General features: G+C 57.3%; 110 protein-coding genes (1 of these 110 cut by a window edge). 61 read left to right on the top strand and 49 right to left on the bottom strand.

The annotated features are described in order from the left end of the window. Nucleotides 1-453 precede the first annotated feature (453 nt). The 9 genes from ACR0EN_RS09865 to iolD all read right to left on the bottom strand — a co-directional run bounded on the left by ACR0EN_RS09865 (nt 454) and on the right by iolD (nt 13,958). Nucleotides 454-2,001, bottom strand: a complete 1,548-nt coding sequence (locus ACR0EN_RS09865; protein WP_223117251.1) for a S8 family serine peptidase — start codon at nt 1,999-2,001, stop codon at nt 454-456. Nucleotides 2,002-2,022: 21 nt separating this feature from the next. Continuing rightward, nucleotides 2,023-3,174 (bottom strand): phosphatase PAP2 family protein, encoded by a 1,152-nt coding sequence (locus tag ACR0EN_RS09860; RefSeq protein ID WP_480586457.1) that lies wholly within the window; start codon nt 3,172-3,174, stop codon nt 2,023-2,025. A 26-nt stretch (nt 3,175-3,200) separates the two neighbouring features. Continuing rightward, nucleotides 3,201-5,387 (bottom strand): adenylate/guanylate cyclase domain-containing protein, encoded by a 2,187-nt coding sequence (locus ACR0EN_RS09855; protein ID WP_170819151.1) that lies wholly within the window; start codon nt 5,385-5,387, stop codon nt 3,201-3,203. 2,201 nt (nt 5,388-7,588) lie between these two features. Continuing rightward, nucleotides 7,589-8,578 carry an inositol 2-dehydrogenase gene (iolG, locus tag ACR0EN_RS09850; protein WP_480586454.1) on the bottom strand — a complete coding sequence of 330 codons (990 nt, stop codon included), beginning with the start codon at nt 8,576-8,578 and terminating at the stop codon, nt 7,589-7,591. Between the two features lies 1 nt (nt 8,579). Continuing rightward, nucleotides 8,580-9,410: a class II fructose-bisphosphate aldolase gene (locus ACR0EN_RS09845; protein WP_480586451.1), complete on the bottom strand. Its 831-nt coding sequence runs from the start codon at nt 9,408-9,410 to the stop codon at nt 8,580-8,582. Next, nucleotides 9,407-10,264 (bottom strand): 5-deoxy-glucuronate isomerase, encoded by an 858-nt coding sequence (locus tag ACR0EN_RS09840; protein WP_170395026.1) that lies wholly within the window; start codon nt 10,262-10,264, stop codon nt 9,407-9,409. Before ACR0EN_RS09840 ends, ACR0EN_RS09845 begins: the two co-directional genes overlap by 4 nt. Before the next feature lie 12 nt (nt 10,265-10,276). Continuing rightward, on the bottom strand, nt 10,277-11,254 hold the full coding sequence (iolC, locus tag ACR0EN_RS09835) for a 5-dehydro-2-deoxygluconokinase (protein ID WP_170395024.1): 978 nt from the start codon (nt 11,252-11,254) through the stop codon (nt 10,277-10,279). Then, complete coding sequence (locus tag ACR0EN_RS09830) at nt 11,251-12,090, bottom strand: phytanoyl-CoA dioxygenase family protein (RefSeq protein WP_170395022.1); 840 nt, start codon at nt 12,088-12,090, stop codon at nt 11,251-11,253. Before ACR0EN_RS09830 ends, iolC begins: the two co-directional genes overlap by 4 nt. Continuing rightward, a complete protein-coding gene (gene iolD / locus ACR0EN_RS09825; protein WP_480586448.1) occupies nt 12,090-13,958 on the bottom strand; it encodes a 3D-(3,5/4)-trihydroxycyclohexane-1,2-dione acylhydrolase (decyclizing) in 1,869 nt (622 codons plus the stop codon). The genes ACR0EN_RS09830 and iolD overlap by 1 nt, the downstream gene beginning before the upstream one ends. Before the next feature lie 129 nt (nt 13,959-14,087). Between iolD and ACR0EN_RS09820 the strand changes: the two genes are divergently transcribed. The 3 genes from ACR0EN_RS09820 to ACR0EN_RS09810 are packed head-to-tail and all read left to right on the top strand — an operon-like array spanning nt 14,088 to nt 17,251. Then, nucleotides 14,088-15,191 (top strand): Gfo/Idh/MocA family protein, encoded by a 1,104-nt coding sequence (locus ACR0EN_RS09820; RefSeq protein ID WP_480586445.1) that lies wholly within the window; start codon nt 14,088-14,090, stop codon nt 15,189-15,191. Nucleotides 15,192-15,210: 19 nt separating this feature from the next. After that, nucleotides 15,211-16,104, top strand: a complete 894-nt coding sequence (locus ACR0EN_RS09815) for a TIM barrel protein (protein ID WP_480586443.1) — start codon at nt 15,211-15,213, stop codon at nt 16,102-16,104. A 13-nt stretch (nt 16,105-16,117) separates the two neighbouring features. Further along, complete coding sequence (locus ACR0EN_RS09810; protein ID WP_480586440.1) at nt 16,118-17,251, top strand: Gfo/Idh/MocA family protein; 1,134 nt, start codon at nt 16,118-16,120, stop codon at nt 17,249-17,251. Here the strand turns inward: ACR0EN_RS09810 and ACR0EN_RS09805 are convergent. After that, nucleotides 17,248-18,252, bottom strand: a complete 1,005-nt coding sequence (locus ACR0EN_RS09805; RefSeq protein ID WP_170395012.1) for a LacI family DNA-binding transcriptional regulator — start codon at nt 18,250-18,252, stop codon at nt 17,248-17,250. The genes ACR0EN_RS09810 and ACR0EN_RS09805 overlap by 4 nt on opposite strands. A 187-nt stretch (nt 18,253-18,439) precedes the next feature. Between ACR0EN_RS09805 and ACR0EN_RS09800 the strand changes: the two genes are divergently transcribed. The 3 genes from ACR0EN_RS09800 (at nt 18,440) to ACR0EN_RS09790 (ending at nt 21,392) form a co-directional block, all read left to right on the top strand. Then, nucleotides 18,440-19,390: a sugar ABC transporter substrate-binding protein gene (locus tag ACR0EN_RS09800; RefSeq protein ID WP_170395010.1), complete on the top strand. Its 951-nt coding sequence runs from the start codon at nt 18,440-18,442 to the stop codon at nt 19,388-19,390. Nucleotides 19,391-19,477: 87 nt separating this feature from the next. Further along, the gene (locus tag ACR0EN_RS09795; RefSeq protein ID WP_170408588.1) at nt 19,478-20,602 is read left to right on the top strand and encodes an ABC transporter permease; all 1,125 of its coding nucleotides are present in this window, start codon (nt 19,478-19,480) and stop codon (nt 20,600-20,602) included. A gap of 1 nt (nt 20,603) precedes the next feature. Beyond that, nucleotides 20,604-21,392, top strand: a complete 789-nt coding sequence (locus ACR0EN_RS09790; protein WP_170395006.1) for an ATP-binding cassette domain-containing protein — start codon at nt 20,604-20,606, stop codon at nt 21,390-21,392. A gap of 36 nt (nt 21,393-21,428) precedes the next feature. On the opposite strand, the gene ACR0EN_RS09785 is transcribed toward ACR0EN_RS09790, so the two are convergent. Genes ACR0EN_RS09785 through ACR0EN_RS09765 form a run of 5 tightly spaced genes read right to left on the bottom strand, consistent with a single transcriptional unit; the run spans nt 21,429 to nt 25,629 of the window. After that, complete coding sequence (locus ACR0EN_RS09785; protein WP_170636600.1) at nt 21,429-21,971, bottom strand: DUF3833 domain-containing protein; 543 nt, start codon at nt 21,969-21,971, stop codon at nt 21,429-21,431. Next, the gene (locus ACR0EN_RS09780) at nt 21,968-22,585 is read right to left on the bottom strand and encodes a DUF3833 domain-containing protein (protein WP_170426000.1); all 618 of its coding nucleotides are present in this window, start codon (nt 22,583-22,585) and stop codon (nt 21,968-21,970) included. The genes ACR0EN_RS09785 and ACR0EN_RS09780 overlap by 4 nt, the downstream gene beginning before the upstream one ends. Beyond that, nucleotides 22,582-23,805, bottom strand: a complete 1,224-nt coding sequence (locus ACR0EN_RS09775; RefSeq protein ID WP_480586437.1) for an MFS transporter — start codon at nt 23,803-23,805, stop codon at nt 22,582-22,584. The genes ACR0EN_RS09780 and ACR0EN_RS09775 overlap by 4 nt, the downstream gene beginning before the upstream one ends. Next, nucleotides 23,805-24,344, bottom strand: a complete 540-nt coding sequence (locus tag ACR0EN_RS09770) for a hypothetical protein (RefSeq protein ID WP_170819159.1) — start codon at nt 24,342-24,344, stop codon at nt 23,805-23,807. The genes ACR0EN_RS09775 and ACR0EN_RS09770 overlap by 1 nt, the downstream gene beginning before the upstream one ends. Next, on the bottom strand, nt 24,301-25,629 hold the full coding sequence (locus ACR0EN_RS09765) for an FAD-dependent oxidoreductase (RefSeq protein ID WP_170819160.1): 1,329 nt from the start codon (nt 25,627-25,629) through the stop codon (nt 24,301-24,303). Before ACR0EN_RS09765 ends, ACR0EN_RS09770 begins: the two co-directional genes overlap by 44 nt. Before the next feature lie 185 nt (nt 25,630-25,814). Between ACR0EN_RS09765 and ACR0EN_RS09760 the strand changes: the two genes are divergently transcribed. Continuing rightward, nucleotides 25,815-26,540 (top strand): SDR family NAD(P)-dependent oxidoreductase, encoded by a 726-nt coding sequence (locus ACR0EN_RS09760; protein WP_170613430.1) that lies wholly within the window; start codon nt 25,815-25,817, stop codon nt 26,538-26,540. Nucleotides 26,541-26,542: 2 nt separating this feature from the next. On the opposite strand, the gene ACR0EN_RS09755 is transcribed toward ACR0EN_RS09760, so the two are convergent. Next, complete coding sequence (locus tag ACR0EN_RS09755; protein ID WP_170394986.1) at nt 26,543-26,830, bottom strand: I78 family peptidase inhibitor; 288 nt, start codon at nt 26,828-26,830, stop codon at nt 26,543-26,545. Between the two features lie 129 nt (nt 26,831-26,959). Between ACR0EN_RS09755 and ACR0EN_RS09750 the strand changes: the two genes are divergently transcribed. Further along, on the top strand, nt 26,960-28,072 hold the full coding sequence (locus ACR0EN_RS09750; RefSeq protein ID WP_170394983.1) for an S-(hydroxymethyl)glutathione dehydrogenase/class III alcohol dehydrogenase: 1,113 nt from the start codon (nt 26,960-26,962) through the stop codon (nt 28,070-28,072). 54 nt (nt 28,073-28,126) lie between these two features. Here the strand turns inward: ACR0EN_RS09750 and ACR0EN_RS09745 are convergent, their stop codons facing one another. Further along, nucleotides 28,127-29,065, bottom strand: coding sequence for a DMT family transporter (locus ACR0EN_RS09745; RefSeq protein ID WP_170408579.1), 939 nt, complete (start codon nt 29,063-29,065; stop codon nt 28,127-28,129). A gap of 196 nt (nt 29,066-29,261) precedes the next feature. Between ACR0EN_RS09745 and ACR0EN_RS09740 the strand changes: the two genes are divergently transcribed. Continuing rightward, entirely contained in the window at nt 29,262-29,729 is a 468-nt protein-coding gene (locus tag ACR0EN_RS09740) for a DUF1203 domain-containing protein (RefSeq protein ID WP_480586434.1), read from the top strand. On the opposite strand, the gene ACR0EN_RS09735 is transcribed toward ACR0EN_RS09740, so the two are convergent. Further along, nucleotides 29,726-30,718 (bottom strand): ABC transporter ATP-binding protein, encoded by a 993-nt coding sequence (locus tag ACR0EN_RS09735; protein WP_170395098.1) that lies wholly within the window; start codon nt 30,716-30,718, stop codon nt 29,726-29,728. The two genes, ACR0EN_RS09740 and ACR0EN_RS09735, sit on opposite strands and share 4 nt — an antisense overlap. A gap of 87 nt (nt 30,719-30,805) precedes the next feature. Between ACR0EN_RS09735 and ACR0EN_RS09730 the strand changes: the two genes are divergently transcribed. The 3 genes from ACR0EN_RS09730 (at nt 30,806) to polA (ending at nt 34,604) form a co-directional block, all read left to right on the top strand. Beyond that, the gene (locus tag ACR0EN_RS09730) at nt 30,806-30,991 is read left to right on the top strand and encodes a zinc-finger domain-containing protein (protein WP_170426216.1); all 186 of its coding nucleotides are present in this window, start codon (nt 30,806-30,808) and stop codon (nt 30,989-30,991) included. Between the two features lie 44 nt (nt 30,992-31,035). Next, nucleotides 31,036-31,698, top strand: a complete 663-nt coding sequence (locus ACR0EN_RS09725; protein WP_170819163.1) for a YrbL family protein — start codon at nt 31,036-31,038, stop codon at nt 31,696-31,698. Between the two features lie 104 nt (nt 31,699-31,802). Continuing rightward, the gene (gene polA / locus ACR0EN_RS09720; RefSeq protein ID WP_170819164.1) at nt 31,803-34,604 is read left to right on the top strand and encodes a DNA polymerase I; all 2,802 of its coding nucleotides are present in this window, start codon (nt 31,803-31,805) and stop codon (nt 34,602-34,604) included. Between the two features lie 45 nt (nt 34,605-34,649). Here the strand turns inward: polA and ACR0EN_RS09715 are convergent, their stop codons facing one another. Together ACR0EN_RS09715 and ACR0EN_RS09710 are read right to left on the bottom strand one after the other, a co-directional pair. Next, nucleotides 34,650-34,880 carry a DUF2798 domain-containing protein gene (locus ACR0EN_RS09715; RefSeq protein ID WP_170408576.1) on the bottom strand — a complete coding sequence of 77 codons (231 nt, stop codon included), beginning with the start codon at nt 34,878-34,880 and terminating at the stop codon, nt 34,650-34,652. Nucleotides 34,881-34,953: 73 nt separating this feature from the next. After that, nucleotides 34,954-35,709, bottom strand: a complete 756-nt coding sequence (locus ACR0EN_RS09710; RefSeq protein ID WP_170408575.1) for a TIM barrel protein — start codon at nt 35,707-35,709, stop codon at nt 34,954-34,956. 179 nt (nt 35,710-35,888) lie between these two features. Between ACR0EN_RS09710 and ACR0EN_RS09705 the strand changes: the two genes are divergently transcribed. Beyond that, nucleotides 35,889-36,896: a DMT family transporter gene (locus ACR0EN_RS09705; RefSeq protein WP_480439074.1), complete on the top strand. Its 1,008-nt coding sequence runs from the start codon at nt 35,889-35,891 to the stop codon at nt 36,894-36,896. On the opposite strand, the gene ACR0EN_RS09700 is transcribed toward ACR0EN_RS09705, so the two are convergent. Next, nucleotides 36,821-37,399, bottom strand: coding sequence for a DUF1285 domain-containing protein (locus ACR0EN_RS09700; protein ID WP_480586431.1), 579 nt, complete (start codon nt 37,397-37,399; stop codon nt 36,821-36,823). The genes ACR0EN_RS09705 and ACR0EN_RS09700 overlap by 76 nt on opposite strands. 64 nt (nt 37,400-37,463) lie before the next feature. Here ACR0EN_RS09700 and ACR0EN_RS09695 point away from each other — a divergent pair, with 64 nt between their 5' ends. From ACR0EN_RS09695 to ACR0EN_RS09670, 6 genes are all read left to right on the top strand, one after another. Further along, the gene (locus ACR0EN_RS09695; RefSeq protein ID WP_170394959.1) at nt 37,464-38,471 is read left to right on the top strand and encodes an AAA family ATPase; all 1,008 of its coding nucleotides are present in this window, start codon (nt 37,464-37,466) and stop codon (nt 38,469-38,471) included. Further along, the gene (locus ACR0EN_RS09690; protein ID WP_170408573.1) at nt 38,468-39,343 is read left to right on the top strand and encodes a DUF58 domain-containing protein; all 876 of its coding nucleotides are present in this window, start codon (nt 38,468-38,470) and stop codon (nt 39,341-39,343) included. The genes ACR0EN_RS09695 and ACR0EN_RS09690 overlap by 4 nt, the downstream gene beginning before the upstream one ends. Next, the gene (locus tag ACR0EN_RS09685) at nt 39,340-42,102 is read left to right on the top strand and encodes a DUF4159 domain-containing protein (RefSeq protein WP_480586428.1); all 2,763 of its coding nucleotides are present in this window, start codon (nt 39,340-39,342) and stop codon (nt 42,100-42,102) included. Before ACR0EN_RS09690 ends, ACR0EN_RS09685 begins: the two co-directional genes overlap by 4 nt. Further along, nucleotides 42,099-44,141, top strand: a complete 2,043-nt coding sequence (locus ACR0EN_RS09680; RefSeq protein WP_480586425.1) for a hypothetical protein — start codon at nt 42,099-42,101, stop codon at nt 44,139-44,141. The genes ACR0EN_RS09685 and ACR0EN_RS09680 overlap by 4 nt, the downstream gene beginning before the upstream one ends. Before the next feature lie 67 nt (nt 44,142-44,208). Next, the gene (locus ACR0EN_RS09675; RefSeq protein ID WP_480586422.1) at nt 44,209-46,422 is read left to right on the top strand and encodes a response regulator; all 2,214 of its coding nucleotides are present in this window, start codon (nt 44,209-44,211) and stop codon (nt 46,420-46,422) included. Between the two features lie 9 nt (nt 46,423-46,431). Continuing rightward, complete coding sequence (locus ACR0EN_RS09670) at nt 46,432-46,893, top strand: VOC family protein (protein WP_170394950.1); 462 nt, start codon at nt 46,432-46,434, stop codon at nt 46,891-46,893. Here the strand turns inward: ACR0EN_RS09670 and yaaA are convergent. The 3 genes from yaaA to ACR0EN_RS09655 form a co-directional block, all read right to left on the bottom strand. Then, a complete protein-coding gene (gene yaaA / locus ACR0EN_RS09665; protein WP_480586420.1) occupies nt 46,884-47,654 on the bottom strand; it encodes a peroxide stress protein YaaA in 771 nt (256 codons plus the stop codon). The two genes, ACR0EN_RS09670 and yaaA, sit on opposite strands and share 10 nt — an antisense overlap. Nucleotides 47,655-47,687: 33 nt before the next feature. Then, entirely contained in the window at nt 47,688-49,727 is a 2,040-nt protein-coding gene (gene recQ, locus ACR0EN_RS09660) for a DNA helicase RecQ (RefSeq protein ID WP_480586417.1), read from the bottom strand. 78 nt (nt 49,728-49,805) lie between these two features. Next, nucleotides 49,806-50,093 carry a YggT family protein gene (locus ACR0EN_RS09655; RefSeq protein WP_170394943.1) on the bottom strand — a complete coding sequence of 96 codons (288 nt, stop codon included), beginning with the start codon at nt 50,091-50,093 and terminating at the stop codon, nt 49,806-49,808. 133 nt (nt 50,094-50,226) lie between these two features. Between ACR0EN_RS09655 and ACR0EN_RS09650 the strand changes: the two genes are divergently transcribed. From ACR0EN_RS09650 to smpB, 10 genes are all read left to right on the top strand, one after another. Further along, nucleotides 50,227-51,594 (top strand): MFS transporter, encoded by a 1,368-nt coding sequence (locus ACR0EN_RS09650; RefSeq protein ID WP_170819171.1) that lies wholly within the window; start codon nt 50,227-50,229, stop codon nt 51,592-51,594. Beyond that, nucleotides 51,591-52,454 (top strand): penicillin-insensitive murein endopeptidase, encoded by an 864-nt coding sequence (mepA, locus tag ACR0EN_RS09645; protein WP_170626734.1) that lies wholly within the window; start codon nt 51,591-51,593, stop codon nt 52,452-52,454. The genes ACR0EN_RS09650 and mepA overlap by 4 nt, the downstream gene beginning before the upstream one ends. Beyond that, a complete protein-coding gene (locus ACR0EN_RS09640) occupies nt 52,427-53,311 on the top strand; it encodes an esterase-like activity of phytase family protein (RefSeq protein ID WP_170394933.1) in 885 nt (294 codons plus the stop codon). Before mepA ends, ACR0EN_RS09640 begins: the two co-directional genes overlap by 28 nt. Nucleotides 53,312-53,402: 91 nt before the next feature. Then, entirely contained in the window at nt 53,403-54,050 is a 648-nt protein-coding gene (locus ACR0EN_RS09635) for a queuosine precursor transporter (protein ID WP_170626735.1), read from the top strand. A 263-nt stretch (nt 54,051-54,313) separates the two neighbouring features. Continuing rightward, nucleotides 54,314-54,733 carry an alternative ribosome rescue aminoacyl-tRNA hydrolase ArfB gene (gene arfB, locus ACR0EN_RS09630; protein ID WP_170394928.1) on the top strand — a complete coding sequence of 140 codons (420 nt, stop codon included), beginning with the start codon at nt 54,314-54,316 and terminating at the stop codon, nt 54,731-54,733. A 60-nt stretch (nt 54,734-54,793) separates the two neighbouring features. Further along, on the top strand, nt 54,794-55,540 hold the full coding sequence (locus ACR0EN_RS09625; RefSeq protein WP_170819172.1) for an SDR family oxidoreductase: 747 nt from the start codon (nt 54,794-54,796) through the stop codon (nt 55,538-55,540). Between the two features lie 82 nt (nt 55,541-55,622). Beyond that, nucleotides 55,623-56,636 carry a P1 family peptidase gene (locus ACR0EN_RS09620; RefSeq protein ID WP_170819225.1) on the top strand — a complete coding sequence of 338 codons (1,014 nt, stop codon included), beginning with the start codon at nt 55,623-55,625 and terminating at the stop codon, nt 56,634-56,636. 112 nt (nt 56,637-56,748) lie between these two features. Further along, the gene (locus ACR0EN_RS09615) at nt 56,749-57,162 is read left to right on the top strand and encodes a c-type cytochrome (RefSeq protein WP_170394920.1); all 414 of its coding nucleotides are present in this window, start codon (nt 56,749-56,751) and stop codon (nt 57,160-57,162) included. 144 nt (nt 57,163-57,306) lie between these two features. Next, nucleotides 57,307-57,849 carry an isopentenyl-diphosphate Delta-isomerase gene (gene idi, locus ACR0EN_RS09610; protein WP_170394917.1) on the top strand — a complete coding sequence of 181 codons (543 nt, stop codon included), beginning with the start codon at nt 57,307-57,309 and terminating at the stop codon, nt 57,847-57,849. A 44-nt stretch (nt 57,850-57,893) separates the two neighbouring features. Then, nucleotides 57,894-58,376 (top strand): SsrA-binding protein SmpB, encoded by a 483-nt coding sequence (smpB, locus tag ACR0EN_RS09605; protein ID WP_170613398.1) that lies wholly within the window; start codon nt 57,894-57,896, stop codon nt 58,374-58,376. On the opposite strand, the gene glpK is transcribed toward smpB, so the two are convergent. The 3 genes from glpK to panB all read right to left on the bottom strand — a co-directional run bounded on the left by glpK (nt 58,373) and on the right by panB (nt 61,609). After that, on the bottom strand, nt 58,373-59,851 hold the full coding sequence (gene glpK / locus ACR0EN_RS09600; RefSeq protein WP_170819173.1) for a glycerol kinase GlpK: 1,479 nt from the start codon (nt 59,849-59,851) through the stop codon (nt 58,373-58,375). The genes smpB and glpK overlap by 4 nt on opposite strands. Nucleotides 59,852-59,921: 70 nt before the next feature. After that, complete coding sequence (gene panC / locus ACR0EN_RS09595; RefSeq protein WP_170514138.1) at nt 59,922-60,773, bottom strand: pantoate--beta-alanine ligase; 852 nt, start codon at nt 60,771-60,773, stop codon at nt 59,922-59,924. Beyond that, a complete protein-coding gene (gene panB / locus ACR0EN_RS09590) occupies nt 60,770-61,609 on the bottom strand; it encodes a 3-methyl-2-oxobutanoate hydroxymethyltransferase (protein WP_170648872.1) in 840 nt (279 codons plus the stop codon). Before panB ends, panC begins: the two co-directional genes overlap by 4 nt. 171 nt (nt 61,610-61,780) lie before the next feature. On the opposite strand from panB, the gene ACR0EN_RS09585 reads away from it, so the two are divergent. The 5 genes from ACR0EN_RS09585 to ACR0EN_RS09565 all read left to right on the top strand — a co-directional run bounded on the left by ACR0EN_RS09585 (nt 61,781) and on the right by ACR0EN_RS09565 (nt 68,265). Beyond that, nucleotides 61,781-63,268, top strand: a complete 1,488-nt coding sequence (locus ACR0EN_RS09585) for an ABC transporter substrate-binding protein (protein WP_480586412.1) — start codon at nt 61,781-61,783, stop codon at nt 63,266-63,268. 154 nt (nt 63,269-63,422) lie between these two features. Beyond that, on the top strand, nt 63,423-64,370 hold the full coding sequence (locus ACR0EN_RS09580; RefSeq protein ID WP_480586409.1) for an ABC transporter permease: 948 nt from the start codon (nt 63,423-63,425) through the stop codon (nt 64,368-64,370). After that, on the top strand, nt 64,367-65,182 hold the full coding sequence (locus ACR0EN_RS09575) for an ABC transporter permease (protein ID WP_170408556.1): 816 nt from the start codon (nt 64,367-64,369) through the stop codon (nt 65,180-65,182). The genes ACR0EN_RS09580 and ACR0EN_RS09575 overlap by 4 nt, the downstream gene beginning before the upstream one ends. Then, complete coding sequence (locus ACR0EN_RS09570; protein ID WP_170819176.1) at nt 65,179-66,777, top strand: dipeptide ABC transporter ATP-binding protein; 1,599 nt, start codon at nt 65,179-65,181, stop codon at nt 66,775-66,777. Before ACR0EN_RS09575 ends, ACR0EN_RS09570 begins: the two co-directional genes overlap by 4 nt. 36 nt (nt 66,778-66,813) lie before the next feature. After that, entirely contained in the window at nt 66,814-68,265 is a 1,452-nt protein-coding gene (locus tag ACR0EN_RS09565; protein WP_480586406.1) for an aldehyde dehydrogenase family protein, read from the top strand. On the opposite strand, the gene pncB is transcribed toward ACR0EN_RS09565, so the two are convergent. Beyond that, a complete protein-coding gene (pncB, locus tag ACR0EN_RS09560) occupies nt 68,262-69,554 on the bottom strand; it encodes a nicotinate phosphoribosyltransferase (RefSeq protein ID WP_480586403.1) in 1,293 nt (430 codons plus the stop codon). The genes ACR0EN_RS09565 and pncB overlap by 4 nt on opposite strands. A 164-nt stretch (nt 69,555-69,718) precedes the next feature. On the opposite strand from pncB, the gene ACR0EN_RS09555 reads away from it, so the two are divergent. Beyond that, nucleotides 69,719-70,249, top strand: coding sequence for a hypothetical protein (locus ACR0EN_RS09555; protein ID WP_170737168.1), 531 nt, complete (start codon nt 69,719-69,721; stop codon nt 70,247-70,249). A 3-nt stretch (nt 70,250-70,252) separates the two neighbouring features. Here the strand turns inward: ACR0EN_RS09555 and pncA are convergent, their stop codons facing one another. Continuing rightward, nucleotides 70,253-70,846 (bottom strand): bifunctional nicotinamidase/pyrazinamidase, encoded by a 594-nt coding sequence (gene pncA, locus ACR0EN_RS09550; RefSeq protein ID WP_170515163.1) that lies wholly within the window; start codon nt 70,844-70,846, stop codon nt 70,253-70,255. A gap of 96 nt (nt 70,847-70,942) precedes the next feature. On the opposite strand from pncA, the gene trhO reads away from it, so the two are divergent. Together trhO and ACR0EN_RS09540 are read left to right on the top strand one after the other, a co-directional pair. Beyond that, on the top strand, nt 70,943-71,848 hold the full coding sequence (gene trhO / locus ACR0EN_RS09545; protein WP_170636578.1) for an oxygen-dependent tRNA uridine(34) hydroxylase TrhO: 906 nt from the start codon (nt 70,943-70,945) through the stop codon (nt 71,846-71,848). 64 nt (nt 71,849-71,912) lie between these two features. After that, nucleotides 71,913-72,413 (top strand): potassium channel family protein, encoded by a 501-nt coding sequence (locus ACR0EN_RS09540; RefSeq protein ID WP_170636577.1) that lies wholly within the window; start codon nt 71,913-71,915, stop codon nt 72,411-72,413. 6 nt (nt 72,414-72,419) lie between these two features. Here ACR0EN_RS09540 and ACR0EN_RS09535 read toward each other — a convergent pair whose 3' ends face one another. Next, on the bottom strand, nt 72,420-72,749 hold the full coding sequence (locus ACR0EN_RS09535; RefSeq protein WP_170394874.1) for a hypothetical protein: 330 nt from the start codon (nt 72,747-72,749) through the stop codon (nt 72,420-72,422). A 191-nt stretch (nt 72,750-72,940) separates the two neighbouring features. On the opposite strand from ACR0EN_RS09535, the gene betB reads away from it, so the two are divergent. Continuing rightward, nucleotides 72,941-74,395, top strand: a complete 1,455-nt coding sequence (betB, locus tag ACR0EN_RS09530; RefSeq protein WP_480586401.1) for a betaine-aldehyde dehydrogenase — start codon at nt 72,941-72,943, stop codon at nt 74,393-74,395. A gap of 680 nt (nt 74,396-75,075) precedes the next feature. Here the strand turns inward: betB and ACR0EN_RS09525 are convergent. Genes ACR0EN_RS09525 through ACR0EN_RS09505 form a run of 5 tightly spaced genes read right to left on the bottom strand, consistent with a single transcriptional unit; the run spans nt 75,076 to nt 79,745 of the window. Then, the gene (locus tag ACR0EN_RS09525; RefSeq protein ID WP_170819182.1) at nt 75,076-77,223 is read right to left on the bottom strand and encodes a hypothetical protein; all 2,148 of its coding nucleotides are present in this window, start codon (nt 77,221-77,223) and stop codon (nt 75,076-75,078) included. Next, nucleotides 77,220-78,089: a flagellar motor stator protein MotA gene (motA, locus tag ACR0EN_RS09520; protein ID WP_170408548.1), complete on the bottom strand. Its 870-nt coding sequence runs from the start codon at nt 78,087-78,089 to the stop codon at nt 77,220-77,222. The genes ACR0EN_RS09525 and motA overlap by 4 nt, the downstream gene beginning before the upstream one ends. A 46-nt stretch (nt 78,090-78,135) precedes the next feature. Further along, complete coding sequence (locus ACR0EN_RS09515) at nt 78,136-78,729, bottom strand: MotE family protein (protein ID WP_480586398.1); 594 nt, start codon at nt 78,727-78,729, stop codon at nt 78,136-78,138. Further along, nucleotides 78,726-79,238: a DUF6468 domain-containing protein gene (locus tag ACR0EN_RS09510; RefSeq protein WP_170819183.1), complete on the bottom strand. Its 513-nt coding sequence runs from the start codon at nt 79,236-79,238 to the stop codon at nt 78,726-78,728. Before ACR0EN_RS09510 ends, ACR0EN_RS09515 begins: the two co-directional genes overlap by 4 nt. 9 nt (nt 79,239-79,247) lie before the next feature. After that, the gene (locus tag ACR0EN_RS09505; RefSeq protein ID WP_170648852.1) at nt 79,248-79,745 is read right to left on the bottom strand and encodes a flagellar basal body-associated FliL family protein; all 498 of its coding nucleotides are present in this window, start codon (nt 79,743-79,745) and stop codon (nt 79,248-79,250) included. Between the two features lie 119 nt (nt 79,746-79,864). On the opposite strand from ACR0EN_RS09505, the gene fliF reads away from it, so the two are divergent. Genes fliF through fliP form a run of 4 tightly spaced genes read left to right on the top strand, consistent with a single transcriptional unit; the run spans nt 79,865 to nt 83,055 of the window. Further along, entirely contained in the window at nt 79,865-81,454 is a 1,590-nt protein-coding gene (gene fliF / locus ACR0EN_RS09500; RefSeq protein ID WP_170819184.1) for a flagellar basal-body MS-ring/collar protein FliF, read from the top strand. Continuing rightward, entirely contained in the window at nt 81,454-82,050 is a 597-nt protein-coding gene (locus ACR0EN_RS09495) for an ABC transporter ATP-binding protein (protein WP_480586394.1), read from the top strand. Before fliF ends, ACR0EN_RS09495 begins: the two co-directional genes overlap by 1 nt. Beyond that, a complete protein-coding gene (locus ACR0EN_RS09490) occupies nt 82,043-82,330 on the top strand; it encodes a FliM/FliN family flagellar motor switch protein (protein ID WP_170394848.1) in 288 nt (95 codons plus the stop codon). The genes ACR0EN_RS09495 and ACR0EN_RS09490 overlap by 8 nt, the downstream gene beginning before the upstream one ends. Next, nucleotides 82,327-83,055 (top strand): flagellar type III secretion system pore protein FliP, encoded by a 729-nt coding sequence (fliP, locus tag ACR0EN_RS09485; RefSeq protein ID WP_480586391.1) that lies wholly within the window; start codon nt 82,327-82,329, stop codon nt 83,053-83,055. The genes ACR0EN_RS09490 and fliP overlap by 4 nt, the downstream gene beginning before the upstream one ends. On the opposite strand, the gene ACR0EN_RS09480 is transcribed toward fliP, so the two are convergent. Together ACR0EN_RS09480 and ACR0EN_RS09475 are read right to left on the bottom strand one after the other, a co-directional pair. Continuing rightward, nucleotides 83,056-84,498: a sensor histidine kinase gene (locus tag ACR0EN_RS09480; protein ID WP_170598324.1), complete on the bottom strand. Its 1,443-nt coding sequence runs from the start codon at nt 84,496-84,498 to the stop codon at nt 83,056-83,058. It abuts the gene before it with no gap. Next, nucleotides 84,495-85,232 (bottom strand): response regulator transcription factor, encoded by a 738-nt coding sequence (locus tag ACR0EN_RS09475; RefSeq protein WP_170408540.1) that lies wholly within the window; start codon nt 85,230-85,232, stop codon nt 84,495-84,497. Before ACR0EN_RS09475 ends, ACR0EN_RS09480 begins: the two co-directional genes overlap by 4 nt. Nucleotides 85,233-85,449: 217 nt before the next feature. Between ACR0EN_RS09475 and ACR0EN_RS09470 the strand changes: the two genes are divergently transcribed. From ACR0EN_RS09470 to ACR0EN_RS09450, 5 genes are all read left to right on the top strand, one after another. Next, nucleotides 85,450-86,694: an ABC transporter substrate-binding protein gene (locus tag ACR0EN_RS09470; protein WP_480586388.1), complete on the top strand. Its 1,245-nt coding sequence runs from the start codon at nt 85,450-85,452 to the stop codon at nt 86,692-86,694. Nucleotides 86,695-86,751: 57 nt separating this feature from the next. Continuing rightward, entirely contained in the window at nt 86,752-87,624 is an 873-nt protein-coding gene (locus tag ACR0EN_RS09465; protein WP_039543053.1) for a carbohydrate ABC transporter permease, read from the top strand. Then, nucleotides 87,617-88,516, top strand: a complete 900-nt coding sequence (locus tag ACR0EN_RS09460) for a carbohydrate ABC transporter permease (RefSeq protein WP_170408537.1) — start codon at nt 87,617-87,619, stop codon at nt 88,514-88,516. Before ACR0EN_RS09465 ends, ACR0EN_RS09460 begins: the two co-directional genes overlap by 8 nt. A gap of 5 nt (nt 88,517-88,521) precedes the next feature. Then, nucleotides 88,522-89,619, top strand: a complete 1,098-nt coding sequence (locus ACR0EN_RS09455; RefSeq protein WP_170408536.1) for an ABC transporter ATP-binding protein — start codon at nt 88,522-88,524, stop codon at nt 89,617-89,619. Between the two features lie 108 nt (nt 89,620-89,727). Next, on the top strand, nt 89,728-90,537 hold the full coding sequence (locus ACR0EN_RS09450) for a methyltransferase domain-containing protein (protein WP_480586385.1): 810 nt from the start codon (nt 89,728-89,730) through the stop codon (nt 90,535-90,537). Between the two features lie 59 nt (nt 90,538-90,596). On the opposite strand, the gene ACR0EN_RS09445 is transcribed toward ACR0EN_RS09450, so the two are convergent. Both ACR0EN_RS09445 and ACR0EN_RS09440 read right to left on the bottom strand, forming a co-directional pair. Continuing rightward, nucleotides 90,597-91,205, bottom strand: a complete 609-nt coding sequence (locus tag ACR0EN_RS09445) for an MlaC/ttg2D family ABC transporter substrate-binding protein (RefSeq protein ID WP_170408534.1) — start codon at nt 91,203-91,205, stop codon at nt 90,597-90,599. After that, nucleotides 91,195-92,010 carry an MlaA family lipoprotein gene (locus tag ACR0EN_RS09440; protein WP_480586382.1) on the bottom strand — a complete coding sequence of 272 codons (816 nt, stop codon included), beginning with the start codon at nt 92,008-92,010 and terminating at the stop codon, nt 91,195-91,197. The genes ACR0EN_RS09445 and ACR0EN_RS09440 overlap by 11 nt, the downstream gene beginning before the upstream one ends. Before the next feature lie 297 nt (nt 92,011-92,307). Between ACR0EN_RS09440 and ACR0EN_RS09435 the strand changes: the two genes are divergently transcribed. From ACR0EN_RS09435 to ACR0EN_RS09420, 4 genes are read left to right on the top strand one after another with little or no spacing between them, the layout of a single operon-like run. Beyond that, nucleotides 92,308-92,763, top strand: a complete 456-nt coding sequence (locus ACR0EN_RS09435) for a RidA family protein (protein ID WP_170394820.1) — start codon at nt 92,308-92,310, stop codon at nt 92,761-92,763. Beyond that, a complete protein-coding gene (locus ACR0EN_RS09430) occupies nt 92,760-93,530 on the top strand; it encodes a glycerophosphodiester phosphodiesterase family protein (protein ID WP_480586379.1) in 771 nt (256 codons plus the stop codon). The genes ACR0EN_RS09435 and ACR0EN_RS09430 overlap by 4 nt, the downstream gene beginning before the upstream one ends. 45 nt (nt 93,531-93,575) lie before the next feature. Continuing rightward, the gene (locus ACR0EN_RS09425; RefSeq protein ID WP_170408531.1) at nt 93,576-94,763 is read left to right on the top strand and encodes a GNAT family N-acetyltransferase; all 1,188 of its coding nucleotides are present in this window, start codon (nt 93,576-93,578) and stop codon (nt 94,761-94,763) included. Next, nucleotides 94,760-95,065: a 4a-hydroxytetrahydrobiopterin dehydratase gene (locus ACR0EN_RS09420; protein ID WP_170394812.1), complete on the top strand. Its 306-nt coding sequence runs from the start codon at nt 94,760-94,762 to the stop codon at nt 95,063-95,065. Before ACR0EN_RS09425 ends, ACR0EN_RS09420 begins: the two co-directional genes overlap by 4 nt. Here the strand turns inward: ACR0EN_RS09420 and ACR0EN_RS09415 are convergent. The 4 genes from ACR0EN_RS09415 to ACR0EN_RS09400 all read right to left on the bottom strand — a co-directional run bounded on the left by ACR0EN_RS09415 (nt 95,048) and on the right by ACR0EN_RS09400 (nt 96,578). After that, nucleotides 95,048-95,356, bottom strand: a complete 309-nt coding sequence (locus ACR0EN_RS09415) for a hypothetical protein (protein WP_170408530.1) — start codon at nt 95,354-95,356, stop codon at nt 95,048-95,050. The two genes, ACR0EN_RS09420 and ACR0EN_RS09415, sit on opposite strands and share 18 nt — an antisense overlap. A gap of 28 nt (nt 95,357-95,384) precedes the next feature. Continuing rightward, a complete protein-coding gene (locus tag ACR0EN_RS09410) occupies nt 95,385-95,732 on the bottom strand; it encodes a penta-EF hand family protein (protein ID WP_170626752.1) in 348 nt (115 codons plus the stop codon). Nucleotides 95,733-95,743: 11 nt separating this feature from the next. Then, nucleotides 95,744-95,989, bottom strand: a complete 246-nt coding sequence (locus ACR0EN_RS09405) for a glycine zipper 2TM domain-containing protein (protein WP_170394802.1) — start codon at nt 95,987-95,989, stop codon at nt 95,744-95,746. Nucleotides 95,990-96,092: 103 nt separating this feature from the next. Continuing rightward, entirely contained in the window at nt 96,093-96,578 is a 486-nt protein-coding gene (locus ACR0EN_RS09400) for a redoxin family protein (protein ID WP_480586376.1), read from the bottom strand. Between the two features lie 99 nt (nt 96,579-96,677). Between ACR0EN_RS09400 and ACR0EN_RS09395 the strand changes: the two genes are divergently transcribed. From ACR0EN_RS09395 to ACR0EN_RS09380, 4 genes are read left to right on the top strand one after another with little or no spacing between them, the layout of a single operon-like run. Further along, nucleotides 96,678-97,889: an NAD(P)/FAD-dependent oxidoreductase gene (locus tag ACR0EN_RS09395; RefSeq protein ID WP_480586373.1), complete on the top strand. Its 1,212-nt coding sequence runs from the start codon at nt 96,678-96,680 to the stop codon at nt 97,887-97,889. Then, a complete protein-coding gene (gene rsmD, locus ACR0EN_RS09390) occupies nt 97,886-98,443 on the top strand; it encodes a 16S rRNA (guanine(966)-N(2))-methyltransferase RsmD (protein ID WP_480586370.1) in 558 nt (185 codons plus the stop codon). The genes ACR0EN_RS09395 and rsmD overlap by 4 nt, the downstream gene beginning before the upstream one ends. Before the next feature lies 1 nt (nt 98,444). Then, nucleotides 98,445-99,080: an HAD family hydrolase gene (locus tag ACR0EN_RS09385; protein ID WP_170408526.1), complete on the top strand. Its 636-nt coding sequence runs from the start codon at nt 98,445-98,447 to the stop codon at nt 99,078-99,080. Between the two features lie 25 nt (nt 99,081-99,105). After that, nucleotides 99,106-99,285, top strand: coding sequence for a hypothetical protein (locus ACR0EN_RS09380; RefSeq protein ID WP_170394788.1), 180 nt, complete (start codon nt 99,106-99,108; stop codon nt 99,283-99,285). On the opposite strand, the gene map is transcribed toward ACR0EN_RS09380, so the two are convergent. Beyond that, on the bottom strand, nt 99,273-100,085 hold the full coding sequence (gene map / locus ACR0EN_RS09375) for a type I methionyl aminopeptidase (RefSeq protein ID WP_170394785.1): 813 nt from the start codon (nt 100,083-100,085) through the stop codon (nt 99,273-99,275). The genes ACR0EN_RS09380 and map overlap by 13 nt on opposite strands. Before the next feature lie 109 nt (nt 100,086-100,194). Further along, nucleotides 100,195-100,896 (bottom strand): DNA/RNA nuclease SfsA, encoded by a 702-nt coding sequence (gene sfsA, locus ACR0EN_RS09370; RefSeq protein ID WP_170626756.1) that lies wholly within the window; start codon nt 100,894-100,896, stop codon nt 100,195-100,197. A gap of 51 nt (nt 100,897-100,947) precedes the next feature. Between sfsA and ACR0EN_RS09365 the strand changes: the two genes are divergently transcribed. From ACR0EN_RS09365 to ACR0EN_RS09345, 5 genes are all read left to right on the top strand, one after another. After that, nucleotides 100,948-101,670, top strand: a complete 723-nt coding sequence (locus ACR0EN_RS09365) for a molybdopterin-binding protein (protein WP_170394779.1) — start codon at nt 100,948-100,950, stop codon at nt 101,668-101,670. After that, the gene (locus ACR0EN_RS09360) at nt 101,667-102,377 is read left to right on the top strand and encodes a GNAT family N-acetyltransferase (protein WP_170636559.1); all 711 of its coding nucleotides are present in this window, start codon (nt 101,667-101,669) and stop codon (nt 102,375-102,377) included. The genes ACR0EN_RS09365 and ACR0EN_RS09360 overlap by 4 nt, the downstream gene beginning before the upstream one ends. Nucleotides 102,378-102,387: 10 nt before the next feature. Continuing rightward, nucleotides 102,388-102,960, top strand: coding sequence for a peroxidase-related enzyme (locus ACR0EN_RS09355; RefSeq protein ID WP_480586368.1), 573 nt, complete (start codon nt 102,388-102,390; stop codon nt 102,958-102,960). Then, on the top strand, nt 102,957-103,856 hold the full coding sequence (locus tag ACR0EN_RS09350; protein WP_170819194.1) for an OmpA family protein: 900 nt from the start codon (nt 102,957-102,959) through the stop codon (nt 103,854-103,856). Before ACR0EN_RS09355 ends, ACR0EN_RS09350 begins: the two co-directional genes overlap by 4 nt. 148 nt (nt 103,857-104,004) lie before the next feature. Beyond that, nucleotides 104,005-104,820: a DUF2189 domain-containing protein gene (locus tag ACR0EN_RS09345; RefSeq protein WP_170819195.1), complete on the top strand. Its 816-nt coding sequence runs from the start codon at nt 104,005-104,007 to the stop codon at nt 104,818-104,820. A gap of 66 nt (nt 104,821-104,886) precedes the next feature. On the opposite strand, the gene ACR0EN_RS09340 is transcribed toward ACR0EN_RS09345, so the two are convergent. After that, nucleotides 104,887-105,792: a LysR family transcriptional regulator gene (locus tag ACR0EN_RS09340; protein WP_170819196.1), complete on the bottom strand. Its 906-nt coding sequence runs from the start codon at nt 105,790-105,792 to the stop codon at nt 104,887-104,889. Nucleotides 105,793-106,020: 228 nt separating this feature from the next. Between ACR0EN_RS09340 and ACR0EN_RS09335 the strand changes: the two genes are divergently transcribed. Then, on the top strand, nt 106,021-106,461 hold the full coding sequence (locus ACR0EN_RS09335; RefSeq protein ID WP_170466618.1) for a DUF4399 domain-containing protein: 441 nt from the start codon (nt 106,021-106,023) through the stop codon (nt 106,459-106,461). 26 nt (nt 106,462-106,487) lie between these two features. On the opposite strand, the gene ACR0EN_RS09330 is transcribed toward ACR0EN_RS09335, so the two are convergent. The 3 genes from ACR0EN_RS09330 to ACR0EN_RS09320 all read right to left on the bottom strand — a co-directional run. Next, complete coding sequence (locus ACR0EN_RS09330; protein ID WP_480586364.1) at nt 106,488-106,877, bottom strand: hypothetical protein; 390 nt, start codon at nt 106,875-106,877, stop codon at nt 106,488-106,490. Beyond that, complete coding sequence (locus ACR0EN_RS09325) at nt 106,874-107,134, bottom strand: hypothetical protein (RefSeq protein WP_223117210.1); 261 nt, start codon at nt 107,132-107,134, stop codon at nt 106,874-106,876. Before ACR0EN_RS09325 ends, ACR0EN_RS09330 begins: the two co-directional genes overlap by 4 nt. Before the next feature lie 87 nt (nt 107,135-107,221). After that, nucleotides 107,222-108,560, bottom strand: the 3' portion of a protein-coding gene (locus tag ACR0EN_RS09320; protein ID WP_480586361.1) for an FAD-dependent oxidoreductase. Its footprint extends 689 nt past the window's final position; only the last 1,339 of its 2,028 coding nucleotides appear in the window; its start codon lies beyond the right edge, outside the window; the stop codon is at nt 107,222-107,224.

The raw sequence follows: 108,560 nt of genomic DNA, 5'->3' as shown, positions 1-108,560 counted from the left end.
CAGCCCGGTAGCTCGTCAGGCTCATAACCTGAAGGTCGCAGGTTCAAATCCTGCTCCCGCAACCAACTTTAGAAAATCCCAGAGCAGCCCGCGCAGACTACAATTGATCACCCGGAGCAATTGCTTAACGTCTTCACCTCATCGCGCCACGCTCCAAAATCGACGCGTGAGGAAGAATGGGAGAATAGGGATGACCCTGAATCTATCGCTCTACGTGCTTCTGATCTCAACCCATTAATGGCGCGATATTGGTATTCTGCGCCAAGCGTTCCGATCGCTTAATGCCAATGCCGCGTTCAAACGCAGTTTGTTTGCATGAAAGCCCAATGATCAGCTTGATCCGTCTCGCAGCAGAGACGAATCAATCCGTGCGCTTCATTCCCATATTCAATCTCCTTTGCGGCAAAATGCCTTGAAAGGAGCGGTATCAACCAATCACACGTCCTAGTTTGTTCAAACCTGTAAAAGTAGTTTTGCGACGTCCAATAGTCCTGCTTGCCCAAAAAGCTCATCTGTGCTCGGTGTTGTATATGAGTTCATGGCATCTGGCTGCAAAGATGACCCTGCATCTAACCAATACCAGTGGTCTAGATTTAGTTTATTGGTATCAGCCGAAAAACCTTCGAAAATGTTCTTGACGTCAACACCTGACACCTTTGAAGTCGACTTGCGCTGCATCATCGCGATTGCTCCGGCGACCAAGGCAGCAGCACCCGATGTGCCTCCAAATTCAGCATATAATCCCGAAGGATCGTCGCGCGCACTTTCTCGTTTCTTCACAGGGCCAGCGAATGTTCCTTCCACGTAGCCCCTCGGTCCTGGAACATCCAAGGAAAGTAACCGTTGTGAGGCAAATGAAATTTCAGGGATATCATCATAAGGTGGTTCGCGCTTTTTGTGCACGTTCTCTACCCAGAAGTCGCCTGCTGAAGCAGCGCGACGGTCCAATCGGATTTGGTATCTGTTATATACTTCTCCGTCATCTGAAGGTGCGACTACGGTCAGATCACCCGAGTAGTTGGAATAACCCGATCGGTAGCCGTTGTAATTGACGGCGCCTACTGAAATGACACCGTTTGCGGGATTGGATGACAAACTAGCCGGGTAAATCAGTTCACTCCTGCCCTCATTACCTGCGGCGCATACAACAGGCGTCTGCTTGCTTACCCATTCTATGACTTTCTCAAGTAGAGCCCAGGATTTTTGGATATCCAAAATATCTTCATGAACTTCTCCCGCCTTGCTTTTATGAAGGCGGGTCTCTTCATCATCGTCAAAAGAGGTTGGATAGCCGGGCCAATACGAAGGGTCAGCGGCATCGCGCGGAAATAGAATGACATCCACACCTTTCGCTTCTGCATATAGAAAGGCCGCTATCAGTTCTTCAGGGCTAGGAGATATTGAAGTTGTGATAGGAACTACTTTGCTTAGCGGGTCTACGCCAAAGTAAGGGGCAACATTACCCGCATTGCCGAACTGATCCAATTCATAACTGGTACCGCTAGTCAGGCCAGCGCATCCAGTCCCGTGAGCGGCATACCGATCATCATAGGCATCGACGTAACGCTTGACGCCAAAACCGTTACTAATTCTGTTAATTATCTCGGTTTCTTCGGGGTCGAGACCAGGTATGACCAAAGCGCTGATTCCGGTCAAATGTTGTTCTGGTAACTCGCGGTGTCTGTTTGCTGCAGGATATGCCGATAACTCCTCGTACTTTGCTCCATACGGGTGGCTCGCTAGATCAATTGCGTCATTCCAAATAACTTGATCTGGAGGGGGAAGGGGGGCCTCTGGCGCTTCTAAGTTTGGATGATGCCGGGCCACCCCCATATCAATGAGGCCAATTTTTACATCCCGTCCTGCAAAATCCCATTCGACACCAGTTATCGTCGGGCAAACCTCACCAGATGAGGTGCCAGTTGGTACGGAAATCGCATTGATCGCCACCAGATGCCAAAGATAGTAGTAACGTTTATATAACTCATCGCCAACAGGCATTGGCTCACCTCCCCTTTGTAGCTATCCCAGCCATTCGTCTTGGGCTTCATCCATCAGTTCATCGAGAGCTTCTGTTAGATAAACCACTGTTTTCTTTGCGAGACTTCGTCCTGCAGCTGTATCACTTGGGTAGTGTAGACCTGCCCATTCTCGGTTCTCGGCAATACGCTGGGCGCGATGGAAAAGCGCTATCGTTCCCGGATGCTCTGGAACCAGCCGAGAGAACAGCTCTGCAATCGCGAATGATTGATAAGAATGGTTGGATGGATATGCAGCGTGATAGGGTACGGGGATGTAAGGACGGATAAGCGGCTGCACGATGTTTGGTCGAGGTCGGCTGAACCTATTCTTGTAAGTAAGGCCGATCTCGTTGGTGATTTCCAGCAGGATGACCATCAAGGCCTTCGTCGCATCAAATCCGCCCTGCTCGTCAATCCCTAAAGGGGTCAGGTAATCGTCAATTCCGAACTGCGCTTGCGCAACAATTTCGTCGCGACGGCGCACTTGATCTGGCTGTTTCAGTTGCTCCTGAAGCTCCAGCAGATGAGTGGTTTCGTTCAGGCTTTCATCGGGTCCTGGAGGTGGTAGAAGATCAATATTCTCCCAGATTTTCCCGAGAATACTTGTATCAATAGGAATGCCAATTTTACAGAGATCACGCATTTCGCGCCACCCAAATGAGGCATCGCTCCCACCGAAATCGAACTCAGTGCGGTTTCTGTTTCTATTTCGATTCCTATTTCTGTTTCTATTTCGATTCCTGTTTCTATTGCGGTTTCTATTTCTGTTGCGGTTCAGGGCAAAGGATGAAGACTGACCCATCGCGATTACAGCGGCTCCGAGTGCAGACCGGCTTCCAATTTCTGTGGCAACCGAATTAGCTACTTGTTCGTTCCGCTGAAGACGATCTACCAGAGTCATCTCATCAAAAAACAAATTCAATTTTTCAAGTGTTGGATCATCAATTATGTCGTCCTTGATCTCACGAATCGCATTGACGTACGCCCAGAATGTTTGCTGCTGTTCGTCATAGATTAGCGATACAAGTTCATCCCTATTTCGCTCAGGATTGTCCTCTGCGCCCAAGTTCGCCAGCTTTAAAACTTTACACGAAATCAATTCCCCACGCCGAACGAGCATACCGAAGTTGTTGAGAAAACTAACGTAATTCAATGAATCCCCCTCCCTTGATCGAAATACTAAATTTGTTTTGGCAGCCCGATACGGCTCAGACCATCCTCCATAAGTTTTGCGCTGAAGCGGGTTGGAACCGGAAACCAGTCTTCTCGAATACTTGTGAGAGACATGTCTGGCTCCAATTCGACAAGTCGATGTAACGCTTTCTCACCTTTGGTGTGATCGCCCAAGTGACCGTAAGATGCCGCCAGATAGCGCATAACCGCTTTAAACTGAGGTTGTACCGCCATTACGTTTTCGCCAAATTTGACGGCTTGTTCGAAGTCGCCATTTACCAACGAAGCTACGCAGCTTGCGCCGTCGAATAGATGACGATAAGGGCTGTGCCGTCCGATAACCCTAGCTTTGTTCGCGGCCTCCACTGCAAGCCTCGGACGATCGGTATAGCAATAGAGCATCGCAGCAGAATCCCAACACATTGCACGATATGGGCTCAGCTCCAGGGCTCTGTCAGAAAGGTCCTGAGCAATCGAAAACTCGCGGAATACGTAGGAATAGACGTGAGCGACAAGCCCTAAAACGGTCCCGTTATCTGCGTCAGCTTCGACTGCTCGCCTCGCTAGCTCTCGTGCTCTTTCTTCAAGCTCAATGTCCCACGTTCCGTAACGTTCGCCGATTTGGAACGTCGTAAAATATGCTAGCCAGGCCAAGTAAACAGGCTTGGGGTCGATTTCGTAGGCCGCCAATATGTCTGCCTGCAAATGGTCCAAACCGGGTCCGGACATTGTTAGCAAGTGATGGACTGCTGAGATCGCCGTCTTTGCAGCATGATGGGCAGCGGGGTCTCGCATATGACGCCCATTCACCAATGCCGTGAGGAGCGCATCGGTAGCGTAGCTTACAAAAGCTGCAACGCTGGAGGTTGAGAGCCCAAGAAAGTCGCCCTGATCAGCCACCACATTCTGATTCCAAATAACTTTCCGGTCCTCGGGGCGCATTGCAGTGACAGAAACTTGAAGCATGCTTTCGCAGGCTGACGCTCTGCACTGAAGAAACAAGTCGGGACCAACACCGTGGCTGGGGCTGGAGTTGTATGGCCCGGGCACGTTCGGGGTGCGATAGTCCTGAACAATCAGGGCCTCGGTTTCCGAAAGAGATTTTGATAGCTGCTCTGCGACGATATTTGCTACGAAAGAGGCTTTTTCCGATCCCGCTCCCACATCTGAGGCTAGAAGGCCAATTACGAAATTTGTTCTCGTAGTTTCTACCCATGACGCATTAGGCGTTGGCTGAGTTGTGAGATCGGTTTTACTTACTAGATTAGCACCATCTTGGTTGATGCATCGAACCGCAGACCGTTGATGCTGGAGCCAATCCATGAAAGCAGCATTGCGGCAATTGAAACCCTCCAACAGCTTATTATTCGATAGTTCTGCTGCTGGCTCCGTTACGTCTATTTCCAATTCTTGTTGATTGAGGCAAATGAGATCTTTGTCGCGAACTACACTGATTAGGGTTGCCAAACCCGTGTGTTCATTGGTGGCGTCAACGAGCCGCTCCAATAAAGCAGACCTTTCAGAAGTAGACTGGTCCTCCCAAATAATTTCGCCAGCCCGATGCGCTGAAAAAACACCTTGAGAGCAAGCTAAGAGCGAGAGAAGCATTGTCTGCTCGTTGCTTAGGTCCAGCAAAGTGTTTTGGGAGCCCCAATACTTCGGATACCCAATCAATTCGAGACGAGCCTTTGACAGCGACCCTTGGTCCGAAACCCTGATCACCTTGAATAACTCGAGAGAGTTTCCCAGATTTTTTAGTGTTGGGTAGCCGATGGAGACAAACCGAAAGTCGTTTCCACCCCGAAGCGAATTTCGGACCGCACTGGAGACCAGGACGTCACCGGCCGATCCAGCACTTTCGATACGGGCCGCAGTGTTCACGGTGTTCCCTATGATTTGGCGGTCTATTTCAAATGTATCACCAACATGTACACCGATCCTGAACCCGCGATCATAGTTTCCGACTTGTTCAGAAAGAGTTTCCTGTACCCTCAACGAGGCTTCTACCGCGACTGAAACACTTCTGAATGTCGCGCAAAAACCATCACCAGCAATACCCGTGACTTCACCTCCAAGTGCGACCACTACTTCACTGGCTAGATTCAGATCCGCGCGAATAGTGGATAGGGTTCGCATTTCAGTTTCGCGAACCGCTAACGAGTACCCACATGCATCAATGAACACGATGGCCATTAGGCGGGCTTCGGGTGTTTTAGTCTTGGAAAACTTTGTCTGGTCTACCCCATATCTTGACCTCAAAGTAAATAGATTAAACGTTTCTAATGCCTAAAATTCGACACCCTGATCGATTGTTTTAAATAAAAATAACCCCACAGTTAGGCTCAGTAGTACACTAATCTCAGTAACTCGTCGACATTAAACGCGCTCGACATTTGCAATTGCGAACGCAGGTATTTGTTAAGTGCCAGATATAAATAAATAAATTTAGTGGTGGTGATATGAACTGATACTTTCCGGTCATTGGTAGATGTTAAAGAGGGAAAGCTTCCGCATTACTTCATAAGTGCTTGATTCCGGTGAATAAGAATGAAACGCACCGTCGCAGCGCGAGATATGGATGCACATTAAGAGGTCAAATAGTGAATGCCACTTGAATATCGATAAAAGGCGTTTCTTGACATCTTGTCATTGGCTTCAATTTTTGCATCAACACGTACCAAGACTTCAAGCGCTGCTAATTCATCTTTCTCTATGACAACACAACGGTAAAACCCAAGGGTCGTGTTACGATTGAATTAGATCTTTGGATTTCTACCAATTGAAGCATTGTACTATATTTCGTCAAAATGGATGCTTATCAGTTGAAGTATATTGAACTAACCTAGAACTCCCCCGTTTTTTGTTTAGAACAAATTTTGCTCCCAAGGTTTGATGACTTGAACCGTTCTCTGGAACGAAGGATGCGCGATGGGCACAGATGGGGAAGCAAGATGCATTCCAGTTTAAAGTGTCAGTTCAGTAGCTCGGGAAGTGCCCATCCAGTGTTGGCCGTGCAATTCGGTTGAAGCTTGATGAGGCTATCCCTCATCCAATGAGAGGTATCGTAGTTTCTGCTGAGAAGGACACCAAGCAGCGATGGTCCGCTTATCGAGCCTTCTTCATAGGTGGAGAGAGTGACGTCATAGTGTTATCTTTCGCATTCAAACTTTCATCACTGAGCACCTTCGAAGTGTAGGGTTCTCTGTGGCCCCGAGAATCTTTCCGAAACATCTTGTTTCCAATTCACGAACTAAGAGTTTCGAATTTAGCCGTGGACACATTTTTGCCATAATGCCATCCTGCCACAGAGGGCGGCATGTCTTTATTTTTAGCACTTTCTAGTTTTTCCAACTGGATTTGAGGGGGTTACCTAGTTCGATATGCCGCCCCACGAGCAGTCTTCTGATAGCCCAATGACCGAAGCGCATTTTCGGTGGCGTTGATACAATGCGCGTTCAAACCTTTTGTATCGCGCATCTGGGTGTAGTTATGATGTACTTCGACAGCGCCATTAGATTCTATGGGCGCAGTTTCAGGTATCTTTCCATTGATCGTTGCGCGCCGAATGATGTGCAATCGGCGATGCAGAGGTGCAACAGGTCAAGATAGAAATGCCATCAGAACGACCCCAACTAACGTCCTGAGAGCGGTATCTGAGCAAGTAAGCGCTGCCTGGATAGCAAGTTTCCGCAACGTAAACATAAGCTCACTATTCGCCTTTCAAGACTTGCTCTATGCCGGGAGCAGAATTCCGGTGGGGGCCGATATGAAACTTAGTGCGTTGGAAATCCTTTGTGTCATTTTGGCAAGTGTTGTGGCAGTGGCTGGTTTTGCCGGAGCCGTGAATGCGCTTGTTTCAGCGATCTAATGTAGCACCGCAAAGTTGTAGGGCCTTTAGGCGCATGTTGTCGCGCTCGTGACAACTGTTCTCTCGGGGTGTCGAGGTTTGATTATAAAGCATAGAAATTAAACAATTAAAGAAACAGCACGCACTTCTTTTTCGTTGATCGGTGACGCCGTCGTCGCACAAAGTGAACAGGTCTAAAACCCGAAAACAAGCCCGCTTCGTCCAAATCTCGCGGTGGCGGTATTAGATTGAAAGCGTCGCCTCACATTCCACCTAGCAGAGGGGTTGGCGAGGGGGTCGAGCCAACCCCTCTGAAGGGGATACACGGAACAGTGAAAGTGGTCCGTTGAGCTCAGGTTATGCGATGCGTGTAGGCCCGTATATTGGGGGTTCCCCGTAGTTGGGAAAATTAATCTTTCAGACACATTCCGGACATCTCGCCCAGATACCAAAACGATACGGCGCGCCTAGAAGATGTCTGATGATTTCTTGAGGGGGTACGAGTTTGGCGCGTCGTACCTTGAACCTCGATGATTTCCCAAAAACCTCAAACGAGGCTGATAACGGTGCCCTGCTTCAAGGACGCGTTTGCCGCATCGGCCAGCAACTGAGCCCGCAGCCCATCGATGATACCTGGTGCAAGTTGTCCTGATCCGGACACAGCGGCAATGAAATGGGCCATCTCGGCTTGATAGGCGCCTTCGTAGCGTTCAAGAAAGAAATGCTGGGCGGGGGCTTTGCGGAAACCCGACGGGGTCGCGACCTCAACCACATTCTCCAACATGTTTTCGGCCCGCAACATGCCCTTCTCGCCATGCACCTCGATGCGTTGATCATAGCCATAGCTGGCGCGGCGCGAGTTGGAGATCTGGCAAATCTTGCCACTGGCCGTCGTCAGGGTTACGGCTGCGGTGTCGATGTCTCCGGCTTTGCCGATCTCGGGATCGACGAGCGATGATCCAACAGCGTAAACGCTGATAGGTTCTTCGCCCAGCAAGAAACGTGCCATATCCAAGTCATGGATCATCATATCGCGGAACAACCCACCCGAGCTTTCGATATAGCTGATCGGTGGCGGCGAGGGGTCGCGGGACAGAATGGTAACAATTTCGACCGCGCCGATCTCACCTTCGGCGATGCGGGATTGAATATTGGCAAAACTCGGATCAAAGCGGCGGTTGAAGGCCGTCATGAAGGGCACGCCGGAGGCTTCGACCACCTTGATGCAATCGCGGATGCGGTCAGCGGACATGTCCACCGGCTTTTCGCAGAAGATCGCTTTGCCGGCATTCGCCGCTTTATGGATCAGATCGTAATGGGTGTCGGTCGGAGTACCGATGACGACAGCATCGACATCTTCACTTTCGATCAGTTCGTCCGCCGACAGGATCTGTGCGCCAGTTTTGTCGGCCAGCATCTGAGCCGGTTCTGTGAATGCGTCCGCCACTGCGCTCACCTGTGCGCCATCAATCTGCCCGATCGAGCGCGCATGAATCTGACCGATCCGCCCGCATCCCAATAGCCCAATATTCAGCATGTCATGCCCCTTTGAACGCTTTCAGTACTCGGCGCGTCGCCTCGACCACCGGTTCATGTGTATCTTTCAGTATTTGAACGCGGTCGAACCTGTCCGGATCGGCATTCACGGCCGTTCGCAGGGCATTCCCAAAGGCCATTCGCAGCTCGGTCCCGATGTTAAATTTGCAGATTTTCGATCCGCGCGCCAGCGCAGCACGTTGCGCAACCGGCACGCCCGAGCCGCCATGGATCACCAGAGGTATCTCGGTCACGGCTTCGATGGCGCGGATACGGGCCTCGTCCAGACCGCCCTCTTTGTTCTGCTGCAAATGGACGTTGCCAACCGAGATCGCCATTGCATCCACGCCGGTCTCTCGGGCGAATTGCGCGGCTTCCTCCGGGTCGGTTCCGTCCGAACCTTCACCACCCGAATAGCCGACAAAACCGATTTCCCCCTCGCAGGAGACACCAGCGGCATGGGCCATCTCGGCAATTGCAGCGGTCTCGGCGATATTCTGTTCCAAAGGCTTGCGTGAGCCGTCGAACATGACAGAGGTGAAGCCGCTGTCGATGGCGATGCGGCACTCGTCCCACGTATAGCCATGGTCCAGATGGGCCACGACAGGCACACTGGCCCCTTCGGCCAGATGGCGGAACATCTTGCCCAGAACCGGCAGCGGCGTGTGTTCGCGGCATGATGGGCCGGCTTGCAGGATGATCGGTACGCCTTCGGCTTCTGCAGCGGCCACGTAGGCACGCATATCCTCCCAGCCCAGCGTCACCAACCCGGCCACGGCATAGCCGTCACGCAGCGCGGGTCGCAGCACGTCCGATAATGTCACAAGGCTCATTTGAACTTGGCCACCATGTCCATAATGCCCGGGATCGTATGCAGCTGGGCTGCATGGGTCGGTTGGAAATACTGCTTCAGCGAGCGCTGACTGAGCCCGCCGAGGATGGTGAAATAGTACATTTCATACCCCGGCAAAACTGCGCAGGGGTGATAGCCCTTGTCCAGCAAGATCGTCGAGCCATCCATGATGTGATAGGCATCACCCGGCTTGTTGTCTTCGCGCTGCAGCATCTGGACGCCAGAACCATAGTTGGGCCGGAAGCGGAAATTATAGGTTTCGTCATGGCGGGTTTCGATCATTTCGCCATCGTCGCTTTTGCGGTCGGTGTCATGTTTGTGGCTGGGAAAGCCGGACCAGCCGCCCTGACCCACGGTATAAAGTTCAGACACCAGCAAGCGGCCGACCTTGTCGTGATGGTTCGCGCCCAGAATGTGTTTGATTTTTCGATGGGTTTTGGTGTCGTCCGATCCATACTGCACCAGATCCAGCTCGGGTACGCGGACATCAAAGGGTTCAAGCACACGGTCGAATTTTGCGCCCGCGATGAAGGTTTCGGTTTCATCCGTCATGCAGGTTATTCGAACCTTGGCGCCGACGGGAACGTATACGCCCTCGGGCTCGCCATCCCAGACGTCGATGGTGCGGTTGCCAAGGTTGGTATAGATCGCGCCGTCCACATCGACATCCACGGTACCGGTAGCGGGCACGATGCAGGTCTCATAGCCCGGTACGGCATATTCGAACACCTCGCCCTTTTTCAGTTTGACGATGTTGAAATAGTTTAGCGGCACCAGATCATGGTCGGCATCGACGATAGGTTTGTTCTGGTTGTCATGGGGCGCAATATGCATCTGCGTCTCCTTTCAGGTATCCGTGGAGCCCGGGTGTTGGGCCAGAAATTCGTCAAGTTCGGGCGTCGTCGGCATGGCCCCGGCGCAGCCGGGTTTCGACACGACGATCGACGCGCAGGCCGAACCGCGCAGCACCGCATCGCGCAGGTCATGCCCCGCAGCGATCGAGGCCAGCAGACCGGCCAGAAAACTGTCGCCTGCGCCGTTGGGCTTCACGGCGGTAACCGGGTAGATGCCGGTGCGGACCTCTTGCCCGTCTGCCAGCGTAATGGCCCCCTCATGGCCCATCTTGTAGATCACCATCTTGCCGTTGGCCGCCAATTCGCGGGCCTTGTCTAAACCTTTTTCGATGCCGCCCGCCATAAAGCCGAACTCTTCATCATTGCCTACGATAAGATCGCTTTCATTCCCTGCGCGGGTCAGAACCTCTGAGGCGACTTCGGGTGATGGCCAACTATAGGGGCGGTAATCGATGTCGAAGATCACCGGCAGGCCTGAGGCGCGCGCATTTTCAAACGCGCGGAAGGTGGCCGAGCGTGAGGGTTCCGCAGCAAACACCGTGCCCGCCGTGATCAGGGCTGAGAAGGCGCTGTAGTCGACCTCATCCATATCCGCCTCGGTTACCTGGAAATCAGCGGCGCCGTTGCGGTAGATGACATTCTGAAAGTCTTCGATGCAACTTTCGTAGACAGCCAAGGACGTACGCGCCTCGCCACCCACAGCTCGGACATATCTCGTTTCAACGCCATAGTCGCGCAGCCGGTTCACACAGAACCGCCCCACGGCATCATCCGAGACCGAGGTGACCAGCGCCGCTTGCGATCCCAGCTTCACCAGTCCGGCGCAGATATTGGCGCTTGATCCCCCCAGATCGGCGCGAAACACCTGTGCGTCTTCGCTTTTGGTTCCGACCGGATCCGCAAACATGTCCATTCCGGCCCTGCCGAACACGGCAAAGCGGTTACCTTTTATACCTTCAATCAGAGTCACGTGCGCCCCTCGGTATTGCCTGCCCGCGCGGCATCCAGCACCTCGGGGTAGGGATAATTCAGGCCCAGCAACTGCCGCAGATCGGGACTTGCCTGATCAAGGAAATCCTGCGGTAGCGCAGCGGGCATATCTTCCATTGGTTTAACCCATTTGGGCAGATACTGGATCAGGATCGCGCTGCGGTCGTGATCCGCTTTGTTCGGCATCGCGCAATGCCACGTTACGCCATAGAACAGAGCAACATCACCAGGCTCACCGGTCATCTGCTCGCATTTGTCATAGAACTTGTCTTCGGGCGTGGGATAACGCAGCTCTTTCTGCGATCCGGGTACATAGCCGGTCGCGCCGCTTTCCTTGGTGAACGGGTCCAGCAAAACCGAGACCTGTGCATTCATCGGAAATGATCCATTCAGACCGACGGGATGCGTTTCGGGGCTGTGAAAGTCCCAATAGGGATAGTCGACATGCGGCTCCTGCCCCGGCCCGCCCGGCAGGATGCGATTAGCAGCGATCGAGCCCATGATGAACTCGGTCCCCAGAAACTTGCGGAGGATCTTCATCAGAACCGGATGCGCAGCCATGCGTGAAAACACGTCGCCCTTAGCCAACAGATTCCAGACCCGCCGCTGCAGGTTCAGTTTGCCATCCTCTTCCGCAGCGCCTTGGAAATGGGTCACTTTCTCGGCCGCTGTTTCGGATTCGGCCATGACGATGGCACGTGCCTCGGCGATCTCTTCAGGGGTGAAAAGGCCCGAGATTGCGACGACTCCATCACCGTTCAGCAATTCATCCACAATGACGTCTGGGTCAGCCGTTTCTGCCTTGAACCGTTTCATCAGATGCCCTTGCGTTGTTTTTCGCGGGTCGATTCCCATTCGACATGAGCATCACGAACCCTCTCGTCAGCCGAAGTGTGGGGTGTTCCAACCTCCCACCATGCATGGCCTTCAGTGGTCCAGCCTTCATAGGCGTCCACGTCCATCACAATCACATAAGTCTTGTCGCTGGCCTTGGCGCGCTTGAACGCTTCGGCCAGTTCTGCCGGGTTCGCGACCTTTTCGCTGGTGGCCCCCATCGAGGCCGCGTGGGCCGCGAAATCAACGCCAAAGGCTTCGGGGATGGTGGGGCAGTCTTCCAGCAGGTTGTTGAAGCTTTCGTTGCCTGTGTTGTTCTGCAGCTTGTTGATGACTGCAAAACCGCCATTGTCCAGCACCAGAACAATCATCTTTTTGCGGCTCAGAACCGAGGAATAGATGTCCGAGTTCAGCATCAGATATGAGCCATCACCGCAAAACGTAATCGTGTCCTTATCCGGCTCACGCTCAGATTGGGCAATGCGCGCCCCCCAAGCGCCTGCGATCTCATAGCCCATGCAGGAGAATCCGAACTCAACATCAACGGTGCCAATATCCAGCGTGCGCCAGTTGGCGGTGACTTCAGCGGGCAGACCTCCGGCAGCGGCGACCACGCGGTCACGCGAGTCACAGAGTTCGTTCACAACGCCGATGGCCTGAGCATAGGAATTTGGGCGGTTCCCGTACGCGACATTCTCGGCCACATAGGCATCCCATTTACGCCGTTCGTCCTGCGCCAGAGATACCCAATCGGATGGCGCAGAGTAATCAATCGCCTGTGTTAGAGCCTGAATTGACAGTTTAGCATCCCCGACAACCGGCAATGACATATGCTTGCCCGCATCATGTCGCGCGGCGTTAATCGAGATGAACTGGGCGTCCTTGGAAAAGGCTGTCCATGATCCTGTCGTGAAATCCTGCAGCCGGGTTCCAATGGCAACTATCACATCGGCCTGTTCCGCAATCGCGTTGGCGCTGTCTGATCCGGTCACGCCAATCGGGCCGATATTCAGCGGATGAGTCGCAAGCATATTAGCGCGGCCCGCGATGGTTTCGACGACCGGGATCTGAAGCTTTTCGGCGAATTCGGTCAGCTCGGTCACGGCTTTGGAATACTGCACGCCCCCACCCGCGATGATCATCGGGCGTTTCGCGCTTGCCAACGCGGTAGCGGCATCGGCGATTTCATCCGCATCGGGAGATTGGCGACGAATGCGATGCACTTTTTTCTCAAAGAACTTCACCGGATAATCATAGGTCCAACCCTGCACATCCTGTGGCAACCCGAGGAACGCCGGCCCGCAATCGCCCGGGTCCAGCATTGTCGCTATAGCGGCGGGCAGTGATTGAATGACCTGTGCCGGATGCGTGATGCGATCCCAATAGCGGCTGACCGGTTTGAAGGCGTCATTCACACCAAACGTCGGGTCATAGTAGTTCTCCATCTGCTGCAGAACCGGATCCGGCAAGCGGGTGATGAACGTGTCCCCGCACAACATCAGCATTGGCAGTCGGTTCGCATGGGCCAGTCCAGCAGCAGTCAACAGATTCGCAGTGCCGGGGCCTGCGCTAGCGGTGCAGAACATGAATCGCTGACGCAGCCATTGCTTGGCATAGCCCGCGGCGGCGAATCCCATGCTCTGTTCATTCTGCCCGCGATACAACGGCAGCTCATCCCGGACAGTATTCAGTGCCTCGCCCAGGCAGGTCACATTGCCATGACCAAAAATCCCGAAGCCCCCGCCACATAGGCGATATTCCTGACCATCGATCTCGATGAATTGGTTCGACAGCCAGCGAATGATCGCCTGCGCCGTTGTCAGGTAAACAGTGTCGTGTTGCGCGGACATGTCTGCGGGCTCCTTTAGGAAAATTATGATGCAGTGCCGAATGCAGCTTGCGAGAGTCCTATTCTCACGATACAAGTTTTGCAACCGGTTGCAAATGGTTTTCAAGAAAAAGCGAGGGAGGGCGTCGGAATGGCAGAGATCGGCATTGGCATTCTAGGCGGCGGATATATGGGCAAGGCTCATGCGGTCGCCATGTCCTCGGTTGGGGCGGTGTTCAACACGGCCTTGCGACCACGGTTAGAGATGGTGTGCGCCTCGTCACCGGAAAGCGCTGTGCGGTATCGTCAGGCCTATGGATTCGCGCGCTCGACGGATGACTGGCGTGTGTTGGTGAACGACCCGAAGGTCGAGGCCGTCGTGATCGCCACGCCTCCGGAAACACATCGCGAGATCGCTCAGGCAGCGTTTGCGCTGGGCAAACCGGTGCTGTGTGAGAAGCCTTTGGGCGCGTCGCTGGAGGATGGTGCGGCGATGTCAGCAGCAGCCGAGGCCTCGGGCTTGGCCAACATGGTTGGTTTCAACTATATCCGCACCCCGGCCAGCCAATATGCTCGCGCTCTGATAGCCGAAGGAGAGATCGGCGACATCACATGGTTTCGGGGTGAGCATACCGAAGATTTCTACGCGCACCCTCAAGCCCCGGCAACCTGGCGTACAACAGGAATGTCGAACGGAACGATGGGTGATCTTGCGCCTCATATGATCAATGCCGCACTGGCTTTGATCGGCCCGATTTCACGCGTGATGGCCGAGGTCGAAACCGTGCACAATAGCCGCCCGGGTGGCGAAGTTGACAATGACGACCACGCTCAGATGATGGTGCGGTTCGCGAACGGAGCAATGGGATCGATCTATATCAGTCGAATCGCGACGGGGCGCAAGATGGGCTATGCCTATGAGATCAGTGGCACCAAGGGTGCGATCCGCTTTGATCAGGAAGACCAGAACGTTTTGTGGCTCTACCGTATGGAGGGTCCCGAAGCTGAGCGTGGCTTTCGTAAAATCCTGACCGGCCCCGCACACCCGGACTATGAGCCGTTCTGTCAGGGCCCTGGCCACGGCACGGGCTATCAGGACCAGATAATCATCGAAGCACGCGATTTCTTGCGTGCAATCGAGACAGGTAAACCGGTTTGGCCGACCTTCCACGACGGGCATGAGGTCAACCGGGTCGTCGCTGCGGCATTGGCATCGTCAGCGGATGAAAGCTGGAAAAATATCGAAGATTTCTGAGCATCGGAGACAAGACAAGATGAGCATCAGAATTGGCAATGCGCCCTGTTCCTGGGGCGTGGAATTTGCGCAGGACCCGCGCAATCCGCATTGGAAAACAGTTCTCAGCGAATGCGCTGTGGCCGGGTATAAGGGTATCGAACTCGGCCCGGTGGGTTTCATGCCCGAAGACCCTGCGGTGCTGGCCGATGCGCTGGCCGAGCATGATCTTGAACTGATCGGCGGCGTTGTGTTCCGCAACTATCACGACCCCGACGCGTGGGAAGACGTGCTGGACGCCACCCACCGCACCGCTCGCGCATTGAAAGCGCATGGGGCGAAGCACATGGTGCTGATCGATGCGATCTCACCCCGCCGCGCGCCAACCGCTGGTCGCGCCGATGAGGCTGAGCAGATGGACAAGGCCGAGTGGACGGCGTTCCGGGATCGGATTTCTGAAAGCGCGCGGATCGGGTCCGAGGAATACGGGCTGACCGTTGGGATGCACGCTCATGCTGCGGGCTTCATGGACTTTGAACCTGAACTTATCCGTTTGCTGGACGAGGTCGATGAAAGCCTTCTTAAAATTTGCTTCGATACGGGGCATCACTCTTATGCCGGGTTCGATCCGGTCGGCTTCATGAAGCGCTACGTTGATCGGATCTCGTACATGCACTTCAAGGATATCTCTCCGACAGTGAAAGCGGATGTAATTGCCAATCGGACGGGCTTCTATGATGCTTGCGGGCAGGGGATTTTCTGCAATCTGGGCGACGGCGACGTGGACTTTCCGACCGTTCGCCAGGTGCTGCTGGACGCTGGTTTCACAGGATGGTGCACGGTCGAGCAGGATTGCGACCCAACGCTCGACCCTGATCCTGTAGGGGACGCGCGGAAGAATCGTGAATACCTTGAATCAATTGGTTTCAGTTAAGGAGGCCCAGACCATGACCAAGCTGAAATGGGGCATGATCGGAGGCGGCGAAGGTAGCCAGATCGGACCGGCGCACCGGCTGGGAGCGCTGGCGGACGGGTATTTCCAATTCACCGCCGGAGCGCTGGATCACAGGCCTGACATTGGTCGCGAATACGCCCAACGATTGGGTATCGCGGCAGACCGAGCCTACGGCGACTGGACCGAGATGCTGGAAGGTGAGCGCGGGCGCGAGGATCGGATTGATCTGGTCACTGTAGCCACTCCAAATGCTACGCATTTCGAGATCACCAAAGCGTATCTTGAGGCCGGGTTCAACGTGCTGTGCGAAAAGCCCATGACCATGACGGTGGAAGAGGGCGAAGAGATTGTCAAAGTCGCCGAGAAATCAGGAAAGATTTGCGCGGTAAACTACTGTTACTCGGCTTATCCGATGGTGCGTCAGGCTCGTGCGATGGTGCGCGCAGGTGAGATCGGCAAAGTCCGTCTGGTCGTTACCAATTTCAGTCACGGCCATCACGGAGACGCCACCGATGCTGACAATCCACGCGTGCGCTGGCGCTATGATCCTGCGATGGCGGGTGTTTCCGGGCAGTTCGCTGATTGCGGTATCCACGCGATGCACATGGCCGGATTCATTGCGGATGATGAGGTTGAGACCCTGTCTGCAGATTTTGCTTCAACCATTGGCAGCCGTGAACTTGAAGATGATGCCATGGTCAACTTCCGCACGACAAAAGGCGCTGTTGGCCGGTTGTGGACCTCTTCGGTCGCCATCGGTCGGCAGCACGGGTTCGACATTCAGGTGTTCGGAGAAACCGGCGGTCTTCGATGGGCGTCGGAGCAGCCGAACCAGCTTATCTACACGCCTGTTGGTGGTCGCCTGCAGATCATAGAAAAAGGCGAAGGCGGGCTGCATGAAGACGCGCAACGACTCAGCCGGGTGGCGATTGCGCATCCTGAAGGGTTCCCGTTGGCGGTTGCGAATATCTATTGCGATCTCGCAGATGCAATTGCCGGGGAAACCCGCGACGGCTTGCCCAATGCGGCAGACGGCGTGCGGTCGATGGCGGCTGTGCATACAGCGGTCGAGTCGGCGAAACAGGGCAGCGCGTGGATGGATGCCCGGCCGCCGATGTTTCGTTAACTCTCAGATACGGGGCGCAATGTGCCCCGTTCCACCACCGAGCATGGGAATATCCGTGCCTCCGGATATCGGTCGGGTTCGTTCAGGGTTGCCACCATCAGCTCGATCGAAGAACTCACGATTTGCCGGATCGGCTGATGGATGGTGGTGAGATCAATATTCTCCCACCGTGCCATTTCCATGTCGTTCAGGCCGATGATGCCGATGTCTTCGGGCACCTTTAGGCCACTATCCAGAATCGCGGACAACACCCCGATGGACAACACGTCATCGCCGCAGAAATATGCATCAGCCCGCTCAGATTGGAGCAAGCGTAGCATTTCCTGACGACCTGCATCGAATGAGTAAGCCTCAGCAAACGAGCAGGTCACATCAATGCTAGGATGCCGGGCCATCTCTGACATGAAGCCTGCATGGCGATCCTGAGTCGAGGTCGCCGCCTCGGGCCCGCCTAGAAAGGCTACTTTCGTATAACCACGCGCGACCAGCTCGCGGGCCGCCATGCGTCCGCATTCCACATTGTCGATCCCGACCACATGAACCTGCGGTGAAGAGGATGACCGGCCAAAGCTGTGCACCACTGGTACGCCAGCATCCCGAAACGCTTTTGCGAAGCCGGGCGGCAAGGTCGACGACGCTACGACAACGCCATCGACCGAATACTGGCGCAGCATTCGTACCGAATTTTCGGGTTCAACCTCGTCGGTCAGATTCACCAGCAACGGGCGCAGGCCTCGGTCCTGCAGCCCCCTGGTAAAGAGGTCGAAAACTTCAAGAAATATCGGGTTGTGGAAGTTGTTCGAGACCAGCCCGATCAGCTTAGTTCGGCCTGTGGTCAGAGATGAAGCCAGTGCATTTGGGCTGTATCCCAGCTCACGCGCGGCCTTCTCGACTTTTCGGCGCATCTTGTCGGATACCGAGGCCCCATCGGTGAAAGTGCGCGACACCGCCGAGCGTGAAACGCCGGCGCGTTCTGCAACCTCTTTCAATGTGACAGCCATGATCCGTCTGACCTTCCTGCGTTTAGTGGCAGTCCTTTTACCTGTATTCTTTGGCAGATACAGTATGAAACACATCTGACACCGTTTGCAACCGGTTGCAAAATTTTGACAGATATGCTCTAACTCGAGTCGGAGAGGTGCGAAGGACTGCCTCAATCCGCGATAACATGAGTTTTGGGAGGACATCATGACTTCACTGACGAAGAAGTTGGCGCTGGCGGCGGCGGTAGCTGCGACGCCTCTGATCGCAGCCACGGGCGCTGCGGCGGAAGGTGAGAAATACATTCTGGTCAGCCACGCGCCAGACAGCGATAGCTGGTGGAACACGATCAAGAACGGCATCGCGCTGGCAGGCGACCAGATGGGTGTCGAAGTCGAATACCGCAATCCGCCCACTGGCGACCTTGCTGATATGGCGCGGATTATCGATCAGGCGGCTGCTTCGGGTCCGAACGGGATCATTACCACGTTGGCGGATTATGATGTGCTGAGCGGACCGATCAAATCAGCGGTCGATGCGGGCGTTGATGTCATCATCATGAACACTGGTACGCCGGATCAGGCCCGGGAAGTTGGTGCCCTGATGTATGTGGGGCAGCCCGAATATGATGCCGGATTTGCTGCAGGCCAGCGCGCCAAGGGTGACGGCATCGGCTCGTTCCTTTGTGTGAACCACTATATCGTTCAGCCATCAAGCCAGGAACGTTGTCAGGGCTTTGCAGACGGCTTGGGCATTGAACTGGGGGATCAGATGATCGACGCCGGCCAGGACCCAGCCGAGATCAAGAACCGCGTGCTGGCCTATCTGTCGGCGAACCCGGATACTGATGCGGTTCTGACACTGGGTCCAACCTCGGCTGATCCGACAATTCTGGCGCTGGAAGAAAATGGTATGGCCGGTGACATCTATTTCGGCACCTTCGATCTGGGTGGTGAGATTGTCAAAGGCATCAAGTCTGGCGTGATCCAGTGGGGAATTGATCAGCAGCCCTTCCTGCAGGCTTACCTGCCGGTTGTTGTGATGACCAACTACCACCGCTATGGCGTTTTGCCGGGCAACAACATCAATTCGGGTCCCGGCTTCGTAACTGCTGATGGTCTGACCAAGATCGAAGAATTTGCTGGCGAGTACCGCTGATTCTTACAGCGCGGGCGCCCCGCCAAAGCGGCGCCCGCCAACAACTATCTGACGCAAAATCACTGCTTAACTCGGAGGGGCGTTCTAATGAGCGAGTCTGCTCAAAACACGGCTGTAACCGACGAACGGATTAAAGAAATATCGCCGCTGCGCAAGGCCTTGATCCGGCCTGAACTCGGCGGGATGGTTGGCACCGTTGCCGTCTTCACCTTCTTTCTTTTGTTCGCTTTTGACAGCGGCATGTTCAACGCACAGGGCATGATGAACTGGTCGGTTGTCTCGGCGCAGTTCATGATCATCGCCGTAGGTGCGTGCCTTCTGATGATTGCCGGTGAGTTTGACCTGTCAGTCGGGTCGATGATTGGCTTTTCGGGCATGATGATCGCAATTTTTTCGGTCACGCTGGCGTGGCCGGTCTGGATGGCAATTCTCGTCACGTTTGCAATGGCGGTGGCAATCGGCGCGCTGAACGGTTGGATCGTGATCCGGACTGGTTTGCCCAGCTTTATCGTAACGCTGGCCTTTCTGTTCATTTTGCGCGGCTTTACAATCTTCCTGCCGCAGGTGATCGAGCGCAAAACTATTATCGGTGGTGTGAAAGACGCGGCCGAAGGCGATTGGCTGGCGCCGATCTTTGGTGGTAAAATTTTGCAGGGATTGTTCCAATGGCTCGGGGATGCCGGGATCATCGCCGTATTCGAGCGTGGCACTCGCGCCGGTCAGCCAGTTGTGGATGGTATTCCAATGCTGATCGTTTGGGCGATCGCACTGATCATCTTTGGTCACGTGCTGCTCACCAAAACGCGGTTCGGCAACTGGATCTTCGCCTCGGGCGGGGATGCTGAGGCGGCGCGCAACTCGGGTGTGCCTGTGAACCGGGTCAAGATTCTGATGTTTATGTTCACGGCCTTCTGCGCCACTGTCTTCGCTGTCTGCCAGGTGATGGAGTTCGGATCGGCTGGTGCTGACCGGGGTCTGCTAAAAGAGTTCGAGGCGATCATCGCCGTGGTCATCGGCGGCGCGCTTCTGACCGGAGGATACGGCTCGGTACTGGGCGCGGCGCTGGGCGCGTTGATCTTTGGCGTGGTGCAACAGGGGTTGTTCTTTGCCGGTGTCGAAAGCTCGCTGTTCCGGGTCTTCCTAGGGGTGATCCTGCTTGGGGCTGTGATCCTCAACACCTATATCCGCCGCATCATCACGGGGGAGCGTTGATATGAATCCCGAACATGAACCCATCATCCAGATGAAAAACATCGAAAAGCACTTCGGCAGCGTGATCGCGCTGGCGGGTGTCTCGGTGGACGTGTTCCCCGGTGAATGCCACTGCCTTCTCGGCGACAACGGTGCGGGCAAGTCGACCTTCATCAAGACCATGTCGGGCGTGCACCAGCCCACCCACGGAGAGATTCTGTTCGAAGGCCACCCCATGCATTTCGCCGACCCGCGTGATGCCATCGAGGCCGGGATCGCAACCGTGCACCAGCATCTGGCCATGATCCCGTTGATGTCGGTCTCGCGCAACTTCTTCATGGGCAATGAGCCGGTAAAGAAGGTCGGACCTCTTCACTTCTTTGATCATGACTATGCCAACAAGGTCACGATGGAAGAGATGAAGAAAATGGGGATCAACCTGCGCGGCCCTGATCAGGCGGTGGGCACGCTGTCAGGTGGTGAACGCCAGACCGTCGCCATCGCGCGGGCGGTGCATTTCGGGGCGAAGGTTCTGATCTTGGATGAACCGACCTCGGCCCTTGGGGTGCGCCAAACAGCCAACGTTCTGGCGACCATCGACAAGGTGCGCAAGCAGGGTATTGCAGTGGTCTTTATTACTCATAACGTCCGCCATGCGTTGGCAGTGGGGGACCGGTTCACGGTACTCAACCGCGGTCAAACGCTGGGTACGGCGCAGCGTGGCCAGATCACCCCGGAAGAGCTGCAGGACCTGATGGCCGGTGGTCAGGAGATGGTCGAGCTTGAAGGCAGTCTGGGCGGAACCGTCTGATACTTTTTTGCCCCGCTGGCTGTGCTGGCGGGGTGACTACTTCTTCTCGAAGTACAATATGACTTCACCCAGCCTTACGCCAAAACGCGAAACATAGGCTCGGTTCAATAACCGGTCATCCGACAACAACCACATCCAGTCATCAAAATTGACACGCATGGTGCCGTCTTTGACGGGCAGGTCGATTTTGTACTTCCAGTTAAACGTATCGCCCCTTTCGACCCCACTGGCTGTGCCCAGCACACCCGGAGCGGTGCCGGTCCAGGTGTCATCGCCGGTCTTGGTCAGGGTCCAGATCCGTTGTTCGGTCGCACCATCGTCATAGACGAAATCTTCGACAAGCGTCAGAGTCTCTCCGTCCCATGTGCCGTCAATATCGACCTGGAAGCGACGCGGGACATTACCTAGTACATCCTGAAACTGACCATAAGCGACAGTCCTACCTTCGAAGAACTCTTCAAGGTTCAGTTGACGATCTGACAGAAACGTTTTTGGTATACGCGGTTTGGCCGAGCATGCGGCGAGGATGGCCAACCCCGCGATCGCGACACCTGCAATAAGGGTACGGCGGGCGATCATTGCAAAACCCTCAGCTCAGAGTCTGCATCGTGGCCGTTTGCGCCATGCAGATGGGTGGATTTCACTTCAGGCGCAGGGCGCATCGTGGCGACCAGCTCGGCCACCTTGATCCCGAATTTTCGCATCTCGGACCGGTTCATGATTACACCGTTCTCCGTCAGATACATCCAGTCGGTCACATCCAGTGTATGCCCGCCCGCGTCCTCGGGCAGGATGATGCGATAGGTCAGCTTGACGGTTGAGCCCGAAATCACGCCTTTGCCCTCGCCGACAATATCGTCCGCTGTTGCGGTGAAAGTGTTGCCCGTGCCCAACGTCAGATGCCATTTGCGGGTCATCTGTTTGCCGTTGGAATAGGTGAAATACTCGGACAGCGTACCGGTGTTGCCGTCCCATTCGCCCACCATACGCGCGACAAAGCTGTTCGACATCTTGCCATTCGGGCCATAGATCAATCCTTCGGACAGGATTTCGCCATTCAGGTTCTTTTTGAGTGAAAACTCAGGTCCGGTTCCGCTGTAGTCGGACGGTGATTGCGAGCGGAAACTGAGGAACCGGTTCTTCACAGCAAACAGCGCAAAAATCGCAAGCAGACAGATCAGGAGCGTTTTCATTTGGCAGAGACCTCTGTCGGGAGGGTCAGGACCATGCCAAACGCTCCGAGTTTCAAAATGCAGGGCAGCACCGCATAGGCGAGGGTGAGTGTATTCAAAGCCTCGGCAGAATTGGCCTGTCCAGGTGTAAAGCCGCTGCGTTCCAGTAGCGGCAGTGTGAAAAAGGCGGCCAGAGCTAGACCCAGCTTACCTGCGAAAGACCAGATGCCGAACGCAGCAGATGCGTTCAGCCCGGCCCGGGTCAGAACGACCGAGAACATTGCGGGCAGGACAACCATGTCCGCCCCAAGCGCCGCGCCGGATGCGAGGCATATGATGGCGAAACCGATGAGATTCCCAGGGGCTAGAAGAGCGGCCCCGACAAAGCCGAGAATGGCCAGCGGCATGGCGATCATCAGAGTCTGTTTCGGGCCAATCCGATTGCTGAGCCTGGCCCAGAACGGAACGCTGAGCCCGGCGCTGAGGAAGAACAGGATCAGCAATGGCCCCGCTTTGCCTGGCAGTTGCAGCCGATCTTCAACAAAGAACAGAAACAGGGTCGAGGTGATGGCGACGGGCAGGCTGTTGACCAATGCAAGGGCAAGCAGACGTAAAGCCCCAGCCTGTCCTAGGCCTGCAAAGGACAGCCCTTGACCGGTGATCGGCGTGCGTCGCCACATTGGCAGGGTAACAGCCAGAGTCACAACGCTCAGAAGCCCGAGAAACATTCCAAAGGCCGGATACCCTTGCGCGGCTGCGCCAAGCGCCACGAACACAGCGGGTGCTGCGGCTGCTATGATAACTCCGGTCAGTTGTCCGCCTTCGCGGAAGGCGGCCAGTGTCATCAGTTCCTTCGCGCTGGCCTGTTTCGCCAGCGTGGCGCTGCGGCCATAAAGCAAGATGGTCCCGAGGCTGTAGGCCGAGAATAACAGGATCAGAATAGACACTAATGCGGCGATACTTGCCCCTTCTGGCAAACCAAACAGCAATGGGAATCCAATCGCCAGACCCAGCGCAGAGGCGGCGGCAAACAACATTTGCCCACCGGGCCAGCGATCAATGGCCCAGCCAATCAGTGGATCTTGCACTAGATCGACCAGCCGGATGACCAGCAGAATGGTGCCAATCACCCCCAGCCCGATACCGAGATTCACGGCGGCAAAGCGCGGCAGGTGGATGTAAAGCGGGATACCTGCTGCAGCAAGCATCAGCGCATAGAGGCTGACACGCGGGTACAGCATCACTGCCCCTTCAACTGCTGTGTGAACGAGGCGGATCGTGTATTGTTACCCAGAAAAATTGACATGAAGCTGCGTGTGATACCCGGATTTGTCAGGGTGCAGGTTTTGCTTCCGTTGCGCCAGAAACTGACGCTGTTGGGGCCTTGCGCGATGGCCAGATAGCTATCGCCTTTGCTGACCGCCTGAAAACAGCCCTGCAATTGGGCTTCCGTCGGCGCAGAATTGCCTTGTCGGGCCATCTCTTCCAGTGTCGACTCGACCAGCGCTTTTTGTTTCAGGTTTTTCCGATAGGTCAATTGTAGGCCGAAATTCTCGTTCCAGCTGAATGCGGCACCGCCGGGCGTGTAAAGCTTGGCGTCATAGAGCGGCAGCCCCAGAAAACGGAATGTCCCGGTGCCGCGCAGCTTAGGGTCTTTGATTGCATCCGACAAAGGCGAAGCCGCCAGTCCGCCGGGGACCATCAGCGCCAGTGACAGCAGCGCAGCGCAACAGGTTCTATATGCTGGCCGAAACAGCGAGGTCCGTTTCAGGGATACCATTGTCAGCTCCGATGCTCTGCGGGATGGCGGTGAGGCGCTCGACAACATGCATTGCGCTGGCAATCCCGTCTTCGTGGAAACCATGCCGATTATACGCCCCGGCAAACCAGGTTCGGTTCTGTCCCTGCATCTCGCGGATTTGCCCTTGCGCGCGCAGGGCGGCTTTGTCGAACACCGGATGGGCGAACTCGACCTCGTCATAGATTTTGTCCGCGGGAATGTCTGATGCGGCGTTCAGGGTCACAAACAGTGGGTCACTGTCGGGGATATTCTGAAGCCGATTCATCCAATATGTAACCCCAACATTGCCCTTTTGCGATCGATAGGTCCAACTGGACCAGCAAGCACGCCGCCTGGGCATTTGGCGAGGATCACAGTGCAGGATAGCTTTGTTCGGTTGATATCTAATCGCGCCGAGCGCCGCTTTTTCCGCTTCGGTCGCTGCATCGCCCAGAATGGCGAGAGACTGATCGGAATGGGTTGCTAGTATGATTTCGTCAAACAGAGCGGCCTCACCACCTGCATGGACGGTGACGCCCAGATCATGCCGCTCGATCCGCTGCACGGGTGCGGACAGTCTGATGTCAGCACCGCGCGCACGTAGCGCAGTTTCGATCCGGCGGACATATTCGATGCTGCCGCCTTTCACGGTGTACCACTGGTGCTGATTGGCACGGCCCGAGGCCAGTAACGCGTGATTGCGGAAGAACTGCACCAGCGAGCGGGCTGGGAACTGATCGACGAACTCGACCGGAGTTGACCAGATCGCGCCGCACATCGGCATCAGATAATTGTGCCGGAACCAGTGGCCGAGACGCAGTTGATCCACAAGCTCACCGATCGTGGTGTCGTCGTCCTGCGCGGCTTCGGGGGCCTCTTTGCCAAACCGCAGGATATCTGCGATCATCTTGTAATAGGCTGGACGCGCGAGGTTGCGTTTCTGCGCGGTCAAAGTGCGCAGATTGTTCAACCCATATTCGATGCGGCCATTGTCGATAGTTGCGCCAAAGCTCATCTCACTTTTGGTAACTGGCACGTTCAGCTCATCAAACAGCCGGGTCAAATAGGGGTATGTGACATAGTTGAAGACGATGAAACCGGTATCTACCGGCTGATCTCCGTTCTTTCCGGCGATCACCGTGCGGGCGTGGCCGCCCAGTCGGGGCTCAGCCTCGAACACGGTTATATCGTTGTCTTCGGAAAGGTAATAAGCTGCGGAGAGACCTGAAATGCCTGCGCCTATGACTGCGATTTTCTTGCGTACGCCCCGGGTTTCGTCGAACATTCCATCCTCGTTATTCGGTATTTACAACAAGATACGCAGGGAATGAGCCTTTGGATCAACCGCGTTAGAAGTTTTTTTCCGACGCGCTATGTAGTGTTATCTGGCCGAATGCTACGAGCGCTGGGCGTGATCCATTGCTGCTGTCAGAACGTATTCGACCTACTAGTACGAAAAAAGACTTACGCATGAGCAGTTTTGACGGAAAAACCTATTGGATCATTGGCGCCAGCGAAGGGCTGGGCCGTTGCTTGGCCGAAAAGCTGAGCCGCGAAGGCGCGCATCTGATCCTTTCTGCTCGCAATGCCGAGCGATTGGATGAAATCTGTGGCACCTTGCCTAATGCACGTGCTGTACCGATGGATGTGACTGATCTCGACACTGTGCGCCGCGCTGTGGTGGAGGCTGGCTCAATTGACGCGCTTGTCTACAACGCAGGCGCCTATGAGCCGATCAGTACGTCAGATTGGGACACCGATGCCGCTTTGGCGATCAGCGATGTGAACTATTCCGGTGCGCTTCGGGTGTTGGGTGAAACCGTCCCAGGATTTGTGGGCTCAGGCAGTGGTGATATCACGCTGATCGGGTCGCTTGCCGGGTATCATGGGCTTCCCAATGCGATCTCGTACGGGGCCAGCAAGGCTGCGCTGATCTCGCTGGCCGAGACCATGCGGCACGATCTGGCAGGGTCAGGCGTGACGGTGCGCATTGTCAATCCGGGGTTCATCAAGACCCGTCTGACCGACAAGAACAGTTTCAAAATGCCGATGCTGATGACACCCGAAGATGCGGCCGATCGCGTATTGCGCGCCATGTCCCGTCGCCGGTTTCGAACCGATTTCCCGGTACCGTTCTCATGGGTTGTGCGCCTGATCGATTATTTGCCCGATATTTTGGTGTACCGGGGAAAGTGACCCTATCCGCAGGTAAGCCTCTGAATTGTGCCTGCGCCGTTCACATAAACGTTCAGCCGGTCGATGCGATAATCCTGCGTGGCAATATCATCCGGGCCCAGAACGCGCGACCGTTCAGGCAGTTGGGCTTGTATGGTTGAAACCGGCTCACCAATAGTGTTCGCAAACGGTTCTCCCTTGCAAAATGCAAGATCAACCGGTGCCTCCTCTAGTTCAAGCGCCGCGTCCTGCGGTGCAGAGGTCTCAGAACATGCGGTCAGAAGAATTAGGATCGGAAATAAACGGTACATTGGCGCTGGGCTTTCTGGTGATGTCGTTTCTGAAATATCAAAGATTTAGCCAACCTGTCATGAAAGCGCAGTTGAAAAAACCCTGTATTTGACGCAGGGTCGGGCAAAACAGACAGGGAGACAAGCACCATGCGTACCCGTGCCGCCGTCGCCGTTCAGGCAGGCAAACCTTTGGAAGTGATGGACGTAAACCTTGAAGGCCCCAAAGCGGGCGAGGTTCTGGTCGAGATCAAGGCGACAGGCATTTGCCATACCGATGAATTCACCCTGTCGGGCGCCGACCCTGAAGGCTTGTTTCCCGCCATTCTGGGCCATGAAGGCGCAGGTGTCGTGCTTGAGGTCGGCCCGGGTGTAACCAGCCTGAAACCCGGCGATCACGTCATCCCGCTTTACACGCCCGAGTGTCGTGAGTGCGAATACTGCCTGCATCCCAAGACCAACCTGTGCCAGGCAATTCGCGAAACCCAAGGCCAGGGCCTCATGCCGGACGGCACCTCGCGTTTTTCTACGTTGGATGGCGATCCGATCCTGCACTACATGGGCTGCTCGACCTTCTCGAACCATACGGTTCTGCCTGAAATCGCGCTCGCCAAAGTGCGTGAGGACGCGCCCTTTGACAAGATCTGCTATATCGGCTGCGGCGTGACCACCGGAATTGGCGCGGTGATCAACACTGCCAAGGTAGAAATTGGCAGCCGTGCCATCGTGTTCGGTTTGGGCGGTATCGGCCTGAACGTGATTCAGGGCCTGCGCCTGGCTGGCGCGGATCAGATCGTGGGCGTTGATTTGAATCCAGCCAAGGTGGAAATGGCGACCAAGTTCGGCATGACGGATTTCGTGAACCCGTCCGAGGTTGAAGGTGATCTGGTGCCCTATTTGGTCAATCTGACCAAGGGCGGTGCCGACTATACCTTTGACGCCACAGGCAATGTTGGCGTGATGCGCGCGGCGCTGGAATCGGCTCACAAAGGCTGGGGTGAATCGATTATTATCGGTGTGGCTCCTGCGGGTGCCGAAATCTCGACTCGTCCATTCCAACTGGTAACGGGCCGCTCATGGCGTGGCACCGCGTTTGGCGGCGCGCGTGGACGCACCGACGTCCCGAAAATCGTGGATTGGTACATGGACGGGAAGATCGAGATCGACCCCATGATTACCCACACTATGGGCCTGGATGACATCAACCATGGTTTCGACCTGATGCATAAGGGCGAGAGTATCCGATCAGTGGTCGTCTACTAAGGCTCTATAAGGGCTGAAATGGATTGCACGGCGCGCTGCAATGCGCGCCGTTTCTTATTCTCCGGGCCTCGTCGCTCCAGTATCTGACCGCGGCGACCTGACGCGCAGCACAGGCGTATTAGCAGAGGTAGTGTTCGATCGGCTCTCTCGCCAAACCACGAAAACACCTGATGCGATGATGATACTTGCGCCAACGGCGACCCAGATATCCGGGTGCTCGCCAAAGAAAATCACGCCGAAGATCGTGGCCCAGATGATCTGGCTGTATTGACTGGGCGCAATGACGCCGGCGGGGGCGGCGCGATAAGCAAGGATGATCAGGTGCTGTGCGATTACCGAGAACACCCCGACAAACGCCATCATCGCCAGATGCAGCAATGATGGTGGTTGATAGACTGCCGGTTGGGCGACGCTCATGACGGCGATGGCCAGCAGCATAGGATAAAGGATCAGGACGGCAGAGCGTTCTTCATTCCCGATTTTGCGGACAAGAACCGAAGCAAATGCGCTGCAGAAGGCTGCTGCCAGAGCCGCTAAATGGCCCAGGGTGATTTCGGTCGCGCCAGGGCGCAGGACGATCAGGACGCCGATCAGGCCGACGCCCACGGCCGCCCACCTTTGGGCACGGACCACCTCACCCAGAATCGGAATCGACAGAACAGTTACGATCAGCGGAAAGGAAAATAGCAGGGAATAGACTTCGGCCAGCGGCAGCACCGAAAAAGCGTAGAAGGCACAAGACATGGCCATGATCATCGTCGCTGATCGCAACAGCACCAACCACGGATGCCGCGGCAGGAAATTCCCAGTGGTCCGATCGGCTAGAATTGTTACTGCCATAGGGACAAAGGAAAACAGCGTCGCAAAGAAGATGATCTGCAAAACCGAATAGGTGCCACCCAGCACCTTGATCAGCACGTCATGCGTCGCGAAGACGGCAAAGCCTAAGAACGCAAAGGCAAGCCCACGAAGGGTGGAGTTCTGAGCGCTCATGACAAAAGCCTCAATCATAGATGGATCGTTTGGGGTGTTTGATGTTTGCTTAGACCCAAATTGGTCTGACGGGTAGCCCTTATTTTATCGCTAACATTCTTTTGCAAGCAGGGTTGCAGATTTTGCAATACGCAGGAAACGGGTCGAGTCCAAAACAAGCGATTGCCATGATCATCTCAAATCAAGGAGAAACATCATGCACGGAATTTCAGCCCTACCAACACAGCAGGTTCAGGCATATCGCGCCGGTGCGCCGGATGGATATGGAAACCCACCAGAGCGTGCGATTTCCAATGGGGTGGGCAACCCATGCCGTCATTGTTTGAAATACATACCGGAAGGCAAAGAGATGCTGGTGTTGGCGCACCGACCCTTCCCGGAAACGCAGCCTTATGCAGAGACTGGACCGATCTTCCTTTGTGCCGGCCCCTGCGCGCGCTATGAAAGTGAGGATGTGCTGCCCGAGGCGTTGACCGACTCGCCCAACTACCTGATCAAAGGGTATGGTCCGGACGACCGAATTGTCTATGGAACCGGGATCATCACCCCACAGGCGCAGTTGCATGAGGCGGCTAAAAAAATCTTCTCCCGCGCTGATGTCGCTTACATCCACATCCGATCTGCTCTGAACAACTGTTATCACGCACGGATCGATCGTGTCTAAAGCTTGACGCGGTGCATCCCCCGATGTGGTTGGTTCGGGTCGTTGACAGTTGCGTCGTCGACCCGGCTGGAGGTCAACGCAAGGAACACATCCTCAAGATCAGCTTCTTCAGTGCGGACGTCCTGGATGCGAATATCGGCCTGACGTACAGATTCCAGCACCTGCTCGGCTGTAGTTAGGTTGCTGTGGTATTGCAGCACAAGGTCGCCGTTCTCACGTTGCGCTGCAATCACGTTATCCGCTACAGGCAGAGTCTGAATGGGGCTATCCGGCACGATCACCATGGTTCGGCTGTCCATGCGGCCTAGCAGATTGGCCGTGCTGTCTTGTGCGATCTTTTCGCCGTGATTGATAATGGCGATCTCGTCACACATCTCTTGCGCTTCTTCCAGATAGTGCGTGGTCAGGATGATGGTCATGCCCTGTTCGTTCAGCTTGCGCACATTGGCCCAAAGCATCTGTCGCAGTTCAATATCCACACCCGCCGTGGGTTCGTCGAGCACCAGAATCTTGGGATGGTGCACCAGCGCTTTGGCCAGCAGCAGACGCCGCCGCATTCCGCCCGAAAGCGTGCGCGCATAGGCCTCGGCCTTGTCGGCAAGGCCAACGAGGTCGAGGATCTCATCGCTTCGCCGATCAGACTTGGGAACACCGTACAGCCCGGCCTGAACTTCTAATGCGCCTCGAGGTGTAAAGAACGGATCAAGGTTCAATTCCTGAGGCATCACGCCGATGGCGGCGCGGGATTGGCGCGGGTTTTGATCCTGGTCGAAGCCCCAGATCGAGACGCTGCCAGACGTTTTGACCACGAGCCCCGCCAGAATGTTGATCAGGGTCGATTTGCCGGCTCCATTCGGGCCAAGCAGACCGAAAACGGACCCCTGCGGTACCGTCAGGTCGATCCCTTTCAAAGCCTGTTTCTCGGGCTGGCCCTTGCCGCCGCGATAGGTCTTGCGCAGTGATCTGATTGTGATTGCCGCATCGGACATGTGGCCCTTGCCCCCGGTTTGCTCATCGCCCATAAACGCACCTAATACATGCCCGCGAGGCCGACAACCAAAGAAGGATCGCCAGCCGTGACCATCGAAGCGCCGGAAACCAAGATTGTCGAAAATACCCGCGTCGCCTGCGATGGTGGCGAGGGTGCGCTGGGTCATCCGCGCGTCTGGCTGCAGATTCCCGAAGACACTGGTTGGGTCGAGTGCCCCTATTGCGATTGCAAATACGTGCTGCGTGGTGAGGACTCTGGTCAGGACGCGTAAGGGCGATCAGGACGGCAGGCGGTCGTAACTGGCGAGGATGGATAATGCTGTTCACAGCCAAAACGATTGACCTTTCCGACAGCCAGCCAATCGCGAACGGGACTGTGCGCAGTGTCTATGACTTTCCCGGTCATCCTGACCTTCTGATCAAAGTTTTTACCCGGTCCCAAGATCGTGTCTCGCACAGGCTTGGCAAGCGACTGGCATGGAAACTGTTCCCCGAGGCGCAGTATCGCAGCACGCTAAAAGAGCTGGAATGCGAGCTGCGGGTATCGCTGAAACTCGGGACGGAAATTGAGCGTTCACCCCTGTCCAGGATGTTGGGCGTGGTTCAGACGACGCATGGGGCGGGGGTTGTGGTTGAGCGCATTTCTGGCCTTGATGGCGGGCTTGCACCAAAGCTGTATGAAGTCTGCCGTAGTGGATTGGACACCCCGGTTTTAGATGCGCTGAATGCATTCGTCGGGCAGATGTTTGACCTTCACATCGTCGCGCGCGACGTCAAAAGTTCGAATATTGTCTACGGGACAAGGGGCGCTGGTCCGGCCTGCTTCCTGATCGACGGATATGGAGAACGGAACCTCATCCCACTGCGCAGCCTGTCCCAACGTCTGAATGATCGCTCGCTGAACAAACAGTTCTCGTTGATCGCGCAAAAAGCAGGCTTGGCTTGGAATGCGGATAAGCGCACCTTTTCGAATAGCTAAGGCCAGACCACGGGCAAATTAGGTCGCAACGAATTGGCCGGGTGGCCTCGTCTTTCGTGCAGCCCTTCTGTACAACTTGGCGCAACCCAGCGCAGGAGCCTAATATGACCACCACCCAATTCGGAAAAGGCTGCCATCTGCATCTGATTGATGGATCAGCCTTTATCTTCCGCGCCTATCACGCTTTACCGCCGTTGACGCGGAAATCGGATGGGCTACCGATTGGGGCGGTATCGGGGTTCTGCAATATGCTGCAGAAATATGTCGAAGGGAACGCCGGGCCGGATGCGCCGACCCATGTTGCGGTGATCTTCGACAAGGGCTCGCATACGTTCCGTAATGATCTCTATGATCTCTACAAGGCCAACCGTGAAGCGATGCCCGAGGATTTGCGCCCGCAAATGCCGCTGACTCGCGAAGCCACCAAGGCGTTCAACATCGCCTGCAAAGAACTTGAAGGCTATGAAGCCGACGACATCATCGCGACCCTCGCCGTTCAGGCGCGTGAGGCCGGTGGGCGGGTGACCATTGTCAGTTCTGACAAAGACCTGATGCAGCTTGTGGGCGGCGGTGTCGAGATGCTGGATGCGATGAAGAACAAGCGCATCGATCGCGACGGGGTGGTTGAGAAGTTCGGCGTCGGGCCCGAGCGGGTTGTCGATGTGCAGGCTTTGGCCGGGGATTCGGTGGATAACGTACCGGGCGCTCCGGGCATTGGTGTGAAGACGGCAGCGCTGTTGATCAATGAATATGGCGATCTGGAAACCCTGCTGGATCGCGCTGAAGAGATCAAACAGCCCAAGCGCCGCCAGACTCTGATCGAAAAGCGCGACCAGATCGAGCTTTCGAAGAAACTTGTGCAATTGGATGAAAACACACCGTTGGATTTCACTCTGGATGACCTTGAGGTGAAGGATCCCGATGCTGAGACTTTGATGAAGTTTCTGGCAGAGATGGAATTTCGGACGCTTACCAAACGCATTGCTGACAAGCTGGGCGTTGCATCCCCCGTCATCCCCGAGATATCCACGCCTGAGGCGGAGTCACAGGCCGAAGACGTCCCATTTGATGCATCGAAATACGAATGCGTGCGCGATGCTGCGGCATTGCAGAAATGGATCGATCAGGCCTACGAGCGCGGCTGGGTTGCGGTGGATACCGAGACCACCGGCTTGAATGAGATGATCGCCGATTTGGTCGGGATTTCGCTATGTGTCGAGGCGGGTGAGGCTTGTTACATCCCGTTGACTCACCGTGAAAGCGCGACCGATGATCTGTTCGGATCGGATGCGCTGGCCGATGGACAGATGCCGCTGGATGAGGCTCTAAACTTGCTGAAACCGATGTTTGAGGATCCGTCGATCCTGAAGATCGGACAGAACATGAAATACGATGCCAAAATCTTTAAGCGATATGGCGTCGACGTCGCCCCCATCGACGACACGATGCTGATGTCCTACGCCATGCATGGCGGTGAGCATGGGCATGGCATGGATACGCTATCTGAACGCTATCTGAGCCATACGCCGATTCCCATCAAACCTCTGCTTGGCTCGGGCAAGTCTGCAATCACTTTCGACAAGGTGCAGATTGACGAGGCCACGGCCTACGCTGCCGAGGATGCGGACATCACCCTTCGCCTGTGGAAATTGTTCAAGCCGCAGTTGCATCAGGTGCAGGTGACGACGGTGTATGAAACACTTGAACGTCCATTGGTGCCGGTTCTCAAAGAAATGGAGATGCATGGCATCAAGGTCGATCGCGATGTTCTCAGCCGAATGTCAAATGCATTTGCGCAGAAGATGGCCGGATTAGAGGCTGAAATCCACGAATTGGCGGGTGAGAACTTTAACGTCGGTTCGCCGGCGCAACTGGGTGAAATCCTGTTCGACAAAATGGGGCTTGAGGGCGGCAAGAAGGGCAAGACCGGGAAGTACTCGACCGGGGCGGACATTCTTGAGGACCTTGCGACCGAACATGAACTGCCGCGCCGGGTGCTGGACTGGCGGCAACTCTCCAAGCTGAAATCGACCTATACGGACGCGCTGCAGACCCATATCAATCCTGATACGGGCCGGGTGCATACGTCATATTCGATTACGGGGGCGAATACGGGCCGTTTGGCCTCGACCGATCCGAACCTGCAAAACATTCCGGTGCGGACTGAGGAAGGTCGGCGCATACGTGAGGCGTTCATTGCCGAACCGGGCAATGTGCTGGTCAGCCTTGATTACAGCCAGATTGAGCTTCGGATACTGGCCCATATCGCCGATATTCCGACCCTGAAACAGGCGTTTGCGGATGGATTGGACATTCACGCAATGACAGCGTCCGAGATGTTTGATGTTCCGTTGGACGAGATGACGCCGGATATCCGTCGTCAGGCCAAGGCGATCAACTTTGGTGTGATCTACGGCATTTCGGGCTTTGGGTTGGCGCGCAATCTGCGCATTCCCCGGGCGGATGCGCAGGGTTTCATCGATCGCTATTTCGAACGTTTCCCGGGCATCCGGCGCTATATGGACGACACGATTGCGTTTGCCAAAGAGAATGGCTATGTCCAGACCCTGTTCGGCCGGAAAATCCATACACCCGAGATCAATGCCAAGGGGCCGCATGCGGGGTTCTCGCGTCGTGCTGCGATCAATGCTCCGATCCAAGGGACGGCAGCAGATGTGATCCGGCGCGCGATGGTGAGGATGCCGGATGCGATCAACGGCTTGCCCGCCAAGATGCTGTTGCAGGTGCATGACGAGCTGCTGTTCGAAGTGGCTGAAGAGGCTGTGGATCAAACCATTTCGGTCGCGCGCGCGGTGATGGAAGGGGCGGCTGATCCGGCAGTGAAGCTGGATATCAAGCTGGTCGCGGATGCCGGACAAGGCGCGAACTGGGCCGAGGCCCATTAGGGGCGGCGCTGCTCATCAAGCCCTGCGGGCCCTCTTTGCAGCGGGTCAGGCTTCTGGCCTGACCAGGCGGGCGATCAGGCGTTTTACGAAAGGGCCCAGCGTCAGGATGACGGTAAAGGCGATAGGCCAGCAAAAGGCCCAAGAGGCCATCCAGTCTCCGAGTGTTGAAGGGCTGAAGCCGATAGCTTTGAGCGTGGCTATGCCGGTGACGACGCAGGACATCAGGCCGGACATGATCAAGGCGAACAGGGCATTGGCATAGCGGGCAGATATCATGCGAGGCATCCTTGGCGTGTCGATGCCCTCAATTGCGCCATTTCAGTCTGAAAATCCAGCGTTCATGCAGGGTTTAATACTGTATCCAAGCCAGTGAGTCCTCAGTCCGCCGGGTTGAGGGGTTGTATTCGGCGCTGACCCAGCCGCTGTAATCCGACTGGTCCATCGCAGCAAACAACGCGGCAAAGTCCATTGTACCCAGCCCGGGTTCCGAGCGATCCGGCGCAGCCCCGATCTGTGCATGGACAATACGGGGCTGAAAACGGAGCCAAATCGCCAGCGCGTCGCCGTGGATCATCTGCGCATGAAAACTGTCATATTGTAGGCCGACATTTGCGCGGTCGACGCGGTCCAGCACTTCGGCGGCCAGATCATAATTGTTCAGGAAGTAACCGGGTTGCGATACGGGGTTGAGCGGTTCGATTGTAAACCGCTGTGCCGGCGCGAGGTCGGCGGCCCATTGCAGGTTCTCGACAAAACAACGCAGGGCCTCGGGGCCGGAAGCGTATCCGGCCATAACGTGAATCATCTCTGGCCGCAGCACATCCGCGTAGCGCAGAACGCGCCGGATATCGGACTTAAACCTGTCAGAACTGCCGGGCATGGCGGCGTAACCCGGTTCACCGCCGGTATAATTCGGGGGCGGGGCGTTGATCAGCACCAGATCAAGCCCGCTGGACAGCAGCGCGCGGCGGGTCTCTTTGGCCGCGAGGTCGTAGGGGAAGAGAATTTCAACAGCCGTAAACCCGGCCTGCGCGGCGGCTTGAAACCGGTCGAGATAGGGCAGTTCTGCAAACAGCAGTGAAAGATTGGCGGCAAATCTGGGCATCGGGCATCCGGTGTCGAACTTTGCAGAGCCTAGCGATCACGACGGCCACGTGAAAGAGACTGAAAACGACAGATTGTCGAAAATCGGCCAGATAAAGGCTTTCGAATCAGGGACCATCAGGCTCGAGCGGTATCCCGTTGCGAGGGCCGCGCCAACAATAAGGTCTGATCACGATGGCCATGAGCCCTGAACCCGCGCGCGGGACCGCTATAGCTGTATCTGACGGTCGACAGACCGCGTTCACCGGAAATACGCTGGCGGTGGCTTCGATGCTGACGTGGGCGGCGGGTTTCCCGGCGGCTGAGATCCTATTGCAAAGCTGGCCACCTATCGCCCTGTTCGCAGCACGGATGTCTCTTGCGGTGTTGGTCATGGTACCAATCTGGCTGATTCTGGACGGACCGGCTCAGGTATTGCGCGCCCGTTGGGGCCATGCCCTCCTGGTTGGAGGTTTGGGGCTAGGGTCGGGGATGTTCCTGATCCTTGTGGCGCAGAAGCTGACCGACCCAGTTACCGTTGCCATTATCGCCTCGTGTGCGCCTTTGATCGCTACGATCATGGAGCTTGTGGCAGGAACGCGGCGATTGCGCTGGAGCTTTGCGCTGGGATTGGTGATTTCAATCATTGGCGGCCTGATTGCCACCAGCGCGGTGGCACCGGCACAATTAGGACTGGGTGCGATGTGCGCAGTGGTGTCTACCGCGCTGTTCTGTTGGGCCAGCATGGCCACTGCGCGCGACTTCCCCGAGCTTAGCCAGTTGGGCCGTAGCACCATTACCTTGGTCGGAGGATTGTCGACCGCAGCCATTCTAGTACCGTTAGCCGGATTGCTGGGGCTAGAGGTCTTGCCTACACGCCCCGTTGATGTGGCGCAGATGGGTATGTTGGTGTTCTACGCACTGTTCTCACTGGGCCTGAGCCAGTTTTTCTTCATAGCATCAGTAGGAAAATTAGGGGTCGCCCTGGCGTCATTCCACATCAATATCGCGCCATTTTATGTGATGGTGATCATGATGGCGCTGGGCGAGGACTGGAACTGGACCCGCGCGCTGGGCGCGTCGCTGGTGGCGCTTGCAGTCGTGCTGGCGCAGGACCGCAAGCCGCGACCGGTTCAATCCTCTAGCACATCAGATGCGATCAGTGGGAAAAACTGGCCGTCCGACCAGACACCAAACCAACCGTCGTGATGTCTGGCGATCTCGACCAACCGGTAAAAGCTCTTGCGATCAATGCGCGCCTCAAGATTCGCGCGCATCAATATGTAGGGTGAGGGCTCATCAGTTTCCGTATTTAGGACAATGCGGATCGGGTGATCGGGCCCGGCGATGGCTGTATCGCCCACTTGCGTCGTAAAAGTCAGACGTTGGGCTTCGCCTTGTCCCTCATGCTCAAAATCAACGGCAACAAACGGCGCATCCTCGACGGTGATTCCCACCTTTTCAGCGGGAGTGACGAGAAAGTACCTACCCTCTTCTTTCTTAAGAATTGAGGAAAATAGCTTAACAAGCTCGACCCTGTTGATCGGTGACCCTAGATAACTCCAAGTGCCATCTTTGGCGATCCGAATGTCCAGATCGCCACAAAACGGAGGATTCCATAGGTGAACGGGCGGCAAATCCCGCGTTTTGGCCGCTTTGACCGAAGCCGCCAGACCGTCTGGCGAAGGGGTCACGGGTTTTTGTCCACTCATTGCTTTTGCCATTTCCTCTCAGCGCGATACACTTCAATCATAACAGTCCACGGAAGGGAACCTCATGTCCGAACCTGCCGACCTCGTGTCCGAGATCGAAGCGCTGGAAAACAAGCTGCAAGAGGCCAAATCCTCGATCACCCGCCGCTTTATCGGGCAGGAGAAGGTCGTGGACCTGACCCTGACCGCGCTTTTGTGCGGCGGTCACGCGCTGCTGATCGGTCTGCCGGGGCTGGGCAAGACGCGGTTGGTCGAGACGCTTTCGACCGTGATGGGCCTGCATGGCAACCGCATCCAGTTCACGCCGGACCTGATGCCTGCTGATATTCTGGGCTCGGAAGTGCTGGATACTGCCGAAGATGGCAGCCGCCATTTCCGGTTCATCTCCGGCCCGATTTTCTGTGAGTTGCTGATGGCGGACGAGATCAACCGTGCCAGTCCCCGGACCCAATCGGCGCTGTTGCAGGCGATGCAAGAGCGTACGGTGACAGTCGCGGGCGAAGACCGCGAATTGGGCGTACCGTTCCATGTGCTGGCAACGCAGAACCCGATTGAGCAGGAAGGGACCTATCCATTGCCCGAAGCTCAACTGGACCGGTTTCTAGTGCAGGTCGACGTGGAATATCCGGATCGCCAGACCGAGCGTGATATTCTGCTGGCTACCACGGGTGTTGAGGAAGCCGAGGCGCATCAGATTTTCACCAAAGAAGAATTGCTGGCCGCACAGGTTCTGTTGCGCCGGATGCCTGTAGGAGAGTCGGTTGTCGAACTGATCCTCGATCTGGTCCGCGCCTTCCGCCCGGATGAGGCAGGTGTGTCAGAGCGGGTGAAGGAAACTGTTGCCTGGGGTCCCGGACCGCGCGCTGCGCAGGCTCTGATGATGACCGTGCGCGCAAATGCGATGCTGGAAGGCCGTTTGGCCCCCAATGCCGAGGATGTTCTGACCATGGCGCGTCCGGTTCTCAGCCACCGTATGGCGTTGAACTTCGCGGCGCGGGCACGTGGTGACAGCCTCTCTGACCTGATTGAGTCCACCGCTACTGGGCTGGTCCGAACTGAGGCCGCGGCGTGAGCGCCGCCCAGACCCTACGCGAACGCTCCGAGGCCGAGGCGTCCCGGTTGCCGCCGTTATTGGCGCGTGCCGAGCATCTGGCTGGAACCGTGTTATTGGGCGATCACGGGCGGAGACGCTCGGGTCTGGGGGATGATTTCTGGCAGTACCGCCCTGCGCAGATTGGCGACAGTCGCCGGTTGATCGACCATCGCCGTTCGGCCCGTGGTGATCAGCAGTTTGTACGTGAGCGCGAATGGCAGATTGCACAGTCGATCATGCTTTGGGTCGATCAGGGCGCGTCGATGCGGTTTGCTTCGGACAAGAACTTGCCGACCAAGGCCGATCGTGCGCGCCTGCTGGGGCTGTCGACCGCTATCCTGCTTGTGCGTGGTGGCGAGCGCGTTGGTCTGACTGGCACGACGCTGCCCCCGCGCAGGGGGAATGCTCAGATCATTCGGCTGGCCCAAGCCTGGTCTGAAGATGCGCAAACCGATTACGCGCCACCCGAACACCGCGCCATGATCCCGCATGCGCGTGCGGTGTTTATCTCGGATTTTCTTGGGCCGCTGGACGAGGTCGAGCTGGCCCTTACCAAAGCCGCTGACCGGGGCGTGCGCGGCGTGTTGCTGCAGGTTCTGGACCCCAGCGAGGAGTCCTTTCCCTATTCGGGACGTACCATTTTTGAAAGTGTTGGTGGCACCGCTCGACATGAAACCTTGAAGGCCGCTGATTTGCGCGATCGTTATCTGGATCGCTTAGCGGCGCGCAAGGATGCGCTGACCCACCTGTGCCGCGCGACTGGCTGGCAGATGGGGCTCCATCACACCGATGACAGCGCTCAATCGGCTCTGTTGTGGCTTTATCGCGCCTTAGATGGGGGTGCGCAATGACGGTTCTTGCAGGAATCGGATTTACCGCGCCTTGGGTGCTGCTGGGTCTTCTGACCCTTCCGATTTTGTGGTTGATCCTGCGTGCCGTCCCACCTGCACCGATCCGACGTCTTTTCCCGGCGGTCACCTTGCTGCTGGGATTGAAGGATGATGAAAGCGTTTCGGACCGTACACCATGGTGGTTGCTGCTACTGCGGATGCTGGCAGCCGCAGCGATCATCATCGGGCTGGCAGGGCCGGTGCTGAACCCCTCACGCGATGAGACCGGATCCGGGCCGCTTCTGCTGGTGCTGGATGCAAGCTGGGGGCGCGCGACACGTTGGTCCTCGACACTTGATCAGATTGATGCGCAATTGACGGAAGCAGGGCGGGCGGGTCGTCCTGTGTCGATCTTGCGTCTGACTGAGCCTGAGGCACCTGTGTTTCAGGCCGCCGAGGCGTGGCGTGGGCGTCTGCCGGGCCTTACACCGATGCCGTGGCAACCAACCCAAGCGCAGATTGACCAAACTCTGATCGCGTTGGGACAGGTCGAAGGTGGCTTCGACACCCATTGGTTCAGCGACCGTCTGTCCTATGTCGGCCATGATCGTTTGACTTCTGCCCTACAAGCGCGTGGGGACGTGATTGTCTACCAATCCTCTGCACCCGTTACCGCGATCTTGCCCGCCACCTATCAGGACGGCGCAATCCGACTCAGCGTACAGCGCGCTAATCCAGGACCAGAGGAAAGAGTCACCGTTCTGGCGCAAGGGCGCGACCCGGCAGGAGCAATGCGGGTGCTGCAATCGACCAATCTTGAGTTCGAAAACGGCTCTACGCAGGCGGAAATTGATCTTGCGCTTCCATCGGAACTGCGCGCACGCATTACACGGTTCGAGATTCAAGGCCAGCGCTCTGCCGGTGCCATTACACTGACAGATGACAGCCTGCGTCGGCGCGAAGTGGCATTGATCGCAGGTACCCTGAACCGCGAAGGGTTAGAGTTACTGTCGCCGCTTCACTACCTGACACAGGTACTGATTCCGACCGCTGATTTTGTCGAAGGCGGCCTGGCCGAGGTTCTCCCCGCGAACCCGGATGTGATCGTATTGGCGGATGTGGCCAAGCTGTCCGAGTCGGAACAGGCTGAAGTCGTCGAATGGGTTGAACAGGGCGGCCTGCTGCTGCGCTTTGCCGGCCCACGCATGGCCGCCAGCGATCTGGGGCGCGATACTGAGGATGCACTGTTGCCGGTTCGACTTCGTAGCGGTGGCCGCTCGGTCGGCGGCGCCATGAGCTGGGGTGAAGCGAAGGGGCTTGCTCCGTTCACTGAAAACTCGCCGTTCTATGGGTTGGAGATTCCTGCGGACGTCTCTGTGACCACTCAGGTCATGGCACAACCAGACCCTAATTTGGCGGATCGGGTCATTGCGTCACTGTCGGATGGCACACCATTGGTGACCCGAAAACCGCTGGGGCTGGGGCAGGTGGTTCTGTTCCATGTCACGGCTGATGCGGAATGGTCCAGCCTGCCGCTGTCCGGGCTGTTTGTCGAAATGCTCGACCGGCTTGCCGTTGCCTCTGCTGCCAAATCGCGCCAAGAGGCTCAGATGCAGGGCACCGTATGGGAGCCGATTCAAATAATGGATGGCTTCGGTGTTTTGACTGACGCAGGAACGCTGCCCGGTGTCGATGGAGTCGAACTGGTTTCTGGGCAAATCGGGCCGGACCTGCGCCCGGGGCTTTATGAAAACGGCAAGCAGAAACTGGCGCGGAATGTTCTTGCCGAGGATGCTGTACTATCCCCGGTGATCTGGCCGTCTGACGTCCCAATCCGGGGTCAGGAGATCAGCAATGAGACTCCGTTGGAAGGGCTGTTGCTTGGCCTTGCATTGTTGTTGCTGACAATCGATGTGATTGCGTCTTTGGCGTTGTCGGGGCGCTTGGCCAAGGCAACCCCTGTTGCATTTGCGCTTGCTGCCCTGTTCCTTGCCCCCGAGGTGCGGGCACAGACCCCCGAAGACACCGATTTTGCATTGAACGCGACGCATGAGCTTGTGCTGGCCCATGTACTTACCGGGAATGCTCAGGTCGACGATATCGCGCTGGCCGGGCTGCGGGGGTTGGTGCAGACGCTGCATTTTCGCACTTCGGTCGAACCCGCCGACCCGATTGGCATCGACCTTGAACGTGATGAGCTTGCATTCTTTCCGCTGCTCTATTGGCCTGTTACTCCGGACCAGCCGCAGCCCTCGGTTGAAGCTTATGCAAAGCTCAACGCCTATCTGCGGTCGGGTGGGATGATCCTGTTTGACACGCGCGATGCCGATATCGCCGGTTTCGGGGCCTCCAGCCCCAATGGGCGCAAGCTACAACAGCTGGCGGCACCGCTGAATATCCCCTCGTTAGAGCCTGTTCCGCGTGACCACGTGCTGACTCGCGCCTTCTACCTGCTGCAGGATTTTCCCGGACGATATTCTGGCACCGAGGTCTGGGTCGAAGCCGCGCCACCCGATGCCGAGCAGATCGAAGGAATGCCCTTCCGAAACCTCAACGATAACGTGACCCCAGTGGTGATCGGCGGTAATGACTGGGCCGGGGCCTGGGCGGTGGATCGCAACGGTCAGTCCCTGTTGCCCGTGGGTCGCGGTTATGCCGGAGAACGACAGCGCGAGTTGGCCAATCGGTTTGGGGTTAATCTGGTAATGCATGTGCTGACCGGGAATTACAAATCCGATCAGGTTCACGTGCCCGCGCTTTTGGACAGGTTGGGACAATGACCGGAACCGTCATCTTTGACCCGCTAATCCCGTGGCCGTTTCTGGCAGCCGTGGCATTGATTGCCATGTCAGGTGTGGTTCTGGCGCTTTGGCGCGGTCTGTCGGGCTGGGCCCTGCGCGGCTTGGCGGCCTTGGTCATCCTCGGGGCGCTTTGCGGTCCTGTTTATCAGGCCGAAGATCGCGCGCCGCTTACCGACATCGTGTTGATGATCGAAGATGAAAGCGCCAGTCAAACCCTATCGGATCGTGCCGAACAGACTGCTCAGGCTGCCAACGACCTCGCGACCGAGATCGAAGCCCGAGACAATACCGAGCTGCGCCGCATACAGGTTGGTGACGGCGATGGTGACGAGGGCACGCTGGTCATGGCTGCGCTGAACGCGGCGCTGGCCGAAGAACCCCGTGCGCGGATTGCGGGCATTGTCGTGGTGTCAGACGGCATCGTTCATGATGCAGACCTGGCACCCGACCTGCCTGCTCCAATGCATCTGTTGCAGACCGGGCGGGAAGGCGATTGGGATCGGCGCCTGATCGTGCGTAACGCCCCAGCCTTCGCCATTATCGGTGAACCCGTGACCCTGACCCTGCGCGTCGAAGATACTGGCGCTGCGCCTGCTGGAGTTACTAACGCTCCGCTTGAGATTTCCGTCGATGGAGGTGAACCCGAGCAGTTCACCATTCCAATCGGTCTGGACGTCGAGCTCCCGATCACGCTGCCGCATGGTGGTCGGAACGTCATCCAGTTCACGGTCCCGCAGGCCGAGGGCGAACTGACCGACCGCAACAACACGGCTCTGATCCAGATGAACGGTGTGCGGGATCGCCTGCGTGTTCTGCTGGTATCGGGCGAGCCGCATCCGGGCGGGCGTACTTGGCGCAACCTGCTGAAATCTGACAGCTCGGTTGATCTGGTCCATTTCACCATCCTGCGGCCACCGGAAAAGCAGGACGGCGTTCCGGTGGACGAACTCTCATTGATTGCCTTCCCGACGCGGGAGTTGTTTCTGGAGAAGATCAATGATTTCGACCTGATCATCTTTGATCGCTACAAGCGGCGCGGCATCCTGCCTGCGATCTATCTGGACAATGTTGGCGACTATATCGTCAATGGTGGCGCGGTGCTGGTCGCTGCTGGTCCTGATTTTGCCACGGCTGACAGCCTGTACCGATCCCCGCTTGGGCCGGTCCTGCCCGCAAAACCCAGTGCGCGGGTTTACGAGGAACGGTACGTGCCCATGGTCACCGATCTGGGCCAGCGTCATCCGGTTACCGCTGATCTGAGCGATGCTGAGACTTGGGGCGCTTGGCTGCGCCAGATCGATGTCAGCCAGCTGTCCGGCAATATGCTCATGACCGGCGTGGATGATCGTCCGTTGCTGCTGTTGGATCGCGTGGGTGAAGGCCGTGTGGCGCTGATGGCATCAGACCACGCCTGGCTATGGAGCCGCGGCTTTGAGGGCGGTGGCCCGCAGTTGGAACTACTCCGCAGGCTGGCGCATTGGATGATGAAAGAACCCGAGCTTGAGGAAGAGGCGCTGTGGGCCGAAGCGAACGGCCAGTCCATGCGTATTATCCGTCAAACGCTGGAGGATGAGGTTGGCCCGGTCACCGTCACCCTCCCCAACGGCGACACCTTGGAGATTACGCTAAACGAAGTCTCGCCCGGTCGGTTCGAGGCGCAGTACTTCGGCCCTGAAATTGGCCTGTACCGTCTGGAAGAGGGTGCGCATTCTGCCGTGATCGGTCTTGGTCCTGCTGCACCAAAGGAATTCGAGCGCACGATCGCGACCGATGAGATTCTAAGCCCCGTTCTGGCCAGCCTGCGCGGGGGAACGATCCGGTTGGAAGAGGGTCTGCCCTCAATCCGGAATGTCCGTGCGGGCCGACCGGCAGCAGGTCGGGGCTGGATCGGTCTGACCCCGCGCGACGCCTATGAAACCCGCGATGTTACACAGGCCGGGTTGCTTCCACCCTGGCTGGTGCTGTTGCTTGCCGGTGGGTTCCTCTTGGCCGGTTGGTTGCGTGAGGGACGTCGCTAACGCTGCTTAAGCACTTTTTCATGCTCTACCGCGATGCTCTGAGCGGATTATCGCGGGAAAACTTTACATGAGTCTTGCTGAGAAACTGGCGCAGGAACGGCGCGCACGACTGGCGGCCGAGCGGTTGTTGCATCTGAAACAGGCCGAGTTGTCTGCTGCCAACCGCAAATTGGGACGTCATGCTATCGCATTGACACGTCAGATCGATGAGACTCAGGCCGAGGTTGCGACGGTTCGCGATGAAAACGAAAAGGTCAAATCCGATCTGACCGTGGCCAATGCCAAGATCGAAGTGGCTGAACGCCGCCTGTGGCATTCGATCCAGACCATCCCTGACGGGTTTGCCTTTTTCGACGGCAACAACACACTGATCGGTGCCAACGCCGCTTACCTAAGCGTATTCGATGGGCTGGAAGAGGTCGCGCCGGGGATCAGCTACACGCGTATTCTCGAAATTCTGACCCATGAAGGGATCGTGGACATCGGCGCGGAAAATATCGCGGACTGGCAGGCGCGCATGCTTGCACGCTGGGTGCAACCGCACCCCGAACCCGAGGTGATCCAGTTGTGGAACGGTCAGTATATCCGGCTGATTGATCAGCGGGGCCACGGCGGTGACGTGCTGAGCCTTGCGTTGAACATCACAGCCTCGGTCCGGCATGAGGCCGAGCTGAACGCCGCGCGTGAACGGGCCGAGGCCGCAAACCGCGCCAAATCCGCCTTTCTGGCCAATATGAGTCATGAGATTCGCACGCCGATGAACGGGATCGTCGGCATGACCGAACTGCTGACCGAAACCCCGATGAACGAAGAACAAAGGCTCTATGTAAGCACAATTCGCAATTCGGGCGAGGCTTTGCTGGTCATCATCAACGATGTCCTCGACTATTCCAAGATCGAGGCCGACAAGTTGACGCTGCACCCCGAACAGTTCGATTTGGAGCGCTGTATCCTTGAGGTCGCGATGTTGTTGCAACCCAGCGTACGCGACAAGGGCCTGACCTTGCTGGTGGACTATGACCTGTTCCTGCCGACGCTTTTTGTGGGTGATCCGGGGCGGATTCGGCAGATTCTGACCAACCTTGTCGGCAATGCAGTGAAGTTTACCGCGCAGGGCCATGTCCTTATCCGGGTGACGGGTGTTCCTGACGCGACAACTGAAACCTGCGACATCCACGTGGCCATCGAGGATACGGGTATCGGAATCAAAGCCGACAAGGTCCCGCACATCTTTGGTGAATTCAATCAGGTTGAGGATGCTCAGAACCGCCAATTCGAAGGCACGGGTTTGGGGCTGGCAATCACCAAGCGGCTGATCTCGATGATGGGCGGTGCCGTCTGGGTCGAAAGTGACGCGGGCAAAGGATCTTGCTTTGGTTTTCGTATCACGCTGCCCACGGCCGAAGGTCCGCAGCCCGTTCCGCCCGATCTGGCGGGGCAGTTGGGCCAGGTTCTGGTGGTCGAGGATATGGCCGTCAACCGCGCCATTTTGACCAAGCAACTGAGCCGCCTTGGGTCTCAGGCGCTCACCTGTTCAACAGGGGCTGAAGCGCTTACTGCAATGGACAAAACTATTGATCTGGTGCTGTGCGATCACGATCTGCCGGACATGGACGGTCTGGAACTCGCCACAACACTGCGCGACAAAGGATGGGGTGATCTGCCAATTGTGGTGATGTCGGCCAATCCGGGTGTGATTCATGCCGATCCGGCCCATCGCCTGATTGACGGCGTGTTGCAAAAGCCCATTCCTCGCGCCGAGCTGTATTCACGGCTGATGGCGCTGGGTGCTCCTATATTCAAGTCGGATCGCAGTGACGACTGCGTCGCTGACCCCGAGACTCATGCGCAAGTTCCGCAGAATCAGAGGCTGATGCGGGTTCTGGCAGCCGAGGACAATCGAACCAATCAACTGATCCTTCAAAAGATGACCAAAGATCTGAATATCGATTTGAGATTCGTCTCCAATGGGTTGGAGGCGATCGAAACCTTCGCCAGTTTCGACCCGGACCTGATTTTCATGGATATCTCGATGCCCAAGATGGATGGGAAAGAGGCGACGGGTGAAATCCGGCGGCGCGAGATCGGAACGGATCGACATGTTCCCATAGTGGCCCTGACGGCCCATGCCATGACAGGGGATGATCAGGGCATACTGGCAGCCGGGCTTGATCATTATCTGACCAAACCGTTGCACAAGAAACTGATCCACAAGATGATACTGGAACATCGTCCAGCCGATGCCCAATTGGTCGGTGCAGAAGGTGAAAGTACGGAATAGGATCGATTTATGTCAGATGAGCGCGGTTTTCGCCCCCGGGGATTGGGTGAGATTGCAATTCGCTGCGCCGATATGGCGGCAATGGTGTATTTCTATGAGAAGGTGATCGGGTTGCAGCGATTGCAAGGCGACCATAACAGCGCCATCACCTTTTTTCGGATTGCCGAAGGGTTTGGTGGACATACACAGGTGCTGGCCCTGTTTCACCAGTCTGTTGGCTCTGAGCGTGGATCGGGCCAGACTGGCGCGGCAGTGCCAGTAACAGGGGGCGCCTCGGCCCTGCACCATATCGCGCTGTCGCTGCCCTTTGTCGAACAGGATGCTGTCATGCGCTGGTACGACCAGATCGACCAGCCTTATCGGGTCGAGCATTTTGGCTGGATCGGCTGGCGCGGTATCTTCACCCAAGACCCCGAAGGGAACACCGTTGAGCTTGTAGCCTACGACTCTTCACTGCTCGATCAGGCCTGATAGGGGCGAACAAACACAGGTTTGTAGTCGTCAGACAGATCTGCCCTGTATTCATAACCACCGCTGTCGAAATCCAACAGGCCAATGGGATCGGTCAGGCGGTGCTGGATGATGTAGCGTGCCATCGCACCGCGCGCTTTCTTGGCGAAGAAGCTGACGATCTTGGGGGTGCCGCCCTTGTCCTCCATGAAGACCGGGGTCACAACCGGCAGCTTCAGTGCCTTCAGGTCGACCGCGCCGAAGTATTCCTGACTGGCGCAGTTCACCAGAACCTTGCTGTCAGTTTCGGCGGCCTGCGCGTTCAGCACCTTGCTTAGCTGATCGCGCCAATATTCGTACAGGTTTTTTCCGCGTCTGGTTTTCAGTTTACTACCCATCTCAAGCCGGTAGGCCTGTATGGCATCCAGCGGGCGCAATACGCCATAAAGCCCGGACAGAATGCGCAGGTGATCCTGTGCCCAGGCCATTTCGTCGGCATCCAGTGATGCGGCTTCAAGCCCTTGATAGGTATCGCCCGCAAAAGCCAGTGCGGCAGGGCGCGTCGTCTCCGCATCGGGCGCGTCCGAGAACATACGATACCGGTCGCGGTTCAGGCGAGCCAGATCATCGCTCAGATCCATCAATTTTTTCAGATCGCCCAATGTCAGATTGCGTGCTGTCTTCGACAAGCGGATCGCGTCATCCTGAAAATCGGGTTGGGTTAATTCGACGTTTCGTTCTGCCCAATCCAGCCGCTTGGCCGGGGAAATCACTACCAGCATATCCGCCCTCGTTTCTCGCCTGCTCAGGCGTATCTAGCCCGCCTGTTGCAGCACGTCCAGAAACGCCGCGCCAAACCTTTCGTGACGACGGTCACCCAGAACCTGCTCCATCGCTCGTGGATCATCCGGGTGCAGTTGCGCCACTTTCGCCAGTTGCGAGGCCGTACAGCTTAGCGGTTTGTCGATCCCGTCGGGGCCACGCGACAATTGCGATTGAACCTCAAGCAACTGATCGTAAATGTCGCCCTGATTGCGGCCGGCAAGTTTGCGCCTTGCGGGGTGCAGCTCTTCTACCGCGCCGGTCAGCACCTCAAGGAAAGTGGAACCATAGCGTTCCAGTTTCTTTGACCCGATACCGCTGATCCGCGCCATGTCATCCAGATTTGCAGGTCGGGTTTCTGCCATCTCAATTAGGGTGCGATCAGGAAAAATGACATAAGCCGGGACCCGAGCGGCCTCGGCCAGTGCGCGCCGCTTGGCCTTGAGCGCCGAGAGCAGCGGCGCGTCTTCCTCGGACACCATCGCTTTGACAGCGGGTCGTCGGGTGGCTTTGCGGATGGTATCCTTGCGCAGATCGATCTGCGCCTCACCTTTCAGGATGGGTTTGGCGGTTTCTGTCATACGCAGCGCGCCGTGGCGTTCAGGGTCGGGGCGCACCAAATCATGGCCCATCATCTGCCGGAAGATCGCTTGCCATTGTGGGCGCGACCAGTCCTTGCCGATGCCGTAGGTGGACAGATTGTCGTGTCGCCGTGCGCGAATTTTATCAGTCTCGTTGGCAAGCAGAATGTCGATCAGATGACCTGCGCCGAACCATTCCTCGGTGCGTAGAATGGCGGACAGAGCCATGCGGACGGGCGTTGTGCCGTCGAAGACTTCAGGCGGGTTGTCGCAGAGATCGCACTTGCCGCAGGGTTCAGTCTGTTCCCCAAAATACCCCAGCAAGCTCTGGCGGCGGCATTTCAGTGCTTCGGCCAATCCCAGCAGCGCGTTAAGACGCGCATGATCCGCCATGCGCCGTTCAGGTGGGGCCAGCCCTTCGTCGATCTGTGAGCGTCGTAGTCGGATATCGTCAGGCCCGAACAAGGTCAGGGTCTCGGCTGGTCCACCATCGCGCCCGGCGCGACCGATTTCTTGATAATAGGCCTCGATCGATTTCGGCAAATCCGCATGGGCGACCCAGCGGATGTCCGGCTTGTCGATACCCATGCCAAAGGCGACCGTAGCGACGACAATCAGCCCGTCCTCGCGCGCAAAGCGAGCTTCCACGATGCGGCGATCCTCGGCCTCCATCCCGCCGTGATAGTGGCAGGCCGTGTGACCTTCGGCGCGCAGGGCTTGCGCCAGCACCTCGGTCTTGTTGCGGGTCCCGCAATAGACGATGCCGGACTGGGTTTTGCGCGCGGCAGCGAAATCGAGGATCTGTTTGCGCGGTCCATCCTTGGCGGCAAAAGCCAGATGGATATTGGGCCTGTCGAACCCCCGCAGGAATTTGCGCGGCGCGACACCGTCGAACAGTTTTTCGACGATCTCGTCCTGCGTTTCCGCATCCGCTGTCGCGGTGAACGCGGCGAGGGGAACATTCAAAGCGCGCCGCAGCTCTCCGATCCGCAGATAATCAGGGCGGAAATCGTGGCCCCATTGGCTGACACAATGGGCTTCATCCACCGCGATCAGATTGACGTTAATCCTACGCAGCATCCCCAGCGCCGACCCGGCGGCCAGTCGCTCGGGCGCCATATACAGAAGCTTGAGCCGTCCAGCCTCTAATGCGTCCCACACCGCATCAGTTTCTTCGGGGGTGTTGCCCGAGGTGAGTGCGCCCGCCTCGACACCGGCTTCCTGCAGCCCACGCACCTGATCGCGCATCAAGGCGATCAGCGGAGAGATCACAACAGTCACGCCGTCTCGCAGCAACGCAGGTAATTGGAAACATAAGGACTTGCCCCCACCAGTGGGCATGATCGCCAGCACGTTTTCACCTGCGGTCACGGCGTCGACGATCTCTTCCTGACCGGGGCGGAAGTCGTCGAATCCGAAAACGTCTCGCAACAAGGGTGCGGAGTCGAACATGCGACGGAGGGTCCTGTTTTATGGTTTATCTGCTCTTAAGACAGGACCATCACATACTAAGATTCGGTGAACAAGAGGTCAGTAGAAATAGACCGCGTTGTTGATCAGAATGATCCGCAACGCATAGACCCCGATCAGCACCACCAGAGGGGTCAGATCCAGACCGCCCATGGCGGGCAGAATGCGGCGAATGGGGCCGTAGATCGGCTCTAACAAACGGTTCAGTCCGTACCAGATTTGCGCCACCAGTTGCTGGTGCAGGTTCAGCACCTGGAAGTTGATCAGCCAGCTCATGATCACATGGGCAAGGATGATGAACCAGACAATGTCCAGGATCAGCAGAAGGATTTGGATCAGCGACAGCATGGGCACTCCGTTCGTCAATTGTCCTGAGACCTAAGCGTCACAGCCGCAAAGAGCAAGTGCGCCCCAACAGAACGCTTGCGAATTGACCCAAAGCCCCGTCTTATGATCGCAACAATAATAATATGGGGCAGAGATGGCGGAGATTTCCAAGCGTAAGCGCATCTGGGGCTGGTGGTTTTTCGACTGGGCCAGCCAGCCGTTCCATACATTGCTGGTGACCTTTGTCTTTGGCCCCTATTTCGCCGGGGTGGCGGCACAATACTATGCGAATACCGGATTAGACACCGATGCTGCGGCGGCGCAGGCGCAGACCGTCTGGGCGAATTGCCTGACCATAACTGGGCTGATCATCGCGTTCGGAGCGCCCCTGTTGGGCGCGATGGCGGATGTTTCGGGTCGGCGCATCCCGTGGATTCTCGGGTTTTCGGTGATGTACGCGGTGGGGTCTGCCGCGTTGTGGTATACGATGCCCGATGGCTCGAACATGTGGTTGATGCTGTCGGCTTTTGGTCTGGGCTTTGTGGGCGCAGAATATGCACTGATCTTCATCAACTCTCAGCTGCCCGATCTGGGTGACGATAGAGAAGTGGGCGAGATTTCAGGTTCGGGCTTCGCCTTCGGCTATTTCGGAGGCCTGCTGTCGCTGGCCATCATGCTGGCGCTGTTTGTTGAACAGCCCAACGGCAAGACCTTGATTGGTATGGATCCGTTGTTCGGGCTGGATGCGGCAACGCGTGAAGGGACGCGGTTTGTCGGCCCCTTCACCGCTGGATGGTTCGTGTTGTTCATGTTGCCGTATTTCCTGTGGGTTCGGGATGATCCTGAGACCAACAAACAGGGTAGCGTGGGTGAGGCGCTGCGCTTGCTGGGCAAGTCCGTGGCGGCTTTGCGTCACCGGGTCAGTCTGGCGACCTATCTGGGGTCTTCTATGTTCTATCGCGACGCACTGAACGGGCTATACAGTTTCGGAGGCGTCTATGCGCGGCTGGTGCTTGAATGGGACCTGATAAAAATCGGCGTATTTGGGATCGTCAGCGTTCTGGCCTCGGCCATCTTTGCGTGGATCGGGGGCAAGATGGATCGCAAGTACGGCCCTAAACCGGTGATATTGGTTGCGATTTGGGTTCTGATCTTTGTCTGCGTAACGGTTGTGTCGATGGATCGAACACAGATCTACGGAATTTCATTACCCGTAGGCTCGGGCCTGCCGGACATAGCGTTCTTCGGGTGCGGAGTTCTGATCGGCGGCATGGGAGGTATTCTGCAATCCGCCAGCCGTTCAATGATGGTACGCCATACTGATCCCGCCACCCCGGTCGAGAGTTTTGGGCTGTACGGGCTTTCGGGTCGGGCGACCGCCTTTGCAGCGCCGCTATTGATCGGAATAGCAACAGCAGCAACCGGTAGTGCAAGACTGGGGGTGTCACCGATCATTCTGTTGTTTATTCTGGGCCTAGTCCTGATGCGCTGGGTGAAACCGGAAGGGGATCAGAGCAGATGATTTTACTACGTTTTTTGGCCGTTCTGGCCGCAATAGCACTGGCAGGCGTGGCTACGGCACAGCCCTTGGCCAAACAGTTATTCGGAGCCCAGAAGGTTGGGTCGCAGCAAAAATCTGCCGCATTCGGCAGTTATTCGCGCGGGTGCGCCGCCGGGTCGGTGCAACTCCCTGAAACCGGGCCAACTTGGCAAGCCATGCGCCTGTCGCGCAATCGCAATTGGGGGCATCCTCAGGCGATCGACTATGTGCAGGATCTCAGCCGGTTTGCCGCGAAACAACCGGGGTGGAATGGTCTCTATATCGGGGATATCAGCCAACCGCGGGGTGGGCCGATGACCTCGGGCCATCGTTCGCACCAGTTGGGTTTGGATATCGATATCTGGATGCTGCCGGGCGATAACATGCGCCTAAGCCGCAAAGCACGCGAGAATATCTCGTCTATATCCTTGCGCCGCGCGAACGGCGCGTATGTAAACGGCAACTGGACCAAGCAGCACCATGCGGTATTGCGCGAAGCCGCCAAGGACAAGCGCGTTGCCCGGATCTTCGTATTCCCGGGTGCAAAGGTGCAGATGTGCAATGACGAGAAGGGCAACAAAGCCTATCTGCGCAAGATCCGGCCATGGTGGGGACATCACTATCATTTCCACGTGCGGCTGAAATGCCCGAAAGGATCGAAAGGCTGTGTAAATCAGAACCCGCCACCCAAGGGTGATGGTTGCGCCGAGGCGCAGCAATGGGTGCGCAATATTCTGAACCCACCGCCACCTGATCCAAATGCGCCGCCGCCCAAGAAACGTCGTGAATATCGAATGGCGGACCTTCCCCAGCAATGCGCCGCAGTCTTGCAATCCAACTGATTGTTGCAACGCTGTTGGCCAGTGCCGTTTCGGCAGTTGGTACCAGCCCGGCAACGCTTCTAGCCCGATTTGACTGGAACAACAGTGCCGGTTGGTTTGGCGGGTTCTCGGCCCTTCATTTGTCGGAAAACGGCCGGCAAATGATCGTGCTCGGCGACCGGTCGAGGCTTGTGACCGCGCGGATCAACCGGGATGGAGACCAAATCAGGAATATCCAGATACTGAGATACGGACCCATCTTCTCGAGCAAAGGGCGCAGCCTGAGCGGTCGGGCAGGGGATTCCGAAGGGATCGCTGTCGCTCCGGATGGGAGCCTATATATCTCGTTCGAAGGTGTGCACCGAGTGGTCCATTATTCCACACCGGGGGCCAAAGCCAAGGTATTGCCCCGCCCGGAGGCTTTTCATGATTTAGAGCGCAATGGCTCGTTCGAAGCATTGGCGATCGATGATCGGGGCAGGCTTTACACCCTGACCGAGAAATCCCGCACCGCAGACGGTAAAATCCTCGTCTATCGGTGGGATGGCCACCACTGGACAAGGCCGTTTGTTTTGCCGCCGAGTGGAAGGTTCTTGCCGGTTGCGGCAGATTTTGGGCCCGATGGGCGGTTGTATGTGTTAGAGCGCGCGGTGTCATTTTTCGGCTTCCGCTCGCGACTGCGGCGCTGGGTGATCGCAGATGATGCGCCCGTGTCACAAGAGATTCTGTTCGAAACCAGCACCGGGACGCATGACAATCTCGAGGGCCTTTCTGTCTGGCGCGATGTGCAGGGGCGGCTGCGCGCAACGATGATTTCCGACGACAACTTCTTCTTTCTGCAACGCACTGAATTGGTCGAATACTTGCTGCCTGATTGACAGGCGGCAGACAAAGGTCTAAACGCACGGCCTGCCTCGGGATGAGCCTGAGGCCAAGTCGCCGCTACCTTGTCAAAACGGGCATCTGAAAATGCAACGCAATTTTATTCCCGGCATCCTTGCCATGGCCTCGATCGTCGTGGCCTCAAACATCCTAGTCCAGTTCCTGATCCTTGACGGCCTGTTGACCTGGGGTGCCTTCACCTATCCGTTGGCCTTTCTGGTCACCGACATCATGAACCGCGTCTATGGCGTGGGTCCGGCTCGCAAGGTCGTATTCGCCGGTTTTGTCACCGGTATCATCTGCTCGCTGATCGGCAGCCAGATCATGCTGCAGGGTGACGGCTTCACCTATGCCGCCGTGCCGCTGCGCATCGCAGTCGCTTCGGGCACCGCCTTCCTGATTGCGCAATTGACCGACGTCACTGTGTTCAACTCACTGCGAGGTGGCCGCTGGTGGCGCGCGCCGCTGGTGTCGACACTGGTTGGCTCGGCGCTGGATACAGCGATCTTCTTTACCCTGGCGTTCTCGGCCTCGGTTACAGTCTTTGGTGCCAATGCAGATGCAGCGATCAACTGGGCGTGGGAGCCTGTGCCCTTCATGCTGTCCGGCCCGATGGCCCCACTCTGGGTAACGCTGGCCTTCGCCGACTGGCTGGTGAAACTGTCGCTGGCGCTAATCGCCCTGATTCCGTTCAAGGTGATTGTTGCCCGTTTGACCGCCGCGCAGCCTGCATAAAAAAGTGCTTTGAGATTGGCGCATCTTGTGTCAGGCTCAGAGTTAACCGCAACAGATAGAAAAGGAGGTGATCCAGTGTCGAGAAAGAGATTGGAGAGAGGTGTTGGAACAACCGGGGGGATCGCCTGTTAAGGCAGCCCTTGGCGGAGCGCTCGCTCCGGCTGGTCGATTGATCTAACCGACCCAACCTCCTGAACTTTCGAAGGGCCGTCCCGCCGGGGCGGCCCTTTTTGTTTTCAACTGCGCCCTGTAAGGTCCGATCCATGTTGCGCATCACCGACGATATCGCCCTGCAAGACTGGGAAATGACCGAAAGCTTCGTGCGGTCCTCTGGTCCGGGTGGGCAGAACGTCAACAAGGTCTCCACCGCCGTTGAGCTGCGGTTCGAGGCCGCGCGCTCACCCTCCTTGCCTGATCCGGTCAAGACACGTCTGAAACGGCTGGCCGGACGTCGCTGGACCAAGGACGGCGCCATCATCATTCAATGTGAAGAAACACGCTCTCAGGCCCGCAACCGCGACATCGCGCGCGCCCGGTTGGCTGAACTGATCACGCGGGCTTTGGTCAATCCCAAGCGCAGGATCGCGACCAAACCCACTTATGGTTCGGTCAAGCGAAGGCTTGCTGCTAAGAAAGCCCGCGCGGATGTCAAAGCCCTGCGAGGCAAAGTGTCCGAAGATTGATCTGGCAGTTTCGCTGCACGTTGCTACTCTGCCGGTGCAAGACGCAGGGGAGGTAAAGCCATGAGGCTTGAGGAAAAAACCGCCATCGTAACCGGCGGCGCATCCGGGTTCGGCGCTGGGATTGCGCAAAAGTTCCTGACCGAAGGCGCCCGCGTGATGATCGCAGATATCAATGGCGAAGCGGCTTCCGACATGGCGTCTACGGTCGGCACGAATGCCATCGCACAGCGCGTTGACGTCTCGGATGTGGCATCGGTTCAGGCCATGGCACATGCGGTGTCGGAAGAATTCGGAAAGCTTGATATTCTGGTGAATAATGCGGGCGTGACGCACCTGCCGGCCCCACTTGAGGACGTCGATGACGATGAATTCGACCGCGTCTTCGCCGTGAACATGAAATCCGTTTACCTGACCGCGCGCGCCTTTGTTCCGCAGATGAAGGCACGTGGCGCGGGGGCGATCCTGAACGTGGCCTCAACAGCAGGCCTGTCGCCGCGGCCCAATCTGAACTGGTACAACGCCTCCAAAGGCTGGATGATCACCGCGACCAAGACGATGGCCGTCGAACTTGCCCCCTCGGGCCTGCGCGTCAACGCGATCTGCCCGGTGGCGGGTGAAACCCCGCTGCTGAAATCCTTCATGGGTGAAGACACCCCGGAGATCCGCGCCAAGTTTCTGTCGACGATCCCGCTTGGTCGCTTCTCAACCCCCGAAGACATGGCAAATGCTGCCTGTTTCCTCTGCTCGGATGAGGCCAGCATGATCACCGGCACAGCCCTGGAAGTGGACGGAGGCCGATGCATCTGATCCGCCCTTCATCTGGCCATAAATATCTCCGCCGGAGGCAGCGCGCCCCAGCGCGCTTTCCGGCCCAGTGCGCGAGACGAAAATGAACCCCGGACCCAGAAACCTGATCACTGATGTCGCTGGCCTCAAGGTTGGCAATGCGCACGATGATACGCTTAAATCAGGCACAACTGTCCTGACGGCGGATAACCCGTTCACAGCTTCGGTTCATGTGATGGGCGGCGCCCCCGGCACGCGTGAGACCGACCTTCTGGCGGTCGACAAAACTGTTGATCGGGTCGACGCGATTGCTTTGTCCGGCGGCTCGGCCTTTGGACTGGATGCGTGCTCGGGCGTTTCAGACGCATTGCGCGCTCAGGGGCGCGGATTTCAGGTCGGTTCGGCCGTCGTGCCCATCGTGCCGGGCGCGATTCTGTTCGATCTACTCAATGGTGGAGATAAGAACTGGACCGAAAATCCTTATCGCGATCTGGGGAAGTCTGCGTATTTGACCGCCTCACCAGAATTTGAACTGGGCTCGGTGGGGGCTGGTACCGGCGCATTGGCCGCGATGCACAAGGGTGGCTTAGGCTCGGCTTCGTTAAAGCTTGAGGGTGGCGTAACCGTCGGCGCGCTGGTTGCGGCCAATCCGCTTGGCAGCATAACCACACCGGGTGATCGGCATTTTTGGGCTGCGCCGTTTGAGATCGATGACGAGTTCGGTGGATTGGGGCCAGACCCGACCTCGGGCCTTGGTTTCTCTCTTGTCAGCCGTAAGGCGCAGATTATGCATTCTGCTCCGCCAGATCGCGCCAACACCACGATTGCTATAGTTGCAACTGATGCAGCGCTGACCAAACCGCAATGCCAGCGTCTGGCGGTAGCAGCCCATGACGGCATCGCCCGCGCCATCGTGCCTGCGCACACGCCTGGCGATGGGGATCTGGTATTCGGTCTCAGCACCTGCGCGCGCACGGTTGGCCCCGAGGCGATGGCGATGATCGGCCATGCGGCCTCGATCTGTCTTGCGCGCGCGATTGCACGGGCTATCTATCTGGCTTCCCCCCGCGCTGGCGACTTGCTGCCGTGCTGGTCGCAGTTACATGACTTCGGTTAAGTACGACACCGATCGCCTGTGACACAGTGCCGTCGCGCGGCAATCTGCGCGTTGACTCTCTGCTGTGCCAGCGATCCATTCGGTGCAGCCAATTCATATCGGAGCAAAAGCTATGAATCGTATCCTTGCCACCGCAATTGCCGGTCTGCTGGCCCTTCCTGTCTATGCAGAAGGTGATGCCGAAGCGGGTAAGAAGACCTTCAACAAATGCAAATCCTGTCACATGATTGCTGACCCTGCGGGTGAAGTTATCGTTAAGGGCGGTAAGACGGGTCCGAACCTGTACGGAATCGCAGGCCGCACCGCCGGCACTGAAGAAGGCTTCAGATACGGCGACAGCATCGTGGCCGCGGGCGAAAATGGGCTGGTCTGGGATGAAGAGACTTTCGTGGCCTACGCCCAAGACCCCAAAGCATTCTTGAAAGACTATTTGGGGGAAACCTCGGCCAAGTCGAAAATGACCTTCAAGCTGAAGAAAGGCGCCGAAGACGTTTACGCCTATATCGTAAGCGTTTCGGGAGAGTAACTCCGCCAACAGGTTTACAGACGAACTTCGAAATGCCGCAGCCCCTGCGGCCTTTCGTGCGATTGATTGACATTGTAATCAGCGCCACTTTGGGGAAAATCGGTAAGGCCATGTGCACCGGAGATCGCCAACAGGAGACGACAGATGGGAATCTTGATCCCGGCTTGGGTTGAGGGCGAACTGACACCCGTCGACAAGCTGGAGGCGCATGAAAAGGGGCTGCGACACAAGGCTGTGTCCGTGTTTGCCGTGCGCGGGACCGAGATATTGCTGCAACGCCGGGCGATGGGCAAATACCACACGCCGGGTCTATGGGCGAATACCTGTTGTACGCATCCGGATTGGGACGAAAGCGCTTCGCATTGTGCCGTCCGGCGCCTGCGCGAAGAATTGGGCATCACCGGGCTCTATCCCGAATACCGGCATCGATTGGAGTATCATGCCGATGTCGGCAACGGAATGGTCGAGAACGAGGTGGTCGATGTCTTTCTGGCCCATGTGCGTGGGGCTCTGAAAATCGAGCCTAACCCGGAAGAAGTGATGGATATCCGCTGGGTCGATTACCACGATCTGCTGGCCGAGGTGAAGCGGCACCCCGACCGATTTACCCCGTGGCTCAAGATTTATCTGCACAATCACGCTGACACGATATTTGGACCTGACCTGATAATCTCGGCCAATTCATAACCCTGCCTTGCAAGGCGGACGCAAGCGGCATACATCAACGCGTCATGGCCAAGCAGAAGCAGAACACTGACCCGAATTACAAAGTGATCGCCGAAAACCGGCGTGCGCGCTACGACTATGCGATCGAAGACGATCTCGAATGCGGTATTGTCCTGGAAGGGTCCGAGGTCAAATCCCTGCGTGCCGGTGGGTCGAACATTGCTGAAAGCTATGCGTCCGTCGATGATGGAGAGCTATGGTTGATCAACAGCTATATCGCGCCCTATGAGCAGGCCAAGGTCTTCAAACATGAAGAACGCCGCCGCCGTAAACTGCTGGTGTCACGCAAGGAACTATCGAACCTGTGGAACGCGACCCAACGCAAAGGCATGACGCTGGTGCCGCTGGTGCTTTATTTTAATCACAAGGGTCGGGCGAAGCTGAAGATCGGCATCGCCAAAGGTAAGAAGCTGCACGACAAGCGCGAAACGCAGGCCAAGCGCGACTGGTCACGGCAGAAACAGCGCTTGATGAAGGACCACAGTTAGAACGCCATGGCCGCCTGAACCGCGCGTTGCCAGCGTGCATAGGCCGCGTCTCGGTCAGCTACGGGTTTTGCAGGCTCAAACCGCCGGTCCAGATCCCAGGTTTCGGCGAATCCGGCCTGATCCGGGTAGACACCCGCTTTCATGCCCGCCAGCCATGCGGCACCAAGCGCGGTGGTTTCCTGCATCACCGGGCGGTCGACCGGGGCGCCCAGAATGTCGGAAAGCCCTTGCATGGCCCAGTCCGAGGCGCTCATTCCGCCGTCGACGCGCAGGATCACGTCAGTCTCTGCGCCCCAATCGCCCTGCATGGCGTGCCACAGGTCGCGGGTCTGGAACGCGATGCTTTCCAGCGTGGCGCGCGTGATTTCGGCGCGGCCTGAATTGCGAGTCAGGCCAAAGATTGCGCCCCGGCAATCAGGTTTCCAATAAGGTGCGCCCAGCCCAGTAAAGGCAGGGACGAGAACAACGTGCTGGTTCGGATCAGCTTTGGCGGCCAGTTCACCGCTTTGTGGTGCGGTTTCGATGATTTGCAACGCATCGCGCAGCCATTGCACCGCTGCACCGGCAATGAAAATCGAGCCTTCAAGCGCATAGGTTTTCTGCCCGTCCAACTGATAGGCAATTGTCGTTAGCAGCCGGTTTTTCGATTCAACTGGCTGCGTACCGGTGTTGAGTAGTGCGAAACAGCCCGTGCCATAGGTGGATTTCATCATGCCCGGCTGGAAACAGGCCTGTCCGATGGTGGCAGCTTGCTGATCCCCCGCCACGCCGAGAATTGGAGTGTTACCGCCAAACAGTGAGGTCGATCCGAAGTCTGCGGCGCAATCGCGCACGTCGGGCAACAAAGCTTGGGGGATGTCCAGCAAGTCGCAGATCTCGGTACTCCATTCCCCTTTGTGAATATCGAATAGCAATGTGCGGGCCGCATTGGTGGCGTCGGTGGCGTGCACGCGCCCTTCTGTCAGTCGCCAGATCAGGAAGGTATCGATTGTGCCGAACAGCAGCTCTCCGGCGGCGGCACGGTCGCGTGCGCCGGGGACGGTATCAAGCAACCATTTGACCTTGGTGCCTGAAAAATAAGGATCTAGCAGCAGACCGGTCTGGGCAGTTACGTCATCCTCGCATCCCGCTTTGCGAAGACGCTCGCAAATCTCAGCGGTGCGACGGTCCTGCCAGACGATTGCGTTGTGAATGGGGGCCCCGGTGGCGCGATCCCAGATGACAGTGGTTTCGCGTTGGTTGGTAATCCCGATGCCAGCGATCTGTGCCGCGGATACACCTGTCGTTTGCATCACTTCACGGCAAACCGTCAGAACGCTGTCCCATATCTCCTCGGCATCATGCTCAACCCAGCCTTCCTGTGGGAAATGCTGGGTAAACTCGTGCTGCGCAGTGCCGACGCGCTGCATTTGCGCGTCGAACAGGATTGCACGAGACGATGTGGTGCCCTGATCGATTGCCAGTATATAGGTCATTCCTGCGCCCCTCCCGCTTTGGTTTTGCAGGACTTTAGCGCAAACACAACCAAACGTGCCAGAGGGGAAATCAGACCGGAGACACCGGTAGATTGTCGATCAGCCGCACGCCGTCGACCAAGGCTGCCGCAAACAGTCGTGCGGGTCGTTTGGCATGGGTCATAGGCTCCAGCGTTTCAGCGCAGCGTAGTTGCAGATACTCCACTTCGTTGAAGCCGGCGGCCAAAAGATCGGCCTGTGCCTGAGAAGCCAAAGCTTCGAATTCTTCGCCGTTTTCCAGCGCCTGAACAACTGCACGCATGATACGATGTTTTTCGGCTGCGATGGCCAGACCATCCTCGGATAGCCTTTGATTGCGCGAAGACATTGCGAGGCCCGAAGGTTCACGCACCGTGGGGCAACCAATCACCTCGATCGGGATATCGAGGTCGCGGGCCATCCGGCGGACGATCATAAGCTGCTGATAGTCTTTTTCCCCGAAATAGGCTCGATCCGCTTGCGTTTGCAGGAACAGCTTGGCGACAACTGTTGCCACACCATCGAAATGACCCGGGCGAAATTCTCCCTCCATCGCGTCGGTCAGACCCGAGACCGAGACTGTGGTGGCGAAGCCATCAGGGTAAATCTCATCCGGGTCGGGCACGTATATCGCATCGACGTTGTAAGGCGCGAGCTTTTTCGCGTCTTCTTGTTCGGTGCGCGGATAGTTGGCGAGGTCTTCGGGGTTGTTGAACTGCTTGGGGTTTACAAAGATCGTCACGATCACCCGGTCGCAAGCCGTCTTCGCGGCTTCGGCCAGCGACAGATGCCCCTGGTGCAGCGCACCCATGGTGGGGACAACTCCGATCACCTCACCATTCAGATGCCAATCACGGGTCAGAGCGCGCAAGTCTGCCAGTCGACGCAGAATAGGCGCGGTCATGACTTGGGTCCTTTGACGGGTACGGCATCGGCAAAGACATGTTCGTCTGCCGGGAAGCTTCGCGCACGAACCTCGGCTGCGTATTCAGCAATGGCAGCTTCGGCCAACGGGCCAAGATCAGCATAGCGTTTGACGAATTTCGGTTTGAAGGCGGTGAAAAAGCCAAGCATATCGTCCACCACCAGAATTTGCCCGTCGCACCCGGCCGAGGCACCAATGCCAATTGTGGGGATCGCAATCTCAGCGGTAATTCGGTTTGCCAAACCCTGCGGAACTTTCTCTAACACGACCGAAAACGCGCCTGCTTCGGCGACGGCCCGGGCGTCGGCCAATACGGCATCGGCCTGTTCGTCGCGCCCTTGTACCTTATAGCCACCCAAAGTGTTTATCGACTGCGGTGTCAGGCCAATATGTGCCATCACCGGGATCCCGCGTTTGACCAGAAACCGGATGGTTTCAGCCATCTCGACGCCACCTTCCAGCTTAACCGCCCCAGCTCCTGTTTCCGACATCAGCCGGGCTGCGTTGCGGAATGCCTGAGCCGGGTCATGCTCGTAGCTGGCGAAAGGCATGTCGATCACCATCATTGCCTTGTCCAGACCACGGGCAACGGCTTGGCCGTGCATGATCATCATCTCCATCGTCACACCAAGAGTCGACGTCAACCCGTGCAACACCATGCCGACGCTGTCACCGACCAGAACGAAGTCACAATGCGCATCCATCAACTGCGCCATCGGTGTTGTGTAGGCGGTCAACGAGACCAGTGGATCAGTACCTTTCCGGGCGCGGATATCCTCGGCGTTCGGGGCTTTCTTGCGGGCGGTGGCGCTCATGCTCGCTCCTCGCAGGGTTTATGTTGCAGCGCGGCATAGCAGATGCGGCAGGCGCAAAGAAACCCCGGTTGCGCCAACAATTCCTTGATTGACCTCGGGTTTGCGAGGACATTGGTCGCAGATCGGCCCGAAAAAAGCAGGGCTAGCCAATTTCAGTGGGGAGAGATTTTCATGACAAAGCAGCGCTTTCGCTCGTTCGCGTCGGCCCTGGTCCTTGGCGCGGGCCTGTTTGCCACGCAGGCCATGGCCAAATCTGACATCACCATCGCCATGCAGCTTGAGCCACCGCATCTGGACCCGACCAGCGCTGCGGCGCAGGCTATCGATTCGGTTGTCTACACCAATATCTTCGAAGGCCTGACCCGGTTCATGGGGGATGGCTCGGTGGTGCCGGGGCTGGCCGAAAGCTGGGAAATCTCGGATGACGGTACCGTTTACACATTCAAGCTGCGCGACGGTGTGACATTTCACGATGGCACAACGATGGATGCCGAGGACGTCAAGTTTACCCTTGATCGCGCCACGGCAGAAGACAGCGCCAACGCGCAGAAGGCTTTGTTTGCGGGTATTAAAAGTGTCGAGGTGGTGGACCCCCTGACCGTTCAGGTGACGTTGAATGAGCCGAACGGGAACTTCCTTTTCAATCTCGCCTGGGGTGACGCGGTGATCGTTGCGCCCGAAAGCATCGAGAATATCAAGACCAATCCGGTTGGCACGGGGGCCTTCACCTTCTCTGACTGGCTGCAGGGTGACAGCATCATCCTGAATCGCAACCCCAACTATTGGGGCGAACAGCCCGCGTTAGAGACCGCAACGTTTAAGTTTATCTCGGATCCGACCGCCGCCTTTGCCGCCATGATGGCCGAGGATGTGGACGTGTTCGACAACTTCCCCGCACCCGAGAATCTGCCGCAATTCGAGGCTGATCCGCGCTTTCAGGTTCTTGTCGGCTCGACCGAGGGGGAAACCATTCTGTCGACCAACAACAAACAAGCCCCGTTTGATGACATATTGGTCCGACAGGCATTGGCCCACGCGATTGACAGGCAGGCCATCATTGATGGGGCTATGTTCGGCTATGGCACACCCATCGGTACGCATTTTGCTCCGCATAACCCGGCTTACGTCGATCTGACCGGCAATTCGGCCTATGACCCGGAAAAAGCCAAGGCGCTGCTGGCCGAGGCCGGGTATCCCGATGGGTTCGAGACCACGCTGCACTTGCCGCCGCCTTCCTACGCCCGACGCGGGGGTGAAATCATCGCTGCGCAGCTGGCCGATATTGGCATCACCGCCGAGATCATCAATGTGGAATGGGCGCAATGGCTGGAAAGCGTGTTCAAGGGCAAGGAGTTTGGCCTGACCATTGTCAGCCATACCGAGCCGATGGATATCGGTATTTATGCCCGGCCCGACTATTACTTCCAATATGACAGCACCGACTTTCAGGCATTGATGGACACGCTGAATTCGACCACAGACCCTGATGAGCGCACACGTTTGCTGGGTGAGGCACAGCGCTTGATTTCGACCGATTACGTCAACGGGTACCTGTTTCAACTTGCCAAACTTGGCGTGGCCAAGGCCGGTGTTGAGGGGCTATGGGAAAACGCACCCACGGCAGCGATCGATCTGACCGGGATCAGTTGGTCCGAATAGAAGAACAGAGTTGGACCGGGGCGATGGCCAGCGCCCCGGCGCGAACTGTTGCACCATGAAACCCACAAGGAATCTGGTTTGGCGGGTTTCTTTTGTCTATCTTCTCGTGCCTTAGGCGCTGGACCCACACGGGATGTGACCCTAACGTTTCCAAATGCTCCGCTACGCCCTCAAACGTCTGCTGTCGCTGATCCTGAGCCTGGCCGTCGCCTCGGTTGTCATCTTTGCAGTGATCGAGGTCGCGCCCGGTGATCCGGCGTCGTTCATGCTGGGCGTGAACGCGCAGGCCGATACATTGACTGCGCTGAGAGCTGAACTGGGCCTCGATGTCTCGAAGATCGAGCGGTACTTCAACTGGGTCGGCGGAATGCTGGTTGGGGATTTTGGTACGTCCTACACCTATCGCACACCCGTGTCGCAGATGATCGCAGATCGATTGTGGGTGTCATTGCCGCTGGCTTTATACGCACTGACCCTGACCACGCTGATTGCTTTCCCCGCCGGTATCTACGCAGCCTCACGGCGCGGCAAACCGGGTGATCTGACCGTGATGGGTGCGACTCAGCTTGGTATCGCGGTGCCGAATTTCTGGTTCGCGATGATGCTGGTGTTGGTCTTTGCCATCAATTTGCGCTGGTTCAATGCCGGCGGTTTCGCGGGTTGGGAGAACGGCATTTGGACCGGTTTACATTCGCTGACCCTTCCAGCCATTGCATTGGCCCTGCCGCAAGCGGCGATCCTTGCGCGGGTTATGCGCTCGGCTCTGTTGGATATTCTGGCCGAGGATTTTATGCGCACTGCACGCGCCAAGGGCCTTTCGCGTCGGCAGGCGCTTTGGCGACACGGAGTGCGGAATGCTCTGATCCCAGTACTGACGATCATTGGACTCCAATTTTCCTTCCTGCTGGCGGGTTCGATCATCATCGAACAGGTGTTTTATCTACCCGGCCTCGGGCGGCTGGTTTTTCAGGCCATATCGGCGCGCGATCTGATCGTCGTGGAATCGGTCGTTATGCTGCTGGTCTTTGCCGTCATCATGGTGAACTTTTTTGTCGATCTGGCCTATGCCGCAGTCGATCCAAGGCTGAGGAGCAGGACATGAGCCGCAACCTGATCCTTGGCGCGACGCTGTCCTCACTGGTGGTGCTGGCAGCGCTGGTGTCCTTTGTCTGGACCCCATACGACCACGCCGCGCTGAGCATTCCGGCCAAGCTGCAGCCACCCAGCGCGCAGCACTGGTTCGGTACCGATCATTTCGGACGCGACATGTTCTCGATGATCATGGTTGGTGCGCGCACCTCGATTGCGGTGGCGCTGGTCGCGGTCGGGATTGGTATGGCGCTGGGCGTTCCCTTGGGTCTGGCAGCCGCTGCGCGCAGTGGATCGTGGCTAGATGAATTCATCATGCGCGGCAATGATCTGGTCTTTGCATTCCCCTCTCTCGTCATCGCCATTCTGATCACTGCCGTCTTTGGTGCCGGGGCCATTAACGCGATCATCGCCATCGGTATCTTCAACATCCCCGTTTTTGCCCGCATCACCCGAGGCGCGGCTTTGTCTCTTTGGGAGCGCGAGTTTATCCTTGCCGCCCGCGTGTCAGGCAAAGGCGCGGCACGGATATCGGCTGAACATATCCTGCCCAATGTCGCCAATCTGCTGATTGTTCAGGGAACAATCCAGTTCTCACTTGGCATTCTGGCCGAGGCTGGGCTGTCCTATGTCGGTCTTGGTGCGCAGCCCCCTACGCCAAGCTGGGGCAGAATGCTGGCCGATGCGCAGACGATGGTTAGTTTTGCCCCGCATTTGGCTCTGATTCCGGGTCTTGCCATCATCGTGACGGTTCTTGGCCTGAACCTTCTGGGTGATGGCTTGCGCGATTGGTTGGACCCTCGGATAAGGGTGGCCCGCGCATGAGTCTTTTGCAGATCAAGGACCTCTCGTTGGCTATCCACGGCACGCCGATTTTAAAGAAGATTAACCTGTCGATTGCCCCTGGGCAGATCGTGGCTGTGACCGGAGAAAGCGGTTCGGGCAAATCAATGACAGCCTTTGCCGTGATGCAGTTGCTGCCAAACGATGCCGAAGTAGATGGGGTGCTAGAGTTAGAGGGCCAGAACCTGCTGAACCGGTCTGAGGCCGAGATTTGTGCGCTGCGGGGCGCTGCGATCGGAATGGTTTTCCAAGAGCCGATGACTGCCCTGAACCCGGTGAAGACCATCGGCGATCAAGTTATGGAGACTATCCTGATCCACAAGGCCATGCCCCCGGCCAAAGCGCGCGCTCGGGCCGAAGAGGTTCTAGCCCGGGTTGGATTGCCAACCGACAGGTTTCCGTTGAAGCGTTATCCTCACGAACTGTCAGGCGGTCAGCGCCAGCGAGTGGTGATCGCCATGGCGATTGCACTGCGCCCCCGACTGTTGATCGCGGATGAGCCGACAACGGCGCTTGATGTGACCACGCAGGCGCAAATCCTTGATCTGCTTAAAGGGCTCGTGTCGGAGTACGGCATGGGTCTGCTGATGATCACGCATGATTTGGCGGTGGTTGCAGACATGGCGGATCAGATTGTGGTCATGCGGCATGGGGAGGTTGTTGAAACGGGCGCAACAGATCATCTCCTGCGCCATATGCAGCACCCTTACACCCGTATGCTGTTCGAAGCTTCGGGGCATCAAGTCAACCTGCCGACCTCTCCTGCACCGCGAGCGTTGCTTGAGGTCGAGAACGTGGTGCGGGACTACCGTCTGCCCCGAACGCGCCTGTTTGCCACGCCCGGTCATCATCGGGCCGTCGATCATGTCAGCTTTACCCTGAATCGGGGGGAGCGTTTAGGGCTGGTTGGAGAGTCCGGTTGTGGAAAATCGACCCTAACACGAGCTATTTTGGGCTTGGAGGAGGTGCAGCAAGGCCGCATTTCCCTTGATGGTCAGCCTGTTTTCACCGGCCACAAACCCAATCTGGCAGTGCGACGCAAGATGCAGGTGGTGTTTCAGGACCCTTATGGCAGCTTCAATCCTCGCCACCGGGTCGCGCGCCTGATCACCGAGCCATTTCATTTGCTGGACACCCCGCCAACCGGTTCTGAACGGCAGGATCGCGTCGCTGAGATGCTTACCGCCGTTGGCCTAAGCCCCGATGATGCGGGCCGCTACATTCACGAATTCTCGGGTGGGCAGCGGCAACGTATCGCTATTGCGCGCGCTCTGATTATTCGACCCGAGTTGATCCTGTTTGATGAGGCTGTCTCGGCGCTGGATGTCTCGGTCCGCGCCCAAATTCTCGACCTGCTGGCCGAGCTTTGTGCGGCTTACGATCTGACTTACCTGTTCATCAGCCATGACCTGAGCGTGGTTCGAACCATCACCGATCGTGTGCTGGTGATGCAGGCCGGCAAGATTGTGGAACAGGGTGAAACCGAGCAAGTCTTCACAGAGCCTCAGCATCCTTACACACGAACTCTGATCAATGCGGCACCGAAATTGCCGGAGACAGGACGAGGCGCTGCATGAAAAACCCCTGTATAGAGCCTGATATTGGAGCTTCCGATGACTAACCCCCACTGGTTCGATCCCAACCTTTGCCTGATCGGCGGAGAATGGAAAATGCCCGCGTCCGGTCAAACCTTGCCGCTGGTGAATCCCTCGGACGGTTCCGAAATTTGCCAGATCGCTCGAGGTGGCCAAACCGATATCGACGCTGCAGTGCGGGCCGCCCGATCCGCGTGCGATGGCGATTGGGGTCGCATGACGGCCCTGGAGCGAGGGCGTATCCTCACCCGACTGGGGCAACTGGTTCTGGACCGAGTGGATGATCTGGCACAGCTAGAGGCGATGGATGTCGGCAAACCGTTGACCCAAGCGCGGGCAGATGCGGTAGCATTGGCGCGGTATTGCGAATTTTATGGTGGTGCTGCGGATAAAGTGATGGGCGAGACCATTCCCTATCTGGATGGCTATACCGTCTACACGTTGCGCGAGCCGCACGGTGTGACCGGCCACATCGTGCCGTGGAATTATCCGATGCAGATCATTGGCCGTTCTGTCGGGGCGGCGCTGGCAATGGGTAACGCCTGTGTTCTGAAACCGGCGGAAGAGGCCTGCCTGACCGCACTGGCCTTCGCGCATCTGGCGATACAGGCGGGCCTTCCGCTTGGTGCCCTGAATGTGGTGCCCGGCCTGGGGGCTGAGGCGGGCGCGGCCCTGTCGGCACACCCGGGTGTGGATCACATTTCATTCACCGGTTCGGTCGCGACAGGCGCGTTGGTTCAGCAGGCGGCGGGTCGAAACGTTGTTCCGGTGACACTGGAACTGGGCGGCAAGTCGCCGCAACTGGTTTTCGATGACGCCGATCTGGATGCCGCGCTGCCGTATCTGGTGAATGCGGGTATACAGAATGCGGGCCAGACCTGCTCGGCCTCGTCGCGCATTCTGGCGCAGCGCGGTGTTTATGATGCGGTGAAATCCCGTATGGCCTTGGCATACCAAGAGCTTACCGTCGGTCCGGCGATCCGGGATTTGCGCGTTGGTCCGCTGATCTCAACACGGCAAAAAGAAATCGTGACCGGTTTCCTTCACCAAGGCTCGGACTTGGCGATTGCCGCCGAGGGCCAGATTGCGGCTGGCGCACCCGAATCCGGCGCATATGTCAGGCCCACATTGTTCTCGGATGTGCCGCCCGATCATGCCTTGGCGCGGGATGAGATCTTTGGCCCCGTACAGGTTCTGATCCCGTTTGACACCGAGGAAAAGGCTCTAACCATAGCAAATAGCACCGAATATGGCCTTGTTGCCAGCGTCTGGACCCGAGATGGTGGGCGGCAGATGCGGCTGGCCAAGGGTTTGCGTTCGGGGCAGGTGTTCATTAACAACTACGGCGCGGGCGGAGGTGTCGAGCTGCCTTTTGGCGGCGTTGGAAAATCCGGCCACGGCCGCGAAAAAGGGTTCGAGGCACTTTATGGTTTCTCACAACTGAAAACGGTTGCGGCCTACCACGGCTAAACGATCACTTCGATCGGCTCCTGCGCTCCAACGCCAAAGACGCGCTTGTACCGCTCAATCTGCTCGGCGGGTCCCATCGCCTTTTCTGGGTTGTCAGATAGTTTGACCGTCGGGTAGCCATTGGCCGAGACCGCCTTGCAGACTAGCGAAAAGGGAGCCAATGCGTCATTCGGTACAAGTTCGCGGAAGTCATTGGTCAGCAACGTACCCCAGCCGAACGAGACATTGGTTTGATCCGCGAACTGAGCGTGCAATTCGCGTATCTTGTCCGCATCTAACCCGTCCGAGAAAATAACCCGCTTCTGCGTCGGGTCTTCGCCGCGTGATTTCCACCAGTCTATTGCGATTTTTGCGCCGGTAGCGGGGTCGCCGCTGTCAACGCGAATGCCGGTCCAGCCTGCCAGCCAGTCAGGCGCGCGGTCCAGAAACCCTTTGGTGCCATACGTGTCGGGCAGAATGATGCGCAGATTTCCATCATGTTCCTCGTGCCAGTCGCTAAGGACGTCATAGGGCGCCTGCGCAAGCGCGGCGTCGTCTTCGGCGAGCGCAGAATACACCATAGGTAGTTCATGTGCGTTGGTGCCAATAGCCTCAACTTCGCGTCGCATTGCGATCAGACAGTTGGACGTTCCGGTAAAGGACGAGCCCAAACCTTCAATCATGGCCTGCACACACCAGTCCTGCCAAAGGAAGGAATGCCGCCGCCGCGTGCCGAAATCCGCGATCCCAAGCCCCTCAATAGTGCGAAGCTGGGCTATCTTTTCCCATACGCGTGTCATTGCACGGGCATAGAGCACCTGTAGTTCGAACCGGCGCATATCGTTCAGAACCGCGCGTGAGCGTAATTCCATCAGTACGGCCAGCGCCGGGATCTCCCATAGCATGACCTCGTGCCACTTACCCTCAAAGGTCAGTTCATACTGATCACCCTTACGCTCCAGGTGGTAAGGGGGCAGGCGCAGGTTCTCGAACCATTCCATGAAATCCGGGCGGAACATCTGACGCTTGCCGTAGAATGTATTGCCCCGCAACCACGTGCTTTCCCCACGACTCAGACTTAGCGAGCGGATGTGATCCAACTGCTCGCGCAGCTCGCCTTCATCGATCAAACGGGCCAATGGCACGTGATTCGACCGGTTGATCAGCGAAAACACCACATCGGTTTGGGGCTTATTTCGAAACACTGACTGGCACATCAGCAGTTTGTAGAAATCTGTGTCGATCAATGACCGGATAATCGGGTCAATCTTCCATTTATGATTGTAGACCCGCGTCGCGATATCGACCATGGGGACCTCCTGCAATTTCCGTTGTTAGATCAATCGGAGCACGAAATGGCAAGAGTCGCGGAATTGGGAACAATGCCCACGACAGAACACATTACGGGCTTATTGTGGGTTTCCTTCACGCTTTAGTGAGGGGTGGGGATGGAACTGAAGGTTGAAGTTAGTGAATGAGTCTCGAGTACGATTTTGACATTGTTGCAATAGCTCCGGATGAGGTTGATCCTGAGCATGGGCAAACATCGATAACTGGGCGGCCCCCGGTGCGGGCGCGGTTCAGGGATATCAAGACGGCAGACGCTTTGCGCGCTGCATCGCCCAAGATTCGCAGAATATTTCTGGAATCAGGATTTAGCCTGGACGAGTCGGATGGGCATCTTGCCCGAGGTTATTTTCGGCCAGAAGAGGCTGAAGATCGCCTCCTGATCCTAAAGCGGCTTTTTGCGAATATCCGGAATATGGGTGTCCAGGGAGAGTATAGTGGTGAGTTCGATTTCCATCACTTCTTGGGCCATATCAGGACCGCAAAGCCCGGGACCGTGAACCGGAAAATGCCCGAGCGACCATTGCAAGCGCCACGCCCAAGAACAGTGCGTCCAAAGCGTCGCACGGTTTCTGGGCGTATCGGTTTCGCGTTAGGTCTTGCCGTGATCCTGTTTGTGTTTCTGAAACTGCTGGCCGAGCATGGTGCCGCGCTTTGATCCTCAGGCCAGTGTCACACCTGCTGCGCGCATGGCCTGCTCTGCGACAGCCAAAGATCCGTCCATATCAATGGCGCGGCACAAGTTGCTTAAGACGGTGACATCAAACCCCAGCTGTGCCGCATCTACCGCCGAATAATGCACGCAGAAATCTGTCGCCAAACCGACCATGGTCAGCTGCGTGATCCCGCGCGTCTCAAGATAGCCTTTTAGACCAGTGGGCGTGGAATGGTCGTTTTCGAAAAACGCGCTATAGCTATCGATTGCGCTGCGAAATCCCTTGCGGATGATCAGATCGCCATCTGTTCGCAAATCCGCATGGAAGTTCGCGCCTGCGCTGCTCTGAACACAGTGATCGGGCCACAAGACCTGAGGGCCATAAGGCATGTCGATCATCTCGAACGGCGCTTTGCCAGTATGAGAACTGGCGAATGAAGAATGCCCCGCCGGGTGCCAATCCTGTGTCAGGATCACCGTATCGAACGTATCCATGATCGCATTGATCGGTGCGACGATCTCGTCCCCTCCGGCAACAGCAAGCGCGCCGCCTGGGCAGAAGTCATTCTGAACATCGATAACGAGCAGGGCGTGGGACATGCTGGCCTCCTAAAGTCGTGTTATCGGTATGGTGCGCAGCGGGTATCGTCAATCCGGTCTCTTGTGTGTTTTTGCCAAGGGCATTAGATCGCCCACATGTACACAATCGCTGCCCTATATCATTTCACGCGTTTTCCCGACCCAGATGCGCTGCGCCCGGCTTTGCACGAGCTTTGCCGCGCGCAGTCGGTAAAAGGCACCCTGCTGTTGGCGCAAGAAGGGATCAATGGCACCATCGCCGGACCCCGCGCAGGTATCGATGCGGTTCTGGCGCATATCTGTGCGTTGCCAGGATGCAGTGATCTTGAGTGGAAAGAGGCGACCTCGGACCATCCGCCGTTCGGCAAGATGAAGGTGCGGTTGAAGAAAGAGATCGTGACTATGGGGCAACCCGATGTCGATCCCCGCGCAAATGTCGGGAATTACGTCGAGCCTGAGGACTGGAACGCGCTGATCCGTTCAGATGATGTGGTGGTGATCGATACCCGCAACGATTACGAGGTGGCGATTGGCACGTTTGAGGGTGCAATAGACCCAAACACGGCCAGTTTCCGCGATTTCCCGGCGTGGTGGGAACAGAACAAGGACCGTTTTCACAACAAACGCGTTGCCATGTTCTGCACCGGTGGCATCCGGTGCGAAAAATCCACCAATTATCTGCTGGGGCAAGGGGTCGAGGATGTCTATCACCTGAAGGGTGGCATCCTGAGGTATCTGGAAGAAACGCCACCCGAAGACAGCACTTGGCAGGGTGAGTGTTTTGTCTTCGACAACCGCGTCTCAGTTGGTCATGGTCTGGTCGAGGGGCCGCACAAGCTATGCCATGGTTGCCGTCGCCCGATCCTGCCCGAAGATGTGAAACGCCCTGAATACGAGCATGGCGTATCCTGCCATCGGTGTATCAATGAGACTTCAGAACAGGACAAGGCGCGGTTTCGCGAGCGGCAAAAGCAGATACAGCTGGCCCGCGCGCGGGGCGAGGAACATCTGGGTTCTGACTGAAATCAGCTTGCAGGCCACGTTTGAAATCGGATGATTGTGCGCAAACCCAACCGACGGAGCGCTCATGACCCACGAACCCAGAACCCTGGAAGAATGGAAATCAACTTTTCTGGCGGCGCTTGGACTGGTCTTGGCAAGCTTTCTTGCGTGGTACGGTCTGTCGCGCCTGAACGAAGCCACTGCAGGCGACACCATTGGCACGCTTTCCTCGGTAGGCCTTCTTATCTGGATCGCTTCGCAGTCCTGGTACTACATGACCCAGGTGAAATCCCCCCGGAGGTTGTTGTTCCTGATGGGGGTGTCCTTCATCCAGGTCGTGCCATTCCTGTTCGCAGCCGTCTACGGCGCGTTTGGATATAACGACCATTGTGTGATCGGCGCCGAAGGGCCAGCCGATATACTGTATTTCTCATACGTCACCTTCACAACGGTCGGATATGGGGACATGTCCCCAACCGGCTTTTGCCGTGGGCTGGCTGTGGCTGAGGCTGTGACGGGTTACATCCTGTTGGGCATGTTTGTGGCCGCCGCCGTCGCGCTATACGCGCGCAACCACGGCAAATAGAGCGATCTATTTATTATGATCGATCCAGCGCGACATCATTTGTTTGTCGCGGAAACACTCGGACGGGATCGGGCGGCGCTTGCTGCGCGAGATACGTTCGGCAAAAGCAACCTGCTTACCTGTTGGGTAGTTTGCAAAGGGCGACGGATCATGCGGCTTATGGGCTGAAATCCAGTCCGACAGGGATTTGCGGTCACGCTGCGCCTCGACCGGAATCTCAAGCGCTGATTGTTGCGCGATGGCGCGGGCAAAGCGCATCTGCCGATCTGTAACTGGCAGCAGGTGATAGTCGTTTGTCGGGCCGCTCAGGGCGGAATTTCGCATGTTCTGGGCCATCGGGTAATCCTCTGACTATGTAGAACATAAATAGAACATTAACCTTTCGTTTCAAGGGAAGACCCTTTGGATTAGGCGAGAACCTGCCAATCCGCGGCTTGATTGACTGATCAGTCAATAATCGATAATTCGATCCTCAACGCACGCGATCTTTTTGCCTAAAGAGATTTCTGAACACAGAGGGAACCGGCATGAAATTTCAACCTAAGGCCAGCCATTTCATCGATGGCGAGTATGTCGAGGACACCAATGGCGCGCCCATCGACGTTATCTACCCCGCCACCGGAGAGGTCATCGCACGGCTACATTCCGCCACGCCTGAGATTGTTGAAAAGGCTCTAAACAGCGCAAAATCGGCCCAAGCGGCTTGGGCTGCCCTATCGGGCACCGAGCGAGGCCGTGTGCTGCGACGCGCGGCCGACATCATGCGGGATCGCAATCGTGACTTATCGATCATCGAAACCCATGATACCGGCAAACCTTTGCAGGAAACGCTGGTGGCCGACGCTACCAGCGGCGCGGATGCGCTGGAGTATTTTGGCGGTCTGGCGGCCTCGCTGACCGGAGAACATATCCCTCTGGCAGACGGGGATTTTGTCTATACCGTCCGCGAGGCGCTCGGCGTTTGTGTGGGCATTGGGGCATGGAACTACCCGACGCAGATCGCTTGCTGGAAGGGTGCCCCGGCGTTGGCGTGCGGAAACACAATGATCTTCAAGCCTTCCGAGACTACTCCGCTGTCGGCATTGCAAGTAGCCGAGATTTTGATCGAGGCAGGTGCACCCAAAGGCGTCTATAACGTTGTTCAGGGCTACGGTGATGTAGGCGCCAGCCTGGTGACCGACCCCCGAGTGGCCAAGGTCTCGCTAACAGGGTCGGTTCCAACGGGCCGCAAGGTGTACGCTGCTGCCGCCGATAGCATGAAACATGTCACCATGGAATTGGGTGGCAAGTCCCCGATGATCGTGTTCGACGACGCCGACATCGAAAATGCCGTGTCAGGCGCCATTCTGGGAAATTTCTATTCCTCGGGGCAGGTCTGTTCCAACGGTACCCGCGTGTTTGTACAAAAGGGCATCAAAGACGCGTTCCTTAAGCGCCTGTCTGAGCGCCTTTCTACGGTGAAAATCGGCGATCCGATGGATGAAGAAGTCAACTTCGGTCCGATGGTCAGCGAAAACCAGATGAATATCGCGCTGGGCTATATCGAAAAAGGTAAAGCCGAGGGCGCGCGGCTAGTTTATGGCGGTGAACGGGTCGAAGGCGATGGCTTCTACATGCAACCTACGGTCTTTGCCGATGTCACCGACGATATGACGATCGCGCGCGAAGAGATTTTCGGCCCCGTGATGTCGGTGCTGGACTTCGACACCGAAGAAGAGGTTCTGGCCCGTGCCAATGAAACCGAGTTTGGCCTGGCCGCCGGCGTTTTCACCAACAACCTGACTCGCGCCCATCGTATCGTGGCCGGATTTGAGGCGGGGACCTGTTACATCAATACCTACAACCTCGCCCCGGTTGAGGCTCCGTTCGGCGGGTCCAAAATGTCGGGCGTGGGGCGCGAGAACTCAAAACTGGCGATCAACCACTTCAGCGAGATGAAGACAGTCTACGTCTCGATGAATGATGTGGAGGCCCCATACTGAGTAAATCCGGTTGAATAGTCTCTGTTCTTGATGGTTCACGTCGGGGACAGAGCACATGCCGGTTCGTACATATGGCTAAATTCCTCAAGACGCCTCCTCCGCAAACCGGAGATCAGCCTGTGAAAACCCACGCCCAAGCTTTTGTGATCGGTGCAGTTTGATCCTTTATCATCTGGCCAAGTTTGGTTGGATTGACGTGGCGATGCTGGAAAGGGCGAGCTATCTTCGGGCCAACCCCAGACCATGTCCCCGGCACAATACGCAATGCCAATTGTAGCGATTGTTTTGGCGGTGCATGTTCGCATCTGGGCTGAACACATTTCTGGGGCGGGTCTGCCGGATCCCGATGTGGCAACCGTAGTGCCCTGGAATACGGTTTCAGAAAGTCCGAGTCACTCGGCCCGGTTTACCAAGGGCAGATGTGGTGATCGTAATCTCAGATAGAGTTGTCCAAGAACCAGCACACTTGAACGCGTGCGGTGGTCCTGAATGATCATTGAGCCAGCTGTAGATCTTCGACACGTTCACTGAGTTTACCGCCACTGTCCCATGGGCATCATGGATTGGCGCATAGGAAGTCCAAATGAATTCAATACCTTTGTTAGAGGCTGATTTTGGCGTCTATCAGCCTACAGGCCAAAGCAGTTACACTTGTCTCTGCAAGAACAGACTTCCAAGGTTCAGTTCGGGTCGATTGCGCGCACTGTCTCAAGCATTTCAGTGATCTGCGCGCGTGCGATGGTGCTGTCCTGTAATAGCATTGCGGCGTCCGACAACGGCTTGTCCGGCTGCCGCGCAACAGGCTTGATCAGGGATGTTCGGATGCGGGACAAATCGGTGAAGGTGTTTGACCTCGCATCATCCGCACCGCCGGAGCCCGCCAACCAGTTGTATCGATCGGCCATCTCGTGCTTCCCGCCTGCCTGTAATGCGCGCGCGGCGGCATCGAAATCCTGTGTTTGCATCATGGCCTGGGCGCGTAACTCTTGTGCGGTGTCCGAGGAATCGTCCGCGATTTCCAGCAGCGCCTGACGGGGACGGTTGTCCATCAGAGCCGCCTTTGCCCGAAGCCGAGCACGATCACGGCTGCGTTCCCGATCTTGCGGTCGGTTTGCCAGCGCGTAAGCCTGCGCTGAAAACCCAAGGTCAGCCAATCGCTCTGCCATGGATACGGCAGTTTCGACCGCCAGCGCGTTGCGTCGCCTGTCCTTCAATTCCATCACATGGCGCAGGAAAGTAATGTCGTCCGCCCGCTCCGCCAGCAATTGGAATACCTGATCTCGTGTCCTCTGCCATTCGTCGGAATCTGAGACATCCTCAAAACTGGCAAGAGCTCCGGTAAATTCCTGCGACAAAGCCATCGCCAAAGCGTGTGCACGCGCCAACATCGGGCCAAGTTCGGACTTCCGAAGCTCGCGCGCATAACTTGCAGCTAAATCGAGGTCGCGGGGCGAGACCGTACCCCGGTCCGACCACCGCTTTTCGATCAACCGCGCAAGTGCCAACGGCGCATCGGTCGCGGCATCGGGCGCCGATATGACCTCGGTCAACAGCGTTTCTGCTGTATCGGTATCCCCTGCAGCATCCGCGATTTTGGCTTGGGCGAAGGTTACATCAGCGGGTTCGTCCTCTAAGACCCGTTCGACCGCACGCAAGATCCGGCGCGATACTTCCAGTCGGCCTGCCGAGACAAACATCTCGGCGATATCCGGGCCGAGATGTTGCCTGAGATGCCACGGCAGCCGACCAAAACTGCGTTCGATCGCCTTCACATGCGCATCGGATTGAAGTTTACCCTTACTCAAAAGCGCCCAGAGTGCGGCGGCACCATCACATCTTTGCTGTCCTTCCAAAGGGTTCGGCGTCGGCGCAGGCAACCCGTCCATCACTGATGCGATGGCCGCTACTCTGCGCTGCTCAACCGAGGTCTCCGACAACAAAGACAGGGCTTGGTGCGCTTCTACACCGAACCCAAAATACGTGTAGAGCTTCGCCAAATCCATTGCATACGCCTGGTCGACACGATCGAATTCCTGAAATAACCCGACCCGCAATTCGGCCACATCCTCGGAAAATGATCGAGCGCCCGACCATGTCTCAAAACCCAGTTCGCTGTCCGTGATACATTCCGGTTTGCTATCAATCTGAGGAACTGCCAGATTGCTCAGCCCCGAAACCTCATCGAGCACCGAAGACAGTCGCAGATTTGGCACCAGCTTTTCCGAAGATCGCAGCGGCCCAAAACTGGACGATTCCCTGCGTCCGACACCTGCCAGTTCAAGATCAACAACCTCTCGATCAGCGCTTTGCAATATACGTGATGCCAACTGCTCCTCAAAATTTCGTTGATTTAATTGCAGCAAAGGCAAGGCCAGTTCGGTGGCTGGAATATCAGTAGGTAAGGGTTTTTGGGCCGGGATACTCGCAGTCCTGGGAAGCGCCTCTGGCTCTACCGGGTCACTTGCAGGTGTACCCTGGCCGGGTGCGATATCTATGACAACCATAGTTTGGCGATGCAGAAATGCCGTTGCCACGCAGTCGCACCCAAATGTCATCTCCAACGCTGCACCTGGCCCGGCCTGTTGAAGCGATTGCAGACGGTTCCCCGACAGGCGGTCGAAGACAGCTGCAGTGTTGAATGTCGCATTATCGATGCCAATGCTCAGCCGCGCGCCGTTCTCGACCGGATCCAACATCCAACCGGTGCCAGAGGGGACCTGTACCACCAGACGCGTGTATCCCTCATGCTCGCCCGATCGCACGGTCAAAGCCTGTGCTGACGCGCTTGTGCCCCATGTGAGCAAGACCAAAGACAATGCGCGGATCATGCTGCAGCCTGCTTGAGTTCCTTAAGCGCGTCTTCAAGTTCCGAGAAACCGGGCCGGTTGTGGGTCGGTGTGTTCTGGCGGCCGACCTCTATACACATGGCCGCGTTGTGGTTGTGAAGATTAGCTACCAGAACCTCTTTGATGAGTTGGTAAAAGTGGTTGTCTTCTTCGACAACAGATTTCAGCTTGCCCGCAAAAGGGCCCACCAATCCATAAGCCAGAAAAACCCCCAGAAACGTCCCAACCAACGCGCCGCCGATCAGCTTACCTAGGACTTCCGGTGGTTGGTCGATTGATCCCATCGTCTTGATCACACCCAGAACGGCGGCCACGATCCCCAGAGCGGGCAACCCGTCAGCAACGGTTTGCAGCGCGTGGCTTGAATGCATGGCATGGTGGAAGTTCGCCTCCATCCGCTTCTCCAGCACCTCCTCAACCTGGTGCGGGTCGTCATAGTTCATCGCCGCCGAGCGCATGGTGTCACAGATCAGGTCCACCGCTTCTTTGTCGGCTTGAATCTTGGGATATGCGGAAAAGAGCGATGAGCTTCCTGGCTCTTCAATGTGCTGCTCTACCTCGACCGGGTTCGCGCGTGCGATCCGGATCAGAGAGAATAACAAGCATAACAGATCGCGATAATCCTCGGGCTTCCATTTGGGTCCTTTAAAAACTTTCGCGATATCCTTGGCGGTGTGTTTTACGCCGCCGATATCATTGCTGATCAGAAATGCGCCGACTGCGGCCCCTCCGATCATCATCATCTCGAAGGGCAGTGATTTCATAATGATGGCCATCTTTCCGCCTGCGGCAAGGTAGCCGCCGAATACCATGACAAAGATGACGGCAATTCCGATGAGCCCGATCATGAAAGGTCTCCAGCGTTGAGGGTGCAGATAGATATGGCCATGAGGGTCATTCCTGTGGGGCACGTGCATTGCGCCCGGCCATGATCACGCTGATGGTGTAAGCAGCCTCGGGGCTGAGACCGGCCATAACTTCAGCGGCAGCTTCCGGTGGCATGCGAGACAGGAAGCCAGCGGCGAATACCGCGTCCATCGTTTCGAACAACGCGGCGGCATCTTTGGGCTTCATGCTCTGATACACGTCAGTCAGTTGTGTCAGATCGTTTTCGGCGGCCTTTTCGGCAATCGCCACCGTTTCACGCAGAGCGTTCTCGGCGTCCTCCAGCATGGTGAGCCGGGTTTCGATGGCCTGATCGGCAATGTCGAGCGCCCTTTCCCGGTCCAAAATCGTGCTTTCACGCTGGTTTAGAGTCTTTTCACGGCGCAATAGTTCCGTAAGCAGCAATTGTAGATCTGCCGCATTCGCCTCTTTGCGTTCACCACCGACCGGCGAGGCCATGTTTGGTGCTGCGCCGCGGGCAAGTGCAGGCCCGGCCTCAAGCCCGATGCGAATAATCGCAGAGCCGACCATCAGCAAAGAAATGACGGTCAGAACACCGCCGCGCGCTCGGCGATCAGGCGCTTTTGCCCGGTTGCGACTCATTTCGCTGCTCCGCCAGATGGAGCGGCGTGCCGAAAGAACATCAGGCCTTCTGGTTTCTTTGCGGGCGGCTCTGGTGGTGCTTCCGATGGCTCAGTCGAGACCTCAGTTGGTTCACCAGACGGATCGGATGCAGTTTCTTGTGCTTCGCCGGGCTGCTCAAACCTGTCCTCAGCAGGTGCGTCATCTGGCTGATCCATGGGAACGTCCGGCTCAGAGGGCTCTTCCTGAACGACATCGTGCATCGAGGCCATCATAAGCTCCAATCGTTGTGCGACGGTTTCCGCCCGTTCGGTCAGCGTCTGCAACGCGGTGCCGGAATCATCCGAAGCCTGACGCGCGCTATCCAGCGATTTTCGCAACTCTTCTGCTTGCGAGGACAGCACAGAAACGGCGCCACCCACACCCTTCTCAAGATCGGTAAACCGCTTCAGGCGTCGCGACAGAACGAAACAATACAGACCAGCCCCAAGAGCGCCCGCAACCAGCAGAATATCGGCAATCAACTCCACCATCGCCTCCTAATTCAGTACAAATTCCATGACCAGAACGTCACGCACGCGGCCTTCGCCCACGACGATCCCAATGCGTCGTAGCAGGTGTCCGCGGATCCTCATCAAAGCCAGAGAATCTTCCAGATCGGTTAACTCAAGGGCGCGCAAATAGCTGTTCAGAACGTCCATGATTCGCGGCTGCATCTTTTCAACCTCGGCGGCGTAGCCCGCATTCACTTCAAGCTGCGCGTGAAATTTCAAATGTCGCGAATCATCTGACTTGACCGAGATGATCACCGGCGGAAGATCGACAAATTTCACATCGGGAAGTGCCTTTACGGAAGCGTCTTCGCCTTTCTTTTTGGCCTCTTTCACCATCTCGGACCCACCTATGGGAAGCAGGCCGGATGCAGTTATGAAATAGCCACCAACACCGCCCGCGATAGCCAGAGTCAGTCCAAGCAGAAGGCCCTTTTTCCCTGATTTTTTAGCGGCTTCCACCTCATCTGCAGTTGCGTCGGTCATGCCGTCCTCATGAATCTGTTCGGCAACCGTCATAACCCCTCAGGGACTAACCGATTGTTAAGGGCAATCGTCCAAACAAGGGCAGAGCCGCACAGAATGTCGGTGAGTCGGAGGTAAGCGTGCAGCAGATCGGAACTGTCTGGGCAAGTTTGGACAGGCGCAAACAAATTATCGTGGCCGGTGCCGTGGCACTGGTGTTTCTGGGTGTGCTTGCGATGTCACGGATTGTGACAGCGCCGTCGATGACGCTGCTTTATGCGGGGCTCGAAAGCGGTGCAGCTGGGGATATCGTGCGGGCGCTGGACCAGCGTGGTGTGACCTATGAAATAAGGGGTGGCTCGATCTACGTCCCCGGCGTTCAGCGGGATGAGTTGCGGATGACTTTGGCTAGCGAGGGCCTGCCTGCGAACGGCAATCGCGGTTACGAACTGCTGGATTCGCTCAGCGGCTTTGGCACTACGTCGCAGATGTTTGATGCCGCCTATTGGCGCGCAAAAGAAGGAGAGCTGGCGCGCACGATTGTGGGCAGCCCGCATGTCAGCAAGGCCCGGGTGCACATCGCCAACAGCTCCTCCAACCCGTTTCAGCGCAGCATAGCACCAACCGCTTCGGTTTATCTGGTCCCGTCGGGTGCACCGATTAACGGAGATCAGGCAAAGGCGATCCGGTTTTTAGTGGCGTCGGCGGTTAGCGGGCTGGCATCGGAAAACGTCACTGTGATTGATTCGAATGGGGCCGTGATTGGCGCGCAGGACACGGCGGTGGCAGCCGATACTGCAGATGATAAGGCGCGCCAATTGCGTGAGAAAGTTCTACGTCTGGTCGAAGCCCGGGTCGGGGCCGGCAACGCGGTGGTTGAGGTCAGCGTAGATACGGTGACCGAAACCGAGTCTATCCGGGAACGTCGCTTTGACCCCAAAGGCCGTGTTGCAATCAGCACGGATGTTGAAGAACGGTCGGACAGTGCGCGTAATCAGTCGGCGGATGTGACAGTGGCGTCGAATTTGCCGGATGGCGACGGGGCCGGAGGCGATGAATCCAATTCGAATGCCACTCAGACCCGCGAACGGGTGAATTATGAGGTGTCAGAGACCGAGTTGGAAGTTCATCGCGCGCCAGGTGCGATCAAACGTCTGACTGTCGCGGTGCTGGTCAATGGTGTTCGAGCGGCAGGTACAGATGGCGTCGAGATTTTTGAACCCATGCCGCAGCCCGAGCTTGATGCACTGCAAGAGCTTGTGGCTTCTGCGGTCGGGTTTGATGCTGAACGCGGCGACGTCATCACACTGAAATCGCTCGACTTGCCCATGGTTGAACCCCAGGGAACGTTGGTGTCCGGGTCGATCTGGCAGAACATGCATATCGACGCTATGTCGCTAATCCAGATGGTGGTTTTGGCGCTGGTTTCCCTTGTTTTGGGTCTGTTTGTCATACGGCCAATTCTGACGAAATCTGCGGCATCGGCGCTGCTGCCAGCAGGTGCACCGGTCGAGGTCGCCCCAGCGCCTTCCCTGACCGGGGAAATTGCGACCGCAGATGCGCCGGACTTTGCACCGCTCGCGGATGCGGCGCAGCCGAATGTTCCGGCGATTGCCGCTGCGCGTGGGGAAGATCCTGTCGACCGTTTGCGCGCCATGATCGGCGACAAGCAGGAAGAGACGGTAGAGATCCTGCGCAGCTGGCTTGAAGAAGGCGAGGAGAAGGTGTGATGTCGATCGCTCATCTTCTTGAAGACTTCACCGCCCCTGCGGCTGGGGTGGCCGTACATCTACTGGATGAAGACGCACTGGAAGAACAGCGGCTTGCTGCATTTGAACAAGGCTATGGGGCGGGCTGGGAAGATGCGGTTCAGGCGCAGGAACAGACTGGCACACAGCTAAGCTCCGATCTGTCGGCGACGTTATCCGACCTGTCCTTTACCTATCAAGAAGCATTGACCCGCATGACCCTGTCGCTGGAACCGATGTTCCAGAGCCTGGTTCAGACTATTCTGCCTGAGACGATCGAGCATGGCTTTGCGAAGCGATTGACCGAGCAGATTTGCGACATGGCGCGTGAGCAGGTCGGCCAGCCACTGCAGCTGACTGTTCCGGCGGGCACTTCGGATCAGGTCGAGGCGATGCTGCCGCAGGATATCTCGCCGCGTCCCCAGGTCATCGAGGATGTCTCGCTCCAGCCGGGACAGGCGCGATTGCAGGTGGGGATCGCCCAACGCGAGGTGGACTGCGCTGCCTTGCTCTCATCCATTGCTGCAGCGTTCGACGCATATCTGTTTGAAGCAAAAGAGGCTTTGTCAAATGAGTGATCCTCAACCACCGAAACCCGAAAAACCCAACCCGTTCGAGACAGTTCCGATCGAAGTCACCGTCTCAGTCGGGCGTGCGCGGCCTTTGATCCGTGACCTGTTGAGCATGGGTGAAAATGCCGTACTGACACTGGACAAGCGGATCGAGGATCCGGTTGACCTCTATGTCGGGGATCAATTGGTCGCGCGCGGTCTGTTGGAAGAGATGGAGGGCGACCAGTCCGGGCAACTGGCTGTACGGCTGACCGAAATCTCGGATCTGCAGAACGGGATCGGATGATGCGCTACCTTTTTTGGCTGGCATTTTTGCTGGTCATACCCTCCGGTGGCGCGGCGCAAGAACTGTCGCTGTCCCTGGGCGAGGGCGGGTCGATCTCGGCCCGGACCATCCAGTTGATTTTGCTGATCACGGTGCTCAGCCTGGCACCGGGACTGGCGATCATGATCACCTGTTTCCCGTTTTTGATCACGGTTTTGGCGATCCTGCGGCAAGGAATCGGCTTGCAGCAGTCACCGCCAAATATGTTGATCGTCAGTCTGGCGCTGTTTCTGACCTATTTCGTCATGGAGCCGGTTTTTACCGAGGCGTGGGAGACCGGGATTCAACCGATGGTCGAGGAAACGCTTGACGTAGAGCCTGCGCTGGAACGCGCGCTGGTGCCGTTTCGCAGTTTTATGGCAGCGCGTATTGATGCCGACACGTTTCAGGCCATGGCAGACCTGCGCCCGGATGATGCTGCGATCCAACTATCGCCCGAGGCCCCGTTATCCGTGCTGATGCCGTCCTTCATGTTGTCGGAAATCGCGCGGGCCTTTCAGATCGGGTTCCTGATTTTCCTGCCTTTCCTGATAATCGATCTCGTTGTCGCAGCGGTTTTGATGTCGATGGGAATGATGATGGTGCCCCCGGCTACGGTCTCGCTGCCGTTCAAATTGGCGTTTTTCGTCATCGCTGATGGCTGGGCCTTGATCGCCAGCGCCTTGGTGCGCAGCTATGCGCCATGACTATTGCCGTGTGATCTGTAGTCGGGCGCGCAGACCCTGATCTCCGGCCTCGAAACTCAGCGTTCCGCCATGTTGTTCGGCAACGGTGCTGACAATTGTCAGGCCCAATCCGAACCCGTCCGAAGATCCGATGTTTGATCCGCGCTGGAACGGTGCCAGTAGCGCCTCGATATCCGCGACCGATAGGTCGGTGCCCTTGTCTTCGACGATGATCGTGGCGGTCTGAGCATCAGTTTCCAGTTCAACCTCGGCGTGACGACCGTATTTCAGGGCATTATCGATCAGATTGGACAAAGCTCGTTTCAATGCGATGGGCTGACCCGTCACCAGGATGCGCCGCGTTTCCGGCAGCGACGCATGCCCACGGCGTGACATGAATACAGACGACGCGCTTTCGACGACAACGGGATCAACGGCTTTCAACGACACAGGCCGGTCCATATCCTGATAATCGGCCACAAGCGATTCAACCAGCGAGGTCAACGATATCTGGCGCGGTTCCTCGACGCTGAGTTCCGATCGCGTGTAAGTAAGCACGCTTTCTATCATGCCGGTCATCTGGTCCACGTCGGCCTCGAGCTTTTCGCGCAACTCGCCATCGGGAATCAGCGCCGCACGCAGCCGGACGCGGGTTGCAGGTGTCCCCAGATCGTGGCTGACACCCGACAGTACAATGGCGCGTTTCTCAAGCTGCGCACGTTCGGCATCGAGGTGATCATTCACCGCAGTCACGATATCGCGCAGCTCTTCGGGCCCGTCCGCGTCATAGCTTTGCGGCCCGCCGCGACGTCGGCGGTCACCAAGTGCCTGAGCAAAGCGTGCGAAACTGTCAGAAACATTCCCGACCGAGGTCAGAAGCACCGCCAAGGACACAATTCCCAGCAATATCGCGGGCAAACGCAGATCAACCGGCGCAGCCTTACAGCCCCAGATTTCGGTGCCGTCGACTTGCTGCCAGACTCCGCGCCCGAATTGCGCGATCAGGATAGGTTCGCTGCAATATGTGGCCAACAGACGGGTCAGGTTCCCCATCTTCTCGGGGCCGGTCTGATCGCTGCCAGATACGATGTCTGAAACCGGATAGACCAGTCGATCCGATAACACCGCAAGCGTCAATTCGCGGCCACTCAGGGGGGCTGAACTATCGGTCAGAATCGAAAGATTGGTGACAAAGCGGCGATCCGCAAAGCCGGGCATTTGCTGGAACGCTCCCCTGTCAGCAAGCGCGGCTGCCTCGGTTGGCAATGGGTTGATCAATAGGCCGGGTGGCGGCGCCATCCCCGTTCGCAAGTCTTCGTATATGGTGAAACCGGCAACAAATGCTGCGGTCTGATACCGGTTCCAAGCCTGTGCCGAGGTGAACCACATCCCGGCAGCCACCAGCCCCGCGACAAAGGCGGACAGGGTCCAGAGCCACCCAATACTGCGCAGGCGCAGGGTCATGCGTCCTCATCCACCATAACGTCAGCGGTAAACAGATAGCCAACACCGCGCTCGGTGCGCAGCATCTGGGGGTCTTTCGGGTTGGCCTCGATTTTCGACCGCAACCGCCCCACCAGCATATCTATGGCACGGCCTTGCGCCTCGGGCTTGTCGGCCTCACCGGTTACATCCAGTGCGGCGGCGATCTCATCACGGGTCAGCGGAATATGCGGGTTCGCCAGCAAAACCTTCAGCAGGGCGGTCTCCCGTTGGGACAGGGAAACCAGATAGCCTTCGGGCGAATGCACCTCGTCCCGTTTGCCGTCAAAGACCCAGCCGTCAAAGTGAAAGGTGCGCGTGCGGCGGCGGTATGCCAGCGAAGGCGTGCGTCGGGCGCGTTGCATCACTGCACGGACGCGGGCCAGCAACAGTTGCGGGTTGAATGGTTTGGCGATGTAATCGTCTGCTCCAACCTCATATCCTGCCATGCGCTGATGATCCGCCGACAGGGCCGAGACCAGAATGATCGGTACATCCTGTTCGGCCCGCAACCGGGCACAGATCTCGACGCCGTTTTCATCGCCCAGCATCACGTCCAACAGGATCAGGTCGATCCGCCCCGAGGTTAGATGCGTGCGTATTTCACTTTCGGAACTGGCAGGCAGAGCAATATACCCGTTCTGCTGAAAGAACTGGGTCATCATCGACCGCATCTCCGAATCGTCGTCCACCACCAGGAGCCGGGGAATGCCCACTCTGTTTCTCCTCCTCAGGGTTCTCCGTCGCCGCCAATTGTAACGAATGGAAACGGATTCAAGGCCAACGTAACACGGGGTAACAAAAGCGGTGAAAATTTCCACCTTGTCAGGATATTGCACTGCATTCTGCGTTGCCATGCAGCAATTCGTTAGCGCTATATCGCGTATGGCCGCCCTTGGGGTGGCACCGAATTCTCAGGGAGGAGAACAAAAAATGAAGCGTTTTGCATTTGCCACCGTGTCGACATTGGCCGTAGTGGCCGGGTCGGCTGTTGTGGCTGAACCAAAGGCCGAAGTTCTGCACTGGTGGACATCCGGTGGTGAGGCGAAATCGGTCGCGGTTCTGCAGGAAGAGTTCGCCTCGAACGGCGGCACATGGACCGATATGCCGGTCGCAGGTGGCGGCGGCGATGCGGCCATGACTGCGCTGCGGGCCCGGGTTCTTGCGGGCAACGCGCCGACTGCTGTTCAGCTGAAAGGACCTGCCATTCAGGAATGGTATGAAGAAGGCGTTTTGGCTGACATTTCATCCGTGGCAGAAGCCGAAGGCTGGGCCGATGTCCTGCCAGCATCGATTGCAGGCCACATGATGTGCGAAGGTACGTGGTGCGCAGCACCCGTGAACGTGCACCGCATCGACTGGATCTGGGCCAATGCTGACGTTCTGGCCGCCAACGACATTGAAATGCCCACAACATGGGAAGAGTTCAACGCCGCTGCCGAAAAACTGCAGGCTGCCGGAGTGATCCCGTTGGCCCATGGTGGCCAGTCGTGGCAGGACGCCACCGTGTTCGAAGCGGTAGCTCTGGGTGTGGGTGGCCCCGAATTCTATCAAAAAGCCTTTGTTGATCTGGACCCCGAGACGCTGACCTCGGACACCATGGTGCAGGTCTTTGATCAGATGCGCACCCTGCGCGGTTATGTGGACGAAAACTTCTCAGGCCGCGACTGGAACCTTGCCACCGCCATGGTGATGAATGGCGAAGCAGCCTTCCAAATCATGGGTGACTGGGCCAAGGGCGAATTCCTGGCGGCTGGCAAGAAGCCCGGCGAAGACTTCCTGTGTGCCTCGACCCCCGGCGACGGATATCTGTACAACGTCGACAGCTTCGCCATGTTCGAAGTGGAAGGTGACGACAACCGCGCTGGTCAGGAATTGCTGGCCAAGCTGATCGTCGCGCCGAAATTCCAGGAAGTGTTCAACCTGAACAAGGGCTCGATCCCTGCGCGGACTGATGTGGCGCTGGATGCGTTCGACATCTGCGCGCAAATCTCGGCCGAAGATATGGGTTCGACCTCGGCAGGCGGTTCGCTGCTGCCGTCTTATGCCCATGGCATGGCGCTGCGCGGGTCGCAGGCCGGTGCGATTACGGATGTTGTGACCGCACATTTCAACTCGGATATGTCCTCGGCTGACGCGGTTCAGCAACTGGCGGACGCGGTAGCAAACAGCTACTGATCCAATACGCTCTGCCCCCTATAGTGAGGGGCAGAGCATCTTTCCCCGGAGGCTAAAATGTCCGAATGGCTGGAAAACCACCTGCCCAAGGTGGTGCTGGCACCGTCGTTCATCGCCGTATTGATCTTTGTCTACGGATTTATCGGATGGACCGCATGGGTGTCGCTAACCCGATCGAAACTACTGCCGAAATACGAGATCAAAGGCTTCATTCAGTATGAACGCCTGTTCGACTCACCCCGCTGGGATACGGCGATCAACAACCTGTATATCTTTGGCGCGCTGTTCATCGTGATCGCGATGGTACTGGGCCTGTTGCTGGCCATCCTGCTGGATCAGAAGATCCGCGTCGAAGGCGCGATCCGGACGATCTACTTGTACCCGATGGCGTTGTCGATGATCGTGACCGGTACGGCGTGGAAGTGGATTTTGAACCCGGGCCTGGGCATCGAATCCATGGTGCAGGGGTGGGGCTTTCCGAATTTCGAATTCGACTGGCTGGTGAACCCTGACTATGCGATCTACACTATCGTGATCGCCGCGATCTGGCAGAGTTCCGGCTTCGTCATGGCGTTGTTTTTGGCCGGTTTACGTTCGGTCGATGGCGAGATCATCAAGGCCGCACAGGTCGATGGTATCCCCACTTGGCGCATCTATACGGCGATCATCATCCCTTCGATGGCCCCGATTTTCCTGTCTGCTTTCATCGTGCTGGCGCACCTCGCAATCAAAAGCTTCGACCTTGTCATCGCCCTGACTGGTGGCGGTCCGGGCTACGCAACCGATCTGCCCGCTACTTACATGTACGCCATGGCGTTTTCGCGCGGCGATATTGGTCAAGCAGCCTCGTCCGCGATGATCATGATGCTGGTCGTCTTTGCCATCGTGGTTCCCTATCTTTACTCAGAGCTGAGGGCGAAAAATGACTGATCTGTCGATGCCCCAAACACAAACCCGCACCCAAAGCGCTACGGGCAAGATTGCCCTGCGTTGGTTGCTTTATGTCCTGCTTGGCCTGTTTGCACTGTATTATCTAATGCCGCTCTTCGTGATGTTGACGACATCATTGAAAAGCCTTGAGGAAATCCGCACCGGCAGCCTGATTTCGCTGCCGCGAGAGGTCAGCTTTGACGCCTGGAAAACCGCATGGTCCGGCGCTTGTACCGGTATCCAGTGTGAAGGTTTGCGACCCTATTTCTGGAACTCGGTTCTGATCGCAGTGCCTGCGGTATTTTTGTCGACCCTGTTGGGTGCGCTGAACGGCTATGTCGTGGCGCAATGGCGGTTCAAAGGGGCCAATATCATCTTCTCGCTGATGCTGTTCGGTTGCTTCATCCCGTTCCAAGTTGTTCTGCTGCCAATGGCACGTCTGCTGGGTATGATGGGGATTGCCGGAACCATTCCGGGCCTGATCTTTGTCCATGTGATCTACGGGCTGGGCTTCACCACGCTGTTCTTCCGCAACTACTATGTCACCATTCCGGCCGAGCTGACCAAGGCGGCGCGGGTTGATGGGGCCGGCTTCATGCGGATCTTCTGGTCGATCTTCCTGCCGCTGTCGCTGCCCATCATCGTGGTGACCGTGATCTGGCAGTTCACGCAGATCTGGAACGACTTCCTGTTTGGCGTGTCGTTCAGCCAGGCAGGGACACAGCCCGTAACTGTTGCGCTCAACAACATCGTAAACTCCACCACCGGCGTCAAAGAATACAACGTCGACATGGCTGCCGCGATCATCGCAGGGCTGCCGACGCTGCTCGTCTATGTCGTTGCCGGTAAGTATTTCATCCGCGGCCTGACCGCTGGCTCAGTGAAGGGATAAGACCCATGGCTCCCATCCTTGATATCAACAAACTCTACAAGAATTACGGCGCGACCGAGATTCTGAAAGACATCAACATCTCGATTGAACCGGGCGATTTCCTGGTGCTTGTCGGCCCCTCGGGCTGCGGTAAGTCTACGCTGCTGAACTGCATTGCGGGACTGGAAGAGATCACCGGTGGCACATTGTCCATCGGCGGCAACGACATGACCCATGTCAGCCCCAAGGATCGCGACATCGCGATGGTGTTCCAGTCTTACGCTTTGTACCCGACCATGTCGGTGGCCAAGAACATCACCTTCGGCATGAAAGTGCGCGGCGTCGATCAGGCCACGCAGGAAGCTAAGCTGAAAGACGTCGCCTCCTTGCTGCAGATCGAGCCATTGCTGAACCGCCGCCCCAGCCAACTGTCGGGTGGTCAGCGTCAGCGGGTCGCGATGGGCCGGGCGTTGGTGCGCGACCCCAAGCTGTTCCTGTTCGATGAACCGCTGTCGAACCTTGACGCCAAGCTGCGGGTCGAGATGCGGACCGAGATCAAGAAGCTGCACCAGACACTGGACGCCTCCATTGTTTATGTCACCCACGACCAGATCGAAGCGATGACGCTGGCCACCAAGATCGTGGTCCTGAAAGGCGGGGTCGTGCAGCAGATCGGTACTCCGGCCGAGATCTACAACAACCCGGCCAACCTGTTTGTGGCGGATTTCATGGGCTCACCTGCGATGAACCTGATCCCGGCACAGGCATCGAACAATGGCTCGGGGACGCAAATCTCGATCGCGCGCGAATCCGGTGAAACGCTGGTTCTGAACGATGCACGCGATTTGTCTCTGCCGCAGGATGTCATCCTTGGTCTACGCCCTGAAGATATCGCCGAGGCGGGGTTCCGCGCTGGCGCAGGCGTGCAGGAAGCCGCCTGCATGGTCGATATGGTCGAACCCGCAGGGGCAGATACCTATGTGGTGTCGGAATTGGGTGGCAAGCAGGTCACGGCGCGGCTGCATGCTGAAACCAGCGCGCAGGCCGGTCAATTGCTGAACCTGGCGTTCGACATGAGCAAGGTGTCCTACTTTGCCAAGGAAACGGGTGAACGGCTGAATTAAGTTGCCGTTGGCCCGCACCAACCCGGGGTGGGCCATAGCAATCACGGTCGGTTTTGGCCGGTTAATTTGAAATATGCTATCTTGGGACGTAGCGAAGGGAGGCGCGCTATGTCCGATCCGTACTCCGATCTGGCCGGGCAGGATATCTCGGTCCAAGAGCGTATCGCCGAAGCTATGGAAGCGCGGTGTCTGGAGCCGGCGCAGAAAGAGATCAGGGATAGCTATCTAAGTGATCTGATTGTCCCTGAGGGCGGGTTCGCGGTTGAGCTGGGTTCAGGCACCGGGCACATCACGCAAGAGCTGCTGTCTGTCGGCGGGGTGGAGCGCGCGCTCGGCATTGAGCCCTCACCGGTTATGGTCGAACGTGCGAGAAACAGCTTCGCCAGCGAGAGCAATCTTGTTTTTGAAACCGGCGATGCAAAGGCAACCAGGCTTGAAGATAGCTCAGCAGACCTTGTTCTGGCGCATACACTGTTGTGCCATGTACCCGGCCCCGAAGATGTGGTTTCCGAGGCCTTTCGGATACTGAAACCGGGCGGGATATTCGCGATTTGCGATGGGGACTACGATACCGCCACAGCGCAGATTGCCGATTTTGATCCTTTGGATCAACTCATTCGGTTCATGATCAATCAGAACGTCACAAACCTCTGGATCATGCGCCAGATTGGCGGTGCACTCTCTCAAGCAGGTTTTGAGTCGGGCCGTCGCCGGGGACACGGTTATGTGGCCGAAGGAGAGGCGACTTACTTTCTGACCGTTATCGACCGTGGTGCGGATCGAATGGCCGAGACCGGGTTGTTAGCGCCTGAAACGGCACAGGCGCTGAAATCCGAGGCCCGGGCGCGTGTGTCTGCAAACACGTTTTTTGGCTACATGTCTTATGTCAGCCAGATCGCGCGCAAGCCTGCAACCTGAACAAAAAAGCCACCGCGCGAACGGGTCGAGCGGTGGCCGGCGTAGGGTAATACCTATGATCAGCCAGTCTTTTTCAGATCCTTGATCAGGCGATTCAGGTCGCCGCCGCGCGCATCCAGCATTGCGCCAATCTCTGTGCGCTCGGTCAGCAACAAATTCACACCTTCGATGAACATGTTGTAGAACTTGCCACGGCCCGATTTGTCGGACACCAGGAATGTCACTTCGAACGGGGATGAGCCGCGCAATTTGACCGAGGTTCTGACCTCGTATCCGGTCTTGATCTTGCGCGCGTTACGCACGGTGACCTCACCGCCGATGAACTCGCGGAACCGGCGACCATATTTGCGCGAAATATAGCCTTCGAACGCTTTGGTGAACTGACGCAGCTGTGCGGATGAGGCTGTACGTGCATCCGCCCCCAGCGCATAGCGGGCCATGATCGGCACATCACCGTATTGCACAAAGATCTTTTGAAAATCACGCAGCATGGCATTTTCGGATTTACCCGAGTCAATGATACGCGTGATATCGGCCACAACGCTGTTGACCAGCTGTTTGGCCTGTGCTTCGGTCAGCGCGAACGCGGGCAGAGGCAATGCGGCAACTGTCATCCCGGTCAGGGCGGTGGCCACAAAACGGCGTCGGTTCAACAGGTTATTCGGCATAGGGGTCCTCGTACGGGTCAAGATAGGGGTCTCTGACAGGGTCGGTCCCGGTGGTGGCGTAGGGATCGTCATACAGACCCAGATAGGCGTCTTCATCATCCCTTGCCAGTTCAAAGCGGCGATTTTGCAGGTAGATCGTGCGCGCTTGCGCGTAACTGTCTGCACTTTCGTACAGAATCGAATCAACTGTATCCGAGAACCGACCGCGATCTCCCATCCGCCGCACGACCTCGGCATAGACACCAATATTGTCGACCGGGCGGGTCGGGCTAAAGTTGATCGGATTCGAGAACAGGTTGACCACAACGCCGACCGCATCGCGCGCGGTGGACGGGCCGTAGAAGGGCAGTTCCACATAAGCACCTTCGCCCACGCCCCAGACATGCAGGGTTTCGCCGAAATCAGTATCAACAGGCGGCAGGTTTAGCTCATCCGCCGGGGCTGACAGGCCAAAGCCGCCCACGGTCGAGTTGATCAGAAAGCGCAGCAGCGCATTGCCGGACTGTTTCAGATTGCCTTGCAGCAGATAGTCCAGCGCCTGCCCGGGCATCGTCAGGTTTTCGGCAAAGTGATTGAAACTGGTAACCATCGGATCTGGTACGATCTTCACATAGCCTTTCGAGGCCGGTCGGAACAGGAATCGGTCCACACCCAGATTGAACTTGTGAATGCCCCGGTTGGTCCCTTCATAGGGGTCAAAAATCTCACCCCGCGCCGCTGCGTCCTGAGGCTGCGTCGCGCATGCCGATAGGACCGTCAGGATGCCGACTAAGATCAGGTGCTTCAGACGAATGTAACTTGGCACTGTCTTCGTTACTCCGAAAATTGCCCAGCGGTATCCGGGCCTTCAATCAATACAGCCTTTGCACCCTTGGTGGCGCAATTGGTCTCACATAGAGGTTTCGCGCAGGATTTGAAACAACAACTCGCGTTTACCTCAGCCGATGGGGCGACGTAAAGTGACACGAATTCAACACTTCCTGAATAAGAGAAGACCTGCCCAGTTTGCAGGCAATGGGAAAAATCCCGCTTTCACGCTTTCGGAAACAGGTTTTCCCGGGTAGCGTCCGCGCTGAATCACTACGAGATGAGGATCAATCATATGAGCATCGCAGCAAAACTGGACAGCCTGGGTGTCAGCCTGTCGGACGCACCTGCTCCGGCAGCGAACTACGTTCCTTTCGTGCGCATCGGCAACATTGTCTACGTGTCGGGCCAGATCTCCAAGGCGGATGATCTGATCACTGGCAAGCTCGGTGATGATATGGATGTTGAGGCAGGCGCCGCTGCAGCCAAAGTCTGCGCCATCAACCTGTTGGCTCAGGTCAAAGCGGCTTGTGGTGGCGATATCGACAAGCTGGTGCGCGTGATCAAGCTGACCGGTTTTGTAAACTCGACCGCTGATTTCACAGAACAGCCGAAGGTGATCAACGGGGCCTCCGACTTCCTGGTCGAAGCGCTGGGCGACGCCGGTCGTCATTCGCGCTCGGCCGTCAGCGCAGCCTCATTGCCTTTGGGTGTTGCCGTTGAAATCGAGGGTATTTTCGAGGTTCAATGAAACCGTCCCTTCCGTCTGAGTTCCTGCAGCGCCCGATAGCACATCGCGCGCTGCATGACATTTCTGATCAGCGGCCCGAGAATAGCCGGGCCGCCATTCGTGCCGCAATTGACGCCGGTTATGGGGTCGAGATTGATCTGCAACGCACCCGTGACAATCGGGCCATGGTGTTTCACGACTATGACATGACACGTCTGACCGGGCAGCCCGGACCGATCCAACAGATCACCGAGACACAAGCGCGGGCCCAGACGCTTCTGCATTCTGACGGTGAAGGTATCCCCTCGCTGGAAGAGGTGCTGGGCCTTGTTGCGGGACGGGTGCCCTTGCTCATCGAGTTGAAGGATCAAGATGGTGCAATGGGCCCCGATATCGGTGCTTTGGAAGCAGATGTTGTAAGCGCACTGAAAGACTATGAAGGCCCGGTCGCGCTGATGTCGTTCAACCCGCATTCAGTCGCAGAGATTGCGCGCCTTGCGCCACATTTGCCGCGCGGTCTCGTTACCAGTTCTTACGAGCCCAAAGTCGAGCTTCTGCCGCAAGCCGTCTGCGATCATCTGCGCAACATCCCGGATTTCGACCGCGTTGGAGCCAGCTTTATCAGCCATGAAGTCATCGATCTTGACCGCCCCCGGGTCGCTGAGTTGAAGGCACAGGGTGTGCCGATCCTGTGCTGGACCGTGCGCTCGCTTGAACAAGAAGCAGAGGCACGCAAGGTTGCCGATAATGTTACGTTCGAAGGCTATCTGGCCGAACATCCCGCTTGATCCCGGCGCGCGCGATCACAGATAAAGGTGCAGCGCGGAGGGGATATGGATCAGGCACAGATTGAGGTTCGGGTTCTGACATCGGTCTCGCAGATTTCCGCGAGCGACTGGGACAGTTGCGCCTGCCCCGAGGTTGCCGATGGCGGGCGACCGTTTGATCCGTTCACGACACATCGGTTTTTGCTTGCCCTGGAAGAAAGCGGCTCGGTCGGGCGCGGTACTGGCTGGCAGCCGCAATACCTGACAGCCTATCTGGACGGGATGCTGATTGCGGCAGCCCCGATGTTTGCCAAGTCGCACTCCCAAGGTGAATACATCTTCGACCATAGCTGGGCTCATGCCTATGAAAGCGCGGGCGGGCGATATTATCCCAAGCTGCAGATCGCGGTGCCCTTCACACCCGCGACTGGCAGGCGTTTTTTGGTGCGACCCGGCTACGATGCTGTCGGGATCTCGGCGCTGGTGCAAGGAGCGGTGCAACTGGCCGCCGAGAATCGAATTTCCTCGCTGCACGCTACTTTCTGCACCGAGGCCGAAGCGCTGGCAGGTGAGCAGATGGGCCTGATGGTCCGCCACTCGCAGCAGTTTCACTGGCTCAATGATGATTACGCCGATTTTGACGAGTTTCTGGCTGCGCTGTCCTCGCGCAAACGCAAGAATATCAAGAAGGAACGCACGCAGGCCTGTGATTTCGGTGGGCAGATTCGAACAATCACCGGCGATGATCTGCGACCCGAGCATTGGGACGCGTTCTGGCGGTTCTATCAGGATACCGGCGCGCGAAAATGGGGCTCGCCCTACCTGACGCGACAATTCTTTGATATCGCTCAGGAAACCATGACGGATGACATCGCCTTGGTGCTGGCCGAACGCAATGGATACCCCGTCGCCGGTGCGTTAAATTTTGTCGGGCGGGAAACGCTGTATGGCCGGTATTGGGGCTGTGTCGAACATCACCCCTGCCTGCATTTCGAACTGTGCTATTATAGGGCGATCGACTTTGCCATTGCGGAAGGTCTGGCGCGGGTTGAGGCCGGTGCGCAGGGCGAGCACAAGCTGGCGCGCGGCTATCTGCCAACCCGCACGCATAGCTTGCATTGGGTTGGCGATCCGGGTTTTGCTGATGCGGTTCAGAAATATCTGGACGCCGAGTCCCACGCAGTGGGAGAAGAGATCGAGATTCTGACGGATTATGGCCCGTTCAGGAAATCGAACCCGGAGGAACAGCAATGACCGAACTTCTGTCAACCGAGACCCGCGGCCCGCTGCTGGACCCGCTGTTCAGAAATGGCTGGACCATGGTCGAAGACCGCGATGCGATCACCAAGACCTTCATCTTCGATAATTTTGTCGCCGCCTTTGGCTGGATGACGCAGGTGGCGATCTGGGCCGAGAAATGGAACCACCACCCCGAATGGTCGAATGTCTACCGCACGGTCGAGGTGGTCCTGTCGACCCATGATGTTGGCGGTCTGTCTGCACAAGACGCCAAGCTGGCGCGTAAGATGGACAGCCTGCTAACGGTCTCCGCGTGAACCCGTCCCACCGGCCAGCAATGTTGCCGTTCCCAGCTGCTTGAATTCTGCCGGGGTGATCGTGCCGTCGCTGACATTGATATTGCCCGGAATTCTGATTGTACGGGTGCCGACGGACCGCACGCTGCGGGCCGCCGGATTGATGTCGAGACACCGATTTTCATAACAGGTCAGACCGCTGGTATTGATCTGAATCTGCACCTGACCATCAGGGCCGCTGATCACCGGGGATTGCTGTACGTCACATGCGGCCAAAGCCACCAGGCTACCGAGGCAGATCCATTTATTCATGACACGCTCCTGCCAACCAAGTTGGCGTTCAATCTAAGAGACCGTTGCCATCCTTATCCGCAGCGTCAAAATCGTTCTGCATCTGGCTGACATACTCTGCCTTTGAGATAAGACTGTCGCCATCCCGGTCAACGGCTTCGAACTGTTTGATATCCAAGAACGGTTTTGCTTCGCTCAGGCCCAGAGTGCCGTTCTTGTCTTCGTCCATTGCCTGAAATGCATAGTCCGAGAAGGCGTTGAATTCGTCCTTGGACAGGAAGCCGTCATTGTTGGTGTCGATGTTATTCAACTCGGCCTCGTGCAGTTCTGCGACAGTCTCGGCGTTTGCAGCAGCAGCCATCACGAATACGGTGGTGATAATCAATACTCGTTTCATCTCAAATCTCCTCAGCACGCGTAACGTTCGCCAGACACGCCACCCGCAGCGGCGCCCGCCGCCGTCAGGATGGTCTTGCCTGAACCACCGCCAAATTGATTGCCGATCACTCCACCGATCAGAGCGCCGCCTATGGTACCACTCAGGCAGGCGATCTCGTGCTGTCGGGCGGCCTGTTGTTGGGGGGTGGGTGCAGGGCCGCACGCCGCCAGGGCCCCGGCGGTGCCAAGAAACAATGTAAGCAATTTCAGTCGCATCAATGAACTCCCGAGTTGTATGGGCCAAGTATTGGCGCTTCGGGGCGTTGCATCAAGTTAAATGCGTTTCAAGTGGCCCCGGTCAAACCGGGGCCGACAGGGATCAGATACTATCAAGCAGTCCTTCACCAGCCGAGACCTCACAGACACCGGGGTTTTCTTCCAGATTCATCGCCACAACCTTGCCGTCTTCAACCAGCATTGCATAGCGTTTGGAGCGTGCAATCAGGCCTACGGGCGGGGCGTCGAAATCCATGCCGATGGCCTTGGTAAACTCGGACGCTGCATCGGCCAGCATGGTCAGCCCGGCCGCTGTTGCACCGGTGCTTTCTCCCCAGGCGCCCATCACGAAAGGGTCGTTGACCGAGATACAGATGATTTCTTCTACACCCTTGGCATCGAACTGGTCCTTGGTCCGCATGAAGCTTGGTACATGAGCGGTTGTGCAGGTTCCGGTGAACGCACCGGGTACAGCGAAGATCACAACCTTGCGCCCTCTGGTCTTGTCTGAAATCCGAACCTCCTCGGGGCCTTCGGCACCCATCTGGATCAGCGTGGCCTCGGGCAGCATGTCACCTGTTGCAATCATTTTTACGCTCCTGTCATTTGGATTTGCAGAGTCGGGCTTTGCCGCAATATAGGTGGTCGAAACAAAGTAACCACGTGAATTCTGCAGGGTGAGCGAAACATGAGCCATATTGTCGTGATCGGGGCAGGGCAGGCCGGTGCTTCTTTGGTAGCACGGCTGCGCAAGGACGGGTTCGAAGGTGACATCACCCTGATCGGAGCCGAGCCGCATTTGCCCTACCAACGCCCGCCCTTGTCCAAGGCTTACCTGTTGGGCGAGATGGAGCTGGAGCGCCTGTTCTTGCGGCCCGAGAGCTTCTATGCCGAAAACAATATCACCCTACGGTTGGGTCAACGTGTGACGGCGATTGATCCAAAGGCCAAGACGGTGACCCTCGGCGATGAGGTGATCACCTATGATGAACTGGCGCTGACCACTGGGTCCGACCCACGCCGCCTGCCCGCAGCGATCGGGGGCGATCTTGAGGGTGTCCATGTGGTGCGAGATCTCGCCCATATCGACGAGATGGAACCTCGGGTATCGGATGGCGCCCGCGCGCTGATCGTTGGTGGCGGCTATATCGGGCTTGAAGCCGCCGCCGTTTGTGCCAAGCGCGGGGTCAGGGTGACCTTGGTCGAGATGGCCGACCGCATCCTTCAGCGTGTTGCGGCGAAAGAGACAAGCGACTACTTTCGCACGCTGCACACCGAATACGGGGCCGACATTCGTGAGGGCGTCGGGTTGGATCGTCTGGTTGGTGAAAACGGCAAAGTGAAGGGTGCTATTCTGACCGACGGCACCGAGCTTGAGGTGGATTTCGTCGTGGTTGGCGTCGGCATCGCGCCGTCGATTCAATTGGCTGAAATAGCCGGGTTAGAGCTGGATAACGGCATCAAGACCGACGCCCATGGCCGCACCTCAGATCCGTCGATCTGGGCGGCGGGCGATTGCGCGTCGTTCCCGCATGGCGAAGGCCGTATCCGCCTGGAAAGCGTGCCGAACGCCATTGATCAGGCCGAGGTCGTGGCCCAGAACATGTTGGGCGCGGCTAAGGATTACACTGCAACGCCATGGTTCTGGTCCGATCAGTATGACGTCAAGCTGCAGATCGCCGGGCTGAATACCGGCTATGACCGTGTGGTGACTCGCAAGGGTGAGGGCGCGACGGTGTCCTTCTGGTACTACAAGGGCGATCAGCTGATCGCGGTCGACGCGATGAATGACCCGCGCGCTTATATGGTCGGCAAACGCCTGATTGATGCGGGCAAGACCGCTGATCCGGCTGTTGTTGCCGACCCAGAAGCGGACCTGAAACCGCTGCTCAAAGCGTGAGGATCATCGCCGGAGACTTCCGGGGCCGGGCTCTGACTTCGGTTGGCAAAGGCGATGCCGGTGCGCATCTTCGCCCGACCACTGACCGGGTAAGGGAAAGCCTGTTCAACGTTTTAAATCATCAGATCGACTTCGACGGCTTGCAGGTTCTCGACCTTTTTGCGGGCACCGGTGCATTGGGACTAGAAGCGCTGTCTCGCGGCGCGTCCCACGTCACGTTTGTCGATGATGGGAGGGTCGCGCAGGGTCTGATCCGCAAGAATATCGGCCTGACCGGAAGCGCTAGCCAGGCCACTTTGATCCGGCGGGACGCGACCCGTTTGGGCGAAAACCCGGGCGCTGTTTGTGATCTGGTTTTTCTGGATCCGCCTTACGGAAAAGCTCTGGGTCAAAGGGCACTGGCCGCCGCCACCCAAGGTGGTTGGCTGTCTGATGACGCTCTGATCGTCTGGGAAGAAAGCACCCCAATGACTGCGCCCGAGGGCTTTACGCTGCACGACGCGCGGAAATATGGCGACACGCATATCTCGCTGATGTGGCGCACAGGGGGCTGAGATGCACGATTTGGTTATCTTTGATTGCGACGGCGTTCTGGTCGATAGCGAGGTTTTGTCCAATCAGGTCATGGTCGACAATCTCGCTGGCCATGGTCTGCACTTGTCCTTAGCCGAATGCATGTCCCTGTTTGTCGGCGGCACCATGACCGGTGTGCGCGACAAGGCGCGCGAGCTGGGGGCTGATCTGCCGGATGACTGGACTGATCAAATCTATGCGGAAATCTACGAGACGCTGAAAGCAGGCACGCCTCTGGTCGCGGGTATCCGTGAATTGCTGGCGCAACTGGATGCAAGCGACATTCCATACTGTGTCGCCTCAAATGGGCGGCCTGAGAAAATGAAGATCACTTTGGGCCAGAATGGTCTTTGGGAGCGTTTTCAAGATGTGATGTTTTCGGCTCAGGTGCTTGGAACGGGCAAGCCCGACCCGACCCTGTTCCTGACCGCTGCCCAGCATTTCGGCGCAACGGTGCCGGTTGTGATCGAAGACAGCGAAAACGGTGTCACCGCAGCAATGCGCGCCAATATGCGCTGCCTGGGCTATGCGGCCCATGATGATGGTGCTCGATTGGAAGAACTAGGGGCCGAAGTGTTCTCCGACATGTTACATGCGCCCAAGCTTTTGGGACTTTGAGCCATAAACGTGTTATGCTTGGTCCATGGACCGCGCTATCACACCTCCGCTCTGGGCTTTTTCGAAAGACGCCGACACCACAACTGGGCCACCGCCCAAACCGATGCGCGCGCCGGTGTTCATTCACGACGCGGTCATCCCGTGGCGGGATGAAACCTTACTGCTGAAGCTATTACGCGATCAGGCGACCGATCAGGACGAATAGGTCGGGTGATATTTGCCGCCCGGTGACAAGGTGAAAATCTCAACCCCATCTGCGGTCACACCGACCGAATGCTCGAACTGCGCCGACAGCGATTTGTCGCGGGTCACGGCAGTCCAGTCATCGGACAGTGTCTTGGTTTCGGGACGCCCCAGATTGACCATCGGCTCGATGGTAAAGAACATGCCCTCTTCCAACACAGCTCCGGTACCCGGACGACCATAGTGCAGGACATTTGGTGGCGCGTGGAACACCCGGCCCAGACCGTGGCCACAGAAATCGCGTACAACGCTCATCCGATGCGCCTCGACATAGGCCTGAATGGCGTGGCCGATATCGCCGAAGGTATTGCCCGGCTTGACCATCTCGATACCCTTGAACAGTGCGTCGTGGGTCACCTGAATCAGCCGTTCGGCCTTGCGCGGCAATTTACCCGCCACATACATGCGCGACGTATCACCGAACCAGCCATCAACGATGACGGTCACGTCGATATTCAGAATGTCGCCATCCTTCAGCTTTTTGTCACCCGGAATGCCGTGACACACCACGTGGTTCACGCTGATGCAGCTGGCGTGCTGATAACCCTTGTAGCCAATGGTTGCCGATTCCGCACCTGCATCCTCGACCATCTGAGTGATCAGCCCGTCAATCGCACCGGTGGTCTGGCCGACAAAAACATGTTCAGCAATGTCATCCAATATCCGCGCAGCCAGCGCCCCTGCCGCATGCATGCCGGCAAAGTCACTCTGTTCATAGATGCGGATACCGTCTTTGGTCAGACGGCCACGATGTTCTTTCATCGGTGCGGGACTCCAAATATTTCACGCAGCACTTCTTTTACGCTGCTTGTGCAGAAAGTACCAGAGGGCTCGGTTTTCAACTAGTAAATAGGGTCTATCAAAGAAGTTTCTAGCCCGCGCCCCATTGCCGAGCGGGCTCAACCCAGACGCCTTCGGGCGTGATCCGAGTTCCAACGACAAAGCGTTCAACCCCTATCGCCGCCTCAAACGCCGCCGCATAGGCTGGGTCAATATCATCGGCCAGTGCAAACCGATCGCAATCGGTCCTTTGCACCAGATAAAGCATGATCGCCCGGTGGCCTTGTACGGCCATCTTTGCCAGTTCGCCCAAATGTTTGGTGCCGCGTGCGGTGACGCTGTCGGGAAACTCGGCGAGGCCCGCTTGGCGAGAGAGGGTGACGCTTTTGACCTCGACATAAGCATCGGGTAGGCCCGGCCCGGTCAGCAGGAAATCGATACGGCTGTTTTCACCGTATTTGACCTCGGGGCGCACGGTTTCATAGGCGGCCAGCTCGGGGATTTCACGCGCCTCTAGCGCCAACCGAAGCGCCTTGTTGGGGACTGATGTGTCGACCCCTGTGAAATGCCCGTTCTCATGATCGACCAGCCGCCAGCCGTATTTCAGCTTTTTCTTCGGATCGTCGTTGGGCTCCAGCCAGATTTTCTCACCCGGTTCTGCGAGCCCCATCATTGAGCCCGGATTGGCGCAATGGGCTGTCACCTCGCGCCCGTCTTCCAGCCTGCAGTCTGCCAGAAAGCGTTTGTAGCGGCGGATCAGTCGAGCGGGGACAAGGGGGGTTTCAAATTGCATGGCCAAGGGCCTATACCTGCCCTAACGGTCGATCAAGAGGGAGGGCGCGTCATGGCCAATCCAACCGCTGCAATGTTGGTGATCGGGGATGAGATCCTCTCGGGCCGCACCCGCGATGCCAATATGCATTATCTGGCTGGAGAGCTGACCAAACACGGCATTGACCTGAAAGAGGTGCGCATTGTCAGCGATGATGCACCCGCGATTGAGGCAGCCGTAAGGGCGCTATCAGAGGCCCATGACCATGTGTTTACCAGTGGTGGTATTGGTCCGACCCATGACGACATCACCGCTGACTGCATCGCCCGTGCCTTTGGCGTGCATATCGATGTTCGCGACGACGCGCGTGCATTGCTTGAGGCGCATTACGAGAAATCCGGGCTGGAACTGAACGACGCTCGCCTGCGCATGGCGCGTATTCCGGAAGGGGCCGAATTGATCGACAACCCGGTCTCGACCGCGCCCGGCTTTACCATCAACAACGTCCATGTCATGGCCGGGGTGCCTTTGGTTTTTCAGGCCATGGTTGCGAGTGTTCTGCCTTCGCTCATCGGAGGTAGCCCGCTTTTGTCGCAGACGCTGCGTGTGGATCGGGGTGAAGGCGATATTGCAGCAACTTTGGCCGCACTGGCCAAAGACTTCGGCGATCTTTCGATCGGCTGTTATCCGTTTCAGACGAATGGCGTCTTCGGAGCCAACGTCGTCGTGCGCGGCACCGAGGGTGGACGGATCGATGCCGCTATGACCCGCCTTGCGAAAGAGATCGAGCTTTGAATCCCGATTGGGCCGCCGTTGTCGATGGCACATGGCCTGCCGCCGGCTATCAAACGCAAGGCCCATTTCGACTGCGGCAAGGACAGGGCGGAGGTTCACGCGTTTCTGCCGCCAATCGCACCGGGGACGTCACCAGCGCCGATATCGATGCGGCCGAAAGCGCCATGCAGGCGATGGGTCAAAAACGCATCTTCTGCCTGCGTCCGGGGGATGAGGCGCTGGATGCAATGCTTGCGCAACGCGGCTACGACATCCTTGATCCGGTCAATATTTATTCCTGCCCGGCGCAGCAGTTGACCGATATCCCGATCCCGCGCGTGACTGTTTTCAACATCTGGGAACCGCTGGCCATCATGCGTGAGATCTGGGCGCAGGGCGGTATCGGCCCCGAACGGATTGCGATCATGTACCGGGCACCGGGCCCAAAGACCGGCCTTTTGTTGCGCCACAGCGATCAGCCCGCAGGAACCGGCTTCGTGGCGATCCATGAAGGTATCGCGATGGTTCACGCGCTGGAAATCCTGCCGGATCACCGCCGCAAGGGGTTGGGCCAGTGGGCCATGCGCGCCGCGGCCTTTTGGGCGCTGGACAATGGCGCGCAGACGCTTAGCGTGATCTGTACCAAGGCGAACGCGGGGGCCAATGGCCTCTACCACTCGCTTGGGATGAAGATCGTCGGAGAATACCACTATCGCCAGCGCGTCTGAGGAGGACGAATTGACCAAACAGGACATGCCCACTGCCCTGGATCTGCCAATGGTGGACCCACTACCGTCAGAGACGCAGAAATACTTTGATATCTGTGTTGAGAAACTGGGAATGGTGCCGAATGTCCTGCGCGCCTATGCCTTCGATATCGACAAGCTGAATGCCTTCACTTCGATGTATAATGATCTGATGCTGGCCGATAGCGGGCTGACCAAGCTGGAACGCGAGATGATTGCGGTCGTGGTGTCCTCGATCAACAAATGCTTCTACTGCCTCGTGGCTCATGGCGCAGCGGTGCGGCAGCTTTCGGGCGATCCGCAGCTGGGTGAGATGCTGGTCATGAACTACCGCGTCGCCAAATTGGACGCGCGCCAACGTGCAATGCTGGATTTCGCAGCCAAGATGACTACCGCCAGCACCACAATCGAAGAGCCCGATCGCCAGCTTTTACGTGATGTCGGGTTTTCGGATCGCGATATCTGGGACATTGCCAATGTCACCGGTTTATTCAATATGACCAACCGCGTGGCCAGTGCCACTGCCATGGTCCCGAACCCCGAGTATCACGCACAGTTCCGATGATCCGTTTCCTGTTCCTTAGCCTCCTTTTGGCCGTGCCTGTGCGGGCGCAGGAACTGACGTTGCCCGCCAGCGCCCGGCAGATTTCGGATCGCACCAGTGCATTGGACAGCTACGACCTGCCAACCGGCGTGTTTGCCGACGGCGCAGTTCCATCCCGCACTGTCGAAGGGCGTGTCGAGCGGCTAACATGGCGTCTGCAGGCCGGGTCTAGCACGACGCTGCAAATTCTTGCACCGCTTCGGGATCAGCTTCAGGCGCAAGGTTTCGAGATCACGTTTGAATGCGAGGCACGCAATTGTGGAGGGTTCGATTTCCGCTTTGGCACCGAAGTGGTGCCGACGCCTGACATGTATGTGGCGATCCACGATTACCGTTTTCTATCCGCCTCCCGCGGTGACGAAGTGCTGAGCCTGCTGGTCAGCCGCAACCCGCCGGATGGCTATGTGCAGATGATCCGGGTAACCCCGCAAGGTACGCAGCCTGCGCAGCCACTTGTGATCGAGGAAACCGTTGAGGGCCCTGCCGGGTTGCTAAACGATCTCAGCAGTACCGGACATGTCATCCTTGATGACCTGCACTTTCGCACCGGCGAAGTCGCGCTGGGCGAAGGGCCGTTTGCCTCGCTTGCGCTGCTTGCGGGCTATCTGGCCGACAATCCTTCGACCCGTTTGGCGCTGGTAGGGCACACGGATGATACGGGCGCATTGCAGGCCAATATTGCGGTCAGCACCAAACGGGCGGAAGCCGTGCGTGCGCGCCTGATCGAAGCGCACGGTGTTGCCGCCGACCGGATCGAGGCGCAGGGCGTAGGCTATCTTGCGCCCATCACCTCTAACGCTACGCCCGAGGGCCGCGATCTCAATCGACGGGTCGAGGCGGTGTTGCTGGTCAACTAACAGGCGCGAGCACCGCGGACGCCCTGTGTCCCCCTTGCCCTGATGGCGCGGCCTGATGCACACTTGCAGCTAATCGGTGCGTCTGTCTTGCCATCAGGCCTGTTGGCAGGCAGTCCCACCAGTCACCATGCTTTGGGAGGAATGCGTCATGGCATCCAAAACCGAAGATACCACTCCGCCGGATAACACGGTCCCACAGCAATCCATGCCCGAGGTTAACAGGCTGACGGCCGAGGATATTACCGCATCGCTGAAGGCCGGGTTTTCCGACTTCCTCGCACACCCGGTCATGAGCGGCTTTTTCGGCCTGTTCTACGCGGTTTTCGGCATCCTGTTCGTTTGGTGCCTGGTCGGGCTTGGCAAGATCTGGATGATCATTCCTGCCGCCGTAGGCTTTCCGCTGGTTGCCCCATTTGCGGCCGCCGGGCTTTATGAAATGTCCCGCCGGTTGCAGAAAGGGGAAAGCTTCGGTTGGTCCGAAATCCTCAGCGTCATGGCACATCAGCGCAAACGCGAAATGGGTTGGATGGCCTTTGTCACCCTGTTCATTTTCTGGGTATGGACCTACCAAATCCGCCTTTGGCTGGCGATCATCCTGCAAAAGGCGTCCTTCTCGGATTTCGAAGGGTTCATGAACACCATCTTCTTCACACCGCAAGGCTGGACCTTTCTTGCGGTCGGCACCTGTATCGGCGCTTTTTTGTCGGCGGTCCTGTTCTCGGTGACTGTGGTGGCCATGCCCATGCTTCTGGATCGGGAAACCAACTTTGTTTCCGCCATGCTCACTTCCATTCGCGTGGTCGCTGAAAGCCCGGTGGTAATGCTCAGTTGGGCGGCGATCATCTCGGTCACCATGCTTTTGTCGCTGGTTCCGGCGTTTCTGGGGCTGATTTTCACGCTGCCGATCCTGGGCCACACCACGTGGCACCTGTATCAGCGGGCCGTATCACCAGAGACTAACTGATGCATCGCTAAACAAAAAAAACCCGTGCTATTCAGCACGGGCCGTTTAGGTGCCACAGGGAGAATTCTACCAATCCATCGGACCCTTTTCAGCAAAGGATTCGACAAGAAAATCAATGAATGCCCGCACCTTGGGCTGGGTAAACCGGCCCGGCGGGTACACTGCATAGACGCCCTGAACTTCATCCGGCAGCGAAGGCATGGCGTCCACCACCTCACCCGATTTCAGTGCGTCGGCGTATAGATAGCTGGGCAGATGTGCGATCCCCAGCCCAGAGATGGCTGCGTTCAGCAGCGACTGCCCGTCATTCACGCTCAGCCAGCCAGCAGTGCGGACCTGACGCTTCTCGCCCGAAGGCGCCGTCAGCTTCCACACGCTGCCCGAGGATTGGCTGGAGTAATGCAGCAGTTTGTGTTCGTTCAGATCGTCGATCTTCTGCGGGCGTCCGAACTGCTCGATATATCTCGGCGACGCGACCATGCGTTTCACTGTTTCGGTCAGCTTGCGGGCGCGCAGCGTGCTGTCTTCCAGCTCGCCAATGCGCACGGCCACGTCAAAGCCTTCGGAAATCAGCTCAACATAGCGGTTGTTCAGAACCATGTTCACGGTGATGTCCGGATAGGCCGACAGGAAGTCCGACAGGACCGGCGACAGGTGATTGACGCCAAAATCTGTTGCCACAGAGATCCGCAGCAGACCAGAAGGCGCAGATTGCATCGAAGTCACCAGCGCATCCGCTTCGCCTGCGTCGTTCAGCACGCGACGGGCGCGATCATAATAGGCCAACCCGATCTCGGTTGGCGAAACCCGGCGCGTTGTCCGGTTCAAAAGCCTTGCCCCCAACCGCGCCTCGAGGCTCGAGACGTGTTTAGACACGGCTGATTTGGAGATGCCCATTTTCTTGGCCGCGTCGGTGAAACCACCCTGGTCCACCACGTTGGAAAAGGCCTCCATTTCAGTTAGTCGATCCATTCTCGTTCCCCAGGTCTTCCGTTCGTTGTCTCTTTATCGCGATCAATCTGGGCAAGAACTGGGCAGACATGGGATAATATCAGGGTTTTGAATCGGATCGTTTGCAACTAGGAAACGCCCGGGCCTATATGCCGCGGACCATGCCTTTCGATACAAAACCCCGTTTTCTGGACTTTTTTCCAATCGTGCTATGATGAGAATGGCATTTTTGTGACCACGGAGGAGACTATGAAAGCCCTATTTGCTGTCATTACCCTGTGTCTGACCGCCAGCCTTGCGTGGGCCGGAGGGGAAACACCATCGAATCCAGATGCGAAGGTCTATTTCGTCAACCTGTCTGACGGTGACACCGTGCAATCACCTGTGACCGTAGTCTTTGGCCTCAGCGGCATGGGCGTTGCCCCCGCTGGAACCGAGAAGGAAAATACAGGGCACCATCACCTCCTGATTGATCGCCCACCACTTGGGCAGGGAGAAGACGGTGCGGACGAACTGTCATACGGTCTGCCCGCAGACGACAATCACATTCATTTCGGTGGCGGTCAGACCGAGGTGACTTTGGAATTTGCTCCGGGTGAGCATACTTTGCAGCTGGTGCTTGGGGATGCAGGCCACGTCCCTCATGCGACGCCCATTGTGTCCGAGGTGATTACGATCACAGTGGAGTAACAATTCACCTCCGCCGCAAAACGCGATTATGCGGCGGCAGGCAGCAGGAATATATCGCGGGCAAGCTGCGTGTTGAGACGTTCCGCAGAATACCATTGGTTGAGTACTGACTTGGCCATCAGGTCGGAATTTTCCTGTGCGAAACTCTTAAAGTCAGTAGCTTGCGTGTTGGCCAGCCGCTCTGCGATCAGGCTCATGAATGCGTAGGTGATTGTCAGATTGAACTTGTCCGGTGCGCCTGCGTTCGCTGCTAACGTGCGAATTCCCTTGGCGTAGATCGCTGCGGCATCGATGAAAACATACTTGCGTAGCAGGTCATAAGCGACTTGCACATGTTCGGCGTGTCCGAACGTTGCGTTGTCGATTGCGTGTGCTTCAAATGCGATGGTGACGTCGGCGTATCGCGATGCGCTCATTCTTCATCCTCCTTGAAACGGTGGCTGTCTTCAGCTGTCCAATCGAAGTCGTAGACACTTTTGAGTTGTTTGATCTTCTTCAGCGTCTCTTCAGAGAAGGCTGGCTTGTTCTCAAAGCTGTGCAGCGCGATGCCCTCAATCAGGTCGCCAAGGGTCATGTCCAGCGATTCTGCCAGCCCTTTGAGAACTTTCAGAAGCCGCTTCTCGATTCGAATTCCTGTTTGGGTGCGTTCTATTTTCTGACTCATGTGGTACATATGTATATTGATAACGGTTGAGTCAAGGAAAACGAAAAAAGCCGCCTCTTCCGGGGCGGCTTTCTCCAGCGCACTGGCATTACAACGTCAGAACGCTGCCGCCAGACGTGTGCCCTGATTGATCGCACGTTTGGCGTCCAGCTCGGCTGCCACATCTGCGCCACCAATCACATGCGGGGTCATTCCACGTTCGATCAGCTCATCCGCCAGCGACCGGTCCGAGACCTGCCCGGCACATAGGACGATCGACTCGGCTGCGATCACGGTTGGATCATCGCGGGTTTCGCCAAAGCTGACATGCAGGCCGTCCTCGTCGATGCGCTCATAATTCACACCACCAACGAAACTGACGTCCTTCATCTTTAATGTCGCGCGGTGGATCCAGCCCGTTGTCTTTCCCAGCCCCTTGCCGTGACGCTGTGCCTTGCGCTGCAGCAGCGTGACCTGCCGTGCTGGTGCTTCGGGCTGCGGGCCCTCGGGGGCCAGGCCCGAGCGGTGTTCTGCGGGGTCGGTCACGCCCCATTCCTTCATCCACAATGGAAGGTCCGTGGTTGGGCTGTGACCGTCTTCCAGCAGGAATTCGGAGACATCGAACCCGATGCCTCCGGCCCCGATCACGGCGACAGTGCTGCCGACCTCGGCCTTGTCGCGCAGCACGTCGATGTAGCTGAGCACATTGTCCCGATCCTGGCCGGGAATCTGTGGATCACGAGGAGTGACACCGGTGGCGATGACCACCTCATCATAACCGGTCAGATCATCCGCGCTGACCTCGCGGTTCAGTTCGACCGTCACGCCTAGGTCGTCCATCATGGTGCGATACCAGTCAACCAGTCCCCAGAACTCTTCTTTCCCTGGCACCTGTTTGGCCATGTTCAATTGCCCGCCTATCTCGGCGGCGCGATCAAACAGGGTTACATCATGGCCGCGCTGGGCAGCTGTCATCGCGGTGGACAAACCTGCAGGGCCAGCGCCGACAATGGCCACGGTCTTACGTGTCTCGGCCTTGCCGATCACCAATTCGGTCTCATGACAGGCACGCGGATTCACCAGGCATGAGGTCAGCTTACCGCTGAAAGTGTGGTCCAGACAGGCCTGATTGCATGCGATGCACGGGGCGATCTTCGCGGCTTCATCTGCAATCGCCTTGTTCACGAAATCCGCATCGGCCAGCATCGGCCGCGCCAGAGACACCATATCGGCGCAACCGGTCGATAGAACTTCTTCGGCAACCTCAGGCGTGTTGATCCGGTTCGAGGTGATCACCGGGATGCCGACCTTACCCATCAGCTTCTTGGTAACCCACGCAAACGCTGCACGGGGAACGCTGGTGGCAATCGTCGGAATCCGCGCCTCATGCCAGCCGATACCGGTGTTGATGATCGTTGCCCCGGCCTGCTCAATCCGCTGCGCAAGTTCAACGACT

Source organism: Ruegeria sp. AB7, assembly GCF_056542625.1.
Note: the sequence above shows the minus strand (reverse complement) of the source record. Positions and strands in the feature narration are given on the sequence as shown.

What these genes read in the sequence shown, in the direction of transcription:
- ACR0EN_RS09780 (WP_170426000.1), bottom strand. Translation starts at nt 22,585, where the DNA reads ATGAAAACGCTCCTGATCTGTCTGCTTGCGATTTTTGCGCTGTTTGCT.
- ACR0EN_RS09685 (WP_480586428.1), top strand. Translation starts at nt 39,340, where the DNA reads ATGACGGTTCTTGCAGGAATCGGATTTACCGCGCCTTGGGTGCTGCTG.
- ACR0EN_RS09445 (WP_170408534.1), bottom strand. Translation starts at nt 91,205, where the DNA reads ATGCCGAATAACCTGTTGAACCGACGCCGTTTTGTGGCCACCGCCCTG.
- ACR0EN_RS09570 (WP_170819176.1), top strand. Translation starts at nt 65,179, where the DNA reads ATGAGTCTTTTGCAGATCAAGGACCTCTCGTTGGCTATCCACGGCACG.
- ACR0EN_RS09840 (WP_170395026.1), bottom strand. Translation starts at nt 10,264, where the DNA reads ATGCATATTGCGCCCCATGACAACCAGAACAAACCTATCGTCGATGCC.
- polA (WP_170819164.1), top strand. Translation starts at nt 31,803, where the DNA reads ATGACCACCACCCAATTCGGAAAAGGCTGCCATCTGCATCTGATTGAT.
- ACR0EN_RS09515 (WP_480586398.1), bottom strand. Translation starts at nt 78,729, where the DNA reads ATGAGTCGCAACCGGGCAAAAGCGCCTGATCGCCGAGCGCGCGGCGGT.
- ACR0EN_RS09575 (WP_170408556.1), top strand. Translation starts at nt 64,367, where the DNA reads ATGAGCCGCAACCTGATCCTTGGCGCGACGCTGTCCTCACTGGTGGTG.
- idi (WP_170394917.1), top strand. Translation starts at nt 57,307, where the DNA reads ATGGGAATCTTGATCCCGGCTTGGGTTGAGGGCGAACTGACACCCGTC.
- ACR0EN_RS09855 (WP_170819151.1), bottom strand. Translation starts at nt 5,387, where the DNA reads ATGGCCATCGTGTTCATTGATGCATGTGGGTACTCGTTAGCGGTTCGC.
- ACR0EN_RS09760 (WP_170613430.1), top strand. Translation starts at nt 25,815, where the DNA reads ATGAGCAGTTTTGACGGAAAAACCTATTGGATCATTGGCGCCAGCGAA.
- panB (WP_170648872.1), bottom strand. Translation starts at nt 61,609, where the DNA reads ATGAGCGCCACCGCCCGCAAGAAAGCCCCGAACGCCGAGGATATCCGC.
- ACR0EN_RS09745 (WP_170408579.1), bottom strand. Translation starts at nt 29,065, where the DNA reads ATGAGCGCTCAGAACTCCACCCTTCGTGGGCTTGCCTTTGCGTTCTTA.
- iolG (WP_480586454.1), bottom strand. Translation starts at nt 8,578, where the DNA reads ATGCTGAATATTGGGCTATTGGGATGCGGGCGGATCGGTCAGATTCAT.
- ACR0EN_RS09810 (WP_480586440.1), top strand. Translation starts at nt 16,118, where the DNA reads ATGACCAAGCTGAAATGGGGCATGATCGGAGGCGGCGAAGGTAGCCAG.
- ACR0EN_RS09640 (WP_170394933.1), top strand. Translation starts at nt 52,427, where the DNA reads ATGCGCCGCAGTCTTGCAATCCAACTGATTGTTGCAACGCTGTTGGCC.
- ACR0EN_RS09405 (WP_170394802.1), bottom strand. Translation starts at nt 95,989, where the DNA reads ATGCGACTGAAATTGCTTACATTGTTTCTTGGCACCGCCGGGGCCCTG.
- ACR0EN_RS09695 (WP_170394959.1), top strand. Translation starts at nt 37,464, where the DNA reads ATGTCCGAACCTGCCGACCTCGTGTCCGAGATCGAAGCGCTGGAAAAC.
- ACR0EN_RS09615 (WP_170394920.1), top strand. Translation starts at nt 56,749, where the DNA reads ATGAATCGTATCCTTGCCACCGCAATTGCCGGTCTGCTGGCCCTTCCT.
- ACR0EN_RS09795 (WP_170408588.1), top strand. Translation starts at nt 19,478, where the DNA reads ATGAGCGAGTCTGCTCAAAACACGGCTGTAACCGACGAACGGATTAAA.
- ACR0EN_RS09455 (WP_170408536.1), top strand. Translation starts at nt 88,522, where the DNA reads ATGGCTCCCATCCTTGATATCAACAAACTCTACAAGAATTACGGCGCG.
- ACR0EN_RS09635 (WP_170626735.1), top strand. Translation starts at nt 53,403, where the DNA reads ATGCAACGCAATTTTATTCCCGGCATCCTTGCCATGGCCTCGATCGTC.
- ACR0EN_RS09330 (WP_480586364.1), bottom strand. Translation starts at nt 106,877, where the DNA reads ATGAGCGCATCGCGATACGCCGACGTCACCATCGCATTTGAAGCACAC.
- ACR0EN_RS09425 (WP_170408531.1), top strand. Translation starts at nt 93,576, where the DNA reads ATGGATCAGGCACAGATTGAGGTTCGGGTTCTGACATCGGTCTCGCAG.
- ACR0EN_RS09710 (WP_170408575.1), bottom strand. Translation starts at nt 35,709, where the DNA reads ATGCCCAGATTTGCCGCCAATCTTTCACTGCTGTTTGCAGAACTGCCC.
- ACR0EN_RS09620 (WP_170819225.1), top strand. Translation starts at nt 55,623, where the DNA reads ATGAACCCCGGACCCAGAAACCTGATCACTGATGTCGCTGGCCTCAAG.
- ACR0EN_RS09535 (WP_170394874.1), bottom strand. Translation starts at nt 72,749, where the DNA reads ATGGCCCAGAACATGCGAAATTCCGCCCTGAGCGGCCCGACAAACGAC.
- mepA (WP_170626734.1), top strand. Translation starts at nt 51,591, where the DNA reads ATGATTTTACTACGTTTTTTGGCCGTTCTGGCCGCAATAGCACTGGCA.
- smpB (WP_170613398.1), top strand. Translation starts at nt 57,894, where the DNA reads ATGGCCAAGCAGAAGCAGAACACTGACCCGAATTACAAAGTGATCGCC.
- ACR0EN_RS09680 (WP_480586425.1), top strand. Translation starts at nt 42,099, where the DNA reads ATGACCGGAACCGTCATCTTTGACCCGCTAATCCCGTGGCCGTTTCTG.
- ACR0EN_RS09565 (WP_480586406.1), top strand. Translation starts at nt 66,814, where the DNA reads ATGACTAACCCCCACTGGTTCGATCCCAACCTTTGCCTGATCGGCGGA.
- ACR0EN_RS09775 (WP_480586437.1), bottom strand. Translation starts at nt 23,805, where the DNA reads ATGCTGTACCCGCGTGTCAGCCTCTATGCGCTGATGCTTGCTGCAGCA.
- ACR0EN_RS09345 (WP_170819195.1), top strand. Translation starts at nt 104,005, where the DNA reads ATGGCATCCAAAACCGAAGATACCACTCCGCCGGATAACACGGTCCCA.
- ACR0EN_RS09655 (WP_170394943.1), bottom strand. Translation starts at nt 50,093, where the DNA reads ATGCTGTCGCTGATCCAAATCCTTCTGCTGATCCTGGACATTGTCTGG.
- ACR0EN_RS09395 (WP_480586373.1), top strand. Translation starts at nt 96,678, where the DNA reads ATGAGCCATATTGTCGTGATCGGGGCAGGGCAGGCCGGTGCTTCTTTG.
- yaaA (WP_480586420.1), bottom strand. Translation starts at nt 47,654, where the DNA reads ATGCTGGTAGTGATTTCCCCGGCCAAGCGGCTGGATTGGGCAGAACGA.
- ACR0EN_RS09415 (WP_170408530.1), bottom strand. Translation starts at nt 95,356, where the DNA reads ATGAATAAATGGATCTGCCTCGGTAGCCTGGTGGCTTTGGCCGCATGT.
- map (WP_170394785.1), bottom strand. Translation starts at nt 100,085, where the DNA reads ATGAAAGAACATCGTGGCCGTCTGACCAAAGACGGTATCCGCATCTAT.
- ACR0EN_RS09830 (WP_170395022.1), bottom strand. Translation starts at nt 12,090, where the DNA reads ATGAAACGGTTCAAGGCAGAAACGGCTGACCCAGACGTCATTGTGGAT.
- ACR0EN_RS09585 (WP_480586412.1), top strand. Translation starts at nt 61,781, where the DNA reads ATGACAAAGCAGCGCTTTCGCTCGTTCGCGTCGGCCCTGGTCCTTGGC.
- ACR0EN_RS09325 (WP_223117210.1), bottom strand. Translation starts at nt 107,134, where the DNA reads ATGTACCACATGAGTCAGAAAATAGAACGCACCCAAACAGGAATTCGA.
- ACR0EN_RS09675 (WP_480586422.1), top strand. Translation starts at nt 44,209, where the DNA reads ATGAGTCTTGCTGAGAAACTGGCGCAGGAACGGCGCGCACGACTGGCG.
- ACR0EN_RS09505 (WP_170648852.1), bottom strand. Translation starts at nt 79,745, where the DNA reads ATGACCGACGCAACTGCAGATGAGGTGGAAGCCGCTAAAAAATCAGGG.
- ACR0EN_RS09420 (WP_170394812.1), top strand. Translation starts at nt 94,760, where the DNA reads ATGACCGAACTTCTGTCAACCGAGACCCGCGGCCCGCTGCTGGACCCG.
- pncA (WP_170515163.1), bottom strand. Translation starts at nt 70,846, where the DNA reads ATGTCCCACGCCCTGCTCGTTATCGATGTTCAGAATGACTTCTGCCCA.
- ACR0EN_RS09845 (WP_480586451.1), bottom strand. Translation starts at nt 9,410, where the DNA reads ATGAGCCTTGTGACATTATCGGACGTGCTGCGACCCGCGCTGCGTGAC.
- recQ (WP_480586417.1), bottom strand. Translation starts at nt 49,727, where the DNA reads ATGTTCGACTCCGCACCCTTGTTGCGAGACGTTTTCGGATTCGACGAC.
- ACR0EN_RS09335 (WP_170466618.1), top strand. Translation starts at nt 106,021, where the DNA reads ATGAAAGCCCTATTTGCTGTCATTACCCTGTGTCTGACCGCCAGCCTT.
- trhO (WP_170636578.1), top strand. Translation starts at nt 70,943, where the DNA reads ATGTACACAATCGCTGCCCTATATCATTTCACGCGTTTTCCCGACCCA.
- ACR0EN_RS09400 (WP_480586376.1), bottom strand. Translation starts at nt 96,578, where the DNA reads ATGATTGCAACAGGTGACATGCTGCCCGAGGCCACGCTGATCCAGATG.
- motA (WP_170408548.1), bottom strand. Translation starts at nt 78,089, where the DNA reads ATGATCGGGCTCATCGGAATTGCCGTCATCTTTGTCATGGTATTCGGC.
- ACR0EN_RS09460 (WP_170408537.1), top strand. Translation starts at nt 87,617, where the DNA reads ATGACTGATCTGTCGATGCCCCAAACACAAACCCGCACCCAAAGCGCT.
- sfsA (WP_170626756.1), bottom strand. Translation starts at nt 100,896, where the DNA reads ATGCAATTTGAAACCCCCCTTGTCCCCGCTCGACTGATCCGCCGCTAC.
- ACR0EN_RS09385 (WP_170408526.1), top strand. Translation starts at nt 98,445, where the DNA reads ATGCACGATTTGGTTATCTTTGATTGCGACGGCGTTCTGGTCGATAGC.
- ACR0EN_RS09435 (WP_170394820.1), top strand. Translation starts at nt 92,308, where the DNA reads ATGAGCATCGCAGCAAAACTGGACAGCCTGGGTGTCAGCCTGTCGGAC.
- ACR0EN_RS09480 (WP_170598324.1), bottom strand. Translation starts at nt 84,498, where the DNA reads ATGACCCTGCGCCTGCGCAGTATTGGGTGGCTCTGGACCCTGTCCGCC.
- ACR0EN_RS09410 (WP_170626752.1), bottom strand. Translation starts at nt 95,732, where the DNA reads ATGAAACGAGTATTGATTATCACCACCGTATTCGTGATGGCTGCTGCT.
- ACR0EN_RS09725 (WP_170819163.1), top strand. Translation starts at nt 31,036, where the DNA reads ATGCTGTTCACAGCCAAAACGATTGACCTTTCCGACAGCCAGCCAATC.
- fliP (WP_480586391.1), top strand. Translation starts at nt 82,327, where the DNA reads ATGATGCGCTACCTTTTTTGGCTGGCATTTTTGCTGGTCATACCCTCC.
- ACR0EN_RS09765 (WP_170819160.1), bottom strand. Translation starts at nt 25,629, where the DNA reads ATGTTCGACGAAACCCGGGGCGTACGCAAGAAAATCGCAGTCATAGGC.
- ACR0EN_RS09495 (WP_480586394.1), top strand. Translation starts at nt 81,454, where the DNA reads ATGTCGATCGCTCATCTTCTTGAAGACTTCACCGCCCCTGCGGCTGGG.
- ACR0EN_RS09525 (WP_170819182.1), bottom strand. Translation starts at nt 77,223, where the DNA reads ATGATCCGCGCATTGTCTTTGGTCTTGCTCACATGGGGCACAAGCGCG.
- arfB (WP_170394928.1), top strand. Translation starts at nt 54,314, where the DNA reads ATGTTGCGCATCACCGACGATATCGCCCTGCAAGACTGGGAAATGACC.
- ACR0EN_RS09430 (WP_480586379.1), top strand. Translation starts at nt 92,760, where the DNA reads ATGAAACCGTCCCTTCCGTCTGAGTTCCTGCAGCGCCCGATAGCACAT.
- ACR0EN_RS09750 (WP_170394983.1), top strand. Translation starts at nt 26,960, where the DNA reads ATGCGTACCCGTGCCGCCGTCGCCGTTCAGGCAGGCAAACCTTTGGAA.
- ACR0EN_RS09365 (WP_170394779.1), top strand. Translation starts at nt 100,948, where the DNA reads ATGGCCAATCCAACCGCTGCAATGTTGGTGATCGGGGATGAGATCCTC.
- ACR0EN_RS09380 (WP_170394788.1), top strand. Translation starts at nt 99,106, where the DNA reads ATGGACCGCGCTATCACACCTCCGCTCTGGGCTTTTTCGAAAGACGCC.
- ACR0EN_RS09670 (WP_170394950.1), top strand. Translation starts at nt 46,432, where the DNA reads ATGTCAGATGAGCGCGGTTTTCGCCCCCGGGGATTGGGTGAGATTGCA.
- ACR0EN_RS09865 (WP_223117251.1), bottom strand. Translation starts at nt 2,001, where the DNA reads ATGCCTGTTGGCGATGAGTTATATAAACGTTACTACTATCTTTGGCAT.
- ACR0EN_RS09490 (WP_170394848.1), top strand. Translation starts at nt 82,043, where the DNA reads ATGAGTGATCCTCAACCACCGAAACCCGAAAAACCCAACCCGTTCGAG.
- ACR0EN_RS09650 (WP_170819171.1), top strand. Translation starts at nt 50,227, where the DNA reads ATGGCGGAGATTTCCAAGCGTAAGCGCATCTGGGGCTGGTGGTTTTTC.
- ACR0EN_RS09820 (WP_480586445.1), top strand. Translation starts at nt 14,088, where the DNA reads ATGGCAGAGATCGGCATTGGCATTCTAGGCGGCGGATATATGGGCAAG.
- ACR0EN_RS09805 (WP_170395012.1), bottom strand. Translation starts at nt 18,252, where the DNA reads ATGGCTGTCACATTGAAAGAGGTTGCAGAACGCGCCGGCGTTTCACGC.
- ACR0EN_RS09555 (WP_170737168.1), top strand. Translation starts at nt 69,719, where the DNA reads ATGAGTCTCGAGTACGATTTTGACATTGTTGCAATAGCTCCGGATGAG.
- ACR0EN_RS09755 (WP_170394986.1), bottom strand. Translation starts at nt 26,830, where the DNA reads ATGTACCGTTTATTTCCGATCCTAATTCTTCTGACCGCATGTTCTGAG.
- ACR0EN_RS09740 (WP_480586434.1), top strand. Translation starts at nt 29,262, where the DNA reads ATGCACGGAATTTCAGCCCTACCAACACAGCAGGTTCAGGCATATCGC.
- ACR0EN_RS09815 (WP_480586443.1), top strand. Translation starts at nt 15,211, where the DNA reads ATGAGCATCAGAATTGGCAATGCGCCCTGTTCCTGGGGCGTGGAATTT.
- ACR0EN_RS09580 (WP_480586409.1), top strand. Translation starts at nt 63,423, where the DNA reads ATGCTCCGCTACGCCCTCAAACGTCTGCTGTCGCTGATCCTGAGCCTG.
- ACR0EN_RS09735 (WP_170395098.1), bottom strand. Translation starts at nt 30,718, where the DNA reads ATGTCCGATGCGGCAATCACAATCAGATCACTGCGCAAGACCTATCGC.
- ACR0EN_RS09450 (WP_480586385.1), top strand. Translation starts at nt 89,728, where the DNA reads ATGTCCGATCCGTACTCCGATCTGGCCGGGCAGGATATCTCGGTCCAA.
- ACR0EN_RS09700 (WP_480586431.1), bottom strand. Translation starts at nt 37,399, where the DNA reads ATGAGTGGACAAAAACCCGTGACCCCTTCGCCAGACGGTCTGGCGGCT.
- pncB (WP_480586403.1), bottom strand. Translation starts at nt 69,554, where the DNA reads ATGGTCGATATCGCGACGCGGGTCTACAATCATAAATGGAAGATTGAC.
- ACR0EN_RS09800 (WP_170395010.1), top strand. Translation starts at nt 18,440, where the DNA reads ATGACTTCACTGACGAAGAAGTTGGCGCTGGCGGCGGCGGTAGCTGCG.
- ACR0EN_RS09625 (WP_170819172.1), top strand. Translation starts at nt 54,794, where the DNA reads ATGAGGCTTGAGGAAAAAACCGCCATCGTAACCGGCGGCGCATCCGGG.
- ACR0EN_RS09770 (WP_170819159.1), bottom strand. Translation starts at nt 24,344, where the DNA reads ATGGTATCCCTGAAACGGACCTCGCTGTTTCGGCCAGCATATAGAACC.
- glpK (WP_170819173.1), bottom strand. Translation starts at nt 59,851, where the DNA reads ATGACCTATATACTGGCAATCGATCAGGGCACCACATCGTCTCGTGCA.
- ACR0EN_RS09465 (WP_039543053.1), top strand. Translation starts at nt 86,752, where the DNA reads ATGTCCGAATGGCTGGAAAACCACCTGCCCAAGGTGGTGCTGGCACCG.
- ACR0EN_RS09470 (WP_480586388.1), top strand. Translation starts at nt 85,450, where the DNA reads ATGAAGCGTTTTGCATTTGCCACCGTGTCGACATTGGCCGTAGTGGCC.
- ACR0EN_RS09350 (WP_170819194.1), top strand. Translation starts at nt 102,957, where the DNA reads ATGATCCGTTTCCTGTTCCTTAGCCTCCTTTTGGCCGTGCCTGTGCGG.
- ACR0EN_RS09790 (WP_170395006.1), top strand. Translation starts at nt 20,604, where the DNA reads ATGAATCCCGAACATGAACCCATCATCCAGATGAAAAACATCGAAAAG.
- ACR0EN_RS09715 (WP_170408576.1), bottom strand. Translation starts at nt 34,880, where the DNA reads ATGATATCTGCCCGCTATGCCAATGCCCTGTTCGCCTTGATCATGTCC.
- betB (WP_480586401.1), top strand. Translation starts at nt 72,941, where the DNA reads ATGAAATTTCAACCTAAGGCCAGCCATTTCATCGATGGCGAGTATGTC.
- panC (WP_170514138.1), bottom strand. Translation starts at nt 60,773, where the DNA reads ATGACCGCGCCTATTCTGCGTCGACTGGCAGACTTGCGCGCTCTGACC.
- ACR0EN_RS09540 (WP_170636577.1), top strand. Translation starts at nt 71,913, where the DNA reads ATGACCCACGAACCCAGAACCCTGGAAGAATGGAAATCAACTTTTCTG.
- iolD (WP_480586448.1), bottom strand. Translation starts at nt 13,958, where the DNA reads ATGTCCGCGCAACACGACACTGTTTACCTGACAACGGCGCAGGCGATC.
- ACR0EN_RS09340 (WP_170819196.1), bottom strand. Translation starts at nt 105,792, where the DNA reads ATGGATCGACTAACTGAAATGGAGGCCTTTTCCAACGTGGTGGACCAG.
- ACR0EN_RS09785 (WP_170636600.1), bottom strand. Translation starts at nt 21,971, where the DNA reads ATGATCGCCCGCCGTACCCTTATTGCAGGTGTCGCGATCGCGGGGTTG.
- ACR0EN_RS09705 (WP_480439074.1), top strand. Translation starts at nt 35,889, where the DNA reads ATGAGCCCTGAACCCGCGCGCGGGACCGCTATAGCTGTATCTGACGGT.